The following is a 115,343-nucleotide window of genomic DNA, read 5'->3' on the forward strand; positions in this document are numbered from 1 at the left end:
TGTCCCACCAATGGAAGCACGCCACACACACGAGGAAATGCGCTCAACACCTATGCTTGACATGGGTGGATATCTTGTACTGGGTAACAACTGGTTCCTTATGAGATACCTCAAGGAAGGAGATATCGACAAGGCAGCAGCATACGTTTCATGGATGATGAAGACCCACAAGACATACGGAATTAAGTGTGTCAACCCTGCAGGTGTAGAGAACTGGGGATGGGGAGAGAACGTAGGAGCTCTTGACCAGTCCAATATTCACTTCGAAACTACACCTGAAGATATGATCAAGGGACTTACAGAGCTTAACGAGAAGCTCGGTATCCCAATGCCAGTGCACCTGCACGCAAACAACCTTGGTCACCCGGGATGCTGGGAAATCACAAGGGACTCACTCAAGATACCAAAGAATGTTAAGGCAAAGCCAAACGCAGATGTTGAGTGGTCAGAAACAAAAAGAGATGCTAAGAGGCACGAATCAGTTTACCTTACACACTGCCAGTTCAATGCTTTTGGCGGTACATCATGGAGAGACTTTGAGTCTGGTGTAAAAGGAATCACCGACTATGTAAACAGTGTCGATCACGTTGTAATGGACAGTGGTTGTGTACCATTCGGTGACGCAACAGTCATGACCGGTGACGGTCCTGCAATCCACGACCTCTACGTACTCACAGGCCACAAGTGGTCAAACACAGATGTGGAACTTGAATGTGGTTCCGGTGTACTCCCATTCGAATACCTGAAGGGCAACCCTGTACACAGTGTACAGTGGGCAATGGGTCTTGAAGTACTTCTCTACGTCAAGGACGCATGGAAGAGCATCATGACAACTGACAGTCCAAACGGCGGACCATTCACAAAGTACCCACAGGTCATTGCATGGCTTATGTCCAACAAGGCAAGACAGGATACATTTGCAGAATGCCACAAGTGGGCACAGGACAGAACCGATCTTGGTGCAGAGACAAGGGAAATGGATCTCTTTGAAATAGCAACTATCACCCGTGCAAACCCTGCAAGGACAATCGGTATGTCATACAGGAAGGGTACACTTGGTGTCGGTGCAGACGGTGACGTCGCAATCTATGATATTGATCCAAAGAGTCTCGAAGTCAACGACTACGAGAGCATCATAAGAGGATTCGAGAACGCTGCATACACCATCAAGGCAGGAGAAGTAGTTTCCCAGATGGGCGAGATCGTTGCAATCCCTGAGAAGAACACATTCTATTCTGACATTGCAACCGATGAGGATGCAGAGAACAGTATGCTCAAGGATGTCAAGAAATGGTTCAAGTACTATTCACTCGGATTCAAACACTATCCAACACCTGACAAGTATCTGGCAAACCCAACACCAATTCAGGTAAATGCGGAGAAGTGATACTAATGGCAGACGTAATTCTTAAACCAACAGGAAATTTCGACCTTACCGTTGAGGCAGAGGTTGTCACACCTGACAACTTTGCCGGTAAAAATGCAGATGAGATCGGAAAGTTACTTGTCTGGCAGGGCCCTGCAGAATATCCTCTTTCAGACTTTTTCTCAGTAGAAGGAAACGGTGGAAGCTCAGCAGAGGACACAACCATCATTATTGACGGAGATATCCCAAGGGTAAAGCGTATCGGACAGGAAATGACTGCCGGAAAGATTCTGGTAAAGGGCAGCGTAGGTATGCACACAGGATCTACAATGAGTGGCGGAGAGATCATCGTTGAAGGTGACTCTGAATCATGGGCTGGCATGGATATGAAAGGCGGTTCCATCCACATCAAAGGTAATGCGAAAGACCACATTGGCTGCGCATACCGTGGTAGCTGGAAAGGAATGACCGGCGGACGTATCACTGTAGACGGTGACGCAGTCAGCCAGGTAGGCGGTGGCCTTGCAGGCGGAGAAATAATTATCGGCGGTAGTGTCAAACACTTCAGCGGAATCCGCATTAACGGCGGTCTTCTCGTAATAAAAGGAAACGCTTTCAGAACTGTCGGAGCAGAGATGACCGGTGGTACTATCGTTGTCGGTGGTTGCATTGAGAGATTCACACCAGGATTTACAATGGAAGGTGTTGAGTCAGACCTCAAGTTCGGCGACATCGAGTGCCCTGGAGAATACAAGAAGTTCACAGGCGACTATGCCATTCCACAGAAAGGAAAGGGTGTAATGTACGTATCCTGTGACAACAACGAGTGTCTGTGAGGTGTTAATCATGGAAGCATTACTCAACACAGGAAGTACAATTAACGAAGGAAGACTTGCCAAAGGTGGCAACAAGTATTCCGATGATTACACAAAGGAATGTGCAGTATGCTGGATGTGTGCAGAGGACTACACATCTCTTGGATGCCCTGAGAAGGTAGCAGTAACATCCAGAGACGGAAAGCACACAGTTGCAGTTCGTCCAAAGGTAACAGAGGCAATGAGATCAGGACAGGTATTCATACCAAGGTCCATCTGGGCTAATGTTGTCGTTGAGCCAGACACATTCTCAACAGGTTCACCACGTTATAAGGGAGCTCCTGTTACAGTAGAACCAACTGATGAAGAGGTACTCAGCGCCGAGGAAGTTGTCCTGAAGCTGTACATGGGAGGTGAATAAAATGGTCTATAAGAACATTATATGCCCTGTCTGTGGAGGTTCATGTGACGATGTTCAGGTCGATCTGGATACCGAGAACCGTACAATCGATGTGCAGAATGCATGTAAGATGGGTAACGCAAAGTTCCAGGAAGTCGTAAGTTCACACAGGATCCTGAAACCAACCATCAGAGAGAACGGAAAGGTAAAGGACGTCAGCTGGGAAGAAGCACTTGAGATGGCAGCAGATATTCTTGTAAATGCAAGACGCCCACTGTTTTTCCTTGGAAGTGAGACCTCCTGTGAAGCACAGGAAGTAGGATTACACATTGCTGAATATCTTGGTGCACCAGCAGACTCCAACGCAACAATCTGCCACGGACCAACTGTTATGGGTATTCAGGAATCCGGTATGGTAGGAGCTACCGCCGGTCAGGCAAAGAACAGAGCTGACATGACCGTCTACTGGGGTGTCAATGCACTGGAATCCATGCCAAGACACATGTCCAAGTACGGTGTATTCCCAAGAGGTTACTGGACAAAGAGAGGAAGATTTGACAGGACAATGGTCACAGTGGACCCAAGGGTAACACCTACCGCTGTTGCATCAGATCTGCACCTTCAGCTTAACCCAAGTTCAGACTACGAACTTCTCAGCGCAATGTTCACAATCCTCAATGGCAAGGAGCCACATCCATCTGTAGAGGAAATCACAGGAATCCCAATTTCAGTGATGAAGCAGACAGTTGAGATGATGAAGGAGGCAAACTTTGTTGCTATGTACGTTGGTCTTGGTGTTTCATCCTCATACGGAAAACACAGGAACATTGAGATTGCACTGAACTTCGTCAAGGAGATGAACAATTACACCAAGTGTAATATCGGTGCTCTTAGAGGTCACTGTAACGTAGCAGGATTCAACCAGCTTGCATCCTACCTTTACGGTTACCCATTCGGCCTTGACTTCATGAAGGGATATCCAAGGTACAACCCTGGAGAGACAACAACTGTAGACCTTCTCAGGGAGAAAGATGTTGATGCAGCATTTATCATGTCTGCTGACCTTGTGAACCACATTCCGGCAGATGCTGCAAAGTATCTCGCAGACATACCAATGATCTGCCTTGACATTGCACCATGCCCATCAACCACAGCAGCAGATGTAGTTCTGCCTGGTGTAATTGATGCTATGGAATGTGACGGTACATTCTACAGACTCGACAACGTGCCTGTATACTTTGAACCATTCACAGACTCTCCATTCCCTGAAACAAAGAGCAATGAGGACACCCTCAAGCAGCTCTTTGCAAAGGTAAAGGCTAAAAAGGAAGCATGAGTGAGCACTGGTACTCAGAAAGGAAAGGGAAGGATGAAACCTTCCGCAAAGGTGAGGAAAGTATTTCCTCTCCCTTTTACGTCCCCATAGAGTGCCTGGAAATCACTGAAAACAGTAAACAACACATTACTGTGGACGTTATTGTAGAAGAAAAGTTTGAACTTTTCGTAAATAACGTTCACGTAACTACTTTTTTTGCAAGTCCTTACGAACTTGAAGAGCTTGCACTGGGATTTCTCGTCTGCGAGGGATTTATTGAACCTGACACCCAGGTTGATTCGATAAAGATAGAAGGAAAATCTATTTTCTGTGAAATTGAAATTAATACTCCTGAACTGGAGGAACTAACGCATCTTGAGAGGTGCGGAACAACATCATACCGCAAAGATGTCATCAAACAGATTAATTCCGATACTAAATTCAGCACCGAGGCTATTACCCACGGAGTCAGCCAGTTAAAAGAACTTGGCAGGGCATGGCACAGCACCGGGGGTGCACATACATCTATAATCTACAACAACCAGGGAGAAATACTATTCTTCTGTGAGGATGTTGGCAGAGCATGCTCCATGGATAAGGTTGTAGGTAAAGCCCTGATGAACGGCATCAATCTTTCAGAATGCGCTCTGGCTACAACCGGCAGACTGGCATCCACCATGGTTTCTAAAGCCATGAATGCGGGCATTCCTCTTATCTCAAGCAAAGGTGCAACTGTGCGTGAGTCAGTAGAACTAGCTCAAAAAGCAGGAATGACTCTGGTAGCTTTTGTGAGAGGGAAAAATCTGTATGTGTATGCAGGAGAAGAGAGAATAATCATCTGATTATCCAACTTCTACAAAACCAGGTGTTTCATTGGTTTCATTTCCAGATGTCGAACTATTGAAACCTGAAGTTTCGTTAGTCCCATTTACTGATGAATTTTCAAATGAATCGTTTACAAGTTGAATTGTATTTTCAGAATCATTCACGGAATTATTTACATAACTCAGATTGGCCTGATCAGTTAGATTCCCATCAACTGCAGAATTGTTTCCTCCTGTGAGATTAGTGTAAACAGCCATCGGGCCTCCATTGAGGAATACATAAGCAATGCCCGCAATTAGAATCATTGCCACAATACCATATGAAGCCAGCATCATCATATTCTGCTTTTTTTTCGTTTTAGCTTTTTGTTTAGCTGCAACATACTTTGTATTGAAATACCTGTCGAGGTTTTCTGCTTCGGTCGTCGTTAAATCGGATGACAGATCATAGGCACGCAATTGAGTGCTTATATAATCAACAAAAATCTGCCCCCCTGTTGCAGGAGCAGTTCTTATGTTTTCACCTACAATTTTAAGCAGAACCACCAATTTCTCATTATCATATGAAGACAGAGCCGCAGCTACATTCTTACTGAACTTTTCACCGCCATAGTCGCCACGTGTAAATCCAACACTACAAAGTGCATTTAATAATTCAACATCCCTGCCTGCATATATTCTGCGGATGGTATCTTTTATTACGTAGCTCCATAAACCTCTGTTTTTAAGAAGAGCGATATCAAGCTGCTTTTTTACACCGGCATTCCTTATCCTTTCAAAGAGACTTCTTAATGCTTCATCTTCTCCCATATTTGAAAAAATTGAATTTTGGGAGAGGTGATTACTGTATGACAGGAATATGTTTGCAATGGTAACTTCATTTGTCATCGGCATTTGTTTAATCTGTATGGATCTTTCTTTGAAAATCTGCACTAATGTAGAAACATCACCTTTGTAGAGTTCAAATAACCTATACAAAGACTCACTTGTTGCAAAAAGATCCAGAATATCCCATGTATGAAACCTGAAAGCAAAATTCTTTACAGTAAATGAAAGATTAATACGATTATTAGCTTGTAAAGATGCTTTAATATCGCTTTCATGTTCTTTGAAAACTCCTGGAAGCAACACATAATATTCACTATAATGAGGAGCAGACTTCCATTTCAGAACATGTTCTTCAAGTTCAAAATCCGGATTTGGCTCAATGGGACAAATTGAAATATCAGTATCATAAGGATACTGTGAAGCCATAAATTTCAGGTCGGATTCAAGGGAATTGCCTACTGAGGAAAATACACTGTTTATCAGAGAAACTGCATTAACTGCACTGGCAGACTTGACAGAGACTTTCTCATTGGCAAGCAGCTTACCAAAAGTATAGTCCACAGTAATCTCATCGGCGATAAGTTCCTTCAATCCTGAAAAGTCACTGATATCATTCTCTTCCCAGAGACCGACTAATCTGTATTCCAGCTTCTGTAAATGTGATATCTCTGAAGAAACTGTTTCATAGAACTGAGTAATAAGAGCTGATTCGTGGCCATTATAACCTGAATACTTGCCAACACATACAATTCTCTCTTCCCTTCCACCTACTTCCTCAACCATGACACTGCAACCCAGTATCAGAACGCCTTCTTCATGTGAAAGTTCAAAATACAGGGCATTCCTCTTGGAATCTATCTGCTTTGCCAGATTAGTGTATTCGTTGGAATAAACTTCCCCCTCCCCACTAAGGAGTCTACCGGTGGAGTTGTAAACATAAAATTCAGAAACCAAACTTTGCAATTTGTTCCACCCTCCATGGATAAATATTTTTAATAGCTTCTTCCTGCTGGTCAACTCTCTTTAAAGCATTTGCACTTACAGCATAGAAATGAATAGGACCTTTTGTAGCCCGATGCTGGATCTCTTTAAAAGTGTCGATATCCTTCAGCATCTCTAAAATCTCTTTTTCAATATTAAGAGCATCTTTTGAATTATCAATCACATCTGTGATATTCTTAATTTTATCAGCTTTTGTAACGACAATCGCATAAGATTTACCATCACCAAGCAATTCCATAATCCTTGAATACTGGCCAAACAAGCGAGTTAGCTGGCTTGCACCGTCCTCATGATAAGAGACAATATGTTCACCATCTACCAGAAAAACGACTTTGCCGGCATTTTCAAGTTTTTTATATACATGGGCCAGGACCAATTGATCAAGAATATAAACAACATCGTCAGGATGAGTATTTTTCAGTTCTGCAATAAACTCATGGCTGCCAATCTTTCCACTTAAAGTATCTTTATCAAGCTCTGGAATTTGTTTATTTATTTCCAGAATAGCCTTGAAGTACCCGTCTTTAGTCAGGTTCTCAGTAAACTCGCCACCATAGTCAACAAATGAAAACTCAATGGGCTTGATTGACTTTTTGCCCATCAAAGTATACATTGTCAGATCAGTTTTCTGATTACTTTTTGGCTGTTTCCCATTTTTTAGTTCTGCCAGCATGTTCTCGATCCTGTAATAATCCTCTTCTCTTGAAGAGGAAATTATAGTCTCGCTCCTGCGACCATTGTAATAATGAACGAACTGATTATACAGGGCAAGCAACAGCAGGGTTTTTCCTGATTTGGACGGACCATAAACAAAGACGTCTGAAGCCTTGATTCCATGCACGAACTTCATCAGTAATGCATGAAGAATCATCAAAGCAAAGAAGCTTAGTAAAATCATGAAAAGATCATTAGAACCTGAGAGCACATACTGAGGTATTTCACGCATGTCTTCTTCAGATACTAATTTGATTAATATGATAAACAGGTAGATCATCATTCCTACAAAAAACACTTTTAAAAATGAACGAGTCCTCTTTGCAACAATATCAAAGCGGTTGTTCATGAATGCATGCAATATGAATCCGAATCCTGCAAGTAAACCGGGGGCAATACCATCAAGTCTAAGTATATTATCCTGCACCCAGAAAAAGTAAAGATATGGTAAAAAGGCTGCCAGTAAAAGCTGCCCTCCAAACCGGGACCTTTCTTCAAACAGCATGCCTACGCCGCTTGAAATGAACAAAGCTATGAAAAAACTCAGTAATACAGCTATATACCATGTAAGCGAGGAGATAATCTGTTCACTTGTTGCAAACAGAAATCCCGTAGACAAGGCTAAACATAGCAAAAAAATAACCGGGTTGGTTATATTAGTCTTCCCCCGCAACCTCATAATGCCACCTTTTTCCAGTTAGCCATTTACTCAAGAGCTTCACGAAGTTTTTTGACCTCGTAAAGATCCTTTATTTTAGGTACTATATCCTGACCGGCTCTCTCCAAGTTTGCCAGTTCACCTGCGTATTTCACATCAAGCAACTTTTTCCTGACAATATACTCCCCATCCTGCATTTTCAGAACATGGTGCAGGATATTGTCACTGCTCTGCTCGTACATCTTCCAGTATCCTCCACCGGATGTCAGCGGAGAAATATTATCAAGGAAACTTGTAGCTGCAAGCAGTGTGAGAGTTACTTCCCATGGTTTTGCGTGGGAATGTGTTATCACACGGGCATCCTGAGAGCTCTTCAGGGACATTATGGCATTGATATCAGTGGATATTGTGCTATTCACAACTGATGATGAAATGTATGAGGAACGAGAACCTATGACAAGTCCCACTTTTCCGAAAGTCCACTTTTCCGTGGTGCTTATAGGTATCATCTGGTTATGGATTCCCAGTTTATAGTTCTCAAGCAGTGAAGGATACGTAGCCTTTACTTCAGAAAGAAGGTTGTTAAGCTCATTCATTCCGTTGTCATCGTTATCAAGATTAGTCAGGTCTGACATCTCGCCAATAAGAGACAGGATTTTCGGATTAATCTCGCCAACCTTTGTCCTGTAAAGACTTTTATCAGTCTTGTTCTTGGATTTGGTCTTCTCATTAATTGAGGACATGAAATGATAGAACGACTCGTAATGCTTATTGAGATCTCTTCTTGAACTGAATGTCTTTTCATGAAGTTCTTCGGCATGATCCATCATATCTGCAACTGAACGCTTTTCGCCAATCTCTTCTTTTATAGAATCAATATCCCCGGATATGGACTTTGATTTGAGGAAATATCCTTCCTTTTTAAGATATATTTCAGTCAGGCAATCCCTTAGAGAAGCTATTAACTCACTTCTCTCTGTCTGGTCAAAGATTGCATCAACCCTGTCATAATTGACTGATTCCTTACCGGCATCACCCAATAGTGAAGAGATCGTCTGTTTCTTAATTTCGGAAGCTTTTTTGTGCAGTCCTTTGTTCAGGAAATCATCGGGTATGTAGAACTCAAAAGGACTGTTTATCTGAATGTTCCAGTGTTTAGCATTGGATTTTATGTAATCCTCTTTTTCTTTTTTCATTGCCTCGAACTTTCTGACCTTTTTCTTCTTATCGCCCTTTATCAGACTGACAAGACCACCCTTTTCCTGCTTCTTTCTTTCAGAATCATAGAAATAATAGAGTGCAATGGATTCTATCAGGTTTATCAGGCCGTCATAACTGCCTTCTATCTCATAAGAGAGGTCTTTGAATTCCTGCTGCATTGCTGAAACGTTGGCAGCCCTTAGCCAGCCACTTTTATCCCTGGCCTTGATATCATCACTTTTTACATTGGAAATGAAGTCTTCAAGCTTCATCTTCAAATCCTTTTCCTTTTCATCCAGGGACAGGACTCTTTTATTGATAGCCAGATACTGTTCTATTTCTTTCTCGTTGTCAGAAATCCTTTGCTCTGCCTTTTTAGTAACCTGACCTTTAAGCAGTTCTGCACCCTCGGATTCCTCTTCTTTTTCCATTACCTGTTTCTCAAGTTCCCTCATCTCATCCTTGAGTTTCTTGGACTTGACATTCATGTTGCTGATGGTGGAAGATATATTCTGGTTACCCTTGAGCATATCAATAAGAGTTGACCTTGCAGACTCTTCAGATACACCGGAGACTTTTTTGAAGAGAAGAGCTGTTTCCTCCAGAACCTGAATGCTTTCGGGAATCAGATCTGCCAGCTTTTTATCATTCTCATCGGTAAGCTCATTTGACTTAACACTCTGTGAACCTGCCTTGACTTTGGAAAGATATTCAACCATGCCATCAAAAGTGCTTATCTTATCGATCTGCATTTCTGCAGGAATCTGGTTTGCTATGAAATACTCGATTGTGTCCACACTCTTATAATTAAGAAGACGTCCAATCTCATGTTTCAGTACATTTTCAATATTCCTGTATTCCTTTTTGATGTACTCGAAGTTCTCTTTAGTTGGAGCGGTTTCCTTGAAAGAATACTGATTCTGTAAGAAAGAATCTATCTGCTGGTTCAATTCTTTCCTGGAATTTGTAATCATTTCCAGAGAATTGATGATCTCTTCATACTGGTTCTTAAGTCCACGCAGATCCTCAATAGGATATTCAATAACATGGGAATTTGCAAAAATGAATGATGAGAATGACCCTTTTACGTCACTTATATTAATGTCACCGGTTTCCACATGGAAGAAATTAGTGAAAACATTAGGGAACATTGCATCGAACTCGTGAACCTCTGCACGTGCTTCTTCTCCCTTTTTGTATCCGGTAGGGCCAAGGGATGTGACAATCACATTGTTGAACAATCTCTCTGTCATGTTGAGATATTCAAGCTCAGTAAGGGCGATTGAAGCGTTTAATTGTTCCTTCTCTCCTTCCTGGGTTGTTGGAAGGACCACAAAGAGACATAGTTGTGTTGAATCGCCTTTAAATGAGCGTATATACCGTGCAAGGTCGATGAACATACCGGAACCTGTTCCACCTCCAAGACCCACAACAATAGCAACGCTCCCCCTGCTTGAAAAAGTTGGGAAGCCGCTGGATTCACCTTCGGTTATGACCTTGTAAAATATTGCTTTGGAAATTGCTCTTCTGCGGTGAACTCCACCACCAAAGTCATCCATTGCAAGGTGATCGATTTTCAACAAATCCTCAAAAACAATCCCATCTTCCGAATCATCGTTGAGCCACCAGGTTTTAACTTTTGGCTCAGACCTCTTGTTCTTGACTTTCTCAGCAATTTCCTTGCTGGCAAGGTCAGGAACCTGGCTGATGTTTGCAAGAGATGGTAAATAATAGAATTTAGTTTCAACGTTTCCCTGTGCTCCGCATTCGATTATTTTATTTTTCAGCTGTGAGACATGTAATTCATCGCCTTCTTTCTCGTTGGCATCGGCATCCATTGTATAAACTTTAAGCCGTCTGCCATCAGCAGAATAGTGCTTCAGGAACCAGTCGTTATTGCATATTTCCATTGTCAGTCTTTTTCCGCAGCCTCCAACACCAACTATTGTCATGTCAGTTGGTAATTGAAGTGGTGGAATTATCTTTTCATAACTCATATGTCATCATCCCCGTAATCATCGTCATCGGAATTACCGATTCGAATACCGATTATCGCACCAATAATAAGAGCAACTATAATTCCACCAGCAGCCAGATACAATGAGATTTCCGGTCCCTCCTCCTCATCAGAATTAAGATAGTCTGCAAGCTCATTGGCTTCATGGACAAGTCCTTTATCAAAAAGATCCGAGAGATAGTTCCTCATAAAAGGATCTTCGATTGTGTCAAGTTTACTTTCAAAGGATTCGATCTCAGGAACACTTATAGTGAATATCCGGGTGTCACTGTCCTTCAGACTGTTCTTTTCGTCATCCAGGAGATTAAAGCGGTAGTAGGCGTATCCTGTTGTTTTTTCATCTAGTTTTATGAGAGTTACCTTATCAGTCTGGACAACTTCCCTTACAACAGGTACTTTTCCCTGTATGTGAACGAGTACTTCTTCATCGCTGTCATTCAGGTCCAGTACATAATTATTGGAATTGCTGGTAATATCAAGTTCCGTAAAATTGTAAAGAGGATAATTTCCATATGCTTCCAGGTCAGTTTCAAAGGAAATGTAATCTGCTGACTGGGGAATACTGCTAATGGTGAGATCATACTCTATGATATCCCCTTCCTTTGCCTCATCAGGAAGATTACCTGCAATATCAACATCTACTGCACCAACGTTCGAAATAAGAGAGATAAGAATAAAGAAACAAAGTATAGTTTCAACTATCAGTATATTGCGTGTTTTCATGCTTCAACCCCAAAATAATTGCTTTCTTACAATAATTCCAATTTACACTAACCAAAACTGAAACTATTGTCCCACAAGTCAATAATTTTGTATATAAACTCCATCATTTAACTATATAATCTTTTTGATTTTATTGTGATTTTTAAATGAAATTAATAAAATATTAGAATCAAATAGAAAAGAAAGCGAGGATTAATCCTTTTTGTATCAAAATAATTGAATTTAATCATATAATCAGAAAACAATTTCTTTGTACTTATTTTCGAATTTTCAGCATCAAAATATCAAAACCATTATATCCCATAACTACACTACTACCCCTGCAACGTAACACAAATACTGTTGAGAATAATACTTCATATAAAAAAGAAGGTTACATCATGAGTGAAAAAATCGGAATTTTAGCTATTGGACACGGCAGCAGATTACCATACAACAACCAGGTCGTAACAGAGATCGCAAACATGATCGCAGAGAACAACCCTGAATATGTTGTAAAGGCAGGATTCATGGAGAACAGTGAGCCTACAGTAGAAGAGGCACTCATGTCATTCGAAGGTACAGGCGTAACAACAATCGCTGCAGCACCAGTATTCCTTGCATCAGGTATCCATATCACAAAAGACATTCCTGCAATCCTCAAACTCGACCCTGAGACAAATGAGGGTGAGCTTGAACTTGACGGAAACAAAGTCAGGATCGTCTATGCAAAGCCTCTTGGCAGCGACAAGCTCATTGCAGATCTTATCTTCAAGAGAGCACAGGAAGTCCTGTAAGCTGTGTCAAAGACACAGTTCTCTTTTTTACTAGCAAATCATATTTTGCAATATTTTCATTTGATTCCATAATGGCCAATTATCTTGTACTTTTGATGGACATTTCATCAAAATAAAAATCCTGAACCATAGTCATGGTCAGATATTTTGAATTGATATCAATAACTATTTTGTATTGCAACTAGAGTTTACTATATTTTACATATTATATGGAAAAATTAGGATTCACACGTGTTAAGTTCGCAAAGACATATATACCATAGTAATAATGACCTTTGGGAAGGAAGGTCACATTATGAGTGAAAAAATAGGAATCTTGATCATTGGACATGGCAGCAGGCTACCATATAACAATCAGGTTGTTACTGAAATTTCAAATATAATCGCAGAAAATAATCCGGAATATATTGTAAAAACAGGTTTTGTAGAACACAGTGAACCGAAAGTAAGAGATGCACTGATGTCATTTGAAGGCACAGGCGTAACTAAAATAGCTGCAACACCTGTATTCATGGCATCCGGAGTCCACCTCACAGAAGACATTCCTGAATTCATTAATCTGAAAGAAGGTACAAATGAAGGAGAGGTAAAATTGGATGGCAATATTGTAAAAATCTTATATGCAAAACCTCTTGGCAGTGACAGGCTCATTGCGGATCTTATCTTCAAGAGAGTGCAGGAAGCACTTTAAGCTGTGTCACAGACACAGCTATTTTATTTGAACTCCTTTTTTTCAGGCAGCAATAAACTGAGATGAACTTGCATTAACAGCACTTTCTATAATATCCTCAAGATTATCCCTTGCAACATCCGTTACAGCTGCAAAGACAGTGAAGGTATTGCCAGCATTTCCATTTTCTGAGCCTATAAACTCCAGCTTTGGTTGATCCTTGTAGGATGTTACACTGACCCGCAAACCCACAGAACCCGTGTGGAGGAACATCTTCAAATGCCCCAGGAACTGTGGGTTAATATCAAGAATGCCACTTCTGACAGATTGCATAACATCAAGAACCAAACCTGATGCAGTTTCACCGTCCAGAAGAGCACTAAGCTCATAAGAACCTGCATAACTGCCAACATTGAAATGATTGAACTCATCATCACACGCAGTGTTACAGGCAATTGGAGTAGTATTTGATGATAAATTTGCATTCTCTTCAATGAAAGACGATTCTATTTTCTCCATAAATGAATTAAAACTTCCATCGCAGGATTCCATTGACAAACTAAAAGTAGCTGAATCCGGATTGAAATCCTTTATAGTCGACATAATCTCAGCAACTTGTTCCCTGTCCAGCAAATCCTGTTTATTAAGAACAACGATATCCGCATTTTTAACCTGCTTTATGATAGAATCACCCGAATGTTCCATTAGTTCACCGAACTTACTGCCATCTATCAGAGAGATAATTGGACCCATGTTCACTTCAGGACCAAAATCCATTTTCTCTATCTGCTCTTTTATTCTCAGGGGAAATGCAACACCTGTAGGTTCTATAAGAAGGATATCCGGATCAAACTGTGCCTGCACAAGGGAAATATTGGCTTCAAGGGCGTACTTTAATGTACAGCAAATACATCCTCGTGGAATTTCCTTGGACTCAAGTCCGTTGTTACTGATAACCTGACCATCCACACCCACATCACCAATATCATTTACAAGCACTGCCACGCTGTATCCTTTAGATTTAAAGTGATTTCCCATCCGGATTATGGAAGTTGTTTTACCGCTTCCCAGAAAACCACTTACGAGTATTATGTTCATTCAAACCCTCCTATACTCAGTTATTATTAGTGAAAGTTAATTTTCAGAATTCTTTGAAATGTAAAAAGTATCAGAGGATGCAATCTCCTCCCTCTGCACCACATCCTGTCAAATCATGATCATAGATATCATCCATATCTTCCACCTCACCGTGAAGATGCTTATGATCATGGCTATGATGATCATGGTGGCCTTCATGGTCATCATCGTGGTGATGGTGGTCGTGATCATGAGGCTCATGCAAGCGCTGAGAGGTCATGTTCCTTTTATTGAAAGCAGATTCAACATTTTCATCCACCAGATGTACAAGTTCATTTTCATTTAATCCTGAAACTGCTGTAAGTATCTTAAATCTGGGACCGGAATGTGCAGTTGTTTCTATAATATTCATGGAAGGACTTTCAGCATGGGAAGTGATACTTATTTTTACAGTCTCATCCGGAACTTCCATGAACATTTTGATATGTCCTACAAACTCAGGACTGTGCTTTATGATTGAACTTTTCACATTTTCAGCAATTTCCAGTGTAATCTGCCTGGCAGTTTCCCTGTCAATATCGTCTTCAAGTATCCTGTAGTCATTAGCATATGAAGCAAGTCCTGAACTTTCGCTGTCATAATGCGTATGGTTGTCGTGATGGTGATGATCGTGACTGTGATGATCATGGTTGTGATCATGTGCATCATGATTGTCTTCATGGTGATGATCGTGCTCTTCATGATCTGCATCACGATGACTGTGATCGTGAGAATGTGGCTTAGCAGCATGTTCTTTCACATGAGTTGCAGAAACATGCTCATCTTCTGATACAGATGGAACTATCATACTCATAAGTTCAGTGAAACCGGAGTCATCAGGACGTGATGACATCTTAATGACGCTGGCATCAGAATTGAGCTGCTGTACTGAATCCATAAGCACAGACATTTTAATAGGCTCAACAAGATCAGCCTTATTAATCACAAGTATCTCAGCATCCTCTATTTGCCTTAATGCATAGACCTTGACGGATTTCATAATTTCCTTGAAACGGCTCCCATCTATCAGTGTCACAAGAGGAGCTACTCTGATATTGTCCCCGAAGTTCATTAATTCAAGTTCTTTTTTAATGAGATTCGGGAAAGCAATACCGGATGGTTCTACCAGAATATAATCAGGATTATATGAGTGATAAAGTTCAGTAAGTGTTGTTTTCATGTTGAGCTTCAAGGTACAGCAGATACAGCCATTTGTTATTTCCTTAGTGTCAAGCCCGTATTTTGATATGAGATCTCCGTCAATGCCTACTTCTCCAACCTCATTGACAATTATTGCTACTGTGTGGCCCCTTTCAGCCAATTCCTTACCTACATTAATTACTGTTGTCGTCTTTCCGCTGCCTAAAAATCCACCTATGATTATTGCATCCATTTAGTCTACCTCCTGTAATGGAACCTGAAAAATACTACAACTCAATGATATATAAAGTTGTTTACAAAGTTGGAGCGTATCCAAACATTAAGTATTTTAAAATCTATAAAAAATCAGCATCAATAAACCATAAAAATGAATACATGTATGAGAAAGATACACTAAATCGTAAATACACCCACTATGGTGAATACTAGAAGATAAAATAAAATCAAAAAACACTAACAATACATTGCTATAATACAATATACAAAATAATTAAATGTAACTATTTTGTCATAATACCCAAATATAAAAGGAATTAACTTGAGATTTCAAAAGCAAAAAATCATCGAAACCAGTAAATAGCCAGCTTGCTAAAATATTACTAATAAAGGTTTATGAGGAGTTGGAAACATGGAAAATGCCAAGATAGCAGACAAACTCGTAAAGCTCCTTGACCTCAGGCATGAACCGGTTGCTGTAAAAGTAATTAAGAAAGGCGAAAAGATTCCGGAAGGATTCAACGAACCTGAAAAAAACATCCGACACTGCCAGTCAATAATGAGGGCAAGGAAAGGAGAATCTTTTGTAATTCCTGCAGGCAAACATGCGTGCATGGTTGGCGCTTCAAGTCTTGGACTTGTACCGCTGCCGACTAAAGTAAAAGAAGGAGAGTTCCACTCAAATCTTGGAATGTTTGATTGTTCCGATGCTGCTGCAAATATGATATGCCAGCGCTCCGAGTTTGAAGAGGAAAGCACCATTGCCACAGTAGTCGGACCTTTGAAAGAGTTCAAAACTAAACCGGATGTAGTCATACTTGTTGACCTTCCGGAAACACTATACTGGCTAATCCCTGCAGCTACGTATTTTGAAGGCGGAAGACAGGCATTCAGCACTGCAGCTTTTCAGGCAACCTGTGTTGATTCCACTATTATTCCAATAACCAGCGGCGAGATGAACATGAGTCTTGGATGTTATGGATGCCGCCGGTCTACAGACATTGAAAATGATGAAATGATAGCAGGAATTCCTTACAAGAATCTGGAAAAGATAATAGAAGCCCTTGAAAAGATAAGCGATGGACCTATGCAAAAAGCAAGACAGAAATGAGATTCTAAGCTTTGAGTTTAATGTTGTGCCACCACATATTTTATCTCATATGAGAGAATATCCATTTCATACATGACCTAATTCCAGGTCACCAGGTGATATCTTAATGAAATGCGCATACTGCGATGATAAAATGTGCCGGGACGGCAAGGATTGTGCAGGCATAACAGACGATATAAGTTATGAAGGAAACGAGCTGAAGTCCATGAAAACTTCTGCTGCCATTGAAGCCCGGCACTATATGCAAAAAACAAGGCTTGAAGAAATTATCCTTTATGCAAAGGAGATGGAGTACAAAAAACTGGGGCTCGCTTTCTGTGTTGGTATGGAAAGAGAAGCAGAAGTCATAACCAAAATCCTGGAAAAACATTTTGAGGTTTTCTCCGTATGCTGCAAAGTTTCTGCAATTAGAAAAGAAGAGTACAACCTTGAGAAATTGCACCCGGAGTCCTTTGACCCAACCTGCAACCCAATAGGCCAGGCAATGATGCTTGAAAAGAAAGGAACTGAACTCAATATCATCATCGGCCTTTGTATAGGCCATGACATACTCTTTACACAACATTCAGCAGCTCCTGTAACCACATTCATCGTAAAGGACCGTGTGCTTGCACACAATCCTGCAGGAGCCATATACTCCGGCTACTACCTGAAGAAAGTTTTTGGAATAACAGACTGAGGCACCCGCATGAAAATAACCATTGTCTATGATAACAATGCACAGGAAGCACTGAAATGCGGGTGGGGATTTTCCTGCCTGATTGAAACCGGAACTAATAACATACTGTTTGATACCGGTTGGGACGGACACTTGCTTCTTGAAAACATGGAAAAACTGGAAATTGACCCGCAGATAATTGATACACTGGTACTCTCCCACCAGCATTGGGACCACACTGGCGGCGTTACAACTTTCCTGAACATAAACCCTGATGTAGATGTATTTGTACCATCTGGATTTTCCCCACGCCTTAAAAAAGAGATAACCTCACGAATTACAAAGAAACTATATGGTGTCAGCTCACCCCAGAAAATCTGTGATAAAATATACACAACAGGAGAATTAGAGAAAAACGGTACTGGAATTAAAGAACAATCCCTTATTCTGGAATGTGAATCCGGAAATTACGTTCTCGCTGGTTGTGCTCATCCGGGTCTGCTCTTAATTTTGGAAGCTGCATCTTCATTTGGCAAAATAAACGGAATAATCGGAGGTTTGCATGACAGCCAGGAATATGGCTCATTCAAAGAAATGGACCTCATAGGTGCAGGACATTGCACATCTCACAAAGATATTATAAGAAAAATGTATCCTGAGAAATTCCAGAAAATATATGCCGGATATTCAATTGAGCTTTGAGATCCAAAAGTAAAATATCAACTGAGAAATACCTGTATGACAAAAAGAATAATTTACGGCCCCATTCTTTCCAGAAGACTTGGAAGATCTCTTGGAGTTGATGTAATCAAAACACTTGAGACTAAGAAAAACTGTAACTTTGATTGTGTTTATTGCCAGCTTGGGCATGTTCCTCTCAAAATAACAAGAACTGATAATGTAAAAGGTGTAGTCTCACCGGAAGAAGTTGTTGAAGGTTTGCGTACCTACCATAAAAACATAGAAGACCTTGACTATATCACATTTTCCGGCACCTGCGAGCCCACGCTAAACTCTGGACTTGGAGAGATGATCAAAGGGATTAAAGAGATAAGTCCTCATCCAGTTTGCGTTATTACTAATTCATCACTTGTTGACAAAGAGAATATACGTAGAAATTTATCAGAAGCAGATCTTGTAGTAGCAACTCTTGTTTCCGGTTATGAAGAAACATTTAATGCCATTAACAGGCCTGCAGAAGAGATCACACTTGAGAACATCATCAACGGCCTTAAAAAGATCAGAAGAATGGACAAACGCCCTATTCTTAGTATTGAAGTGATGATGGTTGATTCTAACATTGATTTTCCGGTCAACCACACAGAAAGAGAGATCGAAAAATTAAAAGAAGTATTGATAGAGATAAATCCTGATGAAATAGAAATACTCACAGTTAGCAGACCTCCTGCAGAGGACTACATTATTCCGGTTTCAGATGATAGATTAAAGCAGATTGCCACTGAATTTGAAAATACTTTTGGAAAAGAGCGTGTGAAACTTGTTCTCAAAGGAGTTAAGAAATCCCACTCAAAAATGAAACATGGCAACATCGAAGAAGAGGTTTATGACCTCATTATGCGAAGGCCCTGTACGTTCAGACAGATATCTGCATCCCTTGGAATTGATGATAAGGAACTTAAACCAATTATAGGCAGGATGCTCTCATCTGAAAGTATAGAGGAAACGACTGTCGGAGAAAAGAATTATTACAAAATTAGCTGAATCGTTTTGAAAATAAGAATTCAGTACATAATTGTACTGAATATAATTATTATAATTTTTTAGCAGGCGTAGCTGCCAAACATTGCCTTAGCAGATTCTACAAGAGCAGGCAACATGTCTACAGGTACACTCATAATCATTTCTTCATCCTGTATTTCAGTGTATTTCCTGCTGCCGCTGCAACCTATTGTAACACCGGCCTCACCTGTAAGATAAGGATATGAAACACCATCTGCGCAGACACTCTGTTTGCCGGCAAATCCTGCATTTACACGTCCGCCATTCTTCTGAAGCAGTGCCTGTGAAAGTTCCATCACAATTCTTGGCTTTGCAATTACAAGGATGACATCAGGCATGAAAGTTGTCTCTTCAAGTGGTGCGTAAAGTACAGCCTTTATGGAATTTGCATCTACCATTGGAACCTTTTCCATGGTTGCCTTTGCAGCTTCAAGGGAAGCAAAGTGATTAAGATTATAATAGACTTCACCGGATTTGAGTTTTGGACTCATCTCAGTCAGTCCCATGACAGATGCACCGCCCTTGCACATCTGGTCGTCAAGTGTAGCATAAAAGGCAGTACCAAGCCTTCTTACATTATCTACCATCTGGCAGTGTCTTGTTGTTTCACCAATGTGTGGAATATCCTCCGGAATTTCCTCGTCGTTCCTGACAAGGTGAACTGCAACCGGGGATGTAGAAATTTGAAGTACGTCTTTGAGTTCTTTACCATATTTCTGGATATCTGCGTTGTTCATTAGAGGGTCTCCTGTAAAAGAAAAAGTTATTGTTTTTAGGATGTGCACGTATTACGCACAACTGCTATATCAAGCTTACCATTCAAGTCCAAAATCGCAATATAGAGGCCCTAAATATTCACACCCGTTAACATGTATAAAAAGATTAAAGTGTAAATCATATTTAAAAAAAACACAATCATGCATCATATTCGTCCGGATATATCTTTCTCAGTTCATTGTAGAATTCAGTCAATACTACTTTATATATAATATAAACAGGAATTGCAAGAATCATTCCGAGTGCACCGAGCATATCTGCAAATATAAGAGTCAGCAAAACACTCAAAAGCGGATTAACATTTACTTTTCCTGAAATCATATACGGAATCAGATACAGGTTATCTACAAGCTGGGCCATTACAACTGTTATTACTGCATATAGTGCGGTTGTCGGACTTACAATAAAAGCAATTATTACAGCAGGAATTGCACCGACAACAGGACCAATGTAAGGTACTATGTTCAGTAAACCTGCAAGTGCACCAAGGAAAAACCACCCGCTTATGCCTGACAGATAAAAACCAATGCAGCAAATCAGCCCCACAACCACGCTTTCAAGAATCTTTGCAGAGAAATAATCCCTGAGACGCTTTCCGATATCAAGTATCGAAGAGGATACACAATCCTGATACTTTATCGGGAAAAATCCAACAATTTCTGTGACTATTACATTTTTCTTGGCAAAATAAAGGCGGAACATCATTGGTATAATCAAAAGACCGGTGAATACAAAATACGATAATTTTGAGATCAGTGATGAGAAGAAACTGAAGATATAATCCCCAATTGACTGCATGTCCTCACTGGATATTAGTGGGCCTGTAGCCATATCACCATTAACAGTTGCGCTTGCATTTCCAACCATACTTCCATTCATATTCCCGGAAGGAACGCCTGATGGTGCATCACCCATTATCGGACCCATATTTGCATTATTCTGTGAAGAAAACAGATACCCATAGGTAGAAAAAAGATTGGTAATACCTGTTTCATATTCTTCCTGCGAGTTCACAAGAGAAGTCATATCTGATAACTGACCAACCAGTAACACAGACACCAGCAATACACCAATGACAACAAGAGAAACTGCATAGAATCTTCTTGACCAGAGAGATTTGTGACCAAAATGATGATTAAATTCTATGAGGATACTATCTGTAAGAAGGACGAGTATGCTTCCTATTATCAGAACGATAAATATGTCCTCAAAGTGGAACAGTACAGCAAAGAAAATAGAAAGGAATACAGATACAACGAGCATTATGCTCCATACCTTGGAATTAGTTGTCAGTGCCATTTAATCTCCCTGCAAAATCTTAGCTAGCTTTTAAGTATTTACAGGATTTCTTTTTATAAATAAGTCTTTCATGGATTTAAGTACAGAATCAAGAACGTTTTCTGAATCTGAATTATCTTCATCAGAACCTGATTCATGACCAGAATCTGAACCTGAAACATTCTTCGATGAATCTCCGCCCATATCAATAACTACCACACCATCCTCAGAACTTGCATTTACTTTGCCGGTTATCGCAAAGTTACCAAATCCATTGGTTGTTGAAACGAAAGTGATGTTTGAATGATAACTTTCCGATTCATTTGAACCCGATATAACCTTTACAGGAAAAGTTCTCCAGCCGTAACTGCTGAAAAGGTTGAGACGCACAGAATCCAAATCAATATTGTTCTCATCCAGCCACTGCTGACTTACATTGAAGAAAATACGAGTATCACTTATTTTATTATCAAGGCCGGTCCTGTCAGGATTGATATTTACATAACGATAAACCTCGTTATCCGGATCTTCAGACACAAAAGCTGAACGGTTATTCAATACTTCAAGTGACATGCGTACATAACCTGCATTGACTGATGATGTAAATTCCAGAGAACTGATGGGATTATCTGCTTCATTAAATGAAAACTCAGTAAGAACATTTTTGTTGAGCACCTGCATGCTTACTTCCTTTACGAGAATATTTTTGTAATCCTCACCGGATGAAACGGATCCTGAAGAACTGCTGCCGCCCCCACTTCCACCTGACATGATCTGAGAAGGAGTGGCAGTGGCTACCCAATACCACTGATTTTCCATACTTCCATTGGGATTTGAAACATTGACCATTATACTGTAATTTCCTGTTTCGGAAACATCAGGAACATAACTGCTGTTGCAAATGCCAGTATAACTTGCTACCTGATAATCATCGAGGAACCAGACAATAGTAGAATTCTCACTTACATTTGCCCGGAAGACAGGTTCACGATCAAGTCTTGAACTGATAACCGCATTGTCAGGTGAAAATGTAGCATTGAAAGTTGCTGATGCAGGAGTAATTGCCAATAATAGGATAAGAAAAACAGCTGAAATAATAAGCCGGGCTTTAATATCATTTTTAGTGGAAAACAAGTTCAATACCTCATATTGCATATTTTTCAGAGATTTCCCATTTTGCACTTAACAGATGGGAAATTACAGAGGAGAACTCTGCACCATTTGTCCACACTGCAGACAGGTCAGTGTCCCCATCATCATCTTTTAGTATGTCAACAAGCATTTCCGAATCATCAATCACAATAACAAAGCTTTTTATTTCCGAACCGGCTTCTTCAATGGAATTCACACGAACTGTGGCCAGAGGAACCAGATTCTGAATCTTCTTTGCTTCATCTTCACAGGAACTTATTACCCTTACACTAATGCCTTCTTCACTGGCTTTCCTATTCATGATACCTATAATAGTAGTATAATCCTTTTTGAGGGATGCATGGTTTTCTGCAATTGTCCTGAAGGGTTTCGATGAAGCCAGTATAAGAATATCCTTTCTGGCACCTTCCATCATCTGGATTATTTTACAGGTAACATTTCTTGCACCAGTGATATTCCAGATGTGCTCCTTACTTGTTTCACTTGCAGATTCGCCATAAATTTCATTTAATTTTTCAAAGACAACATCACATTCATCTGCATAATCATTCTTCAACTTAAGAAGAGCCTCATTCGGAGGAATACACCTGTAACGCATTGGTTTTGTATTCTGGAATTCTATTATGCCTTTTTTTTCCAGTTTTTTCAAAGCACCGTAAATTGCTGAATTCGGAACTCCTGAATCATCATGTAATGTTGAAACTGTTGCAGTTTCGTTTCTGATAAGAGCTACGTAAACCTTTGCTTCATAAGAAGTGAAACCAAGATTCTGAAGAGATGTTACGATCATGATTGTTGCCTCTAAAAACTAAAAATAAAAATGAGAAGAAGATCAGTTATCTTCTTCTTTTTTTCCGAGGAATTTCTTAGCGCCAATTGCAGCTACAACTACAACGATAAGCACTACAACAATACCCACGTATGCCCCTGAGCCTGAGTCTGACGAACCTGCCGGCAGAACCTCTGTTGTTATCTTCACAGTATCAGATGTCTGGCTGTGTCCATCCATATCCTCGTATTTTATCTCACTGTTAATTGCGTAGTTCTTTGCAACACCGGTTTCATCCACTGCAAGTTTGAAAACTGCTTCTGCAGACTCCCCGGGTTCAAGTGAACCAATGAAAGACTGGTCATCGGTTGTGCTGAAAGGATCATCTGAACTAATCCTTACAGTCGCATCTTTTACAGCCTCTTCACCAGTGTTCTTATAAGTAACACGGATTATGCCTTCTTCTCCAAGGACAAGTTCACCGGTTACATTTGTGACTTCAAAGTCAGCTTCTTCATCAACAATAACACTGACCTGGTCCATCTGCTGGCCTACTGCATACCAGAGACCGACTTCCATATTTGTGATGCCAAGGTCTGTTTCGTTGTCACCGTTGATCTGAACATTTTCCTGGTAACCATAGTAGAGAGTCAGGTTTAGCGGATATTCACCGGCAGGTGCATTGTTTGACACTTCAATGTTGAACTCCAGCGGATCGGATGTCTGTTCACCGGATGCAAGAGTTCCTGCTTCCTGCGCACCAGACTTTACCCTGATATTCGGATCATCAGAAGTAAGGATTGCAACAATACCGATTGCTGTGGTCCTCTGGGCCTCGTATCCCATTTCAGTTTGCTGGATCTTCTGGTCAAGCTCTGATACAGGATCGTCATCCTCTTCGGACTTAAAACCGGTGATAACACCTTTGTTCATAAGGTTGACCTTAAGGGTAACCTCGTCACCTCTTGAGTATTCATTATCTCCTACAAGGGTGGCAGATACATCCGGACCACCGTAAACTGTGTAATAGTTTTCATCAAAATTGAAGAAATCAGGAAGTTCCAGGTCCATCGTGGACATGGTGTCAGCGCTCACTGGTAATACAAAGAGCAGGCTGAGGATCAATGATACTGAAACCACCATTTTAAAGTTAATATTTTTAATCATAAGCATCCCTCTTAATCGTCATTAGACACGTTTTTCCTTTTATTTTTAACAACCAATACTATTATTATTACAAAAATACCAGCAAGAGCTAATCCAGTTACATTGATTTCTCCATCTGGTTCCTCCAGTGGCAAAGTTACCGTCATACCTGTGAAGAAAGCATCCTCACCATCTTCATCGATATATTTGATCTCACTGTCAACACCATAATTCTTTACAAGCGTACCAACATCAGAGCTTATTGTAAAAGTAGCAGTCCTGCTTTCACCAGGTTCCATAGTTCCAAGAGTCCTGGTTGAGCGTTCAGCACTCAAAGGCTTCATTGCGACTATTCTTGCAATGGCATCTTCAGCAGTGAGCTCACCGGTATTGGTGTATGTAACATTTACAGCACCTGTACCACCTGATACAAGAGTTCCTGTGACATTTGTTATCTCGAATTTTGCCTCCGGTTTAACAATAATAGGAATCTGAAGGGTTGTTTCCACATTAGTGTAAATACTTGTATGATCAAGATCAGGCTCACCAAGTATTATTGATTCACCTGCTGTCATCCTGACATCACTCTGATACTCATAGTTCAGAGGCAATTCAAGTATGTAGACACCTGCGGGAATGTCCTCTGAAAGAGTAATGGTGAATTCCATCGGATCATCAGGCAAGACTCCGGGATATAGTTCCTCCAGAGTGTGACTGTTTGTTTCAGAATCCACATCTATCATACCAGTAGGAGAGACAAGACTTGCCTTGATACCGTATGCAGTTGTTCTCATGGTTTCATACTGCAATTCATCAAGTGAAAGCTCATGTAATGTTTCTGAAGTACCTACACCCTTGTCTGCCTTGAAACCATAGATTACACCACGGTTTGCAAGAATAACTTCGATGGTTGCGGTTTCTCCTCGTTCGAATTCTGTGTCACCAAGTACGGAAGCTGAAATTGCAGGCTCACCGTACGAGTTATAGAAATTATTCGTATATTCATAAGTAGGAGGCAGGTATTCTTTTGCGGTTACAGAAGGTACTGCAGCTACAAAAGCAATGGAAAGCAGAATACATACCACCATAAGAATAGTATATTTTTTAAAACCACTTATATTACTATATCTCACATTCATTGGGTAATTGCCTCCTGAATGCTTTTTAAAATATTACTTCCACCTGAACCGGACCTGTTGTGCGTTTCGTGGAAGTGTCTCCTTTTTTCTCTGTATTTATCCAGTGTAACTATTATTGGAGGGAAGATAACAAATGTTGCAAATAATGCAAGTATTACATCCATTACCGTGATTACCCCGAAGTTACTGGTAATCGAAAATGGAGAAGCTATAAGAGCAGAGAAACCAAAAACAGTGGTTGCACCGGATGTGACAATAGCCTTTCCGATCTTAACACTTGCTTCCTGCATTGCCTCTTCAGGATCTGCACCTTTCTCTCGTTCTTCAAAATAACGCTCCATCATCAGGATTGCATACTCTGAACCAACACCAAGGATCAATGCTCCAAGTGTTGCAGTCATTGGAGTATATTCCATTCCTGTATAGTACATGAGTCCGCCAGACCATCCTACGACCACAACCATGGTCAGAACAGGTGTAAGTGCCTTGAGAATGTCCCTGTAAATTACCAGCAGACCTGCAAATACAAGTGCAATACCAAGCATTGTCATAAAGACCCTACCTGAAGTCAGAGCGGATATTACCTCTACATAAACCATTGAGTGTCCGGTAATTGTTACATGCACACCAGGTGGTGGAGCCATCCATTGAAGATCCTCTTCTACAACATTTGAAAGAGCTTCTATACCTTCAAGACCAAGCTCACTCATAGCATTACCAATGTTCAGGTTCAGCATGATTATTGAATTTCCGTTGATGTAAGCGTCTTTCTGAGTATCAGAAAGCTGATCGTATATTGCCCGCACTTCCTCTGAACTATCAGGAATTTCACCGGAATTGGCAGCTTTTACAAGGTCAACAATACTCGAAGAATCCTGTATATGACTTCTGCCATCAACCTCATGTTCGGAGAAATCATCGATCCATTCAAGTAGTTCCGGGTCAGCGTTGTCATCTGTTTTTATGATAAGATTTAGCTGGTCATCTCCTCCGAGGATCTCACCCATGTGTTGCAGCTCAAGAAGAGCAGGCATGTCCTGTGGAACAAAGGTTTCAGTATCTGTCTGGATACCCACAAGATTATCTGCGTAAAGACCACCCAAACACAAGAGACCTGCAATAGATAAGATTAGAAGTGGATTTCTCATTGAAAATGTCGAAATTCCCTTCAGGGCCTTTTCAAGGAAGTCAGGCTCATGCTCTTCATCAATAATTATATGAGTTTCATGCTGAGAAGATTTCTTTTTCAAACCAAGCTTGCCAAGTATATTCCATTTAGAGATCTTATCGAATCCATAGAGAATGGTAACTCCCAGGAAAAGCGAGGAAATAAAACACATTGCTATTCCTATCATCAGAAGCTTTCCAAAATCCTGGATCATTGGAACTGATGATGTGAACAATGAGAAGAATCCAAGAGCTGTGATAATAAGTGCTATCAATACTGCAGGACCTGTATGCTTGATAGTATCGATTACAGCTTCCTCATCAGTTTCCCCACGTGCAAGCTCTTCTTCGATCCTGTTATGGAACTGAATAGCATAATCAATACCAAGTCCGATTAGAACAGGGAATGCTGACATTGATACCATTGACATTGGGATATCAAGGAAACCCATTGCACCGAATGTGAATATTATACCTACCAGCACTATTGGCAGAGGAAGTAGTCTCCATCTTACGTGTTTGAATACCAGGTATAGTACTACAACCATAAGAAGGACGGACAGTGAAAGAAGTATGCCCATACTTGTGTTCATTTCTTCATTCATGGCAATACTAAAAGCAGGATCTCCTGTTACAATTATGTTGTAATCAGCAGGGAAATTTGCAAGTTCTATGGAAGTTTCGGTTTCCCTGAGAATTTCTTCCTTGGTAGTATCCGATGAAGTACCTTCCAGGACAACAGACATTACGGCATGCGTGTCATCCGGCATAAGTGCACTGGGCATGGAGCTATCAATAATCCCGTCAATTGTTTGTGAATCGTCAGGAATTGTACTTCTGCCGGTCATCTGATAATTAACTTCTTTTATAATAGTTGAGGGCGAAGTTACTTCCACCACACCTGGTATGTTCTGGACGGAAATATAAGCCCTGTCGAGAGCTTTTAAAAGCTCCGGTTCCGTAACATCACTGCCTTCAACCATTACAACAATGGACTCAGTTCCAAAAAGATTCAGGTAAAGGTGATCATAGTCCTGATAAAGCTTTGAGCTTTTCTCGACAAATGTATCAGTGCCTGAAGCCATTCCGATTAACTGAGCACCCTGAAAAGAGATAATTATCAGAAGCAGTGCTATCATTATGATTGGAACGGTATTGTTCTCTACGAAAACACCTAGCTTTTGAAAGATGTTTTTTATGATAAACACTCCTTGTGATTTATTATTATTACTAAAAAACTCTATACGAGTTGTTTTAACATGACAGTAAATAACCTGTTTTATATATAAGGGTTTTACCCTTTAATAAACTAGTGAAAAGTGTATTTAGAATGAAATATCCGTAACAGCATATCAATTAGCCTATTTTTTGAAATTGTTAAAACAGGGTTGAGACATCCTGTGAAGGATGCCTCGTTGGGGGTTGGATAGGGTGGTACTAACATACACGCATAGCGTGATGTTGATGGTACACAAAATTAGTACAGCATTATTAGTAAATAAACCTTGCGATAAATAGACAGAATAGTTTTTTTACATACAATGTTAGAACATCAAAGAGCATATTTGAGCAATAGAAACTTAACTTCAATATTTAACGCAATGAGATTTGAGAACAAGCGAACCTTCAATTGGAGGAATAAGTTAGAACTTGGTTTGTTGTATATACAGGTGAATATATAAGAGTTTCACTCTCAAAAAAACAAGAAAAGAGTTGCATTGAAAGAATATTTAATCTACATTATTGTTAAATAAGCCGGAAGAAGGTTTAAAGTGCTTATTTGAATGGTTATCTGCCATTAATGAGTTCAGATCAATCTTATTATCCTGAATCCAGTTATTATCAAGACATTTAACAGAAATCTCTTCAATATGGTCTTTTAAGATATCAACTGAAGATTCTGTTTTGGCTGCTATATCCGATTTTTGTTTCATTGTGAAACACCATTATTAAATTAATCGATGCTGCAGATACTTGTCTATGTATCGTCGAGTATGACTACGTTGTGAAATGATATAAATCTTACCAGTAAAAACATCTTTATAGTTGTTTTAATAAAGAACTATATAGATATATAGAGTTCAAATAGGGAAAATAAAACGTGATAACATGGACCACGAAGGATCATTAAGAGACCTGGGGCTTACAAAATATGAAGCCTCAGCATACTCAACTTTGCTAAAAGAAGGAGTAACAGGCGCACAGGAGCTGTCACGCAAATCAGACATACCCGTTGGGAAGATATATGAAGTCCTTTCAAATCTGAATAATATGGGACTTGTTGAGTTCCAGAGATCAAGACCACGAAAATACAGAGCTGTCAAACCTTCCATTGCCCTGAACAATCTGTACACAAAAAAAGAAGAAGAAACAAAGAATGAACTTGAGAATTTCAAACTGAAAGTCTCAGAACTTGAATCCAAATTCTCAGACATAGCACAGCCAGATCACACTGAAGTTCAGTTCTGGGCCACCTCCATAGGTGAAGATGATATTATAAAGAATATTAAGAATATGCTTGATGAAGTTGAAACTGAGATTTTGCATGTCAAACCGGCAAAAATGTCAAATTTAATTCGCAATGAAAAACATATTGACCCTAACAAATTTATGCCTACTGTAATTGATGAGTTTGTGAAGGCTGCAAAAAAAGGTATCAAAATCAAAATAATCTTTCCGGAAGATGTGCTTGATTATTTAATTAAAGACAGGTTTGCACACATAAAAGATCCGCATGACAGGGAAACAATTAGAAATAACATCGATGCAAAGGCCCTGGACTGTGATTATGACTTCAGGTTAATCGATGAATATATTACACATATACCAATTCCTGACCCTTCAAATCCGGACTTACTTTTTGGCGAGCTAAAAGTATATGATAAAGAATATGCGGCAAAGCTGAAAGATAAATTTGAAGAGCTATGGAGAAAAGGAAAAAAAATGGGTTCAACTTTTGATTAGTGAAATACCGAAAGTATAATGAATCCCATAATAAGTTCAATTTCGAAAAATGAAAATAGTCGGTTGCTTAATGCAACCGGAACATAGTTTTAAAGATTGGTTCCTATTATCTCATTCTGCAGACCTGACATCCACAGTAAGTTCTGCACCATTGCTGTCAACAACCACTGTTGAGCCTTCCGGCACCTCACCTGCAACGATGAGCTTAGCAATCCTTGTCTCAACCTCATTCTGAATAACCCTCTTAAGCGGTCTTGCACCAAATGTTTCGCTGTATCCTGCCTTTGAGAGATATGCCTTTGCAGCATCCGTAAGTTCAAGACTGATGCGCTTGTCCTTAAGCCTCTCTACAAGATCGGCTGCCTTGATGTCAACGATCTTTACAAGCTCTTCCGGCTTGAGTGCATGGAAGAGAGCAATTTCATCAACACGATTGAGGAACTCCGGCCTGAAATACTTTCCAAGCTCTGTCATTGCACGCATCTGCAGTATATTGTAATCCACATCCTGCGCGTCCTCATCGGACTTCAGGACTTCTGTAAGATCACCTGCAAAGATGTTAGATGTCATGATTATCAGCGTGTTCTTGAAATCCACGGTCCTGCCCTTGGAATCTGTCAGACGACCGTCATCAAGGATCTGCAGCATGACGTTGAACACATCCGGATGTGCCTTTTCAATCTCATCGAAGAGCACAACGGAATATGGCCTTCTGCGTACAGCCTCTGTGAGCTGGCCACCTTCATCGTGTCCCACATAACCAGGCGGTGCACCGATCATCCTTGCAACTGTGTGCTTTTCCATGTACTCGGACATGTCAATACGCACCATGTTGTTCTCATCGTCGAACAACTCTGCTGCAAGAGCCTTTACAAGCTCGGTCTTACCAACACCGGTTGGACCAAGGAATATGAAACTTCCAATTGGACGTCTCGGGTCCTTGATACCTGCATAGTTACGTATCACTGCATCAGCAACAGCCCTGACAGCTTCACTCTGGCCAATGATGCGGTTGTGAAGGTTGTCCTCAAAGTGCACAAGCTTCTCACGCTGGCCCTCCATAAGCTTTGTCACAGGGATATGAGTCCACTGGCTGACAACATCGGCAATATCCTCTTCACCGACCTCCTCATTCAGGAGCATCTCACCCTGCATTTCCTGAAGTAGCTTTTCCTCTTCAGCATACTGGTGCTGCAATGGGATGAGTGTTCCGTACTTCAGCCTGGAAGCAAGTTCAAGGTTGTTATCGTTCTCAGCAAGTTCCAACTGGACCTTTGTGTCCTCTATCTCCTGCTTCAGTGAACCGAGCTTTGAAATGGCTTCCTTCTCACGGTCCCATCTTGCTCTCATTGCATCTGATTCAGCCCTGATGTCTGCAAGTTCCTTCTCAAGGATTTCCAGACGGTCCTTTGAAGCTGCATCCTTTTCCTTCTTCAGTGCTTCTCGCTCAATTTCAAGCTGCATTATCTTACGGTCTGCTTCATCGAGTTCTGCTGGCTTACTGTCAATTGCAGTTCTCTTCTTTGCAGCAGCTTCATCCACAAGGTCGATAGCCTTGTCAGGCAGGAACCTGTCTGCAATGTAGCGATTACTCATAATGGCAGCAGCCACAAGTGCGGAGTCCTTAAGACGTACACCGTGGTGCACCTCATACTTCTCCTTCAATCCACGGAGGATAGATATAGTATCCTCTACCGTTGGCTCCTCTACGAATACTGGCAGGAACCTGCGTTCAAGTGCTGCATCCTTTTCGATGTACTTGCGGTATTCATCTACTGTTGTAGCACCGATACAATGCAGTTCACCACGTGCAAGCATTGGCTTGAGGAGGTTTCCTGCATCCATTGCACCTTCAGTTGCACCTGCACCTACGATTGTGTGAATTTCATCGATAAAGAGAATGATCTGGCCTTCGGAATCTGCTACTTCCTTTAGCACTGCCTTGAGCCTTTCCTCGAACTCACCACGGAACTTGGCACCGGCTATCAATGCACCCATATCAAGGGCAATGATACGCTTGTCCTTCATGGCATCAGGAACGTCCTTCTTGGCAATACGCTGTGCAAGCCCCTCTACAATTGCAGTCTTACCCACTCCAGCTTCACCAATGAGTACAGGATTGTTCTTTCTGCGGCGGGAAAGGATCTCAACTGAATGCCTGATCTCCTGATCTCTTCCAATAACCGGGTCAAGCTTACCCTGTGATGCAAGTTCTGTGAAATCAATTCCGTACTTCTTCAGTGGTTCCATTGTGTCTTCCGGATTTTCTGAGGTAATTCTTCTATTCCCCCTTACCTGCTTTATTGCTTCAAGGATTCTGGCACGTGTTACGCCTTCGCTTGCAAGTATCTTGCCACACTGACTGTCCTTTTCTTCCACCATGGCAAGCAGGAGATGCTCGACACTCACGTATTCATCTTTCATCTTGCCTGCTTCCTGTGAAGCTGCATCAAGGACACGCCTCATGGTCTGGGTCATGTAGACCTGATCCCCTCCCGGACCTGAGACCTGTGGCAGGTTTGCAAGCTGGGCTTCAACTTTTTCCTTTACGCGGTCTACCGGTACTTCCATATTCTGAAGTAAGGTTGTTACCAGTCCTCCACTCTGCTCCAGCAGTGCAAGCAACATGTGCTCGCAGTCTATCTGCTGGTTTCTGTATCTTGCAGCAATTGTACTTGAGCCCTGGATTGCTTCCTGGGCTTTTTGTGTGAAACGGTTAAGATCCATAATTATAAACTCCCCGGGATTGACATTTCCCATTTTTATTTTTGAATGTTTAACTTAAATCTTTTTTGATACCTGACACGTTTTTGAGGGTCATGTCCAACCCGGAATGAGTAAAATAAAACACCTGATAGCAAGTGGCCATAGCCAGAGCTATACAGGATTTGTTACTCGTGTATGGACCCCATCTATTCGATGAGTATCTTTTTATTTTCTTCAATCTGCATTTTTGGCAACGTAACGCTAAGCACACCATTATCTAATTTTGCCCTGGCACCTTCAGCAGAAACTGTGCCTGGTAAGCTCACAGTCCTTGAGAATGAACTGTATGTTCTTTCTCTTCTAAGGTAACCTTCTTCTTTTTCCTCGGTGCTTGAATTGCGTTTTGCAGATATTGTCAGCATATTATCACTGACATCAAGGTCAACATCACCTTTCTCAACTTCCGGGAGATCGGTGGTCACAATTAATTCGGAACCTTCATCCTTTACATCCACAAGTGGTGCAAGTATTCCGGCTTCTGACCATCTGTCCCCGAAACTTCTCTCTTTAAACATGTTGTTTAACATGTCCTGCATCTGCACAATCTCTTCCATTGGATTCCATAATCCTCCCCTTGCAGGTGTCACTTTTGTCAGACCAAATCTCATACTATAACTCCTTTTATCTCATGGATATTTTGCTGTTCTTTGTTCGTCCGGCTGTACAATCTTTTTTTTAAATTGCTATGAATTATAATCAAATTTGAAATGTCTGTTCTTCACCTCTTATTTTCTTTTGTGGATATTTGTTGAATGAATAAAGATAAGAAAGTAAAGATAAGAAAGTAAAATAAGAGTGCGATCAAATTATGATCGCAGGTGTCTTATCATCTTTCTCATCATCAAAGTCAGCTACAACGGCCTCAGTAGTCAGGATCATAGCTGCAATGGATGCAGCGTTCTGTAATCCGCTTCTGACAACCTTTGTCGGATCAATGACTCCTGCTTCAAAGAGATCTTCGAAAGCGTCAGTCTTTGCGTTATAACCATATTGATCATTGGATTCACCCCTGATCTGAGCAATTATCTCTGCGCCATCTTTTCCGGCATTCAGTGAGATCTGGCGGATAGGTTCTTCCAGTGCACGTTTGACGATCTTAAGACCAATATCCTGTTCGCCTTCAAGTTTGAGGTCTTCAAGCACAGTAGTTGCACGGAAAAGGGAAATTCCTCCGCCAGTGACCACACCTTCCTCAACGGCAGCTTTCGTAGCATTCAGGGCATCATCGATCCTCATCTTCTTTTCCTTGAGTTCGGTTTCTGTTGCAGCTCCCACCTTGATGACAGCTACACCGCCGCCAAGTTTTGCAAGACGCTTCTTGAGTTCCTTTTTCTTGAACTCCGCATCTGTGACATTGATCTGTGACGCAATAAGCTGCATTCTCTTTTCAATATCAGCTTTGTCACCCTTACCTTCAATGATTGTGGTCTTATTTTTGTCGATGTTGACCTTGCGTGCTGTTCCGAGCATGTGTTCTACGAATTCCTCGATCTTCATCCCCTTATCTTCGCTGATCAGCATACCACCTGTAAGGATTGCGATATCCTCAAGCATGGCTTTCTGCTCGTCTCCGAATCCCGGAGCCTTCACTGCACATACACGCAGTGAACCGCGGATTATGTTTAATATCAATGCGGCCTGCGCATCGCCTTCGACATCCTGTGCGATCATGACAAGTGGCCTGCCTTCCTTGGCGACCTTTTCAAGCACAGGAATTATCTGGTTCATGGTTGTGATCTTGCGGTCTGTAATTAAGATGTACGGCTCTTCGAACTCACAGGTCATCTTCTCAGGGTCTGTTGCCATGTATGGTGACACAAAACCACGGTCAAACTGCATACCTTCAACAACTTCAAGGTGTGTTTCCATGGTCTTGGAATTCTCAACTGTGATTACACCATTGTATCCTACCTTCTCCATTGCATCCGCAATGAACTCGCCAACGACTTCATCGTTGTTTGCTGAGATAGTTGCAACCTGGAGGATCTTTTCTTTATCCTTTACATCCTTACTCTTTTCCCTGAGGCTTGCAACAACCTTTTCGGTTGCCTTTTCAATACCTTTCTTGACTTCAATTGGATTTGCACCGGCACTGATGTTCTTTAGTCCCTCTCTTATCATTGACTGTGCAAGCAAGGTTGCAGTGGTTGTTCCATCACCTGTATTATCCTGGGTTTTTGATGCGACCTCTTTTACAAGCTTTGCACCCATGTTCTCGAACTTGTCTTTAAGTTCTATTTCTTTGGCAATGGTAACACCATCATTGGTTACAACCGGACTGCCCGGCTTGTCAAGGACAACATTACGACCCTTGGGACCAAGGGTGATCTTCACAGTATTTGCTACTTTATCTACACCACTTAACAATGCTTTACGTGCATCCTCATCAAACATTATCTGTTTTGACATAGATATTCCTCGTCAGTTCCTTAATCTTACTTATTCCTCAACTACTGCTAAGACATCCTTGAAATCAATGAACATGTGAAGTTCACCGTCAAGGTCAATCTCGTCACTCTTATAACCGCCGTAAATCACATGTTCACCGGCTTTTAATGGAAGTTCTTTGCCATCCTCATAGGCTCCCACAGCAACTATGATTCCTTCTTTTTTCTCTTCCTGTGCGGAGTCAGGGATGTAAATTCCACTTTCAGTGACTTCTGCCTTTTTGACAGATTTGATTAAGACTCTCTCACCAATAGGCCTGATAATCATCGTTTATTTTCCTCCAATTATCATCTGACCGGAAACGTTCCGATCAACTGAGCAATTATATTGCATGACTCCTATTTAAATCTTTTGCAAAAAATAGCTTTTTTATCACTTTTATCGAAATGATATCGATTTTATACAGATAAACTTATATAGATGCTATAAGATAGAATAATCCTATGCCACAACAGATAATCCTGATAAACCTGGAAAAACCCAGAGAAAAGAAGCTGGAAGAAGATATTCGCTGGTTCTGTAACAGTTTCGGATTATCTTCCGGAAGAGATACGGAAAATCTTGCTACACAAATAGTCCATGATCTTCTTCAACAACTGGCAGAAAACCAGGATAAAATATCATCAGACATCATAGCTAAGAGCATTGAAGTAAACCAGTCCAGAGTGAATCATCACATAAGGAACCTTATAAACTCAGGCCTGATATACAGGGAAAAAAGAGGACTGTACATCCGCGGAGGAAGTCTTAAGGCTGCAGTACAGGAAATGAGAAAAGATTCCGACCGTATTTTCCAGGAACTTGAAGAAATAGCCGAAGAAATAGATGAGCAGATGGGTCTGAAAAACAGATAATCACCCTCACCATTTTTGAAGTTTTTTGCCACCGTAGAGATCATGTGTATAGACTGACAGAAACATTGCTTTTTTAGGAAAAATCGTAATGTATAAACAAAGCAACCATCCATCAGCACTAAACAAAGGATAATGAAATCATACGCTAAATATGACAGATTCCTTCGATTTCATCCTGAAAACGATTCCGGTTTTTACTCATGCCTGTCGTGAACCCAGAAATCACCTTCAATTGTGAACTCCTTCTTCCATATTGGCACATCTTCTTTTATGCGTTCAAGTGAATCAATCAGCGTCTGGAAAAGCTCCTGCCTGTGAGCAGCAGCCACGACTATGTAAACAATATCCTCACCCGATTTTATCAATCCGGTTTTGTGATGGATTAATACATCTATGATATTGTCCTTTGCTTTCATGTCAAGACAGATCTTTTCAATTGCCCTGTCCGCAACACCTTCGTATTTCTCAAAATCTATGGCAGTGGTTTCAACATTATCATTTATTCGCCTGACAATTCCCGTGAAAGTTGCTATCCCACCTGAAAGACGAATATCGGGATTTGAACGCACCTTCCTGATGAGAGAGTCAAGAGTTACCCATTCAGGCTGATCATGAATCAGTTCAACAAGAGCACCTATGTCCCAGTCTGCTTTTACAGGCAGTTGGACAATTATATTGGAAATTTCATCCGGAGCCTCGGGCTCGCCAAGGAAAATCTTTGGAAGGTCACTGTTTTTTGCACCCTCGACTATCGCAAAGTCTGCTCCGTTGTCTGCAAGAGAGTCCAGGGCATCTTCAAGAGTTGGATCACGCTTTATGGTTACAAGCTCTGTGTCAGTTATTGCTGCAACCAGATAGGCACCTGCATCGAAATGCTTACCGGTGTCAGTATCCTGTGGATTGAAACGATGATGCAACATCTGTTTTACAGTACCTACTTTCCCTTGTTCGCAAAGAGCTTCCACAAGGCGGGTGACCAGCGTTGTTTTGCCTGAATTCTTGTATCCTGCAACACAAATGACTTTCATAAATGGATTTATGGAGAGTCATTCTATAAGTACACAGCGCAAACAGAAGCCAGCACATTCATATTAATTATTTTTTAGATTAAGGGTAAATTATAATAGACTAATTACGATTAATTTATATCCTTGGATTTACTAGCCATTGCAATGAGTGAGTACAAGATAAGTATCCATGATATGCCAATGGATGAAAGGCCCAGGGAAAGACTGTTGAAATACGGCCCTGAAGCTCTTTCAAATGCAGAACTGCTTGCAATTGTCCTGAGAACAGGTTCGCAAAAAGAGAATGTTGTGAATATGTGCAGCCGTATTTTCTCAGAATACAACATCAAACAGCTCAGTCAGGCTAACATCGCAAATCTCACAAAGATACATGGCATTGGTACTGCTAAGGCGGCACAAATAGCTGCAATCTTTGAACTTGCCCGCAAACTGGAAGGATTTTCCGATGATCCGAAAAGAAAGATAAGATCACCGGCAGATGTCTATTCTATACTTTACCCGGGAATGCGTGAACACAAAAGGGAAAGACTTGTGGCGCTTTTACTTGATACAAAAAACCAGATAATACGTGAGGAACTAATTTCCATCGGCAGCCTGAACGCAAATATTGTTCACCCAAGAGAAGTTTTCAAGGCAGCACTTATGGAATCCTGTGCTTCAGTAATCCTCTCACATAATCACCCTTCCGGCGATCCAACACCAAGCAGGGAAGATATTGCAGTTACTGAGAAACTTGTGGAAGGCGGCAAGCTGCTTGGAATCGACGTACTGGATCATGTGGTTATCGGAGATGGCAGGTATGTCAGTTTGAAAGATGAAGGATATGTGAGATGAAATCTCTTACCATTCAGAAGACCACCCTGACAAACAAAACATTTAAGGTATTGACTTGCATTTAAGTCCCAAATGAAAGAGATTGAACTTAATGACCCCTACATCACTCCATACAGGGGTATATATGCAATATGCGACAGTAAAAACGAATATGCTGAGATCATCGAGCATACGAACTGTTATGGCGGTGCTGCATGGTCTAAGTTCCATTATTCTCACTCGCCGCTAATCCTTAACACACGTTCCATTGGGAACATGATCCGATACAAAGTAAAGACAGGCAAATCACCTCTTGAGCTAAAACCATCCACTGCAGCTGCAGGAATTGAATCTGTTATCGTGGAAGGAGATGAGGTTCATATAACATACGCAGGACTTGGAGGAGGAGGCGTAGGTGCCACAAAATGCAGGGCATTTGCTGAGGGCGTGCTTCGCTGCAACTACACTGAATCCGGTGGTGGGCGTGCTGCAAAAGGCACCATCGTAGTTCCAAGAAGAGAAAGAGTACTAATTGGAATTGATGATACCGACACCAAAGAAGAAGGTGCAACATGGACATTGACTCACAACATGGCAAAAGCACTTGACTGCAATGAGTCTATTTACCTGTCACACTCACTTGTACAGCTTTTCCCGGTATCTGCAAGGACACAAAACTGCGTATCCACAGTACTTGAATTTGGATGTGTAAGTGAAAATGCAAAACAGGAGCTGCTTGAAAGCGTAAAGGCAGCCCTCCTGAAATACAGCGTATCCGATGAGACGGGAATGGTAGTGCTTTCTGAGTTTGAGGCAAAGAAAATCAACGAATACAGCACAAAATGCCGAAGTGGAGAGCTTACAAAGGAATATGCTCTTGAGTACGCGAAAGACAAAAATGTCGATGTCTGGCTTGATGGTAATGGAGTTATTGGTGCACTTGCAGCGCTTGCATGGTTTGCACAACCTGATGATTCAGTTAAACTGAAAGCTCAGATCGAATAAACAAGTAATCAAATTATGACTAACACAGAGGATATAACCGGCCTTGAAGCAATTTACCTTGCAGCAATTGATAGCAATGTAAAGTTCATTACTGCTGTAGCCGGATATCCCATGACTGCAGTTGCAGACCACTTTTTTGAGAATAAGAATTCCAGCAACTGCAACGAATGTAATAATTACGACATCCACTGGTTCACCAATGAAAAAGCTGCTCTTGAAGCAGCGTTAGGTGCATCGGTAACAGGACGTCGTTCCATTGTAATGGTCAAACATGTTGGAATGAATGTACTTTCAGACCCCCTGATGACAGCAATGATGCACACAATAGGTTCGGGACTTGTGATACTTGCCGGCGATGATCCGGGAGCAAAAGCATCACAGAACGAGCAGGATTCAAGGTTCTACGGAGCAATTTCCGAGACTGCCGTTTTTGATCCTTCTACACCTCAAAATACTTACGATTCGCTTAGCCGGGCTTTTGAACTTTCAGAAGAAGCAAAGGTTCCTGTTATTATGAGAATAACTGACCGGCTGGAAAAGGAAAGACAGAAAATCAGCAGATCACGGATAAACTCAAAAACAAACGTGAAAGAAAAGGTTCTTGACAGAAGCATCTGGAAGCTTACTATGCACGGCAAGCACCAGAGATTCCATATTGAATCAGAACCCATCCTTATTCATGAATCAGAGAACTCGCGTTTCAACCACATAGCAATCAATGGAGACAAGGTTGGAATAGTATCATCTGGATATCCATCATTTATTGTGGACAAGATTCTATCCACACAACTAGTTTATTCTTCTTATTCACACCTGAGTCTTGGAATGGTTTCACCTTTCCCGGAAAAACTTGTAAAAAGTTTCATAGAACAACATGAACACATCCTTGTTGTTGAAGAGAGTGAAACCTTCATAGAAACACATATCAGCACCTGTTGTGAAAAAGTTCTTGGAAAAAGAACAGGCCACCTTCCTTTCAGCATGGTTGAAAAAGAACATGTTGATTTTGCTTTTGAGAACATCGATAAAGATGAAGTCTCAGAGTACACGGATGTACAGACAATTCTCAGCAGAGGTTCAAAACCTATTTGCAGTGATTGTCCTTTTATGCCACTCTATAATGTGTTACATGATATCCGTCCTGTTGCAGGAGACATGGGATGCTCCATACGTACAGCACCCGATCCATTAAATGCAGTCAATACAGGATTTGCACTTGGTGGTGCAATATCAACTGCCTGTGGATTCCCGGGGAAAGGCATAGCCGTGATTGGAGATTTCGGACTTGCACATTCCGGCATAATTGGACTGATAAACGCAGTTGAAAATGGTTTTGACATTCTTGCCATCATACTTCAGAATGATGTTGCTGCAATGACAGGCGGACAGGGTGCACCTGACCTGAAAAAAGTTGTAAAAGCACTTGTACCGGACACAACCTGTATCAATATCGATGAGCTTCTTGATTCAGAAGGAAAAGATGCCTGTTCTGAATATATTAAAAATATAATTCAGGCAAAAATAGAAGACAAAGGCGTTTCTGTAATCTACATCGAAGGCCAGTGTACAAAATAACGATAATAATAGTAATAACTGAGTAACAACTACTGTTTGATGTTTCAAATTTGTTGTTTAAAACTTGCTGTTTGAAATTTATCGTTTTATGTTTATAATTTTAAATTTGAAATACCAAACAAAACTGATTCTCGCTTATTCCGATTCATAAGTGAAATTGACTTTCAGACCCAGAATTTCACTTGAACCCAAATGGATATCTCTTGCGATTTCAGCACATCCTATGGCTGCACTCCACCTGTCAAGAACATGAACCTTTATCCCGAGGTGAGATTCTATCTTCTTTACAACTTCAGGAACTTCTCCAACAGACCCTTCAATGACAACTTCACCTTCAGAACCATAGTCCTTCATCAGAAGCTGCATACCGGCAATTTCCATGGCGGCAAAAAGTGCGATACTGTCAATAGCCAGCACAGCCTGGGAATTTCCATCTTTAGCAGCTTTTATGAGTTCGTGCCTGTCTGAGAACGAAGTATGTTTAAGGACACCGGAATTTACAAATGCCTCATTAGCACTTATCCTGCCAGCATCGACATCCCTGAGAGCCTGGACATCCAGAGGACCATGCTGAAGTCCCGGAGCAAATATACATGCATCTATAGCACCTATAAGTTTTCCATTTGCAACCGCCACAGTAACAGTATTTGAACTAATATCGGAAAGTACAAAGTCACTGAATCCAAGTGCGAATGCATGATAAGCAATACCTATTTTTTCAGGACTTGTGGAGTGTGAAAAAATATTGAGACGAGGATCTGTGTCGCTGTTTTCATGAATACCCGGAATTACAACGGCAGGAATTTTTGAGGATAATATAGAATCAAAAACAAGTCCACCTCCACCAGTTTTCTTGCCAGCGCCTTCTATGCTTTTAACACCACGGTTTTCAACAGTGGCTATATTTTCAATATCTTTTATGCCATCACCCATGGAATAAGTTACAGCCATTAAAGAGATATCAGAAGAATTTATTCCAAAAGCATTTTCCATCGAAGATATAAGCTGGGACTCGCTCATACCGGCAGCTTCAGTTCTTGGAAGTTCAAGTTTCAGCACTTTCCCATCAGGAAAGAGTGCAGCAAAGCGCATTGCAGTTGTACCATGATCTATTCCAACGAACATCGATTTCACCTTAGACATCAGATAATAATGAATTTAGTTCTTTCAGAATGTTTTCACCTTCTTCAAAACTGCCTACATTTGTAATTATACGCAGTTCCTGGAAAGATGTACCGTGTGAAAGAAGAAGCCGCAGGTTTCCCCTGTCATCCGGCCTCTGGATTTTAGCAGTAAGTTTTCCGCCGGAATTACCTTTTCCTTTAACAGCAATTACAGAAGGAATTACTTTTTTGACAGAAGGGTGCTGACTCAGCAAGGACACTATCTTTTTACCAGCACGTCCGCCGATAATAGTAGTATGAGAACCACCGAGTTTACACTCTGGTTTGCGAACTCCTTTTGAATTGATAGTATCCGTCATTTCAATTGGAATGACAACTAGTTATATAAAATATTAGTGGTTCGTTTTAATGTTGCGATTCTATAACGGATGCAAAAACAGAAAGAGAATATGAAAACAAATAACTGAAAAATAAAAATGTAGTAAAAAAGTGATGATTTTCAGACAAAAGAAAAATAATATTCAGAAAATCAGATTTCCTGAATATCTGCCATATCAATTAGCTTTACACCTGAACCGTTAAGAACCTTAATGGCCCCTTCAATGTCACTGACCCTGAGAATAAGAAGTGCCTTCTCAGTCTTTGTGACAAAAGCATAGGCATAATCGATGTTGATACTCTGACCACCAAGCACATCAGCGATCTTACCCAGTCCACCAGGCACATCCTCCATTTCAATACCCAGGACACTGGTTTCAGAAACCGTGAACCCTGCATCGTGAAGAACTTCGTGGGCGAAGTCAGGCTTGTCAACTACCATCCTGATGATACCGAAATCTCCAGCTTCGGCGATGGTAAAAGCCCTTATGTTAATACCTGCATTTCTGAAATTAGTTGCAATATTAGCAAGGCGACCTGGCTTGTTCTCTGCGAAAAGTGATATCTGCTTGATTATCTTTTCTTCCATATTAACACCTGCATTTTTATTAGAAGTTATGTTGCATAAGCGTTTATAGCTTTCTGTTGTCTATCACTTTCTTGGCTTTGCCCATTGAACGTGGAATTGTTCCTTTCTCAACAAGCTCAACCTTTACTGCCAGATTAAGCACATTCTTAAGTGCAGCCTGAACCTTCTTTTCAAGACCGATTATATCATTGACTTTGTCACTGAATGCTTCATCTGTCATCTCTATCTGTATAGTCATGGTATCGAGTTCATTTACCCTGTCCACGATTATCATAAAGTGTTCGCCAACTTCAGGTATAGTCATAAGTACAGACTCTACCTGACCAGGGAATACATTGATACCACGCACGATAAGCATGTCATCTGCACGTCCAAGTACCCTCATGATACGTGGGTGTGTACGACCACATTTGCATGGTTCCTTGTTAATGATAGTAATATCACCAATACGATACCTGATAAGTGGAAGTGCTTCCTTTGCAAGGGTTGTGATTACAAGCTCCCCACGCTCACCGTCACCAAGTTGTTCACCTGTTTCAGGGTCAATTACTTCGAGAAGGAACATGTCGGCCCATATATGGATACCTTCCTGGAACTGACATTCTGTACAGAGAGGACCACTGAGTTCTGAAGTACCATAGATATCATAAGCTTTGATGCCTGTTGCTTCCTCTATTCTTGATCTCATTTCCTCAGACCAGGGTTCTGCACCAAAAATACCAGCCTTAAGCTTTGTATCATTCTGTATGCTGATTCCATTCTGGTTTGCAACCTCACTCATGAAGAGGAAGTAAGATGGAGTACAGGCAATTGCCGTGCTGCCTAGATCCTGCATAAGATCAAGCTGCTTTTCTGTGTTACCTGAACTTGTAGGAAGAACAGTTGAACCCACTTCTTCAGCACCGTAGTGAAGCCCAAGACCGCCTGTGAAAAGACCGTATCCATAACTCACCTGAATAATATCCCCACGACCCAAACCAATTGAGGTGAGAGCTCTTGCAAGGGATGTATTCCATGCATGGATATCATTCTTTGTATAACCTACAACAGTTGGCTTCCCGGTAGTTCCTGAAGACACATGGAAACGTGTAAGCTGTTCATTAGGAACACAGAACATTCCTGTTGGATAAGTGTCTCTTAGATCGGATTTGTATGTAAAAGGTAATTTCTTCAGGTCATCAAGTGTCTGGATATCTTCAGGTTTGACACCTGCTTCATCAAATCTCTTTTTGTAGAAATCTGAGTGCTGGTAGACATAGTTTACCAGATTTTTGAGTTTATTCTCTTGCATTTTCTCCAGTTCATCAACTGGCATCCTTTCCATCAATGGGTTCCAGTATTCTATCATCTAATTGCCCCTTTATCAATTATTCAGATTCGTGACATTCATCATTTAATGAATCACATATAGAAGGATTGGGTTTGCCTCTGAGGATATCACGTATCCTGCCTTTGCATTCACCTAAAATGGTATCCATATCGGCAACCACATCAATTCCGGCAGCTCCCGCATGCCCTCCTCCGGTACCATCGTAATTATGACTAATATCTTCCATTATCTTCCCCAAATTGACACCTGCAGCAACAGCTTCACGCTTGGCTCTTCCACTCACCCTGATATTAGCGTCACGGGAAGTTCCTATAAGAGCCACATCAGCACCAATGTTAAGGAACATGGATGATGCTGCACCACCAAATGAATTCACATGAGAATCCACCAGAAGCCAGTCATCAACTCTTTCGATGTTTGCACGGGTAGCACATTTTAACATGGCTATACGCATGGATATATCCTGCGGAGTTGCTGCCATCATTTCCAATACATCTGCATACTCTACACCACTACAGGCTATTATTTCAGAAACAGTCCTGAATGTTTCCTGTGTAGCATGTTTAAAATGGCCTGTATCAGTGATGATACCTGTGAGCAGACCCATTGCAGTACGACGCATTACAGGTGCACCCATGGACCTCAAAATATCAAAGACCATCTCAGCCGTGGATGTTGCATGACGATGCAAATAAAACTCGGCGTTTTCAATAAGAGCGGTTGTTGCGTGATGGTCTATCACACAGTATTTACCAAGTTTGATATCATTAAGCTGAGAACTGGTTGAAGTGTCAACTACAAGAGTAATATCATATTCTGAAGGGTCGGGTTTCTCGACCACATCTATATCAAGTTTATCAATAAGAAGAGAAGCAACCCGGTTACATCCATCAACAAGCCCTATTGTTCCACCAATGGCTTCTGATAATGCAAATGCACTGCTTACCGCATCCGGATCGGCGTTCCGATGACAAAGATAAAGGATATTATTATAATCCAGAAGCTTATTGTAAAACTCCGTTTCTTCAACTTGCATGGAAACCTCTGAACATGGCCGGCGCTTATACCGGCATGTCATCAGAAATAGAGAACAGGCTTACTGTGCCTGGTTCCCCATAGACTGTTCGATCTGTTCCTGAAGTTGTGTGAAACGTTTTGATATCCTTTCTTCCTGTCTGGAAATGGATTGTAACCTGAGTGAAAGTGTTTCTATTTTTTCATTCAGTTTGGACACAGATTCTTCCTTGTTTGATTTGATCTGTAATTCGCCGACACTTCGATAAATTACAACATCCTCAGGCAGCTTTTCCAGCTCTTCAAGTGCCATTTCAGCTTCTTTCTGCATGGACTCTATCTGGGATTTCTGCATGGCAAGGGACTGCGCTTGCTGCTGAACCTGCTGCAACTGTGCAAGCTGGTTCTGTATCTGTGGGGGTATTTGCGTACTCATTTGGTTTCACCTGGCATACCAATAAACCTGAAGTGATTTTAATGTTTCTATGTACACTAATGCAAAAACAAGGATGTAAAGAGAGAATCTGATGCAGAATAATTGTTGCGAACACAGAAATATACTGCACTAAACCAGACAATCTGCAGTCTCAGATGCAACCTGTATAAGACGCAACCAGGTATTAAGAGTTGAACGCATGGCAACAAGATCATCAGATCTTATTTCCAGATAAAGAGTCGAGTTTTCGACATTCATGTAAACAGATGACCGTTCAGTCACCTGACTTTCAAGTTCAGGTTTAAGTGATCTGTAAATACGTAAAGCTGCAGGAGTTTCAAAAACATAACGTGAGGTCAGCAACACTCTTCATCAACCTCAAATACCTTGTAGCTTTTCATCCTGAGACTGAAAAGTTCTTTTTCACCTTCTTTGAAATCCAGCTGATTTCCTGAAATTGTAAGAGACAACAATGTTGAACATGTTGATTCATCAGGAACTATCAAATCATTAAGTAATGGTACTAACTCATTGTCACCATCAATTAAAGGAAATGATTTGGACCTTTTTGGATACTCAGAAGGAGCTTCCAGTACGGAAATATAAATTGAAAGAGTGCAGAATCCTTTCCCATCATAAAAAGCCAAGCTACCAGGGTTACCATGATATTCACCGATAATAAGAAGTGGATTGCCATGAGAGAGGGTTAAGACCTCACCCATGCTCATCTTACCTCGGTTAAAGTACTCGAAACCGAAAAAAGATGCCAGATGCTTACATAAAGTACGCGTACCGGCAGAAGGTTTGCGAGAAGAAGTGATATGCATCGCTTCTTACTCTGCTTTGATGCGTTTGATAGTTGTTGGACGCTCTTTCACAAGAATTCGGTGTCCACAGTAAGGACAGCGAATACCTGTGTACTCGTAGTCGATCTCAACATTTCTCTTGCATCTTGTACATTTATAGGCCATACTCACCTTACTCTGCTGCTGCTGCTTCCTTTGCCTTCTTTACAGAACGTGCAACGGTCTTTCCGACATTAGTCTGAGGAAGGAATGTGCCACCTGCAAAGGTGTAGTCACATTTGGTACATTTCCAGATACCTGTACCTGTTCTCTTTACATTTGGACGTGCACATTGCGGGCACTTATGTGGCATACGCATCTTTTCTTCAAGATCTGCCACAAGTTTACGGTCCCTTCTACCATAGCGAGTACCAAATCTACCGGCTGATCTGGATACTCGGCCTTTTCGTGTATATTTTTTTGCCATGAATTTTATCTCCTTGAAATGGTGTAAATATTATATGATATTGAATTTCGGATCAGATATTCAACAGGTGAGCTTCCCTGAGTTCAGATGCTTTCTGGCAGGCAAGTGACACAGCCTTTAACAGCTTTTCCTCGGTAAGTGCTCCATCGCCGCTCTTCTGCATTCCTGAAATTGAACCGTCCTGATTTGAAACAATGGTTATGCGGGTATCACAAACTGTTTCTTCATCAAGGTCAGGGTCAATCATCATTTCACCGCCGATGTCTACCAGCGTAACTGAAACAGGCATATCCCTGATAGGCATTGGCATATCCTCACCACGGCCTTCGCGTTCACCAGGAACAACGGCAGTCAATAGGGCAGCTATTGCACCCAGGGAGGATACATCCTGAATGTTCCCTTCATTGTTGAGAACATGGATATCTATGAATACCATCCAGACTTCTTCTCCCTCCGTAATACACAACTTGTTTAAATCAATTGCGCCTGATTCACGGATTCCCCTGTCTGTGACACGGGCCATTTCAATGGCATTCTCTTTTGGAGGACCTGCCTCAAAATCAGGAGAAGCTATTGGATTTAACTCCATACTTGTAATAATGACACCTTGATCAGCAGAGTCAGGGAAAGGCGTTCCGACCTGTAGTTTTACTCCTACAAGAATTTCAGTACCACCCATCTTTATCCAGGCGGAACCTTCAGCCTTTTCTATAACATTGGTTCTGATCTCAATGTCCCTTATCTCATCAAAAGCACGTCCATCAGCACGCTGACCTTTGAGCATAAGGTTGTAAATGTAATCTTTCTTAAGTACCGACATTACTTCGTTGCCCATGATCTCACCTCAGTCCTTCTCTTCGTCATCCTCATCTTCTGTGGCATCCTCTTCATCCACATCAGTGAAAGACTCTTCAAAATCCTCTACAAGCTCAACAGCTTCGAAATCAGAATGAGATTCTACAGAATCGAGGTCTTCATCTTCATCGTCCTCTGATTCAGGTTCATCATCTAAATCCTCGTCAGCATCTTCAACCTCGTCTTCCTGATCAGCATCGCCAGATTCGACTTCAGCCTCCTCCTCATCTTCAACATCATTTTCAGATGATTCAAGAGCGGATTCTACAATGGAAGATACATCGACTTCTTCATCATCAGAGATATCTACATCTTCAAGTTTTGTAAACTTGCTTCTAAGAGTTTCCTTTTGAATCTCCATAATCTGGCGGCATCCTTCCTTGCACATCTCAATTGCCTTTTTGAACTCTTCCGGAGTAACGTCACCGTCCATCTGTACAAGAGTAATCTCCCCATCAGATGTCATAGCCATTGGGATATCAGCATCACCATAATTGTCTTCAGGCTTGTTAAGGTCAAGTACGAGCTGTCCGTCAACCTTTCCTACTGCACATGCAGAAACAAGTCCTTTCATAGGAATACCTGCATCAGCAAGAGCCACACAGGCTGCATTAATAGCTGCAGTCCTAGTACCTGCATCAGCCTGGAGTACTTCTGCAAAAACATCAATTACTGCACCAGGATAAAGGTGAGTGAGCACTACAGGCTCAAATGCCTCACGGCTTACTTTTGATATCTCAATACTTCTTCTGCTTGGACCTGGTCTTATACGATCCTCTACAGAGAAAGCTGCCATATTATAACGGTATCTTATTAATACGGAATCAGCTTTCTGCAATCTTCTTGGGTGAAGTTCCCTTGGGCCATAAACAGCCGCAAGTACCTTATTCTTACCCCATTCCAAATAACATGAACCATCAGCCCTGGAGAGTACACCTATCTCCATTTTCATCGGCCTGATCTCATCAACACGTCTGCCATCCAGACGTAATCCATTTTCATCAATGAACTTTTCAGGTTTATCACTCATATTAATTCTCCAACGTTCTCACATTTTCCCTGATCAAAAAGAGTTACTCCGGTCAATCATCATCTTCCAGAAGAGCATCCACTTTTCGGTAGGTATCTTCCCTGATCTCACTTTCATCCTCTGCAACTTTTGTATCTTCTGTGAGATTATCCTCTAAAACAGCTTCATCCTTCTCAGAAACAAGTTCTTCCCCACCTTTCAAAAAAAGAGATATCCTATCTGTTAATCCTGATGTGTGAGAATGTTTCATAATAAGCTCAATAGCCTCTGTGAGAAGGTCCATTTCACTATCTTTTCCATTTATCCATATTCTTCCATTCTGGCCTACGAATATCTCGCAATTTGTCTCTTTCTTAAGCATTGATACCATAGAACCACCATGTCCTATGATACGAGGAACTTTCGTAGGAGTTACTTCAATAACACGGCCATTACTAAGAGATCTCAGACCGCGTTCTCTCATGGTCAATTCGACCTTCATGGATGAACTTACATCTTTTACACGAAGCAAGACTGATGTGCCTATACCCATGTACTGCGCCATTTTTTCCTGTTCCAAACGCCTTGGATATTCAGACACATGCAACAAGCCATCGTATGGCGAACCAATATCAAATATCCAGTTAGAGGGAGTTACATCTATAACTGTACCAATAACGTAATCCCTGGAAGAAGGAATATACTTTCCGGAAAAAGGAATAACGGATATCTTCTTCTTGGCATTCATAACTCCATATAAAAGAGAGTAGACTTTCCCATCCTTAACATATGTACCAGGACCGGAATCAGTCTTGTTATCAGACAAAAGTTGTCCAGGAATTACAATTTCACGTTCCATTATGGGGCCTCATAATAATTTAGTTTCAGCATCCCCTTTTGTAAGATGATTCACAAGGCCATAGAAATCATTCTGAAGGCCAGCAGGCATTTTGACAACAGCTACCCATGAACCGTCATTTTGCCACTCATTCTTTACAAGGGTTCCAAAGTTGGCAATATCTCCATACGATTTTGCCGCATATTCACCTGGAATCTTTACAGCTATATCGACCTCTTCAAACCTTATAGGGATTATGGGACGAATAGCTTTCATTACAATATTTACCTGCTCATCGACACCTTTTAAAGGATCGATATGAATCTTCGCCTCTTCCATTGCCTTTTCAATTCTGGCAGGAGGATGAGGCGTCCTTGTCTGGGGGTTAATAGCATTTTGTGCAATAATCGTTATGACCTGTCTGGTTTTCTCTTCCAGAATCTGCTTTCTCTGCTCTTTTGTAAGCTGGAGTTCACCGTGCAATATTATCTGCCGGGCAATATCCATTACATCATTGGTTTCAAAAGCACTTGTAAGCTCAGATTCTCCGGCATGGTCCCCCTGCGCAGCATCAGTAAATACTGATTCTACAGCAATGATGTCTTCCATCTTGACATCTTCACCTCTTTTAAGCGAAAATGCACCTTCGGGTTCAACCAAAACCTCAAATTGATGCTTACCTTTCTTGAGCCTTGCAATAACAGACTCATCAAGAGATACCATGTTAGTTCACCCCAATGATTGCTTTAATTAATCCTCTGATTCCTCGTTTTCAGAGTCATCTGTCTCTTCTTCCACATCATCCTTAAGCTCTTCACGGACCCTGGAAACAAAACCAGCAACTTCCTCTTCGGAAAGCTTTCTGAACTGGCGATCCTCAAGTGTCACAATACCAAGCTCAAGGGTAGCTGCATCAACTTTTCCTTCTGTTGATTTGTAAAGGGCTTTCATACCCAGCATGATTGCAGCATCAATGTCCATGTCTTCCTGGTAATCTGCTTCAAAGATTTCCATGAAAGTGTTTCTACCGGCACCGATTGCAGTTGCCTTGTACTCAAGTAGTGCACCGCTTGGGTCACTTTCAAAGAGACGTGGACGTGAATCATCAACACCTGCAATAAGAAGAGCTGTACCGTATGGACGAACACCACCATACTGTGTGTATGTCTGCTTATGATCGCAGATCTTCTTGGCAATAACTTCTACACCTATTGGCTCATCATATGAGACCATGTTAACCTGTGCTTCGACTCTTGCCCTGTCAACAAGAGCACGGGCATCAGCTACGAGTCCTGAAGTGGCAACACCTATGTGGTCATCTATCTGGAAGATCTTCTCAATTGATTCTGCTTCTATTAATCTGCTTGTGATTCTTTTGTCTACAAGCAATACCACACCATTCTTTGCTTTTACACCGGCTGCGGTTGTGCCTCTTTTAACTGCTTCTCTTGCATATTCTACCTGGAAGAGACGTCCGTCAGGACTAAAAACTGTGATGGCTCGATCATACCCCATCTGTGGCGTCATTTGCATCTTCACTTCATCTCCTGATTTATTTATAAATAACAGAATATATACGATAATTAACTGAAATACGCTCTCTACTCATTTATATGTGACTGTTCTGCGGGGTTAAATACATCGACACCCTCTAAATACTTTTTTGTTGCACCAAGAACAGTGCCAGATACTCCAAGAACATGAACCAGAACTCGTTTACCTTTTACATTTGTGATGGTGGCCATAACAGCCCTTGTCTGTGATACATAATTGCGGTTACAGCTTATGACTCCCTTATTATCATCAAACGCAAAAAGCCAGATATTACATTCGCTTGAACCAAGATCACCAAGAAGGCTTCCTGATACAGAGAATAACTCACGGATAAGTTCATCCCTGCCAACCAGTGTATTTTCCTCAGTTATAAGCTCAAAGGCAAGGTAGCGTTTATTATCCCGCATAGTTGGTGGAAGTATCTTCATTTACCATCACCTTCAGATGTCAAATCTCCGGGCATGCATTCTACTATTTCCACACCCTCATACACATATTCAGGAGAGGGACGGTTCCTTAAAATAATGCTTTCGGGAATTGTGGACAGACCACAAACTGCTTCCTCCCTCGTCATTCCAAAAAGTCCTGCAAGAGCCATCAATTCCCTTGGAGCACGCATATCATAGCAGGATTTTGCATTGGATGAAAGTACAAAAGGGACATTGTATTTGCGAACAATTGCCAGATCTTTTCTGAAATTAGACAAAGTCCTGACTCTTCTCCCCCCTCTCTGGCTGATAATCTCACCAAGATCAAATGAAATTGCAACTTTGTTATCGCTTGCAGACTTTGCAAGAACATGATTCAGGCCATTGTCTTTCATTGATCCAAAACCACAGAGAATATCCACATTGGGATTTTCGACAGCTGCCCGATTGATGTTTTCGCTACCGCCACGCACAACTATAATATCAGTGTTTTTACGATATTCCCCTACCATTCCATGTAATCTGGAAGGATTGTCTACCGTAATCTCAACACCACTAAAAATTTCAAGACCATTTATTTTCTTCGATTTTACAGGTTTGGAACCACCGGAAGGATTGGTAATGGCAATTCCTGTAAATTCCAATCTGGAGGAAAAAGCGGCCATATCCTCGATGGTGTTTTTACCTTCTGGTGCAGAGTAAACGTTCAGATCATAAAAAAAAGGTTTAGCCAAATAATTCCTCCACTATCAGTCCCGCCTGAAGACGGTTCTTCGGATAAGTGGCTATTTTTACTTTGACAGTAATGGCATCGGATGATGAACTTAGCACAAGTTTACCCTGAAAAGCTGCCTGTTTGTCAAACCTCATATGGAATAACTGGTCATCATCCAGCCTATCAGGCATTTCACTGCGCAGGATTTCTACGTCACCAGGGCTCATATTTTCCCTGATAAACCTGGCAAGTCTTACAGAATCCGATTTGCGTGAGATCTGCGAACTGAGCATCACAGACAGATTACCATAGTGACCTTCAATATCAGTTACTTCTACAAGTTCGTCAGTAACGTCATCGTCGGACATGCCGGTAGCATTCCGTAAAAAGAAGTCCAGGGCACCACGTACCCTGGAAAGATCCTCAGTTGAGTGTGCGATCACGCGCAAGTTGATATAGTGGATCACTTACCTCTGTTAAGGTTGGATCTCAGGCTTGGCCTGGTCTTTTCAGTACCGGTTCCGCGGGTCATCATACCTCTGCCCTTGCGGCCTGCACTGGTCTTTCCGCGCTGTGCACGTCCCTTGTGGGTGTTGTTACAGATCCAGTTGAGATTCTTGTCACTCTTAATTACAGGGTGATTTGGATCTACAAGGATAACCTCATACCACTTGGATTTACCGTCGTCGCCTACCCAGTAGGAGTTAAGAACTTCCATGTTAGGGAATTTCCTGTCAGCACGCTGTTCAGCGATCCTCTGAATGCTCATTCCACCGGAAATCTTGTTCTTACCCATGCGCTGTGTACGTCTTCCACGGATGTACCTTGCCTTTCTAAGACCTCCTCTGCGTACCTTTACACGAGCTACAACAATACCCTGCTTTGCCTTGTATCCAAGAGAGCGGGCACGGTCAATACGGGTTGGACGTCTGATCTTTGTTACAGATCCTTCCTTTCTCCATTCCTGGAGTCTTTCCCATCTAAGTTCACGGACATAAGTGTTGTCCGGGTCTTTCCATGCGTCTCTTACGTATGCATAATATGATTTTGACAAATTAGTTCACCTAAGTTTCATTTCTAGTTTCACGGTTCAGCTTTTGGCTTCTAATTATTACAAAAGCTACATTCCCACGGGACTAATCCCGGCAATGAAACAGGACTACTACTTAACCCAATTGAATTTAAACCTTTGCACAACCAGGGAATAGAAATACAATTTTCTATAGAAAAAAATGCAAATTTATATAAAGTGGATTTGTCATTTATATAAAAACTATTTTTCAGAGGGAAAGATGAACAGACCAAAAATGAACTATTATATTGACATCCTGCTGACAGTATTATTTATTATAGTTGCGATCACAGGCTTTGTATTATATCTTGCCATCCCATCCGGAGTGCAAAGAGGCAGGTACCAGGAATTCATAGGTATTACCAAGGCAACATGGACACTTGTCCATAACAAATCCGCCATTCTGTTAACGTTACTAACAGGTTTTCATTTCGTCCTGCATAAAAGATGGATGTGCTGCATGACAAAAAACCTGTTCAAAAATGATGAAGACAAGGAAAACACAGAGTGCGAACTAATAAATATATAAGTTCATTTAAACAAAATTCAAGTTTAAAACTTTTTTGTTTAACTCACTCAAATTTACTCAGATCTTCCCCTGAACGCAGAATGCCAGTAATTTTACCATCATTGTCTTTCAGGACAACATCATACCAGCGCATAGGGATTTCTTTTCCATCTTTTGCAAGGACAATATGCTCGGCAAATTCCTGTGGTTCTGATTCACCGGACATTATTTTAGTAAACTCACCCTGAAGTTCTGAACCTTTATCTTCAGGTACAAGGAATTTGACGAAATCGTGGCCAATGAGTTCAAACTCATCATAACCCAATACATCATTGCCTTTACGGTTCACAAGGTTGATCTTCATATCACTATCAAGTACAAAAACAACAAAACCAGCAATATCAAGATAATTCATTGCCTCATTTCTTTCTGCAAGAACTTTATCCTGAAGGTGTTTTATACGCAAAAGGGATTTAACTCTGGTCACAAGTTCAAGACGGTTAACAGGTTTTCCAAGAAACTCATCTGCACCAACCTCAATACCTTTTATACGATCATCCTTCCCGGATAATGCAGTAACCATCACCACTGGCAAGAATTGTGTCTCCACTGATGTCTTTAAAACCCTGCATACCTCATACCCATTCATATCAGGCATCATTACATCAAGCAGAATAATATCCGGCTTTTCGGTCTTTACCTTATCCAGTGCCTCCTGCCCACTATATGCAGGAATAACATCATAATCTGATTTAAGGTAAAGTCCCATTAGCTCTACTATGGCCTGCTCGTCGTCAACAATGAGTACTTTATCCCTGTGGTGCATGAATCATAGGCTCCCTTTTTACACATGAATTAAATAAATAGATTGCAATATAAATTTAATGGTAACCGTCCCATCTTGTTACTTTATTTAAGTAAAATTATTTTAAACTTTACTATTAATTATATAGTTCTATCTACATATATAGTTTAGGCATAGAAAGAGTTACTCACACTGCTTTAGAGTCTCAAAAAAGAGAAAATAGATGGGGTTGGTGAGATTCGAACTCACGATCGACGGGTCTCTCCGAACAGCTGCAAAAACAGCTAGGTTCTTGAGCACATATCAGTGCTCCAACGGCTCCTCACAAACCAACCCCGTCGGGTTAGTCTCAGTAGACCCGTTGTTCATCATTTATCCGCTGGAGCCCATCGCCATGCCGGGCTAGGCCACAACCCCATAAATTCGGGTAGTATCCCCTGAATACATCTTATCTGTGATATATTTAGCGGTACTACGCGCCTACGTTTATATATCCTTACCGGCAACCCGGGCAAGATCCCCGAATTTGCACAAATCATCACATAGTTGCTCGATCTTTGAGCGCAACTCCTCCATAGAATAGCCATACATGGCCGTGAGATAGATAGCTCCACCTGCCCCTACACCTTCTTTAACAAAACCGACTTCATATTGCTGTAAACCCTTAAAGGAAGACTTACCAAATTCAGGATCAGCTCCTTCATAATTTGCACCAATTTCAGCGGCCAGCTCCACAAAGTTTGCAGATTCATCACGAACAACATAACTTGTTGTAACTATCCTTATGTTGTCAGTTGGATATCCCAGGTGTTTAATGGCAGCAAATATCGATGCCATCTGAGTACCACCTGCAAGAATCACAGGAGTGTCGCCAAGACCTGCAGTAATTCCTGCAACCGCAACCATCATAGGATCACCTACAGAAGCTATCGCTTTAAGAGGATCATCACGCAAAGAACCAAAAGTTATTCCTGATGAGGACAGAGCGTCTCTGACAACTTCTTTTTTAAGATTCAGAGGATTTGCATCAGAACTACTGCTAACGTTTCCATCATAACCAAGTGCCTGCAATAACGCATTTGCCGTAGTGGTTCCCGCAGGGATACTCTCACCGATCATGATGAAATCATGTTCCTTTGCAAGCTTCTCCCCAAGTTTGAATGCATTATCAAAAACTTCCTGTACATTGTGCACAGCAACTGGTTTTCTGATATCATCACCCGGTTTTCCACCAATATCAACAAGTTCTACCTGTTTAGCCGGAAGAACCTTCAGACCTGAATTCACAAATATATGAGGGACACCTGTTATCGAAAGAGCTGCACGTGTTATGAGTGCGGGGGTAGGTGTATCATATGGAGGAGTCATAGGTAAGATAGGAATATCAATTATAGTTCCTGTTTCAAGGACCTCTGCGTCACCGGCAGGCGTATAGTCTGTCAGTTTTGCAGTCTTTCCTGCTGCGGAAAGACCTTCTATATATGCAGTCTCCGTGTTTCCAAGGACACAAACGAACAACGGTTTTTCAGGTAACCGGACTTTTTCAGGTGATAACGTATCCATACCAATCGCCTAGATGTATTTTACAGGGTGTATATGACTTTTTCCAGATTACTCAGTATGTCCTTGCAACATAAACCTTCGTTTCAGAATCCGAGCCACATACAGGACATTTACCACTACATTCATCCTGATCAGTTGGTATTCCAAGTATTCCTGCACCTGTCTCATCTTCCAGTTTCAGGCCACATTCCTTGTTACCACACCAGAAAATCTTTGCAATACCTTTTGGAAGATTCTCCCTGACATCATCCAGTGTTTCACAATCAATGACACGTGAATAAACACTGTCCTTTGCCTTTTCGTAGAGTGAATCATGAATGTCATCAAGCATTGAAGACACATCGGCAACAATGGTATCCAGGGAATACTGTTGCTTCTCTCCGGTATCACGACGTGCAAGCATAGCTGCATTGTTTTTGAGATCCCTTGGACCAAGTTCCAGTCTTACAGGTACGCCTTTCATTTCCCATTTGTAATATTTGGCACCCGGGCGGTCGTCGCTTGCATCCATTTTAACGCGGATTCCCACTGCCTCGAGTTTACTCTTAAGTTCCTCACAGGCTTCAAGGACACCTTCAGCTTTCTTGAAAATAATAGGAATGATTACAACTTGAACCGGAGCAACTGCCGGTGGAAGCACAAGACCCTTATCATCTCCGTGGATGGAAATAAGAGCTGCTATTGAACGCTCAGAAACACCATAGCAAGTCTGGTGAGCATAGACCTGTTCACCCTCTGCATCTTCATATGTTATATCAAAGGTTTTTGCAAAATTGTCACCGAGGTGGTGGGCAGTACCTACCTGAAGTGTCTTTCCATCAGGCATCAATGCATCGGTTGCAATGGTATAATCTGCACCAGGGAATTTATCCCAGTCAGGTCTTTTGGACGCAAGTACAGGCACAGCAAGCTGGCGATAGAAATCAGTATAAATTCTGATAGCTTCATCCACCTGGGCTGCCGCATCATCCCATGTAGCATGGACTGTATGAGCTTCTTTAAACGAAGTGATCTCACGGAGCCTGATAAGAGGACGTGTGTGTTTGGTCTCATACCTGAAAGTGTTGACTATCTGGTAGAGCTTAAGTGGCATATCTGCGTGTGACCTTATCCAGAGCTTATACATTGGATAAATTGCAGTCTCACTGGTTGGACGAAGTGCAAGCTTTACGTCAAGTGGAGACAAGCCTCCATGTGTAACCCAGTAAACCTCGTCTTCAAATCCTTTGATGTGCTCTGCCTCTTTCATGAACTCATTTTCAGGAATAAGGAGTGGGAACATTGTTTCCTGATGATCCTTATCAAGAAGCCTGCGCATGATATCATAAACATTTCTTCTGATGTTAAATCCGAATGGGAACCATACATAAAGTCCCTTTACAGGATAACGTACATCCATGATCTCGCCCTTTAAGAGCAGATCGTTATACCATTCACTGAAATTCTCTTTTGAAGGAAGTGCAGCATCTTTTTCTTGCTCTGCCATTTATTCACCTTTATAAGTTTCATAGTTGATTTGGCTACAATAACTAATACATTGCTTATAGCCATTTCCTTTCATGGCCGCAAAGAAACCAATGACACTAATCACCTGAAATTGAAAAACAAAGTATAAAAGAAATATCCGAAATTAGCTAAATTTTTCAGATAAAATCCAGATAAAAAGGAGTAAAAAAATAGAGTAAAGATATACCCTGTCAAACCTCAATCAGTGAGATGATACTCTGAATCACTCGCATCCATTTCCATTTCCGAGGAATTTGCATCAAAAACAATCATACCGGTCTTAAGACCACCGGCTTCATCCGGATCAAGCACACATGACCTGACCTTTTCAGAAATAATCGCACTGTTGCCGAAAGGATCCTCTACAATAACAGTTAAAGATCTTTGTCCCTCTATCGCTTCTTCAAGGGCTTTCTGAACTTCAAGACCACGTTTTTGCTTTTCCTCATCATCCTCACACCATTTGGTCGCTGTGATAACCACACTGAGAATCCTGTCAAGTATACCTTCAATATTGGTTATGTAGGATTCGGATATAGAACCGGGTTCAACATCAATTCCAAGCTCAGGTATCCTGATGGTGCCTGAAGTCGAACGTACTACCCTGCTATTGAGATCGTCAAGACCCTCAACCAGTAGCTCATAACGCATTGGTTCTTTCTGGGAAAGGATAAGAGTGTCAGCAAACCTGAAACTGCAACTACATGATGCGGTGATGTACATTACCTCACCAAAATAAGGAATTTCATCACCCTTCCAGCTGATAATCAGCTCTTCGTGGCAGAGTGGACATGAAGTCTTAGTAATAAATTTCTGACAGGAGTCGTTTTCGCTCAATATCTGCCACCAATTATCTTTGACCTGTCTATCTTGATACCTGTTGGAGTTACAAGAACCTGGTCTTCCTTGATACCGGCGATATCGCCATGAACATCCATTACTACTTCTTTGAGATCTTTCAAAGCACGGTCAAGTAATAACTTGTCAACCTTGATGTTTGAAATGTCTATCATTACAATGTTACCATCATAGATCTCTTTTTTGAGTGAGGTCAGCTCATTGAGGTTTGTGAGTTCTGCAACACGGATGTAAGTCTCTGCAGGCTCGTCATCCATTACTTCTTCATACTTTGTAAGATCAAGTTCAGTATACTCATCCTCAGTGGTTGAGCTTTTGCTGCTGCCACCAAACAATTTGTTAACAATATTTGCCATAATTCGCCCTCATGTATTCAAAAACACTGTTATATTAATAGCACTAATACTTAAAATGTTACCGGAATGGACTGCATATCCCGGTTATAATCAGTATTATCTGCTGCTGATATGTAGTTACTGGTAGTTACTGATAATTATATTTAATCTCATCCTATTTTAATGATTTCTTTTAGATGTCGAGATTCCATAGCTTGTCGCCTACATAATGAATGGATTTTACACCTTTTCCGGTATTTCCTTTCATCTCAACACCTGGCATCAGTGCAGTTCCAATTGCAAGAGGTTTGCTGTGTGCTTCCTCAATAATGATAACATGATCACCCTTCTGTATATTATCATCTGCAGCAACTATGCCAGGACACATAATATCAGCACCATTAACCACAAAACGAACCGCACCAGAATCCACGGTTACCACATTCTTCATCAAGCCGAGTTTCAGTACTCCTTTTACAGTCGGAAAGTAAAACTCATCAATCTGGAAAAGCAAAGGTTCACCGTCAACCAGTATGAGGGACAGATCGTCAATGTTTGCTGTTTCAAACTTGCTCTTTTCCAGTTGTTTTGAAGCATCACCGAAAACGGATTTGATATCACTTAAAAGCTGATTCTTTGCAGATTTTCTTAACTGTACCCTGGACTTTATTTTCAACCGATCACCTGTCAGATAAGATATTTGAATATGGACTATTTTCCGTTAATAAGCTTGTAATTAATTCTTTAGCAGAACCCGTAGGAATTCCACTAAATAATGCTAGATATGTTACTAAAATAAGTAATGGATGCTTTAAAAGAGTTATGCGAAACACATAAAGCATCCTGAAACAATATTCATTGACTATTCCTGATTGCTGATATTACCTGCCGATTACCTGATAATTACAACAGGAACTCCGCTGATGTCAAGAACATCCACAGCCCTTCCTGCGGAAACTACCTCTTTTTCGATTTCAACGCATTCGGGTTCAAGCTCGATAGTCTGGCCATCTACTTCAACAACAACCTTACCATTTGCAACTTCATCTGCAATCTTCTTTGGATTTGCTTCTGTAAGTGCATCGATAATTGCCTTGGCCTGTCCTCTGAATTTCGGCCCTATCATACCCATATTTGGTTTGACATTAACAGGTACATGCTCAAAGTCAGGTTCACCGTCAATCATCTCAACCGGGGAATTGGTAGCTCCAAGTACATCGGTCAGATCATCAAGACTTCCGTATATCTCTATCTTCTCAAGAGGAGCGTTCAATGCCATTCCATGCTCGGACTTGTAGCGCCTGACATTACTTGCAATTTCTTTGATGAATTCACCGGATTTCTCCACACCTTCATCGATAAGTGAATCACAAACTTCCGGCCATGCCTGAACGTGAACACTGCCCTCACCTATGCGTGAGAACATTTCCTCGGCAAAGAATGGAGCGAATGGTGCAAGCATTTTTGAAAGCGCATCAATAGCCACATACAAAGTGTACCTTGCAGCCTTCTTTCCTGCTTCATCATCACCATAGAGACGTGCCTTTACAAGCTCAATATAGTTGTCTGCAAGGACATCCCATGTGAAACCTCTTACAGCCTTGAAAGCTTCATCGAACTGGTATTTTTCCATTGACTCGGTTACTGAAGCTATGAGCCTGTTAAGGTTGCTCAGGAGCCATTTGTCAACGATCTTAAGCTCTGAGACATCAAGGTCACTATGTTCATATTCCTCCAGATGGGACATGCTGAACCTGTAAATGCTCCACATCTTTGCGAAGAACCTTGATGCTGAAACAACATCTTTCCAGCGGAACATTACATCTGAACCAGGTGAACCGCCGATTGCAGCCCACTGCCTGAAAGAGTCAGCACTATAATCTTTAATTACTTCTTCCGGCGAGATGACATTACCAAGTGACTTACTCATCTTGTGTCCGTCTTCACCAAGAACCATACCGTTAATCAGGATTGAATCCCATGGCCTCTTACCCTGGATTGCCATTGATCTGAGAATTGTATAAAATGCCCATGTCCTGATAATATCATGACCCTGTGGACGAAGCTGTGTTGGAAGCCTCATTTCATGGTCTGTGAGCCAGCCGGAAACATGAAGTGCTGTTATTGATGAGTCCATCCATGTGTCCAGAACATCTTCTTCTGCCTCGAATTCTGTGCATCCGCATTTACAGGCTTCAGGTGGCTGCTGTGTTGTAGGGTCAATTGGCATCCACTCCTCCCTGGCAACCATTGTTTCGCCACATTCCTTACAATACCATACAGGAATAGGGGTTGCGAAAAGTCTCTGGCGGGATATACACCAGTCCCATTCCATGGTGTTGTTCCAGTTGTCAAGCCTGACCTTCATGTATTCTGGCAGCCATTCGATCTCATTAGCTGCCGTTGCAATCTCTTCATTAGGGATTTTAATGAACCACTGGCGTTCGGAAAGAATCTCAATAGGAGTACTGCATCTCCAGCACATACCGACATTCTGGTCAAGAGATTTCTGCTCGTAAAGATAACCTTCACTCTTAAGGTCTTCAATTATTGCCTGCTTACATTCAGGAATTGTCATCCCCTTGTACTTGCCTGCAATATCAGTCATAAAGCCCTGTTTGTCAATTGCCTTACGAAGTGGAAGACCATGCTCCAGCCACCATCTGACATCCTGCTTGTCACCAAATGTACAGATCATAACAACACCTGTACCAAATGCAGGGTCTACTGCTTCATCGCCAATTACCTTTACCTCGTGGCCAAAGAGAGGGACTTTTACAGTTGAACCGATGTGTTGTTTGTAACGTTCGTCTTCAGGATTTATCACAACTGCAACACAGGCTGCAAGCAATTCCGGTCTTGTGGTTGCTATCTCAAGACCATCGAAATGCAGGAAATTGAGCTTTGTTTCCCTTGCATCATACTCAACTTCTGCAAAAGCAATTGCAGTTTCACATCTTGGACACCAGTTTACAGGGTGCTCGGACTGATAGAGACGATCCATATCGTACATCTGCCTGAAAGACCTCTGGGTCTTGGAATAGTACTCAGGTTCCATTGTCACAAACTCATTACTCCAGTCTGTGGAGAAGCCGAGGTTCAGCATTGTCTGTCTCATCTTCTCGATGTTACCAACTGTAAGCTCACGGCACATGTTCCTGAATTCTTCCCTTGGAACCTCATTCTTTGTGATGCCGTGAATCTCCTCAACCTTTACTTCAGTAGGAAGACCGTGACAGTCCCAGCCCTGTGGGAACATCACATTAAACCCGCACATGCGCTTGTATCTTGCAACAAAATCAATGTAACACCAGTTAAGGGAGTTACCGATATGGAAATTTCCGGTAGGATATGGTGGTGGAGTATCGATAATGAACTGGGGTCTGGTGTTATCTTTCCAGTCAAAGTGATACATGGACATATCCCATGAATCGCGCCATTTAGGCTCTATAATGTGTGGGTCATACTCTTTAGGAATTGTCATTGTGACTCTCCGGTAAATGTGATAAAATATAATTTGATTTATTTGATATCTGTATGGAATTAATCAATTCATTTAATGTATTGATTGTGTTTTTATCCTAAGTGGTGTAAGATTATTTAAATTATCTGGTTAGACAGGAAATACCGGAGCATGCTGATAAATACATTTATACAAACCTGAAGGAACATGATGATAATCTTAATTTGTTAAAAAGAGGCTGCTCTTGCACAAAGGAGTATCTTGCAGAAAACTCCGCGGACAAGAGGTCATTGGTGTACGATCAAAAGCAAACATTTCCTTGACGAATGGGTGATGATACCGTCTGGAACATATGCCCTATATTCTGCCCGGTTATGTGCAAAAGACAAGCCATCCACCGTGACGGGAATTTAGTATATCAATTTTCCGATTTTGTTTTGATAATGTGCACAATTACGCATAATAATATACAAATAATCGTTAATATCAATCCATAAACCAATACAAGCACGGTACCTCTTAATTTTGAATAAAAATAGCAGGAGACCGAAAACACTTTATAGACATCTCATCAATTTTATGCTGGGGAAGCAAAACAGTAATGAAAGGTGACATAATGTCCAGAAAAGTAGCTATTTTTGCTTTTAACGGAGAGGAGATGTGTTTCGTCCACGCACTGATGAATGCACTTGACATGAAAGACAAAGGCTATGATGTGAAACTTATCATAGAAGGTTCTGCAACGCGTCTTGTAAAGGAAGCTGAAGGTGAGAAAAAACCGTTCACAGCCCTTTATGTTAAAGCAAAGGATGCAGGACTTATTGACTGTGTATGCAGAGCATGCGCATCTAAAATGGAAAGTCTTGAAAGTGCAAAAAATCAGGAACTGCCTTTGTGTGATGAGATGTTCGGACACCCAAGCATGGCCCGATACATGAATGATGGCTACGAAATTGTCGTAGTATGAAATTTCATGTAAACATCAGAACTGTTTATAGCTATAAACAAAACAACATTAAGAACGGAGATTGTAAATGTTAAGCGAAAAGATGGTAGCGGCCCTTAATGGGCAGATAAACAAAGAAATGTATTCTGCATATCTTTACATGGATATGTCAGCCCACTGCACATACGAAGGTCTTGACGGTTTTGCCAACTGGTTCATGGTTCAGTATCAGGAAGAAATGACCCATGCAATGAAAATATACGACTATGTAAACGACCAGGGAGGAAAAGTTGTACTTGAAACAATTGAAAAGCCACCTGAAAGCTTTGGAACTCCTTTAGAGATGTTTGAAGCAACGCTCAAGCACGAACAGTTCATTACAAAATCAATCTACGATCTGGTAACCCTGTCAAATGAAGAAAAGGACTATGCTACTCAGATATTCCTCCAGTGGTTTGTAACAGAACAGATTGAGGAAGAAGCAAATGACAACGAACTTATTGCAAAACTCAAGCTCATCGGTGACGATGGTAACGGCCTCTACATGCTTGACAAAGAACTTCTGACAAGGACTTTCACAGCACCGGCTGCATCAGAGGAATAAAAACAAAGATCGTTGTAAAATTACTGTTATAAAAACACAATTATCAGGTAAAATAGAGAAAAGGTGAAATAAATGGAATTTGAAGAAGCACTGAAAGGAAAGGAAGTTGAAGGTAAAGAGAAACACGTCCCTGAGATTGATATAATCAGAGGTCACGGTCATGCAAAAGCAGACTATGTACGTGTAATTGTAGGAAAGGAAGTAAAACATCCAAACACCCTTGAGCACCACATTTCATGGGTTGAACTTTACGGAATTACAAAGGACGGTAAAATGGTAGATTTTGGAAGAATGAACTTCGAACCAGTTTACACCGAGCCTACTGCTTCATTCCACGTTAACAACATTGATGACTTCAAAGCATTCTGTGCACTTGAATACTGTAACATCCACGGCCTGTGGAAGAACTGTATTGATGTTTAAAGACTGAAGTAAAATTTCTATCATTTGTGGCATCAGTCGCCACATCTTTTTTATATTTGTTCACTCACTCCTTTCACTAAAAGCATCATGTAATCGTATGCAAATTAGCTGAAAGAAAAAGAGGGAACAATAATGATCAAAAAATTAATGGGAAAATTCGCATTCCTTGCCATTATAGTTGGTATCATGGCAATGATCATTCTAAACTATGTAATACCCTACATGCATGCATGAAAGAAAAAAGGTTACTTAAAACTCATCGTAACCTATCTCTTCCTTTGTAAGATAACATGCAGGATCGTCTGCCCAGGTGTTACCATAGATGGCTTCCGCCCTTACACGGAAGTTTCCGTTACAGACATCAAACCATTTGCAGTGTGCACACCTATCAGCATTTTCTTTTATCAGAGGCTTACGGTCTTTAAGTCCTGCCATAAGTTCATCGCTGGTGTCTCTCCAGATTTCACTGAATTTGCGTTCTCTTATGTTTCCGAAAGTATAGTGCCTCCAGAACTGGTCAGGATGTACTGAACCGTCCCATGAGATACAACCAAATCCAATTCCTGTGGAATTGCCCCTGTTCATGTTCAACAGTTCAAGAACTTCAGCAGCCCTTTCCGGATCCTCTTTCAGAAGACGCATATAGATGTATGGACCATCACAATGGTTATCTACAGTCAGAACCTCGGCTTTAAGACCTTTTGCATGAAGCTCTCTTGTCTTGTCCATAAGCAGGTCAACTGTCTTTCGGCTTTCTTCAAGACTCAGGTCTTCATTTACCATTTCAGAGCCACGGCCTGAATATACAAGGTGATAGAAACAGATACGTGGGATGTTTTCCTTCTCCATCAGGTCAAATATTGCAGGAATGTCATGCACATTATGGCGATTGATGGTAAACCTGAGTCCAACTTTGATACCTTCCTTCTGGCAGTTGTGCAAACCCTGAAGTGCCCTGTCAAAAGAGCCTTCAATACCACGGAACATATCGTTTGTCTCCCTCATTCCATCAAGAGATATTCCCACGTAAGATAGACCAATGTCCTTGAGTTTTTTTGCCATCTCTTCTGTTATCAAGGTCCCGTTTGTTGAAATTACAGCCCTGATACCTTTTGAACGGGCATAGCCTGCAAGTTCAGGCAGATCTTTTCTCATCAGGGGTTCGCCACCAGAGAAAAGTATCACCGGACAACCGAAATCTGCAAGGTCATCTATAAGAGCCATGCCTTCTTCGGTACTCAGTTCATTTTTGTATTCCATGTCCTTTGAGTGTGCATAACAATGGACACAGCGAAGGTTGCAGCGCTGGGTGACATTCCAGACTACAACTGGCTTTTTATCCTTTGAGAACTGGAGCAAATGTGAGGGGAGTTTTTTAGAGTCACGCCCGTACCTGAGCGCGTCCGAGGGCTCCACAGTTCTGCAATAAAGTTTTGAAATTCCTATCATGATCGGACTCCGAATAAAAGATAAAAGAAGATTGTTCTATTATATGCGAAACTCCTATACCATCATCCTATATTATATCTATGGTAGGCCGACAAATATTGGAAGTTTGGGGAAGTACCGTTAAGTTAGTTTGAAATAAAGAAAAGAAAAAGCGGAAATGCTAATTAAGCAAATCCAGAACTTTTTTGAGAATTGCTTCGAATGTGAACTTACCAGGAGTTACTGAAACATTCACACCGTAACCCTCAATGGTTTTCGCGGTAGGTACACCTATGGCCGCAACTACAGAATTATTCATAATAGCCAGCACTTCATTTTTTGAAGACTGGTCCACAGCATGTTCGAAGAAATTGCGCACCATCATGGAACTTGTGAATGCGAATACATCAACTTCTCCTGCAAGCACCTTGCTTATGAACTCTGCCTGCTCATCACCATCAGGTTTTGTCAGAGTATAGACATTTGTCTCATGGATTTCAGCCCCGCAGTTCTTCAGGCCTTCTATGAGAAGTGTTGAGCCATAGAAACTTCTTGCTGTGTCAATTACCTTGCCTTTTACATCAGAACAGAGATACTCCACAAGACCTTCGGAACTATAAACTCCAGGCATCCCAAGTACATTTATACCCATATCATCCAGCGCCTTGCGAGTGGTTGGTCCAATGGCAATCACTTTTGTGGAATTAAGAGCAGAAATAAATTTTTCATGCTCTTCTTCAGGTATCTTTTCCAGTGTGAAATCTATGCCGTTAGCACTTGTAAATATCACATAATCCGATTTTCCTGCCATTACCCTTTCAACGAAACCATCGAAGAACTCGTCCTTCATGCCCTCAAGCTCGATCATTGGAACTGCAAGAGGATCAAATCCCATTGATTGTGCAAGTTCCACTGAATCTTTGAGGTAGCGCTTTGGCCTCATTATAGCAAGCACAGGTCTTTTGGATTTATCTGTCAAAGGTAACACCTTCTAATCAAAATAATTTGAGACCTGCTCGCCAAGAATATCATGCAAGGAAACAACATTACCAATGATTGTAATTGCAGGTGCCTTTACACCTCTTTCCTTTGCGACTTCTGCGATATTATCAAGGACACCAACAGTTACGCGCTGGTCAGGTCTAGTACCTCTCTCAATAAGAGCAACAGGTGTTTTTGGATCCTTGCCGAATTTCATAAGTTCACCGACATTCCTGCCAAGCATTTTTACGCCCATGAAAATGACAATTGTACCATCGAAATTTGCAAGTGTTTCCCAGTCAAGAGCTGTTTCCTCTTTTGTAGGGTCTTCGTGACCTGTGATGAAAGTCACCATTGATGCGTGGTCCCTGTGAGTCACAGGAATACCTGCGTATGCAGGAACTGCCACAGCTGATGTTATACCTGGAACAACCTCAAACTCAATTCCTTCTGCTATGAGTTCCTCGGCTTCTTCACCTCCACGGCCAAACATATAAGGATCCCCACCTTTAAGGCGCAGCACATTCTTTCCTTCCTTGGCTTTGTGGATGATAACAGCATTGATCTCATCCTGTGTAAGTGTATGATCACCTGCATGTTTACCTGCATCGATCTTTTCAGCGCTGTCAGGAATAGAATCTATTATTGCCTTACCCGGAAGCTGATCGTATACCACAACTTCAGTCGTATCGAGTAACCTGCGTGCTTTAACTGTTAATAATTCCGGGTCACCCGGGCCTGAACCAACTAAATAGACTTTACCATATTTCTGGGCCATGTTAGTGAGATCCTCTTAATATTTATCAGAATGGTAATGAACTTACCAAGTTATAAATATGCATCGTCTTGAAAGACACAAAACAAGATAACTTTATAAATAGACACAAAAGCAGAACCTATCAGAGAAAACAAAATCAATGTGATAAAAAGATTTGAAAACCATGCAACAAACTATACTAAATATAAATAAGAGTGCCGTACCGTTATGATACCGCACCTTTTCCAACCCGAAAAAATTTATTTTTTGCTCAATATATAGAACAACATTTCTTTGTTTAACTTACCTTCACGCTCAAGTTTACTTACTATATTCTCATCAGACATGCCTTCTGACTTAAGCTCTTTGATCTTATCAAGCAGCGCCGGAGCGATACTATAATACTCGTTGATGTCTTTCCTGTGGCCCCAGACATCGCCTTCAATGAGCTTAATATCCTGCATTTGCATGAACATCTCGATGGACTTTGAGACAGTACGCCTGTAAGAACTCGGGATCTGGATAACTTCCACTTTAGGACAGGTCTGGACCAGTGAAAAAATATCCTTGTTCGATGGTCTGAAAGCAAGATGGATTACCTTCTCACCTGGATTCAGATGTGGTATCTCCTCTCGCGAACTTACAACTCTAATCTTCATAAGTCTCCCTCACCTCCAGTTCGTTGAGAACTTATTAAAATAATGTATGTATTCACCTTTTAAATAATTACCGATTTAAAAAATAAAAAAATATGAAGGTATATTATTCAAATCTGGTTCTTACAGAATCTGCATGTGCCTGCAGACCCTCTTTTTCAGCAAGAGCTATAACAGAATCTTTTAAAGTTTCAAGTCCCTGCTTGCTAATTCTCTGGATACTTGCAGACTTCATAAAGTGCGCAAGATTAAGCCCGGAGTAAATTCTTGCATATCCCGCAGTTGGCAATACATGATTTGTACCTGATGCATAATCTCCAACAGGAACAGGCGCATAGTTACCCACAAATATGGAACCTGCATGTTCGATTCCCCCAAGGACCTCATCATCATTTTCAACCATTATTTCAAGGTGCTCAGGCCCAAATTCATTTGAGAACTCAATACACTTATCCATTGATTCCACTGTCAGAATTGCGGCATTTGCAAGAGAAGTATTCACAATCTCAGTCCTGAGGGTTTCTTCTGCCTGTTTAAGCACCTCAGTTTTTACATCCGCGGCAAGTTTCTCGGAAGTTGTTACGATAACAGATACTGCATTTGGATCGTGCTCTGCCTGGGCAATCATGTCTGAAGCTGCCATTCTGGCATTACATGTGTCATCAGCTATGATAAGCACTTCACTTGGCCCGGCTGGAAAATCAATCTCTGCCATATCCCTAACCTGCATCTTTGCAGAAGTAACAAATACATTACCGGGGCCAACTATTTTGTCAACCTTCATGACTGTTTCAGTGCCGTATGCCATACCGGCAACAGCTTGCACACCACCTATTTTATATACATGGTCTGCTCCGGCAACTTTTGCTGCCGCAAGAGTAAGAGGATTTACCTTCCCATCATTACCAGGTGGAGTACACATAACCACATTCTTAACACCGGCAACTTTTGCGGGAACTATGGTCATCAAAGCTGTGGAAGGATATGATGCACGCCCTCCCGGCACATATGCCCCGACACTTTCAAGGGCAGTGAACTTCTGTCCGAGTTCGATTCCCGGTGAAACTTCAATGAACCATGTCTTTTGCGGCATCTGAGCCTCATGGAACCTGCGGATGTTGCCTGCGGCGAACTCCAGATGCTTCATGAGTTCAGGATCAATACTTGCCGCAGCCTCATCAATCTCTTCTTTTGTGACCTCTATTGCATCGATATCAGCACCATCGAACTTCTTAGTATATTCACGCAGAGCTGCATCACCATTATGCTTTACATCCTTCAGGATAACTGCAACTGTATCTTCAACATTTGCAAGATCTCCGCCACCACGTCCTATCAGTTTGCTCTTTTCTTCATCGGTAAGTTCGGATAGTTTCTTGTAAAGCATAATTATTCCTCTGCTGAGTAACTAAAATTGTATGAGATTAGTGATATTAATCAATGATATGACTATTGCCTGATGCTTATACCTGTTCATCATATATAATGCTTAGAATTTGAAGTGAATTAATCAATTATACGCTAAAAATTAATCGTCGAAAAAAAAGATCTCCTCGATTTTTGATTCGAACACCTGAGCTATGTCATATGCAAGTTTTAAAGAAGGATTATATTTTCCCTTTTCCAAAAAGACAATTGTCTCCCTTCTTACCCCTACCCTATCTGCAAGGTCTTTTTGAGTTAAATCAAACTTTGACCTTAATTCTTTAATTGTAGTTCTCAGCTTATTCACCTATCGTATTGTGTATCATTTAAAGGTTAAGAAAACATGCGATATGATAACTTATATCACCATTTTTACTGGAAACCTATTTCGTCTTTCACTTTTGAGTAGTACACTTGAAGCACAATTTTTGATAGTACCATGACAGCTAATAAAATAGCTAACACTTCAAACACATCAAATAAGGTTGGGACAAAATGCAATACTATTGTCAATAATCCAATTGATATGATTGAAAGACACAATGCAATATCCGATGACATACCAGAAATTCTTTTGACCATTTCATCTTTTTTGATATCATTTTTTAACATTACATTCCGTATAATATTACTTACAGATAATCCAATTACTACAGCAGTCATCATATTTCCTCCAATGGTATCATCATATGAATAAAGAGTAACTGCGGCAATTCCAAAAATTAAACTTAATATCCAGTACATAGTAGATTTCTTCATTATTGACCTCCCAAAGCCTAAGTTTCTCACAAAGCATGTTAACTATATCTAACACCTGGTATTTTAAACTGTTGAGTGTGTTAGAAATACACCACATGAAATATACGTAAATTTAGTTCATAAAAACCTTCAATCGTCAGGTAAAAAAGGAAATAATTATTAAAAAAATGAATTATAATGCATTAAAAAACATGAATTTTGTCGAATTGATGTTAATTAGAGTGGTGTTTTGACAGAACCATTTCAGTAAAAACTGGATTTATTTCTCAAAATCACTGAAAGTGCTCTGCTCCCTTTCCATAATTGAACTCATTGTTTCGGATTTTATACCCTCTGCTGAACCGGATGGCCTTAATCCTGAAGCAATACCAAGCTCCTCAAAAAGTTTTCTGGCGGTTTTGGGACCTATGAGTTCAGATACAGTAGCAATATCAGAACTTTTGATGTCCTGCACCGTTTTAAGTCCGTTTTCATAGAGCTTGCGTGCACGCACGCGACCAATTCCCCTGACGCTTACAAGCTCGATAAGATCAGATGACGCTCCATAATGTATCCTTTTTTCCAGCAGGGCAACATGACTGGAGATATCTGTTGACATTTCAGGTGCAATAAGTCCTGCAAGCCTTGAAGTTGCATGCATGAGCCACTCGGCAATATCGGCAAATGCATGGACATCACCCTCCCCTACGCCGAACTTCTTTGTAATCTGATCAAGTGACTTCTCATTAATCCAGTCCTCTACCAGAAGGGCAGTTTTCACTTCAGCCATGAACCATTCATAATCAAGTTCCTTTGACCTAGGTGGAATCACTGCAAACTCATCGCTGCGAGCCATGATAATATCGTTGATTACTTCATAATCGCTGGATCTCATGTAGAGTTGCCTCATGTCCGGTGTTTTGCATATCAGATGCAAAAGAGTCATGTCTGTAATACTTTCAGCTTTAGCTTTCTTCAGTCCTCCAACAATGTAAGCACCGGAAAGCGGATCGATATAAAGTGTTGATATTAACCTTCCAAGTACTGTTGGAAGCAATGTGTCCTCGCCCTCAAGCATACCGTGATATCTCAGGAAATCAAGGCATTCATCTACAACATCCATGATTCCCCATGTATCATTCTGATGAGCAAAGAAGGTAGCTTCAATAAATTCAATGAGACCTTCCCTTGTTGTCGCAAAACCGTTGACAATTGTTGAAAGGATGTGTGTTCTCAAAGCGTTCTCAGAACCAAGTTTTGACCAGATATCTTCTGCATCAGCGTCAATATAATTGTCAAAAAGACCTGTCATTTCATTATATGATTTAGCTATGAGAACTGATTCTCCATAAGGATCGAGATGCGGCCTGCCTGCACGACCTGCCATTTGTTTGTAATCCAGAACAGGGATTGGCTGCATTCCATAATTTGGATCATAGCGCCTGTAACTTCTGATAATTACTCTTCTTGCAGGAAGATTGAGTCCTGCTGCAAGGGTTGGTGTGCTGGAAATTACCTTTATCCTGTTAGCCCTGAATCCATCTTCCACAATCCTGCGATGTGCTGAATTAAGCCCTGCATGATGAAAAGCAGTACCATTGCGGACACACTTTGCCAGTTCATTGGCAGCTTCTGTCTCACCGTTCTCTATGATTTCCTCGACAAGTTCATCAAGTGCTTTTCTTGTTGGTTTGTCCAAGGTTTCAGCCACTTTTGCACCTGACCTTTTAGCAAATGAAACACTGTTCTTTCGGCTGCTTTCAAAAACAAGACACTGACCACCTTCTTCCAGCGTATCAAGCACTACATTGACAGCCTCATCTTTTGCCCTTGATTCAATTAGTTTCTGTGAACCGTGGAAATTGATATTTCCGTTAAAATAGACACCTTCCTGAAGGCGTGTTGGTCTCCATTCACTGAGAACAAGTTTTCCTTTCAGCCAGTCTGCTATCTCATAAGCATTGCCCACGGTTGCTGAAAGAGCGATTATCTGGCAACCGGGATTGAGCTTCATGAGTTTTGTCAATGTAACTTCAAGTGTCGGACCTCTATTGGCCGAATCAAGTAAATGTACCTCGTCAACTACAATAGTAGTTATCTCCTGCATCCATGATGTTTCATTTCTCAGGAGAGAATCAGTCTTTTCAGATGTAGCAACTATAATATCATTGGAACCAAGCCACTCATCCCTTGACTCGAAATCACCTGTGGATATCCCAACCCTAACGCCTCCGTTCCCTTCTCCTTTAACCTGAACTGATGAGAATGTCCTGAAGCGATCGAACTTTTCGCTTGCAAGTGCACGCAAAGGAACAATGTAGAGAGCCTTTCCTCCGTTTGCTATTGCCTTTAGCATTGCAAGCTCGGCAAGAAGTGTCTTTCCTGAAGCTGTGGGAATCGCAGCCAGTAGATTCTTACCTTCGAGAAGTCCTTTTTCAATTGCTTCAGCCTGAGGCGGATAGAGTTCTTCAATACCTGAATCCAGATAAAAACGAATGACTTCGTCTGGCAGGTCAAGTGATTCGATCTTCATGATAACTGAGACTTAAGAGAGGGTTATATCTAATTAAAATTGCCCTGAGCATAAATTCCAAAAGGTATTTCAGTTTTTGAAATCAAAAAAAGAATGCAGCAAAAATGCTGCCTATTTCAGTTATTTTCTTTCACATCTGCCACGTAGTCATAAAGCAGAGCTGCAATCACAGCACCTGCAATCGGACCGATTATGTAAATAGGGAACTGCCACCAGAAGTTTGTTCCTCCCATGAGAAACTCCGCCAGATACGGACCAAATGTACGAGCCGGATTTAGCGATGAACCAGTTATGTTTCCTACAACAATAACATCAGCTGCTACAACAAGACCAATAGCAAGTCCTGCAAAACCTGCCGGTGCCCTTTTATCCACTGCGGAACCCATTATTGTAAGCATAAGGAAGAAAGTCGCAACCGCCTCACAGAGTATCGCCTGACCATAACTCACGCCATCAAACATTGCCGTGGAACCAAGACCTGTAGCGACAGCCCTTGAACCCAGTATTGCAACAAGAGTAAAAGATGCCAGGCTTGCACCGATAAGCTGGGCCAGAATATAACCCGGCAGATCCTTTGCCGGAAAACGCCCCGTTGCCCACAATGCAACGCTAACAGCCGGATTTATGTGTGTTCCTGATATATGGCCAAAAGCATATATCATGGCAATTATCGCAATGGCAAAAGAAATACCAATAGCAAACCATGCTGCAATATCAATTCCCACATTAAAAGTGTTGCCTGGTATTGACTCAGTACCCTGGATCAACAGGACAGTTGTGACAACTGATCCCGTTCCCAAAAAGACAAGCACATATGTTCCGATCAGTTCGGCGATGGATCTCTTTAATAGACCCGGTTCTGACATAAAATCACCCGCCTGAAAACAAGATGTGCCTTAAAAAGGCACATCTGTGATCAAACTGCCTCCGTCCAGTTACAGTACTTACACTTGTAGTCAAAGTAGTTGGCTGCGCAGAACTTGCAGGTACGTGCAGGTGAATGAGGTTCTGTCTTGTGCAGGGCTATGATATTTGTCAGCATAGTAGCAGTAACAGGCTCACTTGTCAGCAGACATGGGAAATCAGCCAGCCGCATAAGGGCTGAGAACCTCACAGTTATAGCACAAGCAGGATATGTGTAACGCTGTGGATTATTTAGCACTTCGTTCTTCTCAATTGGACTCAGGTCAACAGGTATACCCTGAACTTTTCCACCCATTCCTCTTGGTTTGTGGTCTATGATACGTTCACCTTTTTCGATGAGGTCAATAAAGTCAACATTGTGCAGTTCGGCTGCTGCACCTCTTGTTGGGTTGTTGAGTACAAGATTATGGAACCTCTTGACAAGAAGATCCAATACCATCATTGTCGTGAAGCCATCCATCCAGAGAATCTTTGTGGTGGCAGCAGCAGCAGCATCGGTTGCAATTGTTAGAGGTGAATATTCATCTTTGAACTTACCCATTGCATTGTTCATTGTGCCATCCATGACATCAGTTACTGCATTAATAACTGCCATTACCACATCATCCTTTGTCATGTTAAACATTGACTGGGAAATATGGTGGGCAACATCACCAACTCCATATGCAGGAACAGTAACGATGTTTCCGTAGAAAACATCTGCATCCATGGCAGCCTTTACTGTTTTCTTCATTCTGTTTTTGTACTCACTCATATACTTCTTAACATCAAAAGAAGTATGTCCTGCCTCATCCATGAGCTTCGCCTGGGCAGCCATAGGTGCATCGTAGACCATCTGAAGCATCTCGATTTCCTCTTTAATGGCTTCAGTAGGAGTTTTACCATTCTCAATTGCCATCTGGAATTTTGCACCAATGCCATAAGAGGTGTTCATACCCCATGATTTTGAAGAAAGGATTGCACGCTTATGGTCCACCGGAATATCGGTCTTCTCAAGAATCCTGTTTACTACGTTGCTTGTACTTCCCGGAACAAATGCAAAATCTACAACACATGTCGGGCCATAGAAACCTGCATATCTGCGAATTGATTCTTTCCCGATAAGAGCTTCTGATCTTCCGATCCTGTCAATGAATTTCTCCACAGATTCCCTGAAAGAAGGATCTTCCTCGTAAAGAATATCCAGAATTGGTGGTGTCTGATAGTGTTCAACGAACGGATCATCCTCAGGCCTTACGCTATCTGTTAAGCTGGAAAGAACTTCATAATGTGTATTTACTGAATTGACATGAAGATCAAACACTTCTTTACACTGCTTTCCCTTTGGCTTCATCTTGTTAACGGCTTCAACGTAAGGTTTAGCATCCTCAACCTTAAAGGCGGTTCCACGCTTCTTGTTAATAGTACTGACTACAGCTTTCTGTGCATTCATGGCTTCTGTGGCCATTTTATCGTATATCTCTTTCATGTTATACCCCTTACTCAATTTCTGAAAGTGACAACTATTCCTGAAAAAAGTGCATTTATAAAAAACTGAAAAAAACCAGATACTCCATACCATTTAGTAAAGCATCAGGTTAACTATTGCCCCAAACAACACTCCATTTTCAGGGTGTTTCTTCACTCCATATAATAATTGTCGGGTAATATGAAATAAATATTTCCAAACTAAAATAAACCAACTAAAAGTTTACACAATCATAAGCCATTGTAGGACAAATCAACAGTTAAACCTCATCTCAATTGAAAAATGGAAAAATACGGCTCTGTAGAAAACCTTCTTTGAATTTTATTTCAGCATCATAATTTAAAAAGAATTAGTCCCCTAAGTATTACTTGCAACAGAAAACACATAGGGGATGATTGTGTTTTGTCTAATAAGTATTTAAAGTTTGTTGATACAGCGCTAGCTGTATCAGGAAACTCACACCTTCAGATTTATAGTTGTAAATATTCTAAAAGGAAATATACTCAACACCAACTACTGACATTGGTTTTGTTGAAAGAATATCTTGATGAAGATTATAGGGACATAGTAGAAGTTGTAGAATTAATGGATAAAGTTAAAGCAAGAATTGGACTTAAACAAGTTCCACACTTTACTACACTCCATAAATTCATTACAAGATTAAGATCGATCTACTTCAATGGACTACTGCAACAAACATTAAAACTGTTTTATTCATATGGGGAACAGATAGAGATTACTGCTATTGATTCAAGTGGGTTTACTAGTGGTCATTGTAGTTACTATTACTCTTGGAGAACAGGAAAGAAACGAAGATCTTTCCTGAAAACAAGTATCTCTGTTGATACGGAAAAGTTCATAATTACAGGTTTCAAGATTTCAGGTAAACCTGTTCATGATGCGAAGCATGCAATGACATTGCTAAAGCAATGTCATAAGAATCGTAAATCCAAGTATTATGTAATGGACAAAGGATACGATTCAGAAGACATACATTCACTAACAAGAGAACAACTTGAATCCATAGCTATGATTCCTTTGAGACAAAGAAAAAGGAAGAGAATCAAAGGATTGTACCGCAGAAAAATGGTANGGGAATTTGANANAGANTTGTATCATAACAGAAATCTGGTTGAAACGATGTTCTCAGTCCTGAAAAGGAAATATGGTGAAGAAATTAGGGCAAAAAGGTATTGGAATCAACTAAAAGAAGTCAAATTCAAGCTGCTTGTACATAACCTTGACAGGTATGTCAAGGTTATAATTGTTGTCAAAATGAGGATTTCTACAAAGCCAAAAATACAGTCTTTTTTAAAAGTAAGATAACAAAAAAGAATAAAGATGGTGGCACGATAAATGCCACTTTTTAAACCATATCTTAGTCGTTGCTCAGCTCACCGCTGAAGTACTTGTCATAGGAAGCCATGTCAAAGTGACCGTGACCACTGAGGTTGAACATGATGGTCTTCTCTTCACCGGTTTCCTTGCATTTGAGTGCTTCATCAATAGCGCATTTAATTGCATGTGATGATTCCGGTGCAGGAGCAATTCCTTCCGTACGTGCGAATTGAACTGCTGCATCGAAAACCTCGACCTGATGGTATGAGGTTGCTTCCATTATTCCATCTGCAACAAGTTTACTGACAATTGGTGATGCACCATGGTACCTGAGTCCTCCGGCATGGATTGCAGGTGGTATGAATTCTGAACCGAGTGTGTACATCTTAAGCAGAGGTGTCATCTGGGCCATGTCACCGAAGTCATACTTGAATTCACCTGATGTGAGAGTTGGACATGCGGATGGTTCGACGGCTATGAATCTTGTGTTAGTCTTACCTGCAAGATTGTCTCTGATGTATGGCAAACTTACACCTGCAAGGTTACTTCCACCACCACAGCAACCGATTACGATATCAGGATAGTCGTCTGTTTTGTCAAACTGTGCCTGGGTCTCAAGACCGACTACTGTCTGATGAAGACTTGTATGGTTCAGGACACTTCCAAGTGCATACTTGGTGTTGTCATTAAGAGCTGCATCCTCAATAGCTTCACTGATGGCTATTCCAAGACTTCCTGTTGTGTCAGGGTACATTTCACGGATCTTTCTTCCAAACTGTGTCTCTGTGCTTGGTGAAGGGACTACATTTGCCCCCCAGAGGTTGATAAGTGACTTTCTGTATGGCTTCTGGTAGAAGCTTGAGCTTACCATGTAGACCTTACATTCAATGTCAAAATAGTTACAGCAAAGTGATAATGCACTGCCCCACTGTCCTGCACCGGTTTCTGTTGTGATTCTTTCAGTGCCTTCCTTCATATTATAGTAAGCCTGTGCAATCGCAGTGTTTGGCTTGTGACTTCCTGCCGGACTGACACTCTCGTTCTTGTAGTAAATTTTTGCAGGTGTTCCCAGTGCCTTTTCGAGCCTGTGTGCCCTGTGCAGAGGTGATGGCCTCCAAAGTGCGTATATGTCCCTGATCTCTTCAGGAATGTCGATGTATCTCTTGGAGCTTATCTCCTGATTGATGAGTTCCTTTGCAAAAATGGGCTCAAGGTCTGCAGGATTCATTGGCTCATTTGTTGCAGGGTTCAGTGGTGGCTCTACCGGCAGGTCTGCAAGTATATTATACCACTGTTTCGGCATTTCATTTTCATCAAGTAATATCTTAGTATGATCCATAGTTTATACCTCTGTAAAAAATAGAGTCCCTAATGTATAGCAAAGTACATTAGGGTAATATTTAATGTTTTTGATTTATGCAGAACCCTGAACTGCAATAAAATGAGCAAATTATGAAATCAGCTTACTTCTATCGATTTTAAACTTGGTTTTTCCCAATCACTGAATCTGTGTATCCTTATTGAAATGATTTTAACTTCGCCCGGACCTAATTCACCATTCATGGAAGCTTCATAATGCCGAAAAGTTGACATGTCATCATCAAAAGATATATCCGCAGAAATCTTGTTGATGTAAATCCCTGATGTTTCAGTATTTTCAAGTGTGACCAATATCCTGTCAACTGCAATTTTCCATTCTGTTACCTGAATCCCATCAGGAACTATAATAGTCTCTCCAGAATCTCCATAATGTTCTTCAATGGAAAATGAATCCACATCGGCGTCTTCAAGAGTTTCTATCAGTTCCTCTGTCTCGACACCATTTTCCGTGCAACCAGACAGAAAAACAGCTACCAATATTACAATAGTTACTTTGGGTGCAACCACCCATTTTTGTTCCAGCATTCAACCACCACAAACAATTGAAGTGGTATTGTTTATAAATATAACTCATATGAAATTAAGCTCAGAACAATACCATGAAAAGTAGATTCTAATCAGAATCTACTTTCTTTTGTAAATAGCTACCACTGTCAACACAAATACAGCATATAATGCAGTGAACGCAGGAGTTGACGGAGAGTTGCTTTCATTCCCTGAGTTTGATGTTGACTCAGTTGCAGACTCTGGACCATCGTAGTACTCTTCGGATATTGTGACGTAGGCGGCGGTGAATTCACCTCTTGTAATTGTTTTTCTAGTATCCAAATCAATCATTTGGTAGTAAAAGTTAATAGGGGCACTACCACCAGCCCATTCTTCGTTTGGAGCAACAGTCCATTCAAAAAACCTTGTTTCATTTTCCTCTATGGTTCCATGAGTAGCAGAACCTAAACTTGATGTGGGTCCCTCAATTATGTCAAAGTCACTATTACCTATAGATGTTAGCATAGCTGAGAGAGAATTCTTTTTATAGCACGTTACTTCAAATTTAAGAGAAAAAGGCTCACCTATTCTTAGGACAGGTTTGGGCGTTGAAGCACCCGGATATAACTGATCATTATAATACACATCAATTTTTAGATTAGAACTTTCTGAAGAGGCAGGAAGTGAAAACAATAACAATAAACAGATAGCACACACAACAACCGACTTTAATTTCATACAACATCCTTTCGTTTTTGATTAAACTTATCTAGCTCAACCTTTTTCCACATAGTATTGCCATAACAAATCCTAAAACAACACATAATGCTGTAAATGCAGGAGTTGAAGGAGAACTGCTTTTACTTTCAGATTCAGACGTTGAATCTTCTGTGGATTCTGAACCATCGTAGTACTCTTCTGAGATTGTAACGTAGGCCGCGGTGAATTCGCCACTTGCAATAGTTCTAGGCTTTTCTAAATCCATCATTTGATAATAAAAATTGATAGGTGCACTACCTCCTGCCCATGCTTCATTTGGGGCAACAGTCCACTCAATAATCCATGTTTCATTCACTTCAACTATTTTATCTGTATAAGATCCTAGCTTGGAAGTGGGCCCTTCAATTATGTCAAAATCATTATCTCCAATAGACCATAGCATTACTGACAATTCATTTCTTTTGTAACATGTAACTTCAAATCTCAGCTGGAAGGGTTCTCCTATCTTCAATAGTGGTTTTGGAGTAGAAGAACCTGAATACAATTGATCATCATAATATACATCAATCTTCAGATTAGAGCTTTCCGATGAAGCTGGTGCTATAAACATTAATAAAAAACATATCAAGCCTATAATAACTAGCTTATAATTCATTTTAGTCCCTCAAAATTGTAATTCAAACTCATCATAATAAATTGATTTTTCATCTCTTTCTCCTACCTTATCACCAACACCTTTTGAACCTGGTCCTACAACTGTTGCTGCGTAGCCTGAAAAATTGAACTCAATCAACTGATTACTACCGAGATAAATATATCCACCTTTTTCATCTCTTTTAGTAGGATGGGCAATCCTTTCATTTTTCCTAACGTAAACTTGCGCATCGTGTCCAAAATATGAATTAAAAATGCACTCGTTGTCATTATCAATAACTTCAAACTCTTGATAAACACCTTTCACATCATATTCCCACACATTCACAGTACACACCCAATTAGGTGGAATCACCGGCAGGCCACATGGAACATATTTCATGGACTTTTCGAGCCTCTTTTCAATCTGTTCGGCAAGTTTACCGGTAAGCTTCTCACCGGATTCATCCAGTTTGTTTTGTAACTCATTGTTGATGTTTTCAAAACACTGATCTATTGTTTCCTGGCAGAGTTCAATTGACTTGCAGACGCCTTCTGAGATTCCTATACGCAGATCGGCTTCAAGACGATAAAGAACCGCATCCATTTCATCGGAATTTATGGATGGATTGTCATTTTGTATTTTCAGGCTGATGCGATATAAAATTTCATCCTGTAAAGTGTTTTCTGAAGCCATATCCACGATTTCCTCATCGGAAAGTGAGTCAAGATATGCTTCTGTAATTATGAGAACATCCTCTTCGCTTATCCAGGTGCTTAGAACAGGATCTCCGGAAATCTCATCAGCAATAGTTCCGGGAATTTGTCCCCTGATGCTATCGCTATATTCATCCATCATTTTACTGCGGTTTTGTTCTATGAGAGTGGTATCCGTTGAGACTCCATTCATGACAAGCTCCGTACTGTTGCTTGCAAGATCTGTAAGCAGGGAATCTATTTCTGCATTAGCGTCTGAAATACTCTGGCTCATGGATTGGGATATCATGTCTTTAAGTGGTTCAGATGCACCTGAAAGCATTTCAGCAATATCATCACCTATGCCTGTGGAGAAAACACACACATTTCTGACAGCCAGCGGATAAACTTCTTTTCCGGTTCCATCATCCCATTTATACTGGCTCTGGAGATCGAAATTCGGATCATGGTAAAGATAATCAGGATACTGATCTACAACAAGAGTCATATTCTCAGTCCAGTTATACTTGCTGTTTGGCATTCCCACAACTTCAATTGTTTCAATAATACCCATTTCAGCAGCAAGAGCAGTTGAAGCTTTATCCATAGCAGGATTGTTAAAGAGAACGTCAGTGGATATTTTATTTTGTACAAGATCAAGGAGAGAATGACCCTGTTCTTTCTCAAAAGAGTCATTGATATACTCATTAAAAGACTCCTCTGTGTCTTTGTTCCGCTCCTTTAGCTCCCTGAGTAAGCGGTCATAAGCTTCATTCTTTGAGATTGCACGACATGCATCACTGCTTGTACTAAATTCCCCTGATTCCATATATTGAGATTCTTCAATGAAAGAATCTCTTTTGGAGGAAGCTCTCATTTCAGCAGCGAGGTCTAGTGAAGCCTCCTGTATCAATGTTGTTGGATTTTTACCAAGATTATCACCAAGCAAGTACACTTCCCTCGCAGGATTATCAGTATTTATGGCATCGAACATGCTTTCCATTTCCTGACTCATGTTCTTATGAAGCCACAAAGGAATATCGCAATAGACTTTTTCATCGGAAAGAGAAGTTCCGTCACTATAGGTATTGTAACCTTTTTCAATCTCGTACAAATCAACATACTTATCACGATACTTATCTGCAGCATCGCTGCAGCCGGGATCATATTGCTTAACTCCATTGACAATGAAAGTTGTATTCCTGTAATCGTTGGAACTTCCGGAGTCGTAGATTGAATCTTCTCCAACATACCCACCTGAAGGAAGATACTGATGATACACGATGCTTATGTATTCGGTTTCTGTTTGTTCATGAGGAACAGAAATCCCGTCTGTAATAATATAATTTTTTAATGAACTGGAAGAATCACCATCATAATGATGCCTCCCTGCTGTAGGACTATAGGTAGTGAATGACCAGTGATATGAATAATAGATATTCCACTGTGTTTCAACTTTAAACCTAACATTGTAGGTAATCCTCCAGTCAAAAGAATGATTTTCATGGGATAGATAACCATCTGTCCTTTTAAGATCCACTAAATTATCGTTGCCCAGGTAATTGTAAGTTACATCCACATTTTCACAAACGACATTTGTAGAGACATGCTGTACATTTACATTGTTGAAATACCATTTATGAGAAGAAGCATCAACACTTACTTTATGATTCAAGTCGAAGACATCACTAAAACTGTAATCAGGAGAAAGAGCACACGTATGTGAAACGGATATAGGATGATGACTGGTCCAGGTAATTGCTTTGTCTAATTTTGATTCTCCAGTATCATATGAAACGGAATCAAATGTTGTTGTACCGCTCAATAAACCGTAAGGTGCAGACGTATCAAATCCATCCCTGAAAACCTGACCCTGTACTGTACCACTATACACTTCATGTGTCACATCATGCAACAGATCAGGATATGCATTGCTCCATACATCATCATTGTAAACCCAGTTACTGTATACCTCATTGGTAAAATTGGAAACAGAAACAATAATTTTGGAATTGTCTGCAACATCTTCCATTGTTGTGTTGGCCTCTTTCATGGATTGGTTAACACCCTGTTCAACACTTATATTGAAAGTTCCATCATCTGAAAGCCTGTCGTATGTTGTGCTGATATTCTTCCCGGAATCTTCTTCATATGAACTCGTACCTTTTTTGACATCTTCGTAGAGCACTTTCCCATTATAATATGTCGTGTAGGTCAGCGCCCAAGGATCCACAGAGTCAAACACACGCTTCTGTGTATAAAGAGTTCCGGAATTCACTGAAGCAGATAAAGATGGACCGGTTACGATATTCAACGGACCGTTCAGATAATGTTGCCACGGGCCATAAATAAAACTCCTGATATTTGTAGCTCCAAGCACAATGTCCGATGTAATCCCGTCATTTAGCTCATTTTTATACTCGTTCACCAGTTCTTCAAGTAAAGGCTCCCTTGAGGTGATAAGTGCAGTCACATTCATAGAACCACTTGTTGTACTATTGTCTGCAAGGTTTACCAGAGTATAATTGAGATTTTCAACTGTCATTGTATAGTATATTGGATAGCCTAGATCATCCGCAGGGGAACGACTGATTTCTCTTTTGAGTGTACCGTTGATTGTATCAATCCTTATCTGCCGGGGAGAAACATCTGGATCAATATTGATGGCATAATTGTTGAAAGTGTGCTGGTTTTCCTGATATGATGTACTGAGGTATTCGTTGAAATACTCCAATGTGATGTCTTTCAGTGGACTGCTGCCCACATAGAGCCAGTCTAGCGCTTTCTCCTCACCATCGTACTCAAGCACAAGATATGCGTATCCATATTCCGCATTAACAGGAATAATCAGTTCTTCTCCAAATTCTGAACATGTCCAGAATGAATGAGTTTCATCATAGGATATGGACTGGTAAACTGTCCCGGAATCACTTTTAAGGATAAGAGTTCTTGTTTTCCCGGAAAACAGGCATGATATTGCTTCAAGTACATTAGAAGGAAGAGTGACACTTACCGTTATATTGTCCCCTGGTTCGGTATTCCTGTTATCCGGCTCTACGGAAAAACCATCAGAATCCATTGGTTCGTAAGTAAGATCTTCAGGCTTTATGACCGGATGTTCTCCCTGCCATGCAAGAGCTTCCATGCCTGCATAATTAAGGCAACGTGCAAGGTCAGAGGAAGCAAATTCAACTGCGGTCTTTTCCATATCTGTAGTATCCGTATTGTGTATCACTTCAGCAAGTGCATAATCTGTCTTTGTCAGGCATATCGATGCAATTACTGCAAAAAGCAGAATGAATATACCGATCACCACAAACGGGATATAAGCCCGGGTGTCCTGGCTAAAGCTACGTTTTTCGTTTTTGGGATCGGATATCATAGACTTACCTTTTTTCAGCTTTTTGAGCTGGACATTGCAGGTAAGAAGAATATTTAAACTTTATGATTTTATTCTATTTTAATTTAAAGTTTATAATTAGATATCAATATTCGTTTATATGTAACATAAATAAAACATCAAAAATCCAGCCATAAAGGAATTTGTTCAGACATACGGGAACTAATCGAAACTATAAAATATACTACATTTATACTAGCAGACATAATTTAACTGGAAGTTGTAATTTTCCATTCAGCTTTCTCAGCACTTATTAAGCAATAGTTGCTTACAGCATTCAGACAATTACATTCAAAATTTGATATTTACAATTCACACTTATCAGGTTGACACAAAATGAAGATCACAAAGCCAAGAGGAACACGTGATTTCCTCCCGGAAGACACGAGAAAAAGAAGATATGTAGAAGGCATACTGCGCCAGGTAGTCAAGAACTGGGGATTCAGTGAAATTATCACACCTACATTCGAAAACCTGGAACTCTTTACCCTAAAATCAGGTGAAGGTGTTATTGGAGAACTTTACAACTTCACTGACAAAGGTGACAGGGAAATGACACTTCGTCCTGAACTTACTGCACCTGTAATGAGAATGTATGTCAACGAGATGCAGGCACAGCAACAGCCTTTGAAGTTATTCTATTTCGAGAACTGTTTCAGGTATGAGAGACCACAAAAAGGACGCTTCAGAGAGTTCTGGCAATTCGGTGTAGAGCTCATTGGCAGCAGAAGGATGGACGCAGATGCAGAAGTAATTGCACTTGCAACCGAGATGCTCAAGTCTGTTGGTATCAAAGGTGACCTGAACGTAAACAATCTTGGAGTTATCAGGCACCTTCTCAGTGTTCTTGAAACCGAGAACCAGAGCAAAATAATGAGACTTGTTGACAAAAAAGATTATGAAGGACTTGACAACTTCCTTGAGGAGATTAACGCTCCTGTTGACCTTCGCCAGAAACTTATCGAACTTATCTCACTCACTGGCAATGATGCAATTACAAAAGCAAGAGATATTCTTGGAGACCTGCCAGAGATAGATGATTTTCAGGAACTTCTTACTATGCTGGATGCCTACGGTGTGCAATACACAATAAACTTTGGAATTGCCAGAGGACTTGATTATTACACAGGAACTGTTTTTGAGATTTACGCAGAAGGTCTCGGTGCCCAGAATCAGGTCTGTGGTGGCGGTTCATACCAGCTTATCCAACTCTTTGGTGGTGGTGACGTACCATCGACCGGTTTTGGCCTTGGTTTTGACAGGATAATGGAAGTCTGTGAGCTTGAAGCACCTGATGATGTGCCAGTTGTGATAATCGCAAAGGAAAGCACACGTCTTGATGCAATAAAGGCATCCAATGAACTCAGGAAACACATGCCAGTTTACAATGACTTGATGAAGAGAAACTTCAAAGCTCAATTATCATATGCAAACAATATTAGCGCAAAACATGTAATAATAATCGGTGAAAAAGAAGTTGAAGCCGGAAAGGTCATGTTAAAGGACATGATAAGCGGTGATCAGGAACTTCTGAGTATCGATGAAGTTATTGAAAAGCTCACAAACAAATGAATAACTTTTCTGAAACTTTCCTGAAAAATGAGAGGGCTGCAGATGCCCTCCCCATGAGAATGGTTGTTGCTGTCATAGCAATAGGAGCATTGCTAATCCTGATGACAGGAGCAGTTTCTTCACTGATTGAAAGTGAAGAAACATACATTACAAGAACAATCATTTCTGAAATAGAATCAAATGCAGAACAAATGTCAGCTAAAGGAGCAGGCAGCATTGTCACGCTTGATGTGAATGTTCCTTCAGGTGTGGAGATAATATTTGGGGTAATCCCTGAAAATCAAAATTCTTGGCCTTCAGATGCTGAGAACTATTATTTTGAAATAAATGGAAAGCAGACAATAGGAGAATCATCTGCATCCTATTCTAATAAGACATTAAATGGCTATTTTATTCTCAGTCCCGGACCACATGTATTGACTCTTGAAAGTGTCCGCGATCAAAATGGAAAAATTTTTATCATACTTTGTGATAAGTCGCAGCCATAATGAAAAAACGAAAAGAAGTTGGCATTGGTCATCTGATGACAGATGAATCTGCCTGGGCAGACTTACTGCTCTCAAAAACGGCACTAATCCTGGCTACTGTAATAATATTAATGGCAGTTTATAGTCTTGCTGGCAGTTCTGCAGAGATTGCCAGAAAGGATGAAGTGGAAACCATAGCCACAAAAATTGCTTCAAATATAGATTTGGCAGGATCATCCCGTTCAGGTAATTCTCTTAACTGCATGACATTTGATCCTGAAAGCTCTGAGATGCAATTAAGCAAAATAAGCGACCTGAACATATCCATTAGTAGTGAGTATATATTCTGCACACTCAAAGAGAAAGGAAAGGACATTTCAGCCGCCAGGCAGCTAAGTTACAGGACACTTCCCTTTAGTCACGATAAACTCCGTGATATGTTATCTGTGAGGTTCGGAGCAAATGGCAACATCAGCCAGCCTATAAGCTCTGTTTTCCCATACGCAGATGTAACTGATTTTCTTGATAAAAAAGGAACTGATGAACTCTATCTGAACATGAGTAAGGAACTTTGTATTCAGGAAACAACAATATATGTTAGAAACGGAGGCGAGGTGAATGGACTTGAATATGTCCTCGTTTACCAGTGATGAGAACGCACTTCTGGAACCGAATAATGATATCATAGCCACAGCTCTTGTTGTTATTGGCTTTGTTGTGTTTGCAGCTATCCTTTCAAAGACATTTATAGCATTCAATGATAACTCTCATGCACTTGAGAATTACGAACAGGCTGCAATGATAGCAAAGGACATTGCATCTTATCCATCACTTCAGGGAAGCAGGCAGGAGCTTATCTCTGCAGACACACTGGACATTCTGTCAAACCCTTCCCAAGACCCGAATGCACACTACATGTTTTTCCACAGATTCTCATCTAACCTTGACTTCTATGTAGAAGTACAAACAGATGACGGAAACTATCATTGGATAATTAGCAATAGAAATAACTCTTTGAATAGAAGGGATGTCACCGCTGCATCAGTTCCTGTAGTAATTGAACTTGGAAGTAATGCGCGCTGTGAACCAGGATCAATAACTGTGAAAATTATGCAGAATGGATGGAGTTGAGGGGAAGTCCTGAAAGTAAAACTAAAAACGGTGATATAAATGATATTTGTAGAAGATGACAGGGCCTTTTCATCCAGCATAGACGCTATTTTGTTCCTGGTGCTGGTATCTGTTTCTGCAGTAATACTTTTTCCTTCCATTGCAGCTGATGAGCAATATCGCTCTGCATCCTATTCTTCTGCACAGGACATGGATAATCGACTCATGAACACAATTATGAGCAGTACTGTAGAAGAATTTCAATATACAGTGAAACCTGCAGAACTTGCTGGAATTGAAGTTAATTTATCGGAAGATTCCATCCTTGAAAATGCAGAAGAAACACTGTTTGCAAAAGAACAGCAGCATCGAACCTTTTCTGACCTGGTGGCAGAAGGCCTTGCACTAAGTCTGGTGATGGAAAATAATGGTACTGAAAAACCACTAAATCCCATGACAAAGATGCAGAGTATTGAAACAGAAAATGCTATTGAAGAGCATCTTGAAAAGACAATAGGGCAAAGATATAACTACAGGTTTGAAGCACACTGGCAACCTGTTTCAGGATACAATATACACAGTGATATTATATTGGGCGAAACAGCTCCTGTGGATGCTGTAAAACAGAAGGCAAGAATATCGTTACCTGTTACATATACTGTAACCAGAGATGAAATTTATTTTCCTTTCAATGAGAGCAGCATCTATTCTGCTGTAAACTCACCAAATCCCGACAAAGAACTTCGTGATATGTTCAATTCAAGTATTGAAATAGCTTCCACAGGAGCTTCTGATATAATCACTGACATTGTATTCCCATATGAATACCTGTCATCACTTAATGGTACTGAAATATCTGTAGACAGCGAACAGCTTGCATGCATTGCGGGACCAGACAATGCAAATTACAGCAGTCCAATAATCAAAAGTGCACTTGGTTGCATGAACTACACTGTAAACGACCTTTACGGGCTTAATATTGAACTGACACCTGAAGAACAAAGTATCAGTCTGGACTTTGTGGATACGGTACATGACCTTATCAAAGATACGAATACTAACCTGATATCAGAGTATATATTTGAGGTTCAGAGTAATGAAATCAATCGGACTGTTGCACTTATGTGCAATGAATCAGATAACAGCAGCAGGATTGAACTCGCAGATATGCAGCTCTCGAAAGTATACAGGACGGCAAATACTGGTGGCGCAGATATTATAATCATGATCTGGTGAAGTAAATTTCATATTGAAAGTCGTATGCCATCAATCATAACATATATATTAGATGATTGACTTCATAGGTAGCACTTCGCCAATCACATTAACATTTTATCGAACTGACTCCCAAGTTCAAGGGTTCGATAAGGATCAAAACATCAATTCTATATTGAATCCTATCTAAATTCAATATAGACCTATTAAATCAAAACTCAAATTACAATTATCAGGAGGAAGATAATGGCAAAAATGCACACCCGTAGGAAAGGAAACTCCGGACCTACAAGACCACTTCGCACAGAAGTACCTTCATGGTCAACAATGACCGATGAAGAAATAACAACCGTGGTTACTGATCTCTGGAAGCAGGGAATCAGCACAAGCGAGATCGGAATGATCCTCAGGGACAAGTATGGTGTACCTGATGTTAAGCTTGCAACCGGTAAGAAGATCACAAAGATCCTTAAGGACAATGGTGAGAAGTTCCCTGTACCTGAAGATCTCTATAACCTTATCGTAAAGGCAATCGGAATGAGAAAGCACATGAGCTACAACCACAAGGATGTACACAACAAGCGTGCTCTCCAGAACACCGAGTCCAAAATAAGAAGATTGGTTAAATACTACCAGTCTGCAAAGGTTCTTCCAGTTGACTGGAAATACAAGCCAGAAACAGCTGAGATGCTCATCACTAGATAAGCAAGTTCAGATTCAATAATACATTCTTGTTTGGCCGATTGGTCAAACAAACTTTCTCTTTTTAATCAGTTTTTCATTCCAGCGATAGTTTCATACATAAGCTCATCCGTGAGGAGAAATCTATAGTTATCTAAAACACTTATAAAGGTAACTTATAAATTGTTTTAAAGAGCATTATATGCCATGAAAGCTGTCATACTTGCAGCCGGTGAAGGAAAAAGATGCCGGCCTCTCACGCTCACAAGATCAAAAGTAATGCTTCCGGTGGCAAACAAACCAATCCTTGAACATATTATCAACGCTCTTGTAAAGAATGACATAAAAGAGATCATCCTTGTTGTCGGTTACAAGAAAGAGCGTATCATGGATTATTTTGAAGACGGAATAAATTTTGGTGTGAAAATAGAGTACGTAGAACAAAAAGCGCAGATAGGAACAGCACATGCAATTCTTCAGGCACGTAATCTGATAGGAAATGAGGAAAAGTTTGTTGTCGTGAATGGAGACAATATAATCGGACCTGATGCCATTGCAGATCTGATTAATGGAGAAGAGGGGGACGCAACACTACTCACCTGCAAAAAGGACAATGTCAGTGGTTATGGAGTAATAGTTGCCAAAGGAAAAAATGTTATTGAGATTATCGAAAAGCCAAAGACGCTCATAAGTCATCTTATTAACACTGGTATTTATCTTTTCAAAAAAGATATCTTCGAAATGATAGAAAGGACAGCCGTATCAACAACCGGCGAATATGCAATTACAGATACCCTTCAAATGATGATCGACGAAGGAATACCTGTGACGACAGCAATAACAAATGCAGAGTGGCTTGATGCAGCTTATTCATGGAACCTGCTTGAGGCAAACACAATTATTCTCGGAGACTTTGAAACTGACCTTTCAAAAGCAAAAATAGAAGATTGCGTCAGCATAAAAGGAAGTGTTTCTGTTGGAAGAAACACAACCATCAGGGCAGGATCATATATTGTGGGACCTGTGGTTATTGGTGACAACTGCGATATTGGTCCAAATGTTGTAATTTTACCTTCGACAAGTGTTGGGAACAATGTATCTATTGCTTCATTCTCATATATCAAAAACAGTATACTAATGAACGATACCAGGGTAAGCACACACAGCAACATATCGAATTCTGTTGTAGGAAGCAATGTTACAACAGGTCCTAACTTCATCACAGAAGAAGGTGAAGAACTTCACATTATTCTTGGAAATGAGCTTCATGAAGCTGAAAAGCTTGGAACTGTTATTGGAGATGACACTGATATTGGTGGGAATGTACTTGTACGCGCCGGAAAGATGGTTTCATCTAACTGTCGCATCAGTTCCGGAAAAACGATTTCAGAGGATGTACCAACAAATGCACTTTTAAAGTAGACAGAGGTGAGAAAAATGTGCGGAATAGTTGGATATATCGGGAATGAGCAGGCAGTACCCATATTGCTTGAATCACTTAAGATGCTGGAATACAGAGGATACGACTCAGCCGGTGTAACTGTTTTCAATGAAAAACTTGAGACATATAAGATAGCAGGCAGAATAAAGGATCTTGAAGGAGTAATCCCTGAAAACGTATCAGGAAATGTGGGAATCGGACATACAAGATGGGCCACACACGGAAAACCGGAAACAAGAAATGCCCACCCTCATAATTCATCAGATATATCAGTTGTTCACAACGGCATAATTGAGAATTATCTGGAACTCAAGGAAAGGCTGATAGAGCAGGGATATGAGTTCAAGTCAGACACCGACACAGAGGTTATTGCACATCTTTTACATTTCAACATGAGCTGTGATAGCGAAATGTGCCTTCTGGACGGACTGGCTAAAACCATAAAGGAACTTGACGGGTCATATGCCATTGCTGCACTTTGCAATAATGAACCTGGAATAATTGCCTTTGCCAGAAAGGACAGCCCACTTGTAATCGGAATTGGAAATGGAAGCCACTATGCAGCATCTGATGTTACAGCGTTTTTGAAGTATACAAAAGAAGTCATTTTCATAAATGATAATGAAATTGGTCTTCTAAGACCAGATTCAATTGAGATATATGATCTTGAAGGAAACTCAGTTTCAAGAGACACAGAAACAATCGAATGGGACCTTGAAGCTGCAGAGAAGGCAGGTTACGAACACTTCATGCTCAAAGAGATTCACGAACAGCCAACTTCCATACAAAACACATTTGCAGGTAAGCTTTCTGAACTTGAAGGAACTGTTACGCTTGAAGAAATATATCTTAAACCCGAGGAGGTTAAAAGGCTCAGAAGGGCTACTATAATAGCCTGTGGAACTTCATGGAATGCCGGCATTCTCGGAAAATACCTTTTTGAGAAACTTGCAGGCCTGCATACTGATGTTGAAACTGCATCAGAGTTCAGGTACAGTAATCCGGTCCTTTGCGGAGAGGAACTTACAATTGCAATCACCCAGTCCGGTGAAACAGCTGATACCCTTGCAGCAGTCAGGAGTTCAGCATCTTATGGATGTCGAAGTATCGCAATTACAAATGTAGTTGGGAGTACAATCACAAGGGAATCGGACAGTGTGCTCTATACCAGAGCCGGGCCCGAGATTGGTGTGGCAGCAACAAAGACATTCACAGCCCAGCTTATGGCACTTTATATGCTTGCCATAAACCTTGGGAGAACAAGAGGAGTTATCAGTGCCAACGAGGCAAAAGACCTTATTGTCGGTATAAAGAAGCTCCCCGGCCAGATACAGAAAGTTCTCAGCAGGAAGAATACGATTAACGAATGTGCTGTGCAGTTTGCAGATAAGAGAGATTACTTCTTCATTGGTCGTTACCTGAATTTCCCTGTAGCTCTGGAAGGTGCATTGAAGCTAAAGGAAATATCATACATACACGCTGAAGGTTATGCAGCAGGTGAACTTAAACATGGTCCACTGGCTTTAATCACAGATGAGACCCCGGTTGTGGCAATAGCCACAAAAGGACACACCTACGAGAAGATACTGAGTAATATCAAGGAAGTAAAAGCACGTAATGCGACAGTCATTGCAGTAGCAGATGACGATGATACAGAAATTGAAAAGTATGTGGATGAAGTGATACGCGTGCCACCTGCACATGAACTACTGTCACCTGTACTCTCATCAGTAGCATTGCAGTTGCTTTCATATTATACAGCACTTGCAAAGGACTGTTCCATTGACAAGCCAAGGAACCTTGCAAAGAGTGTGACCGTAGAATAATCATTTTATTTTTAGAGAGGATAGCAAATGAAGTTATTTGGTTCTTCAGGTATCCGCGGACTTGCAAATGTAGAAGTTACCGTAGACCTGGCACTGAAAGTTGGAATGGCTCTTGGAAAATCAAAAAAGAATGCTGTTATCGGCAGGGATCCAAGGGTAGCAGGAGAGATGATTGAGCTTGCAGTAATCTCCGGTCTGATGTCTGCAGGTTGTGATGTTACAAGGGTTGGTCTTGTGACAACTCCTACACTTGCATATGCAGCAAGAAATTATGATTGCGGTGTAATGATAACCGCATCGCACAACCCTGCAACAGATGTTGGAATCAAGTTATGGAATCCTGATGGGATGGCATTTGATTCATCCCAGCAGGAAGAGATAGAGAATATTATCGAAAAAGAAGATTTTATTTATGTTCCCTGGAATATGGTGGGTGAAATCACCACATACGGAAATGCTGTAAGGGACCACATGGATATGATACTTAGCCACTCCACAGGTGCACCGATTCGTGTTGTAATTGATTGTGGAGGCGGTGCAGGAGGTACAATAACACCTTTCCTTTTACGTAAAATGGGATGCGAGGTTATCACACTTAATTCCCAGCTTGACGGACATTTCCCTGCACGTAACCCCGAACCAAAAGAAGATAATCTCTGGATGCTGAAAAAAGCAGTAAAGGAATTCGATGCAGCCCTTGGTATCGCTCATGATGGTGATGCTGACAGAATGATGGCTGTTGATGAAAATGGTGACTTCCTTTCCGGTGATGAGATGCTTGCAATCTTTGCACGCTTTGAGTGTAAAGGGAACCCCATGATTGTGGTTCCTGTTGATACATCAATGATAGTTGATGATTCCATGCCCGGTTCCACTGTTGTTCACACAAGGGTTGGAGACGTTTATGTTGCCGAGGAAATGAAGAAACTAAAAGCTGATTTTGGAGGGGAGCCTTCAGGAAGCTGGATTTTCCCAAGGATTTCCTATTGTCCGGATGGAATTTATGCAGGAGCTCTGCTTGTTGATATAGTGAAAGAGAAGAAACTCTCAGAACTGCGGGATGAGCTTCCAAAGTATCCGACACTCAGAAGTACGGTTGCATGTGCCAATGATAAAAAGGCGGCTGTAATGCAGGCTGTCAGTTCAAAACTTGAAAGCATGGGTGAAGTTTCCAGCATAGATGGTATCAGGGTTGATATGGAAGGTGGCTGGGTGCTTGTCAGGCCATCGGGAACCGAGGCAAAGATAAGGGTCACAGCAGAAGCCAGACAGGATGTTGAAAAGCTGCATGCTAAGGTTGAGAATATAGTAAAGGAGTGCCTCAAATGAAAGTAGTGATTCTGGCTGCCGGTGAAGGCACACGTATGAGACCTCTCACTGCATCAAAACCAAAAGTGATGCTTCCAATCGCTAACAAGCCAATGATGGAACATACCATCAATGCGGCAATCGAGGCAGGAGTAAAAGAGTTCCTTATCGTTACAGGCTATCGTGAAGATGCTATTAAGGATTATTTCAAAGATGGCAGCCACCTTGGAATCAGTGTTGAATACGTGCGCCAGGAAGAGCAGCTTGGAACGGCAAACGCCATTGGTTGTGCAAAGGGTTTTGTGAATGGTCATTTTATTGTTCTTAACGGTGACATGCTTGTCAGCACAGAACATATCGCTCATCTTGTATCAAGGACAGAAGATGCTATTATCAGTGTTAAGAAAGTGGAAAATCCTTCTCAGTTCGGAGTAATTGAAACCGACGAGGATAAAGTAACACGGATTATTGAGAAACCTAAAAACCCGCCTACAAATCTTGCAAATGCAGGAATATACCTTTTCCATGAAGCTATTTTCGATTACATTGATAAAACCGGAAAATCATCAAGAGGAGAATATGAAATTACAGATTCCCTGCAGATGATGATAGATGATGGTCTTAATGTTGGTTACGAACTTCTGGAAACCGAGTGGATCGATATTGGCAGGCCATGGGATATTCTGGATGCCAACAAAGTTCTGCTTGAGAATATCGATAATACCTGTGAAGGAACAGTCGAACCCTATGCAACTCTCCATGGTAATGTGAAGGTTGGTAAAAACACAATTATCAGAAACGGTGCATACATCATGGGTCCTGTAATTATAGGCGATGATTGCGATATTGGGCCAAACTGCTTTATCAGAGCTTCAACTGCAATTGGTAATGATGTCCGTATTGGAAATGCAGTTGAGATAAAGAACACTGTAATTATGGATGGTACAAATGTCGGCCACCTTAGTTATGTAGGTGACAGTGTCATAGGAACTAACTGTAATTTCGGTGCCGGGACAAAGGTTGCGAATCTAAGGCATGATAATAAGAATGTGAAATCGGTTATCAAAGGCGAGGTTGTTGACACCGGAAGAAGAAAACTTGGTGTTATCATGGGTGATGATGTACACACAGGCATCAATTCCAGTATCAATATCGGGACTGTAATGGAAGCCGGAAGTTCAACCATGCCTGGTGAAGTCCTGATGTACAGAAGAAAGACTAATTAAGGCTCGTTGCCATCTTTATTCGGAGATTCGGATGAACTTAAATATCGAGATGCAAAAACTCAAAGAACTGGCACGTGAAGCGGCAGATGTAATTGAAAAATACGAGCACGTACGTGTGATTTCCCATAATGATGCCGATGGGCTGACATCAGCCGGTATTATCTGCCAAGCTCTTTTAAGACAGGATATCCGTTTTCATACATCCATTGTGCCACGTCTCGATAAGTCTGTAGTTGAAATGGTAAAGGAGACTACAGCAGATGATGACCTTGTGATTTTCTGTGATATGGGTAGCGGTCAGTCAGATATAATCTCCGAAATAAAACAGGATATTGTTGTACTTGACCACCACGTTCCTGTGGGTGAATCTCCTGCTAAAGTACTGGTAAACCCGCATATTGTGGGAATAGACGGTGCTATGCATATATCTGGATCAGGAGTCACTTTTTTTGTGGCAATGGAGATGGAACCTGCAAATGTTGACCTTTCAGGACTTGCCATTGCAGGTGCTGTGGGTGATAAGCAGATTTTCAGCACCCTTAACGGCCACATTCTTGAAGAGGCTGTGAATGCTGAAGTTGTTTCAATCAAAAAAGGACTGAAAATCGGTGATGGAGAAATTGCTAAAGTGCTTGAATACACGCCTGAACCTTATCTTGATATAACCGGTGACAGTGAGAAGATAGCTGAGTTCTTGGATTTCCTTGGAATTGAGGGAAATATCGAAGACCTTAATCCTGACCAGACAAAAGCACTCACTTCAGCCGTTGCATTAAAACTTGCAAAGAATGCAAGTCCTGAAGCTGTGGATGCTGCAATCGGTGATGTTTACATATTGAATAATGAGATTGTTTCCAATGTTTACGACCTTGTTGCAATTCTCAATACCTGTGGCAAGGCTGAAAAATATGGCATGGGACTTTCCATATGCCTGAAAGATAAAACCCATCTGGAAGAAGCAAGGGACATGGCAATCTCTCACCAGATATCCATTGTGGAGAATATCAAAAAAGGCATGGATATGGTCAAAGAAGGAAAAAGTATCGGTTACCTGATAGGCACCGACATGGAGTCTACAGGCATGATTGCCAGTACTTTTGTCAGGTATGTAAATCCCGATATGCCTTTTGTTGCTGTAAACCAGGTTGATGAGCTTGTAAAAGTTTCCGCAAGGGGCACCCGTGCACTTGTGGAAAAAGGACTTGACCTCTCATTTGCACTCCGTGAGGCTGCAAATTCAGTTGGTGGCGAAGGCGGTGGACACAATGTTGCATCCGGTGCATCAATTCCACCGGGAACTGCTGAGCAGTTCATTGCTAAGGTTGACGAGATAGTTGCAGAACAACTCCCAAAGCAGGAGCAGACTGAATGAAAATTACTACAACTATTGAATTCAAAGATGAAGGTGCCATGCAGGTAGCTAAGAGAATTGCAAATTCACTGGCTCCTGATAACCTGACAAATATGCATACTGAAATCAAGAAGGACAGTGTGTGCATTCATATTTCAACAGAAAAGATAACTTCACTTATAGCCACTGTTGATGATTTAATGATGAATGCAAAGCTTGCAGAAGAAATAGCTGAAGACCTTGAAGAGTGAGCTTCCTTTCTCTTTTTTGGCTCTGTAGAAATTGTGCCATTAAAACTTAAAGGCGGGTTGTAAACTAATTAATCGTAAATTATGAATAACTTGTTTGATCCCGAAGGGTCTGGCGAAGCCGGCGTTTTCCCACAATAAAAAACAAAATAATCTGCAAACATTTGAATTTTCTTCTTATGAGTTCTCTAGAATTCTTGTATGAATACAATCATCTTTTGATTATCTTCCGCGCAGCGGATTCGCAATGTGCTGTCACTCAGATTAACAGGATTCCCCAAGAGCTTTTTTTGTCTTTTTATTCCAATTCCCACAGATGCCTGTTATTATCAATGAGCGTATTCTGTTCCTCAATCCTTGAACGCTGGTAAATGAGTGCTGCAGGATGATATATTTTCAGAAGAGTATATTTTCCATCCACTGCTTTTGGAACTCCCCATTCCAGCTTATCACCATCACAAAATGCCTTTTCTGCTGTGTTTCCCAGCAGAATAATAACTTTAGGATTTAGCAATTGAATTTGTGCTTCAAGAAATGGTTTGCAGGCTTTGATTTCACTTTTAAGAGGATTGCGGTTTTTTGGAGGGCGGCATTTGATAGTGTTTATAACAGCATATTCATCGCCTGAAAGTCCCATGTACTCGATCATGCCGTCAAGGTTCTTGCCTGCCCTTCCGCAGAATGGGACACCGGTTTCATCTTCATTCTTTCCGGGTGCCTCACCAACAAAAACAACACTCGGAGTTCTGGAACCTTTACTGATTACCTTGTTGGTTACAGTTTCATGAAGCTGACAGTCTTTGCATTCAAGTATTTCTTTTTCAACAGCCTCAAATCCCTGTTCCACAAGTTTACTTACTGACCTGACTGCCATATAATCACTGTTCCGACCTTAGTTTTCAATCTTTTATGTTTTTTGCAGTTTTTCTGCCTGCAATGCTTCCATGAAGCGTATCTGCTCTGAAATAAACGTATTGTATGGTGCATCAATTCCGAGTTTCTTTGCCCTTGAGACTATTGCACCGTTGAGGAAATCAATCTCGGTCTTCCTGCCGGAAGTGATATCCTGATACATGGATGAATGGTGCTCTGCAGTATTCGGGAGCTGGAAATCATGGAGGAAAGCAAGATATTCTTCTGCTGTTTTCCATGGAAGAACAACACCTTCGGCTTCAGTGACCTTGAAAGCCTCATGAACAATGTTTTCGATAATAGTCCATGCGTGTGAGTTTTCAAGCTTACCGTATGGAACTCCCATGACCGCACCAAGGGGATTGAGGGCTGAATTGTACAGGACTTTTGACCAGACAGAACTCATGATATTCTCTGAACCGCTAACCTGAATGCCTGCACTCTTTACCAGTTCTACTAGCCGAATTACACTTTCATCGAGTCCTGAAGGAAATCTTCCTAGATTCATTGGTCCGGTTTCCACAGACACATGTATCTGTGCATCTCCTGCCCATTCAAAACCGGTGATTATGGTGCCTCCGATTACCTTATCGGTGTATCTGGCAATAATCTCCTCGTTGCCAATACCATTCTGCATGCTGATAACTTCCCTGCCTTTAATGACATCTGCAAACTGCTCACAGATAGATTCAGTTGCAGTGGACTTCGAGGAAATGAAAATATAATCGTAATCATCTTCACGGGCATCTTCTGAACAGCTGAATTTACAGGTAGTTTCACCCCAGATGCCTGTCATCTTAAAACCGTCGGAGTTTATTTTGTCAGCATGTCTCTGGCGGCATACTGCATGTACATCACAAACAGAAGATAATTTTGCAGCAAGGGTAAGACCCACTGCTCCTGCACCTAATATCAGGACTTTCATAGAGCACCTCTTTTTTGCCTTAGATGTTTTTTTCCGTTAAAAGAATAACTCTTGGAGAGGAACCAATTAAGAGAAGCTCTTAATTAGCAAAAGATACATCTTGCATAAAGTAGCCTGAGGGCTGCAAATCAATAATCATAATTCACAAAAAGCAGTTATAGCTGCTTTATTTTCCCAATCGCAATCATACAGAGGAATGGAAATCTATGGAAGCAAAGAAAAGAGATGAATGCTGTCCGGCAGATAAACCGGAAGGTGCAGGAATAGCAATCGACTTTAAGTTCAGGCTGGAGTGTGCACTTAAGACAAGTGCCGATGCGACTCAGGTTGCAGAAGTTGTTGATGCATATATCCATGAAGCTAATCACAGTATTCTTACCAAGGGTGCACCGGAAGGACAGGGTGCAAAAGTCACAGGATGGAAAGTAGAGGGAGACAGGATTAAACTCATTATTGAATCCGGCAGACATGTACGTGTCCACGATGCACTGCTCCGTATGAGAAAACCTCTTGCAGGAAAACTTGGAAAAGAGTTCAAGATTGGTATCCGTGGAGTTGAGGTAGAGTCATTCACAATTGAAGTTCCTTCTGAAAAAGAACTACCTCCAATGAAGATTCCTTATGTTACTGAAATGACATATACAGATGGAATTATCAAGTTAGTTCTTGATGTTGATGAATCTGCGATGTCTAACCGTGTGCCAGACAGGATCCTCTCCCTCATGGAAGACAAGATAGAGCAGCAGTCCTACGGTGGAAAGACAGAACACTGGAATATCCTCTGGCAGAGCGAGAAAAAAGACCACAAATTCAACGAAGACCCGACCAAGGCAATGATGGAAGCCGGATGGCTTAAAAGAGGTGCCAGCAGGGGACAGTGGATACATGGTCCGCAGTCTACAAGGATGTTCAGGACTTTTGAGAGAATAGTTCTTGAGGAACTTCTCGAGCCCCTTGGCTACAGGGAAATGATCTTCCCGAAACTTGTACCATGGGAAGTCTGGCAGAAATCAGGACATGCAAAAGGTGTCTATCCTGAGATTTACTATGTCTGTCCTCCAAAGACAAGGGATCCTGAGTTCTGGGAAGAGGTTATTGATCATTACAAGGTAACCCTTGAAGTTCCAACTTCACTTATCAAGGAGAAGATTGGAGACCCTATCGGCGGAATGTGCTATGCCCAGTGTCCTCCTTTCTGGACATACCTGCAGGGTGAGACTGTACCAACCGACGAGTTCCCGATAAAGGTTTTCGACAGGTCAGGAACCTCACACAGGTATGAGAGTGGCGGAATCCATGGTATGGAACGTGTTGATGAGTTCCACAGAATCGAGATTCTCTGGGTAGGAAACAAGGAACAGGTTATCAAGACTGCAAATGAACTCCATGAAAAGTACATGTACATTTTCAACGAGATCCTTGATCTTGAATGGAGAAAGGCATGGGTGACTCCATGGTTTATGGCACAGGAAGGACTTACCGGTGTTTCCGAGCAGACTGAAGCAGGTACAACAGATTATGAAGCTGTACTTCCTTACCGTGGTGAGGATGCTGAATGGCTGGAATTCCAGAATGTCAGCGTCAACGGAAACAAATATCCGTCAGGATTTAATGTCAAGTGCCAGTCCGGTGAGGAACTCTGGTCCGGATGTTCCGGTGTGGGACTTGAAAGGTGGGCTTCCGCTTTCTTTGCACAGAAAGGAATTGACCCTGAAAACTGGCCTGAGGAATTCAGGAAAAGAGCAGGAGAGATACCAAGAGGAATTAAATTCCTCTAATCTTTACTCCTTTGGTTTTTATTTAAATTGAAGTTCTGGTGGAGAAATCCATCAGAGCGACTTATTTTCAAAATCAAAAAAGACGTTTCACTTAATTTAGAGTTATATTTGTGATCTGGTTCTTTGTATCAGGTCAATAAATTCCCTGGTTTCTTTTTCCACATCATCACTGCAAACAATTGCAGAAATAGCAACCAGACTGTCAGCTCCACCAATAATCACGCTTTCACTGTTCTTTTTATTGATGCCACCTATAGCTACAATAGGAATTTTTATAGCATCTTTTACAGGACGAATGCTTTCAGGACCGATTCCATCCCCTGCATCTTTTTTAGTTGAAGTATTGAAAATAGGGCTGAGTCCTACATAATCAGCACCCATTCTTTCAGCTTCAAGGGCTTCCTCAACATTATGAACAGTAAGACCGATTATTTTGTCAGGACCAAGAAGATCTCTTGCAGCGTCCATAGGCATATCGTCCTGTCCAATATGGACACCATCTGCATCAACAGCCAGAGCGACATCAACCCGGTCATTTACAAGGAAAATAGACTCGCTGCCGCAAAGTGCCTTGATCTGTTCTGCTTCAAGTATCATGTCCTTTGTACTGATGGACTTTTCACGATACTGTATAATTCTGCATCCTGCAGCAACAGCTTTTTCCACATCTGAAAGTGTACCTTTTTTTGACAGACCTGAGTCCGTCACAAGATAGAAATCAATTTCATCCAGCAATACTCTTTTGTCAGTCATCGGTTTCAGCACTCTTCAAAGTTCATCATGGACTGTGCTTTTTTATCGGAAAGATTGTAGACCTCATCATAGAGATACATCTTAAAGGTCCCAGGACCTTCAGACTTTTCAGCTGCAAGCTGTCCTGCAATTCCGAAATAGCAGAGTGCATCCTTTGCAGCTTCACAGAGGTCTGAGTTTACTCCGGCAAAAGATCCGATAATTGATGCAGCCATGCATCCTGTCCCGACAATAGAACCCATTAGTGCATGTCCGTTCTTAACAACGAATGTCCTTTCTCCATCGCTGATGATATCCTCAACACCTGTCATTACAACTACACATGACCTGGCTTTTGCAAATTCTTTTGCAACCTTTTTCGGATCAGCTTCAATGGATGTGGCTTCTACCCCTCTTGTAATTGCATTTTCACCTGCAAGTTTTGCAATCTCGGAATAGTTGCCTTTGATAATATCCACACGAACTGAATCAAGTATTTTTGCAGCCATCTCATCACGGAACTTTGTTGCACCGACTCCTACCGCATCAAGGACTACGGGCATATCCTTCTCGTTTGCAGCTTTTGCTGAAAGGAGCATTGCATCGATGAGTTCTGTTGTAAGGGTTCCGATATTCAGGACAAAAACTGTGGAAATGCCGGTCATATCTGCACATTCTTCCGGTGCATGAGCCATTATCGGAAGAGCACCGAAGGCTCTTGTGATATTTGCACAATCATAGATAGTTACCCAGTTTGTGATGTGATGTACCAGTGGTTTCGATTCCCTAATAGATTCAAGTGGATTTTTCATTGAAGTGCCCCTTTAAGTTTTTGAAATTAATATTATAATTGATACTTTATGAAATTAACACATACAACATATACGGTTATCAGTAGTTCAACTTTGATTGCCATAGAGAAGTATTTATTCATAAAATACTTTTTGTAACCACTATTTCCTGAATCCAGACTTGATACAGGCTTCTTCTAAATCCGGACTAACCGATTTGTTTATATATGGACATGCATACTATAGAGAGCCAATTTATCAGTGCATACATTATATCATAATTATTTATGACAGCTCGTTGAACAATTACAGATTACAAATATTCATTAAATTATATCATTAAATCACACTCATCTGGAGGAATTATTACTTGGCAAGGAAAGTGCAGAGAAAGTTAGACAAATGGAAGTCAAAGACATGGTACAACGTAGAAACACCGGAATTCATCAGCAGGACAAACATTGGAGTTACCCCTGCAGAAGAGCCTGAACAGCTCATAGGTCGTATCGTTGAAACCACAGTCGGCGAGATTGCTAACGATTTCACAAAGCATAACACAAAGCTCAGACTCGAGATCGACAATGTCAGCGGTGACATTGCAAACACAAGATTCCTCGGTCACGAGATTACAACAGATTACCTTCGCTCAATTGTAAAGCGTCAGACCTCAAGAATCGATGCAAACCTTGATGTTAAGACAAAGGACGGATACGTCATCAGAGTAAAGCCAATATGCTTCACTGTAAAGAGAGCAAGAACCAGCCAGATCAAAGGCATCAGAGAAGTAATGGCTAAGATCGTACTGGAACGTGCAGCAGAGCTTAACTTCGAGCAGTTTATCGAAGAAGCAATCATGGGCAAGCTTTCCGCAAACATCTACAGGAACGCAAAGTCCATCTACCCACTCAGAAGGGTGGAAATCAGGAAGACAGAAGTAAAAACTGTCCCTGCAAAAGTTTAAACATAAATCTAATTTAAAGCTAAAAACAATAGGTGGTTAAATCCACCTGTTACATACTTTTTTAATTAATTGCGCCTCGGAAGCGTAGCTTTTTAGCTTCATTTTATTCAGAAATACGTGCCTTACTTTCGTACTCGTCACGTATCAGTTTCATCATCCTTGGATTGGCATCGATAACAAAGGCACCTATGTAACCACAATACTTGCAGTGGTAAAGACCTTCAGTCCCACCTGCTTCATAATAGAGTTCCGGACTGCCACATACAGGACAAACTTCTATCAAATTTTCATCTTCATCAGATTCCTGAATATCTGCCAGTTCAATATCATTATTGTCTTCCACAATAGCATCTCCTTTAGATTCCCCACGTGACATGTACCGACAATACAATATGGAAATTCAAACGATATGAAAGTATCTGATACTGATAAGTGTGTGTTGAGATATTCATCATTTTTACAATTCATGAAAACTAAACAGATAATTCCGGTGGATACGGACAGAAAAGTGTCTGTTTTGAAAGATATTCAACATCATATTTTTCTGCCATTACCATGAACCATTGCCTTAATTCGAATATCAAAGATCCATCTGTCCTTAGCTTTTGTAATTGCTGCATGAACCAGAACTTTTCACCGGCACTTAAATGTCGTGAAAAATAACCGAATGAATGCATTAAAGCATTGATAACATGACCACTTTGAGGAGTCTCTGAGATAATCTGCGTCAAAAGTTTACTGTAATCCTCATACACTTTCTCAACCGGGAGATTATCCCTGTTAGCGATAATATTTCCCATCGCTGTCATTGTACGCTTTTCATAAGCCATGAAAAGCAGCTTGTTTGCAGTATGAAACTGCACCAGTGTATGATGTTTGCATGAAACGGATGCATCCCTGAAAGATGCCAGAACAAATACCTGCGTAAGAAAATGGTCCCTCTTCATCGGGTCTTTAAATTGTTCCTCATCTATGACAGGAATTTCCGGGTACCTATGAACTACTGTTTCTGCAAAGAATCCGTTCCCTTCATGATGAGTGTACTCTTCAGTCTCAGTATCAGGAAATACTTTAGTAGTACCAATTCCGCATGAAGGTGATTTAGATTTGAGTATGAAACCATCAAAATCATCCAGTTTTTCAAGGTAGAACCTTGAAAATGATGTCATCTTATCAGTCAAATCAATTCCTGTTGCCGGTTGTATCAGTTTCCTGTTACTGACATCAGCTTCGGTATCTTCAACTATGAGTATAGGTTCTCTGGGAATCCCAAGTCCGATATCATACTCAGGACACACATCAATAAGTTCAACAAATGGTTTCATGGCTTCTGCTAAAGGAAATGAAACTATTTGCCCATCATAGCGACAGTTATCAAAACCAAGACATCTGCTAATAACAATTATAGGGCGTGAAAAACTGCATTTGGGATGAGATTCCATATTAAGTAAAACAGTAAACTGGAAAAAAGACTTTTTGGATAAACTCAGTAATAAAAATGAAATTAAATGAAAAGGATTGAAAATCAATCCTTTCTCCTGTGAATTAATACTATTGATAGCATACAAACCATACCAACTAAAATGCTAAATCCAGGAGTACTGTTACTTTCTGTTTTTTCAACCAGTGAACCTGCTGTAGAACCTGTCTCTGCACCTTCATTCCCAACATCTGATGGTTCTTCAGGAGTAGATTGTAAAGGAGTTTCCTCAAGATCAGCAACTCCAGCATTCTGCTTATCAACTGTTTCGTCTTCAGAGGTTTCTTCCGGAGAAATAATTCTCAGAGAAGTACCAGTACTGCCACCAGATGATTTTTTACTGCTGCTTCCGGTAGAAGTTGTAACTGGGGTTACTATCTGCAAGTCAGTCTTTGCAGTATCTTTTACTGAAGTTGAGTTGATATTACCTGAAGTATCCACAGTCATGATGACTATCTCATAGACCGTATCCTGAACAAGTCCAGTTGCATTGAATGACTCAGTAGAAGTAATTCCTGAGATAGTACCGTCAATGTATACTATGCTGTGGTTGAAATCAAGATCTGCAGGATTAGTCCAGCTCCAGTTTATCCATGTATATCCAGTCTCTGATTCATTAAGACCGATTACGGACGCAGGTGCAGTACCATCAAGTGTTGTGGCAGTGTCATTGACCCAAATAGGTTTAACATTTCCAAGTACATCAACTGTTTTTATTCCTATTTCATATTTTGTTGAATCTGAAAGTCCTGTTGCATTGAAAGACTCTTCACTGGTATTGGTAAGAAAAACACCATCCAGATATACCATACTATGATTGAACATTGAATCAGAAGGATTGGTCCAGTTCCATACTATCCATTCAGTCCCAACAGCAGATTCATCCAAGCCGGAAACATCACCTATAGGTGCAAAACCTCCAAGAGGGAAATAATCTACATCTGCACCATAAACATAAGCTTCATCACAGATACCATCAGCATCAGCATCTATATGTGTCTGACTGAAGCCTGTTCCATCAGGTCTGCCCCAGTAGTTACCACCCATATATGAACCTCCGATAATGTTGACACCTGGACTTCTAGTTGTGTTCCAGATACTTACAGCACTTGCTGAGAAATGATTGTATCTGTTCATCAAATAATTGTTGTAGAAAAGATTGTTTGATATGTACATATCATTAAAAACTATTCCGTAATCAGTATTGAAGGAAATATTGTTTCCTGTAATAGTATTATAAGAAGAAGTACCGTAGTAGCTTGAATCAATATAGACACCGTATTTGTTATTTGTGATAGTATTATCAGCGAACAAGTTATAGTTTGCATTCTTTATTATTATGCCATTACCAGTAAGATATCCACTGATAGTATTCTTCTCTATGGTTAAGTTGCGTCCTTCATAGGAATAAATACCATAAGAACCTCCGAGAAGTGTCCCATTGATATTAAAGCCTGTGATAGTCACATTACGTGCATAATTTGCATCGAAACCAGCTACCATCGTATCAACTTGATTAGCTGATTCTGACATTATTATGACATCTGTCTTATATTGAAGATCGACGATTTCCGAATAAATACCGGGTTTAACAAGAATGGTATCACCAGATGATACGGCTGTTACCGCAGAACTGATTGATGTGTATGTTTCACCTGGGCCAACCGTTAGTGTCGCTGCAGAAGCGGAGCTTACGAATACTGCCATGAATATTCCAAAAATAAAAAGTGTCGCTACTGATTTTTGTAAATTATTGCAAAGAGTGTTTGTTTTTTGTTGTTTATTATATACCACCAAGATTACCTCCAGCCAATTGGATAATCTAAAGCTGTTTTTTTAAAAAGAAATTCAGCCTAAATGTGCAACCATGCACAATTATATAAACATTTCTTTATTTACGCCGTTAACTTGCGAATATGAAAAGTTCATCATAATGAGGAAATAACAAAACAGAGTTGCAAGCTAACGATTAAGAAAAAAGAAAAATAAGAAAGGATTTTAGAATCCTTTCACTTATGTGTGTAATAAGCTACAACTTCATCGTCAACAGAGTCGATACGGCAGAAACCGAATCTTTCGAACTGAACTATCTTATCAAGTTCTGTTGTAACTTGCTTTTCGCCGATACCGGTAAACTCTCCGTCAGGTGACATTACTTTTACAGTAACACCATCCATTGGAGCCCAGTGGATGATTCTCATCTTTTCCTTTTTCACGGACTCGATTGAATCTCCGATATGCTTTGCCTGCAGAGGTTCTGTGGAAGTTATCTCCACATTAAAAAGGTCCTTAAGTCTGAGTTTTGAACCTACCTGGAATTTTTCAGCATCCTCACTGCAGATATACACCTTATCAGCAACGTCTATCTCACGGCATCCTCTGTCTTCTGTTGGATGTAGTGAAGGATTCACTGTGCATGGTTCTGTATCTGTGATTTCTATTTCAACCGGATCCCATACAAAGAAATACCTGTTTGCAATTGGGTCAACAAGCTTGCGGTTCTCTGCATAAAGTGTGTCCATACTGATGCTGACATCAGTTTCTCCGACACCCATTTCAATGAAGAACTTGCGAATAGCTTCAGGAAGAATACCTCTCCTGCGCATTGCACGGAGTGTTGGGAGACGTGGATCGTCCCAACCAGAGTACTCACCATCTTCAATAGACTTACGCAATGCACTGGTACTGAACTTACCAAACTCGTGCATCTTCACACGACCCCAGTGAGTTGTTTTCGGATATTCCCAGCCAAGATAATTGTAGATATATGTCTGACGTTTCTCACTGTCCATCAGGTCTTTACCCCTGATAATGTGGGTCATTCCAAGTTCATGGTCCTCAATGGCGCCTTCAAAGTCAAGAAGTGGCCAGACACAGTACTTGTCATCTACTTCCGGACGTGGATGAGGAACCTTAACAATCCTGAATGCTCCAAAATCACGGAGAGCAGGATCCTTGTGAGTAATATCAGTCTTTATACGAAGGACAGCAGATTTCTCCTCATACTCCCCGGCAAGCATCTTATCCCAATGCATGAGGTTCTCTTGCGGACTTAGATCCCTGTGAGGACATGCTTCCTTTGCATCCTTGAACTTCTTGAAATCTGCACCGTCACAGAAACAGACATATGCTTTTCCCATCTCAATGAGTTTTCTGGCATAGTCATAATACATTGGAATCCTGTCGGACGCAATGACTATCTCATCAGGGTCAGCACCGAGCCATTTACAGTCATCTACATACCAGTCGTAAGCTTCCATCATCGGGCGCTTTGTCTGAGGGTCAGTGTCATCGAAACGTATGATGAACTTACCACCATATTTCTTCACATATTCTGAATTGACAACGATACCACGGGTACTTCCAAGAGTTGGCGGACCATTGGGATTTGGTGCAAAACGCATAACGACCTGCTGTCCCTCTTCAACATCAAGTGCCTTAAGACCCTTATCAGGTTCCTTCTTTGTATTGAGCTCCTCTATGAGTTCAGGAGCAATAGCTTCAAGACGTGCCTGCCACTCTTCTGGAGTTTCCTTGGCAACTTCTGCAAGAACTTCCTGTATAACAGGTCCGACTTCCTTTGCCATTGGACGCAGGTGAGCACATTCGCCCATTACACGACCCATAACTGCACCGATCTGTGGTGCCTGGCCGTATTTTACAGCATTCTGCAATGCATATTTCTCTATGGTTTTTTTATCGTCATCAGTTAAAGTCATTATAGATCTCCGGGAAACTCAAATGTGAGCGTTAAATATCAACTATTATTAAGTTTCATGAACCCGAATCGCTTCGGGACTGCAACTATCAATATAGTAGAGTGAATTATAAGAACTGAACTTAAAATATATGGTCAGATAAAGCTGACCTGTTAATTTCATTTAAAAAGAAGTACCTATCTTTTTTACTGCTTCAGCTTTATCAATAAGTTCATTGATGTTCTGTTCAAAATCAGAAAGGAAATCCTTAACTGAATCTCCTGCAACCGCACCGTGAGATGAGGGTTTAATCAGTTGTTCCTGTTCAAGCACACGCAAAGAATAGCGCACTTTATGTGTTGGCATTCCGGTTTCCTCTGCAAGTTTGAGTATACCGATTGGTCCTCTTTCAACAACTACTTTTAAAACTTCCAAATGACGTTGGGAAAGTTCCAGCTCTTTGTTAACCTGATCGAATAGCATTATGCAACCTCGTTGACCAAAATTCCTATTCCTTCAATTTCCACTTCAACAACATCTCCCGGATGAATTTCACCTACCCCGGGAGGAGTTCCTGTTGCAATAATATCACCAACCTCCAGAGTCATAACTCCTGAAATGAATTCCAGCAGATAAGGAACATCAAATATCAGGTTGCTGATGTTAGAGTCCTGTTTTACCTCGCCATTTACACGACTTACAATAGTAGCATTCTCAGGGTCAAAATCATCAACAGGTACTACAAAAGGGCCCACCGGCGCAAATGTATCGAAACTCTTAGACCTTGTCCATTGTCCGTCTTTCTTCTGCAGATCACGGGCGGTCACATCGTTAAAACAGGTAAAGCCTGCAATTACATCGTAAGCCCTGTCGTAAGTTATATTCCTGCATCTTTTTCCTATAACAACAGCAAGTTCTGCTTCATAATCTACATGTGTGCTTATTTTCGGGTACATTATCTTTCCGTGATTCCCGATAATAGCTGAAGGTGGTTTTATAAATAAAATCGGCTCTTCAGGGACAGACATACCAAGTTCGGTAGCATGGTCGTGATAATTCAAACCCACACATACAATCTTTGATGGATTTGAAGGTGGAAGTATTTCCAGTTCGGAGAGTTCGCACTCCATAAAAGAGCCTTCCATGGAAGTGACTTTATTTCCATTAACTTCTCCGTAAAATACATTACCGTTATACCTGAATCGTCCAAACATTAGTGGAACTGTTTTGTTTTCATTCTAGATAAGGATGAGTATTGAAATTACGTGGGAGCAGAGGTCTGAGCATAATATTTAAACAAACCAGCAGATTTGAAGCTGAATTGACATCAGCAAATTTTCAGTGATCCTTACAATAAGTGTAACTGAACTTAAGAAAATGTAATATATATGCATACAATTTTTTTAAATATAACGTACAATAGTATTTGATATATACTAAATTCTAATAATTGTTAAATAATCTAATAACAATTTATATTTCATCTTCTGTTCACAAATTACAAACGGAAAAGAAAACATGCAATCAAAATCCACCAAGTTTCTCACACTGGCAACCGTTTTACTCTTTTTGTTCACTGGAGGATGTATTGATAATTCCAGTACGCCTAACAATACAAAAGAAACTATAGATAGTGTATCAATGCTGTCAACCAAAGAAGTGACTATTGATAAATCTGGAAGTAGGGAAATATCCTTCGGACAATACTACCATCTTGAACCGCTTGATGTTGAACTTCAGGCAGCACAATACAAATTTCCGCTTGATACACAGGACATAGCGAATTACGATGAATTCATCTCACATGTATCCCTCGATGAGAATGCTATTAAAAAAATTCAGAAAAATGGTTTTGTAGTTATGGAAAATCCCTTCGACCCGGAAGAAGAGATTATCACTGACATGTACGGAACACTTGAAGACAAGGACATCCCCATATTCATAACCTCAGACTCCCTGCTGCATTTATATCATATCCAGTTCGATGGAACACTGCGACGTATAGAGGAAAATGAGTTCTACAATACCATATGGGAAATAGACAACGAACTGCTCCAGAAATCCATAGAGGATTATGAAACGTCAACAGGAGAAACAAAAGAAGCGGCCAGAAGGAATATGGCGTATTTTGCAGTGGCGCTGAGTCTACTTGAGCCTGACGTTGAACAACTTGCAGTCGATGAAGAAGAGGCCTTATTCTCAGGAGATGGAAAGCTTAGTCCTGAAGAAGCCAGAGAGTACACATTTGAAATCCCTTATGATGTGAAGGAGGAAGTGGAAACAGAACTCACACTCATAGAGGGACATGAAGGATTTGCTCTCTCACCCATATTCAACTATCAGGAAGATTATTCCCAGTATGTCCCACGAGGACACTACACCTACTCGGAAAAGCTTAAAAACTATTTCAAGGCAGTCATGTGGCACGGCCGTATGAGCATGTTGCTTAAGGGTGACTTGATAGAGTCTGCAGATCCTGACCGGGATGCCAGGATACAGACACGGAGTGCCAGCCTTATAGCTTCTCATCTGGAAAACGAAGTGCAACTTATGGAAAGCTGGGAAAAGATTTACTCAGTAACCGCATTCTATGTTGGTTTTTCAGATGACCTGGGTCCATATGAGTACATAGAAGCCCTTAATTCTGTAATGGGAGGAAACGGGACAATAGAAGACCTTGATGTTGAAGCATTAAAGGCAGAACTTGCGATATACCAAAGTCCCGAAATATATGGCGGCACTGGGAATGTAATAATTGAGGGGACTGACCTTGAAGAACTAGACAGGTTACTTGAAGACACAGAAGGATTCAGGTTTATGGGCCAGAGATTCACACCGGATTCCTATATGTTCCAGAATCTTGTATATCCTGCCGTAGATGACAGGTTCATGCCGAAAAGCCTTGATGTAATGGCACTTCTCGGTTCGCAGAGAGCTTACGAGTACCTTGAAGCACAGGGAGACACTTCAAAGCCCGGATATACAGAACAGTACGGAAACCTCGAGACGGAATTTAATACTTTTACTGATTCGGAATGGTCAAGGAACCTGTATTGGTCTCATCTCTATACCCTGCAGCCTCTTATGAAGGATTACGGTACAGGATACCCAACTTTTATGCAAACGGAAGCGTGGCAGGATAAACAACTCACAACAAGTATGGCTTCATGGACAGAACTTCGGCATGATACAATACTCTATGCTAAACAGAGCTACGAGGTAAGATCAAGCCCTCCTCCTGAACCTGAGACGGAAAGAGTTGTGGGTTATGTCGAACCTGTGCCGGAATTCTACAACAGGCTACTTGCCCTTACACGCATGACTAATAGCGGTCTGGAGGAAATGGGAGTTCTTGATACCTACTCCATTATTCGCCTGGAAAAACTGGAAGACGTACTTGAAAGACTGGTAGAAATTTCAGAAAAGGAATTGCAGAATGAAGAACTCTCTGAGAAAGACTATGATTTTATTGAATCGTTTGGGCAAGAGCTTGAAAATGTGATGGTTGGTGTTGAAAAAGAACACCAGAAAACCACAATAGTGGCAGACGTGCATACTGACTCAGATTCAGGCAATGTGCTGGAAGAAGGTGTAGGATATGTGGATATGGTAGTCGTGGCCTATAAATTACCTGATGGCAGGATTCTCATGGGTGCTGGTCCTGTAATGACATATTATGAGTTTGAACAGCCAATGTCTGAGAGACTTACTGATGAGACGTGGGAGGATATGCTTGAAAGCTCTCCCCCTTCAAAAGCTGAGTAGACGAGCTCTTTTTCTGCATAATTAGAAATGAAAGTATTAGTAAACACCAGATGAAAGAGAGATATTCAGGTACCGATGAAAACAGTGAATATAATGAAAAATAGGCAAGGGCAATAAGTTATTCTAATCATCTAAAGGAAGTTAAATTGAATCGACTGGGGAATAAACCTGACAGATATGTAAAGGTATAATTGCTATCAATATGAGGTTTTCTACCGAGTTAAAAAAGAATGAAGATATCCTACAAACCGGATATCTCTTTTTATTTTGAACTCCTTTAACCTGCGACATAACAGTCTCAAAGTATCTTGGAGAGAATCAGGACAATTAGCATTGCTACAACGCCGACTGCCCAGAATTTGAGAGTTTCATTCAATGGTATCCTTATATCCACAAGATCAGCTCCTAAAATCGCAACTGGTTTAGAACCTGTTATGGTGCTGGAAGATGAATCATATCCTGCTGCCTGTCTTTTTGGTGCTTCAGGGACAGGAGGGACTGAAGCATCCACAGGTGTGCTTGCTGGAGCACTTGCAGGTTCAGACCTTATTGTTTCAGGTTCGGTTCTTCCAATTACATTTTCTTCTGCGGTGTAAGATGAAACAGGTTCCTGCGATGCCGGTGTGGATGGAGATGAAAATGTATCTTCCCTTTCTTCCACAGGCTCGGGAGATGAGAATACAGATGGTTCATCTCTTTCGACAACTGAAGGGGAACCTGAGATCACATCATGTTCTTCTGGTTCTGATGTTGAAACTGAACCGCTTCCAAAAACGTTCTCTTCTGGTTCTTCGCGGGATTCATACCCGAAGTCCTGTGTGGTAAATGTTTCTGGTTCAGGTTCCGCATCGAGATCTTCGATGAGCTCTTCCTGTCCTTCAACATAATCTTCGTTTGCATATGAAGGGGAGCCGTTGTCAGGCTCATCACCTGAGATTACATTGCTAAATATTGATTCGTCACCAACAGGTGTCTGGTATGATGAAACACCCTCATCAGAAGGTTCTTCTGTTGTGACTGGCTCAGGTTCAGAAGGAATTTCTTCTTCCACTATTTGTTCTTCAATTACCGGTGCAGGAGTCTCAGGCTCTGAAACATTGTCCTCCACTAAAGGAGCTGAAGACGCACTGGCTGATGATCCGGCTGTAGCACCAATCAGACCCTGATAGTCCGGATCGACCTCTATAGCAAGATCAAAGCTTTTTTTGGCTTCCTCAAAACGTCCCATTTTTTCAAGAGCTTTTCCTTTCTTGAACCATGCTTCAGCACTGTAAGGATCGATATCCAGTGATTTAGTATAATATTCTACCTGTTTATCAACCGTTTTGGCTGAATCACCCATTTTTATCCAGTTCTCAGCAGCTTTCTGCTTTTTCTTTGATTTTACGTCATCTAACATTCCCATGTAAACACCTTTTTCAAACCGGAAAGTTTTCCGTAAGAATTGATATAATCAGTACCTTTAACCCAGTCACTAAATTGCTTATCTATTTAATAACTGTATTGCATTTTTAATGCATGTATGAAGTATATAAAAATATATGCATTTAATTAGTGACTCAATTGGTCCATAAAAAGTTCTTGTAGTATTGATGTAAGTATCATTCCTTTACTTTTTCATATTCAAAAGCCCACATAGGAAGGCCTTCTATTTCCACATGATCCAGATGTTCCATCTCATGTGCAGCATAAAATGCGGAAGGGCCGGAGAATGATACTGTTTTTTCAGTAGATTCTTTTATGAATATTTTCTGTTTTGCTGTGCTGATTGAAGCTACTATTATCCTTTCAGCCCTGAGTGTAACTGAATAAGGCCTTGTGACAAGGGAACGCTCTTCCTTCCCACCACATTTTTCCAGTCTGTGAACAATGCCTTCCTTTGATACCCATTCGGGATTCAGCAACAACCACACTTCTTCAATAGTATGGCCTGTTTTGCTTTCCTTATAGTAGTCAGTAAAGACCTTCATCACAGAGATGCTTTTCAGGTCATTTGTGGAATAGCTCCATGCACCGCCAACTTTCAAAGAAAGGATCATTGGATAAAATGCATCCCTGGGAAGGTCGAATTTTCCAAATATTGCTTCTTCCCTTGTACTGAATTTGAGGATGGCTTTCATGTCGTTGACCTTCATGTTTCAAAATATGATTTACTTTGAAGATAGATAAAATAGCTGCATTAAACTTTAATATATACATTCAAATATCTAATAATACTGAATAATCAAACCTGTAAGATGTAAACAATCATTGAAAGCTTATTGTAATTTACATTTGAAGGAGGATGGGGGTTGGAATAGTGTATACTAAATCATCACAATATAACTTGAATGATGTTTTGTTTATGCCTGACAGGAGTGGTGAAGAAAAGTTCTTCAAGAAAATTAAAAATTCGATGTTAAGCAGCTGCATGTCTGCAGAAGATATTATTACTCGCTATGGATTGGAATCAAATTGCTTCAGGATCTATATTCCATATTATTATTTCAGACTTAGTTACAGAGTCAAGGTGGAATATATAGCATACTACATAAAAACACGTTTTGTGTCAGAGTCTGTTAAAAAAAGAGATGAAAAAGGAAAAACAATAATAGTTAATGAAGTAAAACCCAGACATGAAAAGGATTTTTTTCAAAAAATCGGGACTTATCCGGGGAAAATTCAGCATAGTACTATTGCAACTGATCTGACATCTTCTATTGATAAGGACATCAATACCAGAGAAATAATATCATTTATTGTAAAGAATGAAGTTCCTTTTTCCGATATAAAATATTCCGGACAAAAATATGGAAACTTCAAGATGATTCCTTTTGGGTTTGAACCACATGAATTCAAAAATCAGTTTGATAATTATGTGGGAGAGAGATTGCTTGATGGAATTAAATTGCAAGGCGATGGACAAAGAGATGTGAATGTACAGGACTTTGTCTCTGAAAATTTAGAATGTCTTGGACTATATAATCCGTTCATGATATACACTTACAGATATAAAGATAAGCAATACGTTATTATTATGAACTGCTTCAATGGAAAAACATACAACAACGGAAAACCCAGAAACCTGAAAATGGATGGAAAACTGGCTTTAAACTTTGCAGGTATCTATGTAGCTGGAACAGGACTAATATTGTGTCTTATCGTTTTATATTCATTTGTAGTAGGGATGAATAACTCTGTAGACTGGATAAATGTGCTGGAAAATAAATTAACAATTCATATTGGTGATGCACTGTTTCTCCCAATGTTGATAGGCAGTCTTTATGTGGGCTATGTAAAAAGCAGTATGAAAAGAGATAAGTCAAAAATTGTAAACAAATACTGCAAAGAAAAAGGATTATTCTGAACAAAAAACTAAGTTTATATCCTACGAACTGTATAGAACTCATTCCTAACTACCGGAGCAGGCTTTATGAAAATTAGAATGGTTAAATGCAATGATATAGGAATCGATGGCTGTAACTATATGGCAATAGGAAATAGTCTTGATGAGGTTGAGCAGAATATGTTTGAGCATATTGATACTGAGCACAAGGATATACTCGATAATATGAGCGAGCATGAGGTCCACCATCTTAAACACCGGGTTTCCACTTTTCTTGGAAGAAGCTGCGGTTGTGGCAAACACAAATAAAACTGTAGAATTTATTGTCTAATCAAATTGTCCTGGCATAGCAGAACTTTTGAACAGGTGCTGTACTGCCTTTCTTTTTTAATGAATACTTAAGATTATAGTATTTTTAATGTTCCATTGATTTGATATATGTTAAAATCCCATTTATTTATGGCAATACAATGATAATTCGGGGGTTGCATCTGAACATTGTATTCAGTATATTTACGAAAACTAAATAGTGGGAGTTATAATATGGATAAAATGAAAAAAGTCGGTCTTTTAGGAGCAGCAGCACTTATCGGTGCAGGACTTGCAGCACTTTCAGAAGAGAGAATCAGAGAGTTCGTTAAGGAAAAAGTTGATACCGGAAAATTAAGCAAGGAAGAAGGGAAGATCCTTGTTGATGACCTTATCAGCGAAACAAAAAGACAAAAACTCAGCCTGGAGAAAAATATTGTTGAAAAACTCCACGATTCAGTTAAACTTGCTGACAAGGAACTGGACGAACTTACCGATAAGATAGATGAGCTGAAAATCCAGGAGCTTGAGACTGAACTTGAAAGAATGAAGAGTTTGAGGAAGGGGCAACAGTAAGTTGCTTCTTTGTATTTTCAAAGCGATTACATTGTTCAATTTATACATGAAGAATTCTGGTGTGCTTTAACTAGGATAATCTGAAATATGGACGAAAATGGAACACATGACAGACTTGCTGTACTGATTGATGCTGATAATGCTCAGCCTTCAATCATAGAAGGGTTGATGGATGAGATTGCGATATATGGTATTGCCAGTGTGAAGAGAATATATGGAGACTGGACATCTCCTAATCTGGTTTCATGGAAAGAGTCATTGCTTGAG

At 40.8% G+C, this 115,343-nt stretch carries 112 protein-coding genes, 1 tRNA gene and 1 pseudogene (2 of these 114 only partly in view); 41 read left to right on the forward strand and 73 right to left on the reverse strand.

Annotated elements, in window-relative coordinates; translation table 11 throughout:
- The 5 genes in view from METTI_RS02340 to fdhD are tightly spaced (at most 10 nt apart) and all read left to right on the forward strand, a layout consistent with a single transcriptional unit that may run on beyond the window.
- On the forward strand, nucleotides 1-1,387 hold the 3' portion of the coding sequence (locus METTI_RS02340) for a formylmethanofuran dehydrogenase subunit A (RefSeq protein WP_023844205.1). The gene continues 368 nt to the left of window position 1, outside the view; 1,387 of the gene's 1,755 nt are visible here — the last part of the coding sequence; its start codon lies off the left edge, out of view; its stop codon occupies nucleotides 1,385-1,387.
- A 5-nt stretch (nucleotides 1,388-1,392) separates the two neighbouring features.
- Nucleotides 1,393-2,202 (forward strand): formylmethanofuran dehydrogenase subunit C, encoded by an 810-nt coding sequence (locus METTI_RS02345; protein WP_023844206.1) that lies wholly within the window; start codon nucleotides 1,393-1,395, stop codon nucleotides 2,200-2,202.
- Between the two features lie 10 nt (nucleotides 2,203-2,212).
- Nucleotides 2,213-2,602, forward strand: a complete 390-nt coding sequence (locus METTI_RS02350) for a molybdopterin dinucleotide binding domain-containing protein (RefSeq protein ID WP_023844207.1) — start codon at nucleotides 2,213-2,215, stop codon at nucleotides 2,600-2,602.
- A gap of 1 nt (nucleotide 2,603) precedes the next feature.
- Complete coding sequence (locus METTI_RS02355) at nucleotides 2,604-3,917, forward strand: formylmethanofuran dehydrogenase subunit B (protein ID WP_023844208.1); 1,314 nt, start codon at nucleotides 2,604-2,606, stop codon at nucleotides 3,915-3,917.
- Nucleotides 3,914-4,738 carry a formate dehydrogenase accessory sulfurtransferase FdhD gene (gene fdhD, locus METTI_RS02360; RefSeq protein WP_023844209.1) on the forward strand — a complete coding sequence of 275 codons (825 nt, stop codon included), beginning with the start codon at nucleotides 3,914-3,916 and terminating at the stop codon, nucleotides 4,736-4,738. The genes METTI_RS02355 and fdhD overlap by 4 nt, the downstream gene beginning before the upstream one ends.
- Here fdhD and METTI_RS02365 read toward each other — a convergent pair whose 3' ends face one another.
- From METTI_RS02365 to METTI_RS02385, 4 genes are all read right to left on the reverse strand, one after another.
- A complete protein-coding gene (locus tag METTI_RS02365; protein ID WP_023844210.1) occupies nucleotides 4,739-6,511 on the reverse strand; it encodes a hypothetical protein in 1,773 nt (590 codons plus the stop codon).
- The gene (locus tag METTI_RS02370) at nucleotides 6,492-7,883 is read right to left on the reverse strand and encodes a hypothetical protein (RefSeq protein WP_211232183.1); all 1,392 of its coding nucleotides are present in this window, start codon (nucleotides 7,881-7,883) and stop codon (nucleotides 6,492-6,494) included. Before METTI_RS02370 ends, METTI_RS02365 begins: the two co-directional genes overlap by 20 nt.
- 86 nt (nucleotides 7,884-7,969) lie before the next feature.
- Nucleotides 7,970-11,119: a tubulin-like doman-containing protein gene (locus tag METTI_RS02380; RefSeq protein ID WP_023844212.1), complete on the reverse strand. Its 3,150-nt coding sequence runs from the start codon at nucleotides 11,117-11,119 to the stop codon at nucleotides 7,970-7,972.
- Entirely contained in the window at nucleotides 11,116-11,862 is a 747-nt protein-coding gene (locus METTI_RS02385) for a hypothetical protein (protein WP_023844213.1), read from the reverse strand. The genes METTI_RS02380 and METTI_RS02385 overlap by 4 nt, the downstream gene beginning before the upstream one ends.
- Nucleotides 11,863-12,077: 215 nt before the next feature.
- Here METTI_RS02385 and METTI_RS16270 point away from each other — a divergent pair.
- From METTI_RS16270 to cfbA (METTI_RS02395), 3 genes and pseudogenes are all read left to right on the forward strand, one after another.
- Nucleotides 12,078-12,209 (forward strand): annotated as a pseudogene (locus METTI_RS16270) (hypothetical protein); the annotation flags it as partial.
- Nucleotides 12,210-12,242: 33 nt separating this feature from the next.
- Nucleotides 12,243-12,638, forward strand: a complete 396-nt coding sequence (gene cfbA, locus METTI_RS02390; RefSeq protein WP_023844214.1) for a sirohydrochlorin nickelochelatase — start codon at nucleotides 12,243-12,245, stop codon at nucleotides 12,636-12,638.
- Nucleotides 12,639-12,903: 265 nt separating this feature from the next.
- Entirely contained in the window at nucleotides 12,904-13,329 is a 426-nt protein-coding gene (gene cfbA, locus METTI_RS02395) for a sirohydrochlorin nickelochelatase (protein WP_281170052.1), read from the forward strand.
- A gap of 42 nt (nucleotides 13,330-13,371) precedes the next feature.
- On the opposite strand, the gene METTI_RS02400 is transcribed toward cfbA (METTI_RS02395), so the two are convergent.
- Nucleotides 13,372-14,406, reverse strand: a complete 1,035-nt coding sequence (locus METTI_RS02400) for a GTP-binding protein (protein ID WP_023844216.1) — start codon at nucleotides 14,404-14,406, stop codon at nucleotides 13,372-13,374.
- Nucleotides 14,407-14,476: 70 nt separating this feature from the next.
- Nucleotides 14,477-15,817, reverse strand: a complete 1,341-nt coding sequence (locus METTI_RS02405; protein ID WP_023844217.1) for a GTP-binding protein — start codon at nucleotides 15,815-15,817, stop codon at nucleotides 14,477-14,479.
- Between the two features lie 396 nt (nucleotides 15,818-16,213).
- Here METTI_RS02405 and METTI_RS02410 point away from each other — a divergent pair, with 396 nt between their 5' ends.
- From METTI_RS02410 to METTI_RS02425, 4 genes are all read left to right on the forward strand, one after another.
- A complete protein-coding gene (locus METTI_RS02410) occupies nucleotides 16,214-16,912 on the forward strand; it encodes a DUF169 domain-containing protein (protein WP_023844219.1) in 699 nt (232 codons plus the stop codon).
- A gap of 106 nt (nucleotides 16,913-17,018) precedes the next feature.
- On the forward strand, nucleotides 17,019-17,591 hold the full coding sequence (locus METTI_RS02415; RefSeq protein ID WP_023844220.1) for a DUF1847 domain-containing protein: 573 nt from the start codon (nucleotides 17,019-17,021) through the stop codon (nucleotides 17,589-17,591).
- A 9-nt stretch (nucleotides 17,592-17,600) separates the two neighbouring features.
- Nucleotides 17,601-18,272 (forward strand): MBL fold metallo-hydrolase, encoded by a 672-nt coding sequence (locus METTI_RS02420; protein ID WP_023844221.1) that lies wholly within the window; start codon nucleotides 17,601-17,603, stop codon nucleotides 18,270-18,272.
- A gap of 36 nt (nucleotides 18,273-18,308) precedes the next feature.
- Nucleotides 18,309-19,292 (forward strand): radical SAM protein, encoded by a 984-nt coding sequence (locus tag METTI_RS02425; RefSeq protein ID WP_023844222.1) that lies wholly within the window; start codon nucleotides 18,309-18,311, stop codon nucleotides 19,290-19,292.
- 59 nt (nucleotides 19,293-19,351) lie between these two features.
- Here the strand turns inward: METTI_RS02425 and METTI_RS02430 are convergent, their stop codons facing one another.
- The 8 genes from METTI_RS02430 to METTI_RS02465 form a co-directional block, all read right to left on the reverse strand.
- A complete protein-coding gene (locus METTI_RS02430; protein WP_023844223.1) occupies nucleotides 19,352-20,047 on the reverse strand; it encodes a DUF169 domain-containing protein in 696 nt (231 codons plus the stop codon).
- A 178-nt stretch (nucleotides 20,048-20,225) separates the two neighbouring features.
- Entirely contained in the window at nucleotides 20,226-21,386 is a 1,161-nt protein-coding gene (locus METTI_RS02435) for an AI-2E family transporter (RefSeq protein ID WP_023844224.1), read from the reverse strand.
- 30 nt (nucleotides 21,387-21,416) lie between these two features.
- Nucleotides 21,417-22,499, reverse strand: coding sequence for a PGF-pre-PGF domain-containing protein (locus METTI_RS02440; RefSeq protein WP_023844225.1), 1,083 nt, complete (start codon nucleotides 22,497-22,499; stop codon nucleotides 21,417-21,419).
- A 10-nt stretch (nucleotides 22,500-22,509) separates the two neighbouring features.
- A complete protein-coding gene (locus METTI_RS02445; RefSeq protein ID WP_023844226.1) occupies nucleotides 22,510-23,307 on the reverse strand; it encodes a TrmB family transcriptional regulator in 798 nt (265 codons plus the stop codon).
- Between the two features lie 42 nt (nucleotides 23,308-23,349).
- Nucleotides 23,350-24,453 (reverse strand): COG1361 S-layer family protein, encoded by a 1,104-nt coding sequence (locus METTI_RS02450; protein ID WP_023844227.1) that lies wholly within the window; start codon nucleotides 24,451-24,453, stop codon nucleotides 23,350-23,352.
- 11 nt (nucleotides 24,454-24,464) lie between these two features.
- The gene (locus METTI_RS02455; protein ID WP_023844228.1) at nucleotides 24,465-25,571 is read right to left on the reverse strand and encodes a COG1361 S-layer family protein; all 1,107 of its coding nucleotides are present in this window, start codon (nucleotides 25,569-25,571) and stop codon (nucleotides 24,465-24,467) included.
- On the reverse strand, nucleotides 25,568-27,877 hold the full coding sequence (locus METTI_RS02460) for an efflux RND transporter permease subunit (RefSeq protein ID WP_052324296.1): 2,310 nt from the start codon (nucleotides 27,875-27,877) through the stop codon (nucleotides 25,568-25,570). The genes METTI_RS02455 and METTI_RS02460 overlap by 4 nt, the downstream gene beginning before the upstream one ends.
- 591 nt (nucleotides 27,878-28,468) lie before the next feature.
- A complete protein-coding gene (locus tag METTI_RS02465) occupies nucleotides 28,469-28,672 on the reverse strand; it encodes a hypothetical protein (protein WP_023844230.1) in 204 nt (67 codons plus the stop codon).
- 175 nt (nucleotides 28,673-28,847) lie between these two features.
- Here METTI_RS02465 and METTI_RS02470 point away from each other — a divergent pair, with 175 nt between their 5' ends.
- A complete protein-coding gene (locus tag METTI_RS02470; RefSeq protein ID WP_023844231.1) occupies nucleotides 28,848-29,702 on the forward strand; it encodes a TrmB family transcriptional regulator in 855 nt (284 codons plus the stop codon).
- Nucleotides 29,703-29,813: 111 nt separating this feature from the next.
- On the opposite strand, the gene clpB is transcribed toward METTI_RS02470, so the two are convergent.
- The 4 genes from clpB to groES form a co-directional block, all read right to left on the reverse strand.
- Complete coding sequence (clpB, locus tag METTI_RS02475; RefSeq protein ID WP_023844232.1) at nucleotides 29,814-32,429, reverse strand: ATP-dependent chaperone ClpB; 2,616 nt, start codon at nucleotides 32,427-32,429, stop codon at nucleotides 29,814-29,816.
- Nucleotides 32,430-32,614: 185 nt separating this feature from the next.
- Nucleotides 32,615-33,076 (reverse strand): Hsp20/alpha crystallin family protein, encoded by a 462-nt coding sequence (locus METTI_RS02480; RefSeq protein ID WP_023844233.1) that lies wholly within the window; start codon nucleotides 33,074-33,076, stop codon nucleotides 32,615-32,617.
- Nucleotides 33,077-33,269: 193 nt separating this feature from the next.
- Nucleotides 33,270-34,877, reverse strand: coding sequence for a chaperonin GroEL (gene groL, locus METTI_RS02485; RefSeq protein ID WP_023844234.1), 1,608 nt, complete (start codon nucleotides 34,875-34,877; stop codon nucleotides 33,270-33,272).
- 30 nt (nucleotides 34,878-34,907) lie between these two features.
- Entirely contained in the window at nucleotides 34,908-35,183 is a 276-nt protein-coding gene (gene groES, locus METTI_RS02490) for a co-chaperone GroES (RefSeq protein ID WP_023844235.1), read from the reverse strand.
- A gap of 176 nt (nucleotides 35,184-35,359) precedes the next feature.
- Between groES and METTI_RS02495 the strand changes: the two genes are divergently transcribed.
- Nucleotides 35,360-35,770: an ArsR family transcriptional regulator gene (locus METTI_RS02495; RefSeq protein WP_023844236.1), complete on the forward strand. Its 411-nt coding sequence runs from the start codon at nucleotides 35,360-35,362 to the stop codon at nucleotides 35,768-35,770.
- A gap of 194 nt (nucleotides 35,771-35,964) precedes the next feature.
- On the opposite strand, the gene METTI_RS02500 is transcribed toward METTI_RS02495, so the two are convergent.
- Entirely contained in the window at nucleotides 35,965-36,798 is an 834-nt protein-coding gene (locus tag METTI_RS02500) for a molybdopterin synthase (RefSeq protein WP_023844237.1), read from the reverse strand.
- Nucleotides 36,799-36,942: 144 nt separating this feature from the next.
- Between METTI_RS02500 and radC the strand changes: the two genes are divergently transcribed.
- The 3 genes from radC (at nucleotide 36,943) to METTI_RS02515 (ending at nucleotide 40,191) form a co-directional block, all read left to right on the forward strand.
- Nucleotides 36,943-37,632, forward strand: coding sequence for a RadC family protein (radC, locus tag METTI_RS02505; RefSeq protein WP_023844238.1), 690 nt, complete (start codon nucleotides 36,943-36,945; stop codon nucleotides 37,630-37,632).
- 72 nt (nucleotides 37,633-37,704) lie between these two features.
- On the forward strand, nucleotides 37,705-38,616 hold the full coding sequence (gene mmp11 / locus METTI_RS02510; protein WP_023844239.1) for a methanogenesis marker protein 11: 912 nt from the start codon (nucleotides 37,705-37,707) through the stop codon (nucleotides 38,614-38,616).
- Nucleotides 38,617-38,631: 15 nt separating this feature from the next.
- Nucleotides 38,632-40,191: a thiamine pyrophosphate-dependent enzyme gene (locus METTI_RS02515; protein ID WP_023844240.1), complete on the forward strand. Its 1,560-nt coding sequence runs from the start codon at nucleotides 38,632-38,634 to the stop codon at nucleotides 40,189-40,191.
- Between the two features lie 135 nt (nucleotides 40,192-40,326).
- On the opposite strand, the gene METTI_RS02520 is transcribed toward METTI_RS02515, so the two are convergent.
- From METTI_RS02520 to METTI_RS02605, 19 genes are all read right to left on the reverse strand, one after another.
- Complete coding sequence (locus METTI_RS02520; protein ID WP_023844241.1) at nucleotides 40,327-41,316, reverse strand: methanogenesis marker 12 protein; 990 nt, start codon at nucleotides 41,314-41,316, stop codon at nucleotides 40,327-40,329.
- A 10-nt stretch (nucleotides 41,317-41,326) separates the two neighbouring features.
- Complete coding sequence (locus tag METTI_RS02525) at nucleotides 41,327-41,674, reverse strand: DUF2103 domain-containing protein (protein WP_048135072.1); 348 nt, start codon at nucleotides 41,672-41,674, stop codon at nucleotides 41,327-41,329.
- Nucleotides 41,675-41,844: 170 nt separating this feature from the next.
- Complete coding sequence (locus METTI_RS02530; protein WP_023844242.1) at nucleotides 41,845-42,282, reverse strand: ACT domain-containing protein; 438 nt, start codon at nucleotides 42,280-42,282, stop codon at nucleotides 41,845-41,847.
- 43 nt (nucleotides 42,283-42,325) lie between these two features.
- A complete protein-coding gene (locus METTI_RS02535; RefSeq protein ID WP_023844243.1) occupies nucleotides 42,326-43,630 on the reverse strand; it encodes a phenylacetate--CoA ligase family protein in 1,305 nt (434 codons plus the stop codon).
- A 19-nt stretch (nucleotides 43,631-43,649) separates the two neighbouring features.
- Nucleotides 43,650-44,648 (reverse strand): DHH family phosphoesterase, encoded by a 999-nt coding sequence (locus METTI_RS02540; RefSeq protein WP_023844244.1) that lies wholly within the window; start codon nucleotides 44,646-44,648, stop codon nucleotides 43,650-43,652.
- A gap of 60 nt (nucleotides 44,649-44,708) precedes the next feature.
- A complete protein-coding gene (locus METTI_RS02545) occupies nucleotides 44,709-45,062 on the reverse strand; it encodes a prefoldin subunit beta (RefSeq protein ID WP_023844245.1) in 354 nt (117 codons plus the stop codon).
- 129 nt (nucleotides 45,063-45,191) lie between these two features.
- Nucleotides 45,192-45,428, reverse strand: a complete 237-nt coding sequence (locus tag METTI_RS02550) for a KEOPS complex subunit Pcc1 (protein WP_023844246.1) — start codon at nucleotides 45,426-45,428, stop codon at nucleotides 45,192-45,194.
- Nucleotides 45,419-45,889, reverse strand: a complete 471-nt coding sequence (locus METTI_RS14990; RefSeq protein ID WP_023844247.1) for a Brix domain-containing protein — start codon at nucleotides 45,887-45,889, stop codon at nucleotides 45,419-45,421. Before METTI_RS14990 ends, METTI_RS02550 begins: the two co-directional genes overlap by 10 nt.
- A 6-nt stretch (nucleotides 45,890-45,895) precedes the next feature.
- Nucleotides 45,896-46,033, reverse strand: a complete 138-nt coding sequence (locus METTI_RS15475) for a DNA-directed RNA polymerase subunit P (protein ID WP_084323965.1) — start codon at nucleotides 46,031-46,033, stop codon at nucleotides 45,896-45,898.
- A 7-nt stretch (nucleotides 46,034-46,040) separates the two neighbouring features.
- The gene (locus METTI_RS02560) at nucleotides 46,041-46,334 is read right to left on the reverse strand and encodes a 50S ribosomal protein L37ae (protein ID WP_023844249.1); all 294 of its coding nucleotides are present in this window, start codon (nucleotides 46,332-46,334) and stop codon (nucleotides 46,041-46,043) included.
- A 52-nt stretch (nucleotides 46,335-46,386) separates the two neighbouring features.
- Nucleotides 46,387-47,169 (reverse strand): exosome complex protein Rrp42, encoded by a 783-nt coding sequence (rrp42, locus tag METTI_RS02565; protein ID WP_023844250.1) that lies wholly within the window; start codon nucleotides 47,167-47,169, stop codon nucleotides 46,387-46,389.
- 9 nt (nucleotides 47,170-47,178) lie between these two features.
- Entirely contained in the window at nucleotides 47,179-48,219 is a 1,041-nt protein-coding gene (gene rrp41, locus METTI_RS02570; protein WP_023844251.1) for an exosome complex exonuclease Rrp41, read from the reverse strand.
- 52 nt (nucleotides 48,220-48,271) lie between these two features.
- Nucleotides 48,272-49,057 (reverse strand): exosome complex RNA-binding protein Rrp4, encoded by a 786-nt coding sequence (gene rrp4, locus METTI_RS02575; RefSeq protein ID WP_023844252.1) that lies wholly within the window; start codon nucleotides 49,055-49,057, stop codon nucleotides 48,272-48,274.
- Nucleotides 49,058-49,066: 9 nt separating this feature from the next.
- On the reverse strand, nucleotides 49,067-49,759 hold the full coding sequence (locus METTI_RS02580) for a ribosome assembly factor SBDS (protein ID WP_023844253.1): 693 nt from the start codon (nucleotides 49,757-49,759) through the stop codon (nucleotides 49,067-49,069).
- A 27-nt stretch (nucleotides 49,760-49,786) separates the two neighbouring features.
- Nucleotides 49,787-50,569 (reverse strand): archaeal proteasome endopeptidase complex subunit alpha, encoded by a 783-nt coding sequence (psmA, locus tag METTI_RS02585; RefSeq protein ID WP_023844254.1) that lies wholly within the window; start codon nucleotides 50,567-50,569, stop codon nucleotides 49,787-49,789.
- Nucleotides 50,570-50,637: 68 nt separating this feature from the next.
- Nucleotides 50,638-51,018 carry an Rpp14/Pop5 family protein gene (locus tag METTI_RS02590; protein WP_023844255.1) on the reverse strand — a complete coding sequence of 127 codons (381 nt, stop codon included), beginning with the start codon at nucleotides 51,016-51,018 and terminating at the stop codon, nucleotides 50,638-50,640.
- Nucleotides 51,015-51,752, reverse strand: a complete 738-nt coding sequence (rnp3, locus tag METTI_RS02595) for a ribonuclease P protein component 3 (protein WP_023844256.1) — start codon at nucleotides 51,750-51,752, stop codon at nucleotides 51,015-51,017. Before rnp3 ends, METTI_RS02590 begins: the two co-directional genes overlap by 4 nt.
- Complete coding sequence (locus tag METTI_RS02600; RefSeq protein WP_245596065.1) at nucleotides 51,745-52,182, reverse strand: RNA-binding protein; 438 nt, start codon at nucleotides 52,180-52,182, stop codon at nucleotides 51,745-51,747. The genes rnp3 and METTI_RS02600 overlap by 8 nt, the downstream gene beginning before the upstream one ends.
- A gap of 14 nt (nucleotides 52,183-52,196) precedes the next feature.
- Nucleotides 52,197-52,787 carry a 50S ribosomal protein L15e gene (locus tag METTI_RS02605; RefSeq protein WP_023844258.1) on the reverse strand — a complete coding sequence of 197 codons (591 nt, stop codon included), beginning with the start codon at nucleotides 52,785-52,787 and terminating at the stop codon, nucleotides 52,197-52,199.
- Nucleotides 52,788-53,025: 238 nt separating this feature from the next.
- Between METTI_RS02605 and METTI_RS02610 the strand changes: the two genes are divergently transcribed.
- Nucleotides 53,026-53,334: a DUF4405 domain-containing protein gene (locus METTI_RS02610; protein ID WP_023844259.1), complete on the forward strand. Its 309-nt coding sequence runs from the start codon at nucleotides 53,026-53,028 to the stop codon at nucleotides 53,332-53,334.
- A gap of 43 nt (nucleotides 53,335-53,377) precedes the next feature.
- Here the strand turns inward: METTI_RS02610 and METTI_RS02615 are convergent, their stop codons facing one another.
- From METTI_RS02615 to METTI_RS02645, 8 genes are all read right to left on the reverse strand, one after another.
- Nucleotides 53,378-54,139, reverse strand: coding sequence for a response regulator (locus METTI_RS02615; RefSeq protein WP_023844260.1), 762 nt, complete (start codon nucleotides 54,137-54,139; stop codon nucleotides 53,378-53,380).
- Nucleotides 54,140-54,342: 203 nt separating this feature from the next.
- Nucleotides 54,343-54,535, reverse strand: a tRNA-Trp gene (locus tag METTI_RS15655).
- A gap of 69 nt (nucleotides 54,536-54,604) precedes the next feature.
- Complete coding sequence (cobT, locus tag METTI_RS02620) at nucleotides 54,605-55,681, reverse strand: nicotinate mononucleotide-dependent phosphoribosyltransferase CobT (protein WP_023844261.1); 1,077 nt, start codon at nucleotides 55,679-55,681, stop codon at nucleotides 54,605-54,607.
- 52 nt (nucleotides 55,682-55,733) lie between these two features.
- Nucleotides 55,734-57,167, reverse strand: coding sequence for a proline--tRNA ligase (proS, locus tag METTI_RS02625; RefSeq protein ID WP_023844262.1), 1,434 nt, complete (start codon nucleotides 57,165-57,167; stop codon nucleotides 55,734-55,736).
- 218 nt (nucleotides 57,168-57,385) lie between these two features.
- Nucleotides 57,386-58,024 carry a ZPR1 zinc finger domain-containing protein gene (locus tag METTI_RS02630; protein WP_023844263.1) on the reverse strand — a complete coding sequence of 213 codons (639 nt, stop codon included), beginning with the start codon at nucleotides 58,022-58,024 and terminating at the stop codon, nucleotides 57,386-57,388.
- Nucleotides 58,021-58,401, reverse strand: a complete 381-nt coding sequence (locus METTI_RS02635) for a cell division protein SepF (RefSeq protein WP_023844264.1) — start codon at nucleotides 58,399-58,401, stop codon at nucleotides 58,021-58,023. The genes METTI_RS02630 and METTI_RS02635 overlap by 4 nt, the downstream gene beginning before the upstream one ends.
- 172 nt (nucleotides 58,402-58,573) lie before the next feature.
- Nucleotides 58,574-59,056 (reverse strand): RNA-binding protein, encoded by a 483-nt coding sequence (locus METTI_RS02640; RefSeq protein WP_023844265.1) that lies wholly within the window; start codon nucleotides 59,054-59,056, stop codon nucleotides 58,574-58,576.
- A gap of 216 nt (nucleotides 59,057-59,272) precedes the next feature.
- Nucleotides 59,273-61,864: a valine--tRNA ligase gene (locus METTI_RS02645; RefSeq protein ID WP_023844266.1), complete on the reverse strand. Its 2,592-nt coding sequence runs from the start codon at nucleotides 61,862-61,864 to the stop codon at nucleotides 59,273-59,275.
- 595 nt (nucleotides 61,865-62,459) lie between these two features.
- Between METTI_RS02645 and METTI_RS02650 the strand changes: the two genes are divergently transcribed.
- From METTI_RS02650 to METTI_RS02660, 3 genes are all read left to right on the forward strand, one after another.
- A complete protein-coding gene (locus tag METTI_RS02650; RefSeq protein WP_023844267.1) occupies nucleotides 62,460-62,810 on the forward strand; it encodes a DsrE family protein in 351 nt (116 codons plus the stop codon).
- A 67-nt stretch (nucleotides 62,811-62,877) separates the two neighbouring features.
- Nucleotides 62,878-63,393, forward strand: coding sequence for a ferritin (locus METTI_RS02655; protein ID WP_023844268.1), 516 nt, complete (start codon nucleotides 62,878-62,880; stop codon nucleotides 63,391-63,393).
- Between the two features lie 72 nt (nucleotides 63,394-63,465).
- Nucleotides 63,466-63,816 (forward strand): desulfoferrodoxin family protein, encoded by a 351-nt coding sequence (locus tag METTI_RS02660; protein WP_023844269.1) that lies wholly within the window; start codon nucleotides 63,466-63,468, stop codon nucleotides 63,814-63,816.
- Between the two features lie 249 nt (nucleotides 63,817-64,065).
- Here the strand turns inward: METTI_RS02660 and ahbC are convergent, their stop codons facing one another.
- From ahbC to METTI_RS02710, 10 genes are all read right to left on the reverse strand, one after another.
- Nucleotides 64,066-65,265 (reverse strand): 12,18-didecarboxysiroheme deacetylase, encoded by a 1,200-nt coding sequence (gene ahbC / locus METTI_RS02665; protein ID WP_023844271.1) that lies wholly within the window; start codon nucleotides 65,263-65,265, stop codon nucleotides 64,066-64,068.
- Between the two features lie 160 nt (nucleotides 65,266-65,425).
- Nucleotides 65,426-66,223 carry a uroporphyrinogen-III synthase gene (locus tag METTI_RS02670; RefSeq protein ID WP_023844272.1) on the reverse strand — a complete coding sequence of 266 codons (798 nt, stop codon included), beginning with the start codon at nucleotides 66,221-66,223 and terminating at the stop codon, nucleotides 65,426-65,428.
- Nucleotides 66,224-66,235: 12 nt separating this feature from the next.
- Nucleotides 66,236-67,003, reverse strand: coding sequence for a uroporphyrinogen-III C-methyltransferase (gene cobA / locus METTI_RS02675; RefSeq protein ID WP_023844273.1), 768 nt, complete (start codon nucleotides 67,001-67,003; stop codon nucleotides 66,236-66,238).
- 239 nt (nucleotides 67,004-67,242) lie between these two features.
- A complete protein-coding gene (locus METTI_RS02680) occupies nucleotides 67,243-67,641 on the reverse strand; it encodes a DUF1699 family protein (protein ID WP_023844274.1) in 399 nt (132 codons plus the stop codon).
- Between the two features lie 103 nt (nucleotides 67,642-67,744).
- A complete protein-coding gene (gene hisD / locus METTI_RS02685; RefSeq protein WP_023844275.1) occupies nucleotides 67,745-69,025 on the reverse strand; it encodes a histidinol dehydrogenase in 1,281 nt (426 codons plus the stop codon).
- Nucleotides 69,026-69,166: 141 nt separating this feature from the next.
- On the reverse strand, nucleotides 69,167-69,361 hold the full coding sequence (locus METTI_RS02690) for a helix-turn-helix transcriptional regulator (protein WP_048135741.1): 195 nt from the start codon (nucleotides 69,359-69,361) through the stop codon (nucleotides 69,167-69,169).
- 74 nt (nucleotides 69,362-69,435) lie between these two features.
- Nucleotides 69,436-69,822 carry a DUF2178 domain-containing protein gene (locus tag METTI_RS02695; protein ID WP_023844277.1) on the reverse strand — a complete coding sequence of 129 codons (387 nt, stop codon included), beginning with the start codon at nucleotides 69,820-69,822 and terminating at the stop codon, nucleotides 69,436-69,438.
- A gap of 259 nt (nucleotides 69,823-70,081) precedes the next feature.
- Nucleotides 70,082-72,334, reverse strand: coding sequence for an ATP-dependent DNA helicase (locus METTI_RS02700; protein ID WP_023844278.1), 2,253 nt, complete (start codon nucleotides 72,332-72,334; stop codon nucleotides 70,082-70,084).
- Nucleotides 72,335-72,450: 116 nt separating this feature from the next.
- Nucleotides 72,451-73,200: an MIP/aquaporin family protein gene (locus tag METTI_RS02705; protein WP_023844279.1), complete on the reverse strand. Its 750-nt coding sequence runs from the start codon at nucleotides 73,198-73,200 to the stop codon at nucleotides 72,451-72,453.
- A 50-nt stretch (nucleotides 73,201-73,250) separates the two neighbouring features.
- A complete protein-coding gene (locus METTI_RS02710; protein ID WP_023844280.1) occupies nucleotides 73,251-74,726 on the reverse strand; it encodes a DUF2193 domain-containing protein in 1,476 nt (491 codons plus the stop codon).
- Nucleotides 74,727-75,128: 402 nt separating this feature from the next.
- Here METTI_RS02710 and METTI_RS02715 point away from each other — a divergent pair, with 402 nt between their 5' ends.
- Nucleotides 75,129-76,052 carry an IS5 family transposase gene (locus tag METTI_RS02715; RefSeq protein WP_023844281.1) on the forward strand — a complete coding sequence of 308 codons (924 nt, stop codon included), beginning with the start codon at nucleotides 75,129-75,131 and terminating at the stop codon, nucleotides 76,050-76,052.
- Nucleotides 76,053-76,104: 52 nt separating this feature from the next.
- Here the strand turns inward: METTI_RS02715 and METTI_RS02720 are convergent, their stop codons facing one another.
- The 5 genes from METTI_RS02720 to METTI_RS02740 all read right to left on the reverse strand — a co-directional run bounded on the left by METTI_RS02720 (nucleotide 76,105) and on the right by METTI_RS02740 (nucleotide 83,361).
- The gene (locus METTI_RS02720; protein ID WP_023844282.1) at nucleotides 76,105-77,403 is read right to left on the reverse strand and encodes a TrpB-like pyridoxal phosphate-dependent enzyme; all 1,299 of its coding nucleotides are present in this window, start codon (nucleotides 77,401-77,403) and stop codon (nucleotides 76,105-76,107) included.
- A gap of 119 nt (nucleotides 77,404-77,522) precedes the next feature.
- Nucleotides 77,523-77,969 carry a hypothetical protein gene (locus METTI_RS02725; protein ID WP_023844283.1) on the reverse strand — a complete coding sequence of 149 codons (447 nt, stop codon included), beginning with the start codon at nucleotides 77,967-77,969 and terminating at the stop codon, nucleotides 77,523-77,525.
- 99 nt (nucleotides 77,970-78,068) lie between these two features.
- Complete coding sequence (locus METTI_RS02730) at nucleotides 78,069-78,668, reverse strand: sarcinarray family MAST domain-containing protein (RefSeq protein WP_023844284.1); 600 nt, start codon at nucleotides 78,666-78,668, stop codon at nucleotides 78,069-78,071.
- Nucleotides 78,669-78,699: 31 nt separating this feature from the next.
- Nucleotides 78,700-79,305 (reverse strand): sarcinarray family MAST domain-containing protein, encoded by a 606-nt coding sequence (locus METTI_RS02735; RefSeq protein ID WP_023844285.1) that lies wholly within the window; start codon nucleotides 79,303-79,305, stop codon nucleotides 78,700-78,702.
- A gap of 9 nt (nucleotides 79,306-79,314) precedes the next feature.
- A complete protein-coding gene (locus METTI_RS02740) occupies nucleotides 79,315-83,361 on the reverse strand; it encodes a DUF7286 family protein (protein ID WP_023844286.1) in 4,047 nt (1,348 codons plus the stop codon).
- 354 nt (nucleotides 83,362-83,715) lie between these two features.
- Here METTI_RS02740 and hisS point away from each other — a divergent pair, with 354 nt between their 5' ends.
- From hisS to METTI_RS02800, 12 genes are all read left to right on the forward strand, one after another.
- Entirely contained in the window at nucleotides 83,716-84,951 is a 1,236-nt protein-coding gene (gene hisS / locus METTI_RS02745; protein ID WP_023844287.1) for a histidine--tRNA ligase, read from the forward strand.
- Complete coding sequence (locus METTI_RS02750; RefSeq protein ID WP_023844288.1) at nucleotides 84,948-85,439, forward strand: hypothetical protein; 492 nt, start codon at nucleotides 84,948-84,950, stop codon at nucleotides 85,437-85,439. The genes hisS and METTI_RS02750 overlap by 4 nt, the downstream gene beginning before the upstream one ends.
- Nucleotides 85,439-86,068, forward strand: a complete 630-nt coding sequence (locus METTI_RS02755; RefSeq protein WP_023844289.1) for a hypothetical protein — start codon at nucleotides 85,439-85,441, stop codon at nucleotides 86,066-86,068. Before METTI_RS02750 ends, METTI_RS02755 begins: the two co-directional genes overlap by 1 nt.
- Nucleotides 86,037-86,549 carry a hypothetical protein gene (locus METTI_RS02760; protein ID WP_023844290.1) on the forward strand — a complete coding sequence of 171 codons (513 nt, stop codon included), beginning with the start codon at nucleotides 86,037-86,039 and terminating at the stop codon, nucleotides 86,547-86,549. Before METTI_RS02755 ends, METTI_RS02760 begins: the two co-directional genes overlap by 32 nt.
- 39 nt (nucleotides 86,550-86,588) lie before the next feature.
- The gene (locus METTI_RS02765) at nucleotides 86,589-87,764 is read left to right on the forward strand and encodes a DUF7284 family protein (RefSeq protein ID WP_023844291.1); all 1,176 of its coding nucleotides are present in this window, start codon (nucleotides 86,589-86,591) and stop codon (nucleotides 87,762-87,764) included.
- 225 nt (nucleotides 87,765-87,989) lie between these two features.
- Entirely contained in the window at nucleotides 87,990-88,448 is a 459-nt protein-coding gene (locus tag METTI_RS02770) for a 30S ribosomal protein S15 (RefSeq protein WP_023844292.1), read from the forward strand.
- A gap of 183 nt (nucleotides 88,449-88,631) precedes the next feature.
- Nucleotides 88,632-89,846, forward strand: coding sequence for a bifunctional sugar-1-phosphate nucleotidylyltransferase/acetyltransferase (gene glmU, locus METTI_RS02775; protein WP_023844293.1), 1,215 nt, complete (start codon nucleotides 88,632-88,634; stop codon nucleotides 89,844-89,846).
- Nucleotides 89,847-89,861: 15 nt separating this feature from the next.
- Nucleotides 89,862-91,691: a glutamine--fructose-6-phosphate transaminase (isomerizing) gene (gene glmS / locus METTI_RS02780; protein WP_023844294.1), complete on the forward strand. Its 1,830-nt coding sequence runs from the start codon at nucleotides 89,862-89,864 to the stop codon at nucleotides 91,689-91,691.
- Between the two features lie 27 nt (nucleotides 91,692-91,718).
- Nucleotides 91,719-93,020: a phosphoglucosamine mutase gene (gene glmM, locus METTI_RS02785; protein ID WP_023844295.1), complete on the forward strand. Its 1,302-nt coding sequence runs from the start codon at nucleotides 91,719-91,721 to the stop codon at nucleotides 93,018-93,020.
- Entirely contained in the window at nucleotides 93,017-94,225 is a 1,209-nt protein-coding gene (gene glmU, locus METTI_RS02790) for a bifunctional sugar-1-phosphate nucleotidylyltransferase/acetyltransferase (RefSeq protein WP_023844296.1), read from the forward strand. Before glmM ends, glmU (METTI_RS02790) begins: the two co-directional genes overlap by 4 nt.
- A 31-nt stretch (nucleotides 94,226-94,256) precedes the next feature.
- Entirely contained in the window at nucleotides 94,257-95,597 is a 1,341-nt protein-coding gene (locus METTI_RS02795; RefSeq protein ID WP_023844297.1) for a single-stranded-DNA-specific exonuclease RecJ, read from the forward strand.
- Entirely contained in the window at nucleotides 95,594-95,827 is a 234-nt protein-coding gene (locus METTI_RS02800) for a KEOPS complex subunit Pcc1 (protein ID WP_023844298.1), read from the forward strand. Before METTI_RS02795 ends, METTI_RS02800 begins: the two co-directional genes overlap by 4 nt.
- Before the next feature lie 295 nt (nucleotides 95,828-96,122).
- Here METTI_RS02800 and METTI_RS02805 read toward each other — a convergent pair whose 3' ends face one another.
- Both METTI_RS02805 and METTI_RS02810 read right to left on the reverse strand, forming a co-directional pair.
- Nucleotides 96,123-96,698: a uracil-DNA glycosylase gene (locus tag METTI_RS02805; RefSeq protein WP_023844299.1), complete on the reverse strand. Its 576-nt coding sequence runs from the start codon at nucleotides 96,696-96,698 to the stop codon at nucleotides 96,123-96,125.
- Between the two features lie 33 nt (nucleotides 96,699-96,731).
- Nucleotides 96,732-97,661: a ketopantoate reductase family protein gene (locus METTI_RS02810; RefSeq protein ID WP_023844300.1), complete on the reverse strand. Its 930-nt coding sequence runs from the start codon at nucleotides 97,659-97,661 to the stop codon at nucleotides 96,732-96,734.
- Nucleotides 97,662-97,930: 269 nt separating this feature from the next.
- On the opposite strand from METTI_RS02810, the gene METTI_RS02815 reads away from it, so the two are divergent.
- A complete protein-coding gene (locus METTI_RS02815) occupies nucleotides 97,931-99,439 on the forward strand; it encodes a serine--tRNA ligase (RefSeq protein WP_048135742.1) in 1,509 nt (502 codons plus the stop codon).
- A 102-nt stretch (nucleotides 99,440-99,541) separates the two neighbouring features.
- Here the strand turns inward: METTI_RS02815 and thiE are convergent, their stop codons facing one another.
- On the reverse strand, nucleotides 99,542-100,192 hold the full coding sequence (gene thiE / locus METTI_RS02820; RefSeq protein WP_023844302.1) for a thiamine phosphate synthase: 651 nt from the start codon (nucleotides 100,190-100,192) through the stop codon (nucleotides 99,542-99,544).
- 5 nt (nucleotides 100,193-100,197) lie between these two features.
- Nucleotides 100,198-100,983: a hydroxyethylthiazole kinase gene (gene thiM, locus METTI_RS02825; protein ID WP_023844303.1), complete on the reverse strand. Its 786-nt coding sequence runs from the start codon at nucleotides 100,981-100,983 to the stop codon at nucleotides 100,198-100,200.
- A gap of 349 nt (nucleotides 100,984-101,332) precedes the next feature.
- On the opposite strand from thiM, the gene METTI_RS02830 reads away from it, so the two are divergent.
- Nucleotides 101,333-101,923 carry a 30S ribosomal protein S3ae gene (locus METTI_RS02830; protein ID WP_023844304.1) on the forward strand — a complete coding sequence of 197 codons (591 nt, stop codon included), beginning with the start codon at nucleotides 101,333-101,335 and terminating at the stop codon, nucleotides 101,921-101,923.
- 103 nt (nucleotides 101,924-102,026) lie between these two features.
- Here the strand turns inward: METTI_RS02830 and METTI_RS02835 are convergent, their stop codons facing one another.
- The 6 genes from METTI_RS02835 to METTI_RS02860 form a co-directional block, all read right to left on the reverse strand.
- Nucleotides 102,027-102,299, reverse strand: coding sequence for a hypothetical protein (locus METTI_RS02835; protein ID WP_023844305.1), 273 nt, complete (start codon nucleotides 102,297-102,299; stop codon nucleotides 102,027-102,029).
- Between the two features lie 97 nt (nucleotides 102,300-102,396).
- Nucleotides 102,397-103,365 (reverse strand): YbgA family protein, encoded by a 969-nt coding sequence (locus METTI_RS02840; protein ID WP_048135746.1) that lies wholly within the window; start codon nucleotides 103,363-103,365, stop codon nucleotides 102,397-102,399.
- Between the two features lie 83 nt (nucleotides 103,366-103,448).
- Complete coding sequence (locus METTI_RS02845; RefSeq protein ID WP_048135079.1) at nucleotides 103,449-105,110, reverse strand: NosD domain-containing protein; 1,662 nt, start codon at nucleotides 105,108-105,110, stop codon at nucleotides 103,449-103,451.
- A gap of 302 nt (nucleotides 105,111-105,412) precedes the next feature.
- Complete coding sequence (locus METTI_RS02850) at nucleotides 105,413-107,122, reverse strand: glutamate--tRNA ligase (RefSeq protein WP_023844308.1); 1,710 nt, start codon at nucleotides 107,120-107,122, stop codon at nucleotides 105,413-105,415.
- Nucleotides 107,123-107,284: 162 nt separating this feature from the next.
- Nucleotides 107,285-107,584, reverse strand: coding sequence for a hypothetical protein (locus METTI_RS02855; protein WP_023844309.1), 300 nt, complete (start codon nucleotides 107,582-107,584; stop codon nucleotides 107,285-107,287).
- Nucleotides 107,584-108,315 (reverse strand): fumarylacetoacetate hydrolase family protein, encoded by a 732-nt coding sequence (locus METTI_RS02860; RefSeq protein ID WP_023844310.1) that lies wholly within the window; start codon nucleotides 108,313-108,315, stop codon nucleotides 107,584-107,586. Before METTI_RS02860 ends, METTI_RS02855 begins: the two co-directional genes overlap by 1 nt.
- Nucleotides 108,316-108,619: 304 nt before the next feature.
- On the opposite strand from METTI_RS02860, the gene METTI_RS02865 reads away from it, so the two are divergent.
- Nucleotides 108,620-110,866 carry a DUF3160 domain-containing protein gene (locus METTI_RS02865; protein ID WP_023844311.1) on the forward strand — a complete coding sequence of 749 codons (2,247 nt, stop codon included), beginning with the start codon at nucleotides 108,620-108,622 and terminating at the stop codon, nucleotides 110,864-110,866.
- 298 nt (nucleotides 110,867-111,164) lie between these two features.
- Here METTI_RS02865 and METTI_RS02870 read toward each other — a convergent pair whose 3' ends face one another.
- Nucleotides 111,165-112,271, reverse strand: coding sequence for a tetratricopeptide repeat protein (locus METTI_RS02870; protein WP_023844312.1), 1,107 nt, complete (start codon nucleotides 112,269-112,271; stop codon nucleotides 111,165-111,167).
- A 196-nt stretch (nucleotides 112,272-112,467) separates the two neighbouring features.
- The gene (locus METTI_RS02875; RefSeq protein ID WP_048135081.1) at nucleotides 112,468-113,001 is read right to left on the reverse strand and encodes a putative ATP-dependent zinc protease; all 534 of its coding nucleotides are present in this window, start codon (nucleotides 112,999-113,001) and stop codon (nucleotides 112,468-112,470) included.
- A 149-nt stretch (nucleotides 113,002-113,150) separates the two neighbouring features.
- Here METTI_RS02875 and METTI_RS02880 point away from each other — a divergent pair, with 149 nt between their 5' ends.
- The 4 genes from METTI_RS02880 to METTI_RS02895 all read left to right on the forward strand — a co-directional run.
- Nucleotides 113,151-114,212, forward strand: a complete 1,062-nt coding sequence (locus METTI_RS02880) for a hypothetical protein (protein WP_156916234.1) — start codon at nucleotides 113,151-113,153, stop codon at nucleotides 114,210-114,212.
- A 66-nt stretch (nucleotides 114,213-114,278) separates the two neighbouring features.
- Nucleotides 114,279-114,500, forward strand: coding sequence for a DUF1059 domain-containing protein (locus METTI_RS02885; protein WP_023844315.1), 222 nt, complete (start codon nucleotides 114,279-114,281; stop codon nucleotides 114,498-114,500).
- Nucleotides 114,501-114,734: 234 nt separating this feature from the next.
- The gene (locus tag METTI_RS02890) at nucleotides 114,735-115,076 is read left to right on the forward strand and encodes a hypothetical protein (RefSeq protein WP_023844316.1); all 342 of its coding nucleotides are present in this window, start codon (nucleotides 114,735-114,737) and stop codon (nucleotides 115,074-115,076) included.
- Between the two features lie 87 nt (nucleotides 115,077-115,163).
- Nucleotides 115,164-115,343, forward strand: the start of a protein-coding gene (locus METTI_RS02895; protein ID WP_023844317.1) for an NYN domain-containing protein. The gene runs 594 nt beyond the window's last position; 180 of the gene's 774 nt are visible here — the first part of the coding sequence; it begins with the start codon at nucleotides 115,164-115,166; its stop codon lies beyond the right edge, outside the window.

The sequence above is a fragment of the Methanolobus tindarius DSM 2278 genome (assembly GCF_000504205.1).
Taxonomy (GTDB): Archaea; Halobacteriota; Methanosarcinia; order Methanosarcinales; family Methanosarcinaceae; genus Methanolobus; species Methanolobus tindarius.

Bases quoted from the DNA above. Each gene is read 5' to 3' on its own strand.
- METTI_RS02345 (WP_023844206.1), top strand. From the start codon at position 1,393: ATGGCAGACGTAATTCTTAAACCAACAGGAAATTTCGACCTTACCGTT.
- METTI_RS02705 (WP_023844279.1), bottom strand. From the start codon at position 73,200: ATGTCAGAACCGGGTCTATTAAAGAGATCCATCGCCGAACTGATCGGA.
- METTI_RS02835 (WP_023844305.1), bottom strand. From the start codon at position 102,299: ATGTCACGTGGGGAATCTAAAGGAGATGCTATTGTGGAAGACAATAAT.
- hisD (WP_023844275.1), bottom strand. From the start codon at position 69,025: ATGCTTTACAAGAAACTATCCGAACTTACCGATGAAGAAAAGAGCAAA.
- METTI_RS02800 (WP_023844298.1), top strand. From the start codon at position 95,594: ATGAAAATTACTACAACTATTGAATTCAAAGATGAAGGTGCCATGCAG.
- METTI_RS15475 (WP_084323965.1), bottom strand. From the start codon at position 46,033: ATGGCCTATAAATGTACAAGATGCAAGAGAAATGTTGAGATCGACTAC.
- METTI_RS14990 (WP_023844247.1), bottom strand. From the start codon at position 45,889: ATGCATATCACTTCTTCTCGCAAACCTTCTGCCGGTACGCGTACTTTA.
- METTI_RS02860 (WP_023844310.1), bottom strand. From the start codon at position 108,315: ATGTTTGGACGATTCAGGTATAACGGTAATGTATTTTACGGAGAAGTT.
- METTI_RS02855 (WP_023844309.1), bottom strand. From the start codon at position 107,584: ATGCTATTCGATCAGGTTAACAAAGAGCTGGAACTTTCCCAACGTCAT.
- METTI_RS02660 (WP_023844269.1), top strand. From the start codon at position 63,466: ATGGAATTTGAAGAAGCACTGAAAGGAAAGGAAGTTGAAGGTAAAGAG.
- METTI_RS02810 (WP_023844300.1), bottom strand. From the start codon at position 97,661: ATGAAAGTCCTGATATTAGGTGCAGGAGCAGTGGGTCTTACCCTTGCT.
- METTI_RS02465 (WP_023844230.1), bottom strand. From the start codon at position 28,672: ATGAAACAAAAATCGGATATAGCAGCCAAAACAGAATCTTCAGTTGAT.
- METTI_RS02410 (WP_023844219.1), top strand. From the start codon at position 16,214: ATGGAAAATGCCAAGATAGCAGACAAACTCGTAAAGCTCCTTGACCTC.
- METTI_RS02870 (WP_023844312.1), bottom strand. From the start codon at position 112,271: ATGGGAATGTTAGATGACGTAAAATCAAAGAAAAAGCAGAAAGCTGCT.
- METTI_RS02845 (WP_048135079.1), bottom strand. From the start codon at position 105,110: ATGGCAGTATTCGTAAGCTCCGCTTCTGCAGCGACACTAACGGTTGGC.
- METTI_RS02420 (WP_023844221.1), top strand. From the start codon at position 17,601: ATGAAAATAACCATTGTCTATGATAACAATGCACAGGAAGCACTGAAA.
- METTI_RS02430 (WP_023844223.1), bottom strand. From the start codon at position 20,047: ATGAACAACGCAGATATCCAGAAATATGGTAAAGAACTCAAAGACGTA.
- METTI_RS02590 (WP_023844255.1), bottom strand. From the start codon at position 51,018: ATGAAGATACTTCCACCAACTATGCGGGATAATAAACGCTACCTTGCC.
- glmU (WP_023844296.1), top strand. From the start codon at position 93,017: ATGAAAGTAGTGATTCTGGCTGCCGGTGAAGGCACACGTATGAGACCT.
- METTI_RS02385 (WP_023844213.1), bottom strand. From the start codon at position 11,862: ATGAAAACACGCAATATACTGATAGTTGAAACTATACTTTGTTTCTTT.
- METTI_RS02455 (WP_023844228.1), bottom strand. From the start codon at position 25,571: ATGAATGTGAGATATAGTAATATAAGTGGTTTTAAAAAATATACTATT.
- thiE (WP_023844302.1), bottom strand. From the start codon at position 100,192: ATGACTGACAAAAGAGTATTGCTGGATGAAATTGATTTCTATCTTGTG.
- METTI_RS02445 (WP_023844226.1), bottom strand. From the start codon at position 23,307: ATGATCGTAACATCTCTTCAGAATCTTGGTTTCACTTCTTATGAAGCA.
- METTI_RS02840 (WP_048135746.1), bottom strand. From the start codon at position 103,365: ATGGAATCTCATCCCAAATGCAGTTTTTCACGCCCTATAATTGTTATT.
- METTI_RS02380 (WP_023844212.1), bottom strand. From the start codon at position 11,119: ATGAGTTATGAAAAGATAATTCCACCACTTCAATTACCAACTGACATG.
- METTI_RS02355 (WP_023844208.1), top strand. From the start codon at position 2,604: ATGGTCTATAAGAACATTATATGCCCTGTCTGTGGAGGTTCATGTGAC.
- METTI_RS02655 (WP_023844268.1), top strand. From the start codon at position 62,878: ATGTTAAGCGAAAAGATGGTAGCGGCCCTTAATGGGCAGATAAACAAA.
- METTI_RS02520 (WP_023844241.1), bottom strand. From the start codon at position 41,316: ATGTTCGTTGGAATAGATCATGGTACAACTGCAATGCGCTTTGCTGCA.
- METTI_RS02770 (WP_023844292.1), top strand. From the start codon at position 87,990: ATGGCAAAAATGCACACCCGTAGGAAAGGAAACTCCGGACCTACAAGA.
- METTI_RS02635 (WP_023844264.1), bottom strand. From the start codon at position 58,401: ATGGCAAATATTGTTAACAAATTGTTTGGTGGCAGCAGCAAAAGCTCA.
- METTI_RS02530 (WP_023844242.1), bottom strand. From the start codon at position 42,282: ATGGAAGAAAAGATAATCAAGCAGATATCACTTTTCGCAGAGAACAAG.
- METTI_RS02765 (WP_023844291.1), top strand. From the start codon at position 86,589: ATGATATTTGTAGAAGATGACAGGGCCTTTTCATCCAGCATAGACGCT.
- METTI_RS02650 (WP_023844267.1), top strand. From the start codon at position 62,460: ATGTCCAGAAAAGTAGCTATTTTTGCTTTTAACGGAGAGGAGATGTGT.
- METTI_RS02525 (WP_048135072.1), bottom strand. From the start codon at position 41,674: ATGACGGATACTATCAATTCAAAAGGAGTTCGCAAACCAGAGTGTAAA.
- METTI_RS02680 (WP_023844274.1), bottom strand. From the start codon at position 67,641: ATGAAGATTAGAGTTGTAAGTTCGCGAGAGGAGATACCACATCTGAAT.
- mmp11 (WP_023844239.1), top strand. From the start codon at position 37,705: ATGAAAGAGATTGAACTTAATGACCCCTACATCACTCCATACAGGGGT.
- METTI_RS02460 (WP_052324296.1), bottom strand. From the start codon at position 27,877: ATGATAGCACTGCTTCTGATAATTATCTCTTTTCAGGGTGCTCAGTTA.
- METTI_RS02890 (WP_023844316.1), top strand. From the start codon at position 114,735: ATGGATAAAATGAAAAAAGTCGGTCTTTTAGGAGCAGCAGCACTTATC.
- METTI_RS02885 (WP_023844315.1), top strand. From the start codon at position 114,279: ATGAAAATTAGAATGGTTAAATGCAATGATATAGGAATCGATGGCTGT.
- METTI_RS02450 (WP_023844227.1), bottom strand. From the start codon at position 24,453: ATGATTAAAAATATTAACTTTAAAATGGTGGTTTCAGTATCATTGATC.
- cfbA (WP_023844214.1), top strand. From the start codon at position 12,243: ATGAGTGAAAAAATCGGAATTTTAGCTATTGGACACGGCAGCAGATTA.
- rrp41 (WP_023844251.1), bottom strand. From the start codon at position 48,219: ATGAGTGATAAACCTGAAAAGTTCATTGATGAAAATGGATTACGTCTG.
- METTI_RS02645 (WP_023844266.1), bottom strand. From the start codon at position 61,864: ATGACAATTCCTAAAGAGTATGACCCACACATTATAGAGCCTAAATGG.
- METTI_RS02755 (WP_023844289.1), top strand. From the start codon at position 85,439: ATGAAAAAACGAAAAGAAGTTGGCATTGGTCATCTGATGACAGATGAA.
- METTI_RS02880 (WP_156916234.1), top strand. From the start codon at position 113,151: ATGGGGGTTGGAATAGTGTATACTAAATCATCACAATATAACTTGAAT.
- METTI_RS02740 (WP_023844286.1), bottom strand. From the start codon at position 83,361: ATGATATCCGATCCCAAAAACGAAAAACGTAGCTTTAGCCAGGACACC.
- glmU (WP_023844293.1), top strand. From the start codon at position 88,632: ATGAAAGCTGTCATACTTGCAGCCGGTGAAGGAAAAAGATGCCGGCCT.
- METTI_RS02805 (WP_023844299.1), bottom strand. From the start codon at position 96,698: ATGGCAGTCAGGTCAGTAAGTAAACTTGTGGAACAGGGATTTGAGGCT.
- METTI_RS02735 (WP_023844285.1), bottom strand. From the start codon at position 79,305: ATGAATTATAAGCTAGTTATTATAGGCTTGATATGTTTTTTATTAATG.
- METTI_RS02695 (WP_023844277.1), bottom strand. From the start codon at position 69,822: ATGAAGAAATCTACTATGTACTGGATATTAAGTTTAATTTTTGGAATT.
- METTI_RS02710 (WP_023844280.1), bottom strand. From the start codon at position 74,726: ATGAAAGAGATATACGATAAAATGGCCACAGAAGCCATGAATGCACAG.
- rrp42 (WP_023844250.1), bottom strand. From the start codon at position 47,169: ATGGGCAACGAAGTAATGTCGGTACTTAAGAAAGATTACATTTACAAC.
- METTI_RS02425 (WP_023844222.1), top strand. From the start codon at position 18,309: ATGACAAAAAGAATAATTTACGGCCCCATTCTTTCCAGAAGACTTGGA.
- groES (WP_023844235.1), bottom strand. From the start codon at position 35,183: ATGATTATCAGGCCTATTGGTGAGAGAGTCTTAATCAAATCTGTCAAA.
- METTI_RS02720 (WP_023844282.1), bottom strand. From the start codon at position 77,403: ATGGATCATACTAAGATATTACTTGATGAAAATGAAATGCCGAAACAG.
- METTI_RS02515 (WP_023844240.1), top strand. From the start codon at position 38,632: ATGACTAACACAGAGGATATAACCGGCCTTGAAGCAATTTACCTTGCA.
- ahbC (WP_023844271.1), bottom strand. From the start codon at position 65,265: ATGATAGGAATTTCAAAACTTTATTGCAGAACTGTGGAGCCCTCGGAC.
- cobA (WP_023844273.1), bottom strand. From the start codon at position 67,003: ATGGCCCAGAAATATGGTAAAGTCTATTTAGTTGGTTCAGGCCCGGGT.
- METTI_RS02615 (WP_023844260.1), bottom strand. From the start codon at position 54,139: ATGCACCACAGGGATAAAGTACTCATTGTTGACGACGAGCAGGCCATA.
- METTI_RS02865 (WP_023844311.1), top strand. From the start codon at position 108,620: ATGCAATCAAAATCCACCAAGTTTCTCACACTGGCAACCGTTTTACTC.
- METTI_RS02760 (WP_023844290.1), top strand. From the start codon at position 86,037: ATGGACTTGAATATGTCCTCGTTTACCAGTGATGAGAACGCACTTCTG.
- METTI_RS02850 (WP_023844308.1), bottom strand. From the start codon at position 107,122: ATGACTTTAACTGATGACGATAAAAAAACCATAGAGAAATATGCATTG.
- METTI_RS02405 (WP_023844217.1), bottom strand. From the start codon at position 15,817: ATGGATGCAATAATCATAGGTGGATTTTTAGGCAGCGGAAAGACGACA.
- METTI_RS02435 (WP_023844224.1), bottom strand. From the start codon at position 21,386: ATGGCACTGACAACTAATTCCAAGGTATGGAGCATAATGCTCGTTGTA.
- METTI_RS02415 (WP_023844220.1), top strand. From the start codon at position 17,019: ATGAAATGCGCATACTGCGATGATAAAATGTGCCGGGACGGCAAGGAT.
- METTI_RS02535 (WP_023844243.1), bottom strand. From the start codon at position 43,630: ATGATAGAATACTGGAACCCATTGATGGAAAGGATGCCAGTTGATGAA.
- cobT (WP_023844261.1), bottom strand. From the start codon at position 55,681: ATGGATACGTTATCACCTGAAAAAGTCCGGTTACCTGAAAAACCGTTG.
- METTI_RS02795 (WP_023844297.1), top strand. From the start codon at position 94,257: ATGAACTTAAATATCGAGATGCAAAAACTCAAAGAACTGGCACGTGAA.
- METTI_RS02350 (WP_023844207.1), top strand. From the start codon at position 2,213: ATGGAAGCATTACTCAACACAGGAAGTACAATTAACGAAGGAAGACTT.
- METTI_RS02480 (WP_023844233.1), bottom strand. From the start codon at position 33,076: ATGAGATTTGGTCTGACAAAAGTGACACCTGCAAGGGGAGGATTATGG.
- METTI_RS02580 (WP_023844253.1), bottom strand. From the start codon at position 49,759: ATGGTATCTCTTGATGAGTCTGTTATTGCAAGGCTCAAGAAAGGTAAG.
- METTI_RS02700 (WP_023844278.1), bottom strand. From the start codon at position 72,334: ATGAAGATCGAATCACTTGACCTGCCAGACGAAGTCATTCGTTTTTAT.
- METTI_RS02500 (WP_023844237.1), bottom strand. From the start codon at position 36,798: ATGAAAGTCATTTGTGTTGCAGGATACAAGAATTCAGGCAAAACAACG.
- METTI_RS02560 (WP_023844249.1), bottom strand. From the start codon at position 46,334: ATGGCAAAAAAATATACACGAAAAGGCCGAGTATCCAGATCAGCCGGT.
- psmA (WP_023844254.1), bottom strand. From the start codon at position 50,569: ATGCAAATGACGCCACAGATGGGGTATGATCGAGCCATCACAGTTTTT.
- thiM (WP_023844303.1), bottom strand. From the start codon at position 100,983: ATGAAAAATCCACTTGAATCTATTAGGGAATCGAAACCACTGGTACAT.
- rrp4 (WP_023844252.1), bottom strand. From the start codon at position 49,057: ATGGAACGTGAAATTGTAATTCCTGGACAACTTTTGTCTGATAACAAG.
- radC (WP_023844238.1), top strand. From the start codon at position 36,943: ATGAGTGAGTACAAGATAAGTATCCATGATATGCCAATGGATGAAAGG.
- METTI_RS02750 (WP_023844288.1), top strand. From the start codon at position 84,948: ATGAATAACTTTTCTGAAACTTTCCTGAAAAATGAGAGGGCTGCAGAT.
- METTI_RS02875 (WP_048135081.1), bottom strand. From the start codon at position 113,001: ATGAAGGTCAACGACATGAAAGCCATCCTCAAATTCAGTACAAGGGAA.
- METTI_RS02470 (WP_023844231.1), top strand. From the start codon at position 28,848: ATGGACCACGAAGGATCATTAAGAGACCTGGGGCTTACAAAATATGAA.
- METTI_RS02540 (WP_023844244.1), bottom strand. From the start codon at position 44,648: ATGCAAGTTGAAGAAACGGAGTTTTACAATAAGCTTCTGGATTATAAT.
- METTI_RS02400 (WP_023844216.1), bottom strand. From the start codon at position 14,406: ATGAACATAATACTCGTAAGTGGTTTTCTGGGAAGCGGTAAAACAACT.
- groL (WP_023844234.1), bottom strand. From the start codon at position 34,877: ATGTCAAAACAGATAATGTTTGATGAGGATGCACGTAAAGCATTGTTA.
- METTI_RS02610 (WP_023844259.1), top strand. From the start codon at position 53,026: ATGAACAGACCAAAAATGAACTATTATATTGACATCCTGCTGACAGTA.
- METTI_RS02495 (WP_023844236.1), top strand. From the start codon at position 35,360: ATGCCACAACAGATAATCCTGATAAACCTGGAAAAACCCAGAGAAAAG.
- glmS (WP_023844294.1), top strand. From the start codon at position 89,862: ATGTGCGGAATAGTTGGATATATCGGGAATGAGCAGGCAGTACCCATA.
- glmM (WP_023844295.1), top strand. From the start codon at position 91,719: ATGAAGTTATTTGGTTCTTCAGGTATCCGCGGACTTGCAAATGTAGAA.
- METTI_RS02725 (WP_023844283.1), bottom strand. From the start codon at position 77,969: ATGCTGGAACAAAAATGGGTGGTTGCACCCAAAGTAACTATTGTAATA.
- METTI_RS02730 (WP_023844284.1), bottom strand. From the start codon at position 78,668: ATGAAATTAAAGTCGGTTGTTGTGTGTGCTATCTGTTTATTGTTATTG.
- proS (WP_023844262.1), bottom strand. From the start codon at position 57,167: ATGGCAGAGCAAGAAAAAGATGCTGCACTTCCTTCAAAAGAGAATTTC.
- fdhD (WP_023844209.1), top strand. From the start codon at position 3,914: ATGAGTGAGCACTGGTACTCAGAAAGGAAAGGGAAGGATGAAACCTTC.
- hisS (WP_023844287.1), top strand. From the start codon at position 83,716: ATGAAGATCACAAAGCCAAGAGGAACACGTGATTTCCTCCCGGAAGAC.
- clpB (WP_023844232.1), bottom strand. From the start codon at position 32,429: ATGGATCTTAACCGTTTCACACAAAAAGCCCAGGAAGCAATCCAGGGC.
- METTI_RS02545 (WP_023844245.1), bottom strand. From the start codon at position 45,062: ATGAGTACGCAAATACCCCCACAGATACAGAACCAGCTTGCACAGTTG.